Source organism: Pseudomonas sp. TWR3-1-1 (assembly GCF_049896545.1).
GTDB lineage: Bacteria > Pseudomonadota > Gammaproteobacteria > Pseudomonadales > Pseudomonadaceae > Aquipseudomonas > Aquipseudomonas weihenstephanensis.
Map to the genome: position 1 here is coordinate 363,741 of NZ_JAFCUO010000002.1, position 112,011 is coordinate 475,751.

107 protein-coding genes and 2 pseudogenes (2 of these 109 running past the window's edge) are annotated in these 112,011 nt (G+C 58.0%); 49 read left to right on the forward strand and 60 right to left on the reverse strand.

The genetic code is table 11. The features are described from left to right. A protein-coding gene (locus ACP7A4_RS07220; protein ID WP_426246181.1) for a dermonecrotic toxin domain-containing protein crosses the window boundary here: on the forward strand, positions 1–1,490 show its 3' portion. Its footprint begins 3,853 nt before the window's first position; 1,490 of the gene's 5,343 nt are visible here — the last part of the coding sequence; its start codon lies off the left edge, out of view; it ends in the stop codon at positions 1,488–1,490. 18 nt (positions 1,491–1,508) lie between these two features. Here ACP7A4_RS07220 and ACP7A4_RS07225 read toward each other — a convergent pair whose 3' ends face one another. Then, positions 1,509–2,147 (reverse strand): peroxiredoxin, encoded by a 639-nt coding sequence (locus tag ACP7A4_RS07225; protein WP_426246183.1) that lies wholly within the window; start codon positions 2,145–2,147, stop codon positions 1,509–1,511. 294 nt (positions 2,148–2,441) lie between these two features. Beyond that, complete coding sequence (locus ACP7A4_RS07230; RefSeq protein WP_203302038.1) at positions 2,442–3,788, reverse strand: OprD family porin; 1,347 nt, start codon at positions 3,786–3,788, stop codon at positions 2,442–2,444. A 499-nt stretch (positions 3,789–4,287) separates the two neighbouring features. On the opposite strand from ACP7A4_RS07230, the gene tauA reads away from it, so the two are divergent. The 4 genes from tauA to tauD are packed head-to-tail and all read left to right on the forward strand — an operon-like array spanning position 4,288 to position 7,815. Beyond that, positions 4,288–5,268: a taurine ABC transporter substrate-binding protein gene (gene tauA, locus ACP7A4_RS07235; protein WP_203302039.1), complete on the forward strand. Its 981-nt coding sequence runs from the start codon at positions 4,288–4,290 to the stop codon at positions 5,266–5,268. A gap of 27 nt (positions 5,269–5,295) precedes the next feature. Next, positions 5,296–6,090, forward strand: coding sequence for a taurine ABC transporter ATP-binding subunit (gene tauB / locus ACP7A4_RS07240; RefSeq protein ID WP_059765732.1), 795 nt, complete (start codon positions 5,296–5,298; stop codon positions 6,088–6,090). Further along, positions 6,087–6,926, forward strand: a complete 840-nt coding sequence (tauC, locus tag ACP7A4_RS07245; RefSeq protein WP_426246186.1) for a taurine ABC transporter permease TauC — start codon at positions 6,087–6,089, stop codon at positions 6,924–6,926. The genes tauB and tauC overlap by 4 nt, the downstream gene beginning before the upstream one ends. Before the next feature lie 55 nt (positions 6,927–6,981). Next, a complete protein-coding gene (gene tauD / locus ACP7A4_RS07250; protein WP_048363946.1) occupies positions 6,982–7,815 on the forward strand; it encodes a taurine dioxygenase in 834 nt (277 codons plus the stop codon). Positions 7,816–7,868: 53 nt separating this feature from the next. Here the strand turns inward: tauD and ACP7A4_RS07255 are convergent, their stop codons facing one another. Together ACP7A4_RS07255 and ACP7A4_RS07260 are read right to left on the reverse strand one after the other, a co-directional pair. Beyond that, positions 7,869–10,796, reverse strand: a complete 2,928-nt coding sequence (locus ACP7A4_RS07255; RefSeq protein ID WP_426246189.1) for an RHS repeat-associated core domain-containing protein — start codon at positions 10,794–10,796, stop codon at positions 7,869–7,871. A 107-nt stretch (positions 10,797–10,903) separates the two neighbouring features. Then, complete coding sequence (locus ACP7A4_RS07260; protein WP_059765738.1) at positions 10,904–11,908, reverse strand: LLM class flavin-dependent oxidoreductase; 1,005 nt, start codon at positions 11,906–11,908, stop codon at positions 10,904–10,906. 216 nt (positions 11,909–12,124) lie between these two features. On the opposite strand from ACP7A4_RS07260, the gene ACP7A4_RS07265 reads away from it, so the two are divergent. Next, the gene (locus ACP7A4_RS07265; protein WP_059765740.1) at positions 12,125–12,556 is read left to right on the forward strand and encodes an OsmC family protein; all 432 of its coding nucleotides are present in this window, start codon (positions 12,125–12,127) and stop codon (positions 12,554–12,556) included. 158 nt (positions 12,557–12,714) lie between these two features. Continuing rightward, positions 12,715–12,948 carry a DUF1161 domain-containing protein gene (locus tag ACP7A4_RS07270; RefSeq protein ID WP_048363943.1) on the forward strand — a complete coding sequence of 78 codons (234 nt, stop codon included), beginning with the start codon at positions 12,715–12,717 and terminating at the stop codon, positions 12,946–12,948. Positions 12,949–12,951: 3 nt separating this feature from the next. On the opposite strand, the gene ACP7A4_RS07275 is transcribed toward ACP7A4_RS07270, so the two are convergent. After that, positions 12,952–13,368, reverse strand: coding sequence for a hypothetical protein (locus ACP7A4_RS07275; RefSeq protein ID WP_203302042.1), 417 nt, complete (start codon positions 13,366–13,368; stop codon positions 12,952–12,954). Positions 13,369–13,479: 111 nt separating this feature from the next. Between ACP7A4_RS07275 and ACP7A4_RS07280 the strand changes: the two genes are divergently transcribed. Further along, positions 13,480–14,541: an aminopeptidase gene (locus tag ACP7A4_RS07280; RefSeq protein ID WP_426246192.1), complete on the forward strand. Its 1,062-nt coding sequence runs from the start codon at positions 13,480–13,482 to the stop codon at positions 14,539–14,541. Positions 14,542–14,545: 4 nt separating this feature from the next. Here ACP7A4_RS07280 and ACP7A4_RS07285 read toward each other — a convergent pair whose 3' ends face one another. Beyond that, positions 14,546–15,187: a dual specificity protein phosphatase family protein gene (locus ACP7A4_RS07285; RefSeq protein ID WP_426246194.1), complete on the reverse strand. Its 642-nt coding sequence runs from the start codon at positions 15,185–15,187 to the stop codon at positions 14,546–14,548. Positions 15,188–15,487: 300 nt separating this feature from the next. Here ACP7A4_RS07285 and ACP7A4_RS07290 point away from each other — a divergent pair, with 300 nt between their 5' ends. The 3 genes from ACP7A4_RS07290 to ACP7A4_RS07300 are packed head-to-tail and all read left to right on the forward strand — an operon-like array spanning position 15,488 to position 19,293. Next, positions 15,488–16,234, forward strand: a complete 747-nt coding sequence (locus ACP7A4_RS07290; RefSeq protein WP_059765749.1) for a gluconate 2-dehydrogenase subunit 3 family protein — start codon at positions 15,488–15,490, stop codon at positions 16,232–16,234. A 2-nt stretch (positions 16,235–16,236) separates the two neighbouring features. Beyond that, positions 16,237–18,021 carry a GMC family oxidoreductase gene (locus ACP7A4_RS07295; protein ID WP_426246197.1) on the forward strand — a complete coding sequence of 595 codons (1,785 nt, stop codon included), beginning with the start codon at positions 16,237–16,239 and terminating at the stop codon, positions 18,019–18,021. 12 nt (positions 18,022–18,033) lie between these two features. Continuing rightward, positions 18,034–19,293 (forward strand): c-type cytochrome, encoded by a 1,260-nt coding sequence (locus ACP7A4_RS07300; protein ID WP_203302044.1) that lies wholly within the window; start codon positions 18,034–18,036, stop codon positions 19,291–19,293. 38 nt (positions 19,294–19,331) lie between these two features. On the opposite strand, the gene ACP7A4_RS07305 is transcribed toward ACP7A4_RS07300, so the two are convergent. The 4 genes from ACP7A4_RS07305 to ACP7A4_RS07320 form a co-directional block, all read right to left on the reverse strand. Further along, positions 19,332–20,072 carry an SDR family oxidoreductase gene (locus tag ACP7A4_RS07305; RefSeq protein ID WP_059765756.1) on the reverse strand — a complete coding sequence of 247 codons (741 nt, stop codon included), beginning with the start codon at positions 20,070–20,072 and terminating at the stop codon, positions 19,332–19,334. Positions 20,073–20,237: 165 nt separating this feature from the next. After that, complete coding sequence (locus ACP7A4_RS07310; RefSeq protein WP_059765758.1) at positions 20,238–23,300, reverse strand: efflux RND transporter permease subunit; 3,063 nt, start codon at positions 23,298–23,300, stop codon at positions 20,238–20,240. Beyond that, positions 23,297–24,364 (reverse strand): efflux RND transporter periplasmic adaptor subunit, encoded by a 1,068-nt coding sequence (locus ACP7A4_RS07315; RefSeq protein WP_059765760.1) that lies wholly within the window; start codon positions 24,362–24,364, stop codon positions 23,297–23,299. The genes ACP7A4_RS07310 and ACP7A4_RS07315 overlap by 4 nt, the downstream gene beginning before the upstream one ends. Further along, positions 24,361–25,452, reverse strand: coding sequence for an efflux RND transporter periplasmic adaptor subunit (locus ACP7A4_RS07320; protein ID WP_426246199.1), 1,092 nt, complete (start codon positions 25,450–25,452; stop codon positions 24,361–24,363). The genes ACP7A4_RS07315 and ACP7A4_RS07320 overlap by 4 nt, the downstream gene beginning before the upstream one ends. Before the next feature lie 186 nt (positions 25,453–25,638). Here ACP7A4_RS07320 and ACP7A4_RS07325 point away from each other — a divergent pair, with 186 nt between their 5' ends. Further along, on the forward strand, positions 25,639–26,802 hold the full coding sequence (locus ACP7A4_RS07325) for an AAA family ATPase (protein ID WP_059765764.1): 1,164 nt from the start codon (positions 25,639–25,641) through the stop codon (positions 26,800–26,802). Positions 26,803–26,853: 51 nt separating this feature from the next. On the opposite strand, the gene ACP7A4_RS07330 is transcribed toward ACP7A4_RS07325, so the two are convergent. From ACP7A4_RS07330 to ACP7A4_RS07350, 5 genes are all read right to left on the reverse strand, one after another. Then, a complete protein-coding gene (locus tag ACP7A4_RS07330) occupies positions 26,854–27,636 on the reverse strand; it encodes a MetQ/NlpA family ABC transporter substrate-binding protein (protein WP_059765767.1) in 783 nt (260 codons plus the stop codon). 142 nt (positions 27,637–27,778) lie between these two features. Further along, a complete protein-coding gene (locus ACP7A4_RS07335) occupies positions 27,779–28,672 on the reverse strand; it encodes a sigma 54-interacting transcriptional regulator (RefSeq protein ID WP_059765769.1) in 894 nt (297 codons plus the stop codon). 50 nt (positions 28,673–28,722) lie between these two features. Further along, entirely contained in the window at positions 28,723–29,304 is a 582-nt protein-coding gene (locus tag ACP7A4_RS07340; protein ID WP_059765771.1) for an alpha/beta hydrolase, read from the reverse strand. 217 nt (positions 29,305–29,521) lie between these two features. Further along, positions 29,522–30,472 carry a homoserine kinase gene (locus ACP7A4_RS07345; protein ID WP_426246202.1) on the reverse strand — a complete coding sequence of 317 codons (951 nt, stop codon included), beginning with the start codon at positions 30,470–30,472 and terminating at the stop codon, positions 29,522–29,524. Between the two features lie 58 nt (positions 30,473–30,530). Further along, a complete protein-coding gene (locus ACP7A4_RS07350) occupies positions 30,531–30,821 on the reverse strand; it encodes a DUF2782 domain-containing protein (protein WP_059765775.1) in 291 nt (96 codons plus the stop codon). Positions 30,822–30,895: 74 nt separating this feature from the next. Between ACP7A4_RS07350 and polA the strand changes: the two genes are divergently transcribed. Then, on the forward strand, positions 30,896–33,664 hold the full coding sequence (polA, locus tag ACP7A4_RS07355; RefSeq protein ID WP_426246204.1) for a DNA polymerase I: 2,769 nt from the start codon (positions 30,896–30,898) through the stop codon (positions 33,662–33,664). A gap of 268 nt (positions 33,665–33,932) precedes the next feature. Here polA and yihA read toward each other — a convergent pair whose 3' ends face one another. Then, on the reverse strand, positions 33,933–34,577 hold the full coding sequence (gene yihA, locus ACP7A4_RS07360; protein ID WP_048402049.1) for a ribosome biogenesis GTP-binding protein YihA/YsxC: 645 nt from the start codon (positions 34,575–34,577) through the stop codon (positions 33,933–33,935). Positions 34,578–34,767: 190 nt separating this feature from the next. On the opposite strand from yihA, the pseudogene ACP7A4_RS07365 reads away from it, so the two are divergent. From ACP7A4_RS07365 to ACP7A4_RS07405, 9 genes and pseudogenes are all read left to right on the forward strand, one after another. After that, positions 34,768–35,046: pseudogene (locus tag ACP7A4_RS07365) on the forward strand (c-type cytochrome). A 54-nt stretch (positions 35,047–35,100) separates the two neighbouring features. Then, entirely contained in the window at positions 35,101–35,721 is a 621-nt protein-coding gene (locus ACP7A4_RS07370) for a c-type cytochrome (protein WP_048363923.1), read from the forward strand. Positions 35,722–35,921: 200 nt separating this feature from the next. Next, positions 35,922–36,566 carry a thiol:disulfide interchange protein DsbA gene (dsbA, locus tag ACP7A4_RS07375; protein ID WP_203302048.1) on the forward strand — a complete coding sequence of 215 codons (645 nt, stop codon included), beginning with the start codon at positions 35,922–35,924 and terminating at the stop codon, positions 36,564–36,566. 15 nt (positions 36,567–36,581) lie between these two features. Next, positions 36,582–37,460: an endonuclease/exonuclease/phosphatase family protein gene (locus ACP7A4_RS07380; RefSeq protein ID WP_048402050.1), complete on the forward strand. Its 879-nt coding sequence runs from the start codon at positions 36,582–36,584 to the stop codon at positions 37,458–37,460. After that, entirely contained in the window at positions 37,457–39,490 is a 2,034-nt protein-coding gene (locus ACP7A4_RS07385) for a diguanylate cyclase (RefSeq protein WP_426246208.1), read from the forward strand. The genes ACP7A4_RS07380 and ACP7A4_RS07385 overlap by 4 nt, the downstream gene beginning before the upstream one ends. Positions 39,491–39,993: 503 nt before the next feature. Next, positions 39,994–40,422 carry a hypothetical protein gene (locus ACP7A4_RS07390; protein WP_426246210.1) on the forward strand — a complete coding sequence of 143 codons (429 nt, stop codon included), beginning with the start codon at positions 39,994–39,996 and terminating at the stop codon, positions 40,420–40,422. Positions 40,423–41,032: 610 nt separating this feature from the next. After that, positions 41,033–41,434: a hypothetical protein gene (locus tag ACP7A4_RS07395; protein WP_426246212.1), complete on the forward strand. Its 402-nt coding sequence runs from the start codon at positions 41,033–41,035 to the stop codon at positions 41,432–41,434. A gap of 103 nt (positions 41,435–41,537) precedes the next feature. Beyond that, on the forward strand, positions 41,538–42,314 hold the full coding sequence (locus ACP7A4_RS07400; protein ID WP_059765789.1) for an N-acetylmuramoyl-L-alanine amidase: 777 nt from the start codon (positions 41,538–41,540) through the stop codon (positions 42,312–42,314). Between the two features lie 51 nt (positions 42,315–42,365). After that, entirely contained in the window at positions 42,366–44,003 is a 1,638-nt protein-coding gene (locus ACP7A4_RS07405; protein ID WP_426246214.1) for an EAL domain-containing protein, read from the forward strand. Positions 44,004–44,010: 7 nt separating this feature from the next. Here the strand turns inward: ACP7A4_RS07405 and ACP7A4_RS07410 are convergent, their stop codons facing one another. Both ACP7A4_RS07410 and algB read right to left on the reverse strand, forming a co-directional pair. After that, positions 44,011–45,798, reverse strand: coding sequence for a KinB sensor domain-containing domain (locus ACP7A4_RS07410; protein ID WP_059765791.1), 1,788 nt, complete (start codon positions 45,796–45,798; stop codon positions 44,011–44,013). 10 nt (positions 45,799–45,808) lie between these two features. Then, positions 45,809–47,155: a sigma-54-dependent response regulator transcription factor AlgB gene (gene algB / locus ACP7A4_RS07415; protein WP_059765794.1), complete on the reverse strand. Its 1,347-nt coding sequence runs from the start codon at positions 47,153–47,155 to the stop codon at positions 45,809–45,811. Positions 47,156–47,588: 433 nt separating this feature from the next. On the opposite strand from algB, the gene ACP7A4_RS07420 reads away from it, so the two are divergent. The 5 genes from ACP7A4_RS07420 (at position 47,589) to ACP7A4_RS07440 (ending at position 51,803) form a co-directional block, all read left to right on the forward strand. Next, positions 47,589–47,873 (forward strand): hypothetical protein, encoded by a 285-nt coding sequence (locus tag ACP7A4_RS07420; RefSeq protein ID WP_059765796.1) that lies wholly within the window; start codon positions 47,589–47,591, stop codon positions 47,871–47,873. 86 nt (positions 47,874–47,959) lie between these two features. Next, positions 47,960–48,124 (forward strand): DUF1328 domain-containing protein, encoded by a 165-nt coding sequence (locus ACP7A4_RS07425; RefSeq protein ID WP_019828122.1) that lies wholly within the window; start codon positions 47,960–47,962, stop codon positions 48,122–48,124. 2 nt (positions 48,125–48,126) lie between these two features. Continuing rightward, the gene (locus tag ACP7A4_RS07430) at positions 48,127–48,591 is read left to right on the forward strand and encodes an inhibitor of vertebrate lysozyme family protein (protein ID WP_203302052.1); all 465 of its coding nucleotides are present in this window, start codon (positions 48,127–48,129) and stop codon (positions 48,589–48,591) included. Positions 48,592–49,149: 558 nt separating this feature from the next. Continuing rightward, the gene (gene gltP, locus ACP7A4_RS07435) at positions 49,150–50,469 is read left to right on the forward strand and encodes a glutamate/aspartate:proton symporter GltP (RefSeq protein WP_048402053.1); all 1,320 of its coding nucleotides are present in this window, start codon (positions 49,150–49,152) and stop codon (positions 50,467–50,469) included. A 104-nt stretch (positions 50,470–50,573) separates the two neighbouring features. Further along, positions 50,574–51,803 (forward strand): nucleoside recognition domain-containing protein, encoded by a 1,230-nt coding sequence (locus tag ACP7A4_RS07440; RefSeq protein ID WP_426246218.1) that lies wholly within the window; start codon positions 50,574–50,576, stop codon positions 51,801–51,803. Between the two features lie 92 nt (positions 51,804–51,895). Here the strand turns inward: ACP7A4_RS07440 and ACP7A4_RS07445 are convergent, their stop codons facing one another. The 7 genes from ACP7A4_RS07445 to ACP7A4_RS07475 form a co-directional block, all read right to left on the reverse strand. Then, complete coding sequence (locus ACP7A4_RS07445; protein ID WP_059765802.1) at positions 51,896–52,522, reverse strand: ABC-type transport auxiliary lipoprotein family protein; 627 nt, start codon at positions 52,520–52,522, stop codon at positions 51,896–51,898. Next, on the reverse strand, positions 52,519–53,457 hold the full coding sequence (locus ACP7A4_RS07450) for an MlaD family protein (RefSeq protein ID WP_059765806.1): 939 nt from the start codon (positions 53,455–53,457) through the stop codon (positions 52,519–52,521). Before ACP7A4_RS07450 ends, ACP7A4_RS07445 begins: the two co-directional genes overlap by 4 nt. 1 nt (position 53,458) lies before the next feature. Then, positions 53,459–54,250, reverse strand: coding sequence for an ABC transporter ATP-binding protein (locus ACP7A4_RS07455; protein ID WP_162207803.1), 792 nt, complete (start codon positions 54,248–54,250; stop codon positions 53,459–53,461). A gap of 8 nt (positions 54,251–54,258) precedes the next feature. Further along, the gene (locus tag ACP7A4_RS07460) at positions 54,259–55,407 is read right to left on the reverse strand and encodes an ABC transporter permease (RefSeq protein WP_203302151.1); all 1,149 of its coding nucleotides are present in this window, start codon (positions 55,405–55,407) and stop codon (positions 54,259–54,261) included. A 51-nt stretch (positions 55,408–55,458) separates the two neighbouring features. Further along, on the reverse strand, positions 55,459–56,502 hold the full coding sequence (locus ACP7A4_RS07465) for a DUF5924 family protein (RefSeq protein WP_059765808.1): 1,044 nt from the start codon (positions 56,500–56,502) through the stop codon (positions 55,459–55,461). A gap of 145 nt (positions 56,503–56,647) precedes the next feature. Continuing rightward, complete coding sequence (locus ACP7A4_RS07470) at positions 56,648–57,313, reverse strand: fumarylacetoacetate hydrolase family protein (protein WP_059765810.1); 666 nt, start codon at positions 57,311–57,313, stop codon at positions 56,648–56,650. Between the two features lie 132 nt (positions 57,314–57,445). Continuing rightward, entirely contained in the window at positions 57,446–58,840 is a 1,395-nt protein-coding gene (locus tag ACP7A4_RS07475; protein ID WP_059765813.1) for an FAD-binding oxidoreductase, read from the reverse strand. Between the two features lie 206 nt (positions 58,841–59,046). Between ACP7A4_RS07475 and serA the strand changes: the two genes are divergently transcribed. Further along, entirely contained in the window at positions 59,047–60,276 is a 1,230-nt protein-coding gene (gene serA / locus ACP7A4_RS07480) for a phosphoglycerate dehydrogenase (protein WP_048363906.1), read from the forward strand. Positions 60,277–60,339: 63 nt separating this feature from the next. Here the strand turns inward: serA and ACP7A4_RS07485 are convergent, their stop codons facing one another. Then, positions 60,340–60,765 carry a DUF4399 domain-containing protein gene (locus ACP7A4_RS07485; RefSeq protein WP_059765815.1) on the reverse strand — a complete coding sequence of 142 codons (426 nt, stop codon included), beginning with the start codon at positions 60,763–60,765 and terminating at the stop codon, positions 60,340–60,342. 136 nt (positions 60,766–60,901) lie between these two features. Between ACP7A4_RS07485 and ACP7A4_RS07490 the strand changes: the two genes are divergently transcribed. Continuing rightward, positions 60,902–61,408 (forward strand): transporter substrate-binding domain-containing protein, encoded by a 507-nt coding sequence (locus ACP7A4_RS07490; protein ID WP_426246222.1) that lies wholly within the window; start codon positions 60,902–60,904, stop codon positions 61,406–61,408. A gap of 91 nt (positions 61,409–61,499) precedes the next feature. On the opposite strand, the gene ACP7A4_RS07495 is transcribed toward ACP7A4_RS07490, so the two are convergent. Beyond that, the gene (locus ACP7A4_RS07495) at positions 61,500–62,420 is read right to left on the reverse strand and encodes a zinc ABC transporter substrate-binding protein (RefSeq protein WP_048364281.1); all 921 of its coding nucleotides are present in this window, start codon (positions 62,418–62,420) and stop codon (positions 61,500–61,502) included. Positions 62,421–62,486: 66 nt separating this feature from the next. On the opposite strand from ACP7A4_RS07495, the gene ACP7A4_RS07500 reads away from it, so the two are divergent. Genes ACP7A4_RS07500 through ACP7A4_RS07515 form a run of 4 tightly spaced genes read left to right on the forward strand, consistent with a single transcriptional unit; the run spans position 62,487 to position 65,292 of the window. Next, positions 62,487–62,969 (forward strand): Fur family transcriptional regulator, encoded by a 483-nt coding sequence (locus ACP7A4_RS07500; protein ID WP_048363903.1) that lies wholly within the window; start codon positions 62,487–62,489, stop codon positions 62,967–62,969. Further along, positions 62,969–63,757: a zinc ABC transporter ATP-binding protein ZnuC gene (gene znuC / locus ACP7A4_RS07505; RefSeq protein WP_048402058.1), complete on the forward strand. Its 789-nt coding sequence runs from the start codon at positions 62,969–62,971 to the stop codon at positions 63,755–63,757. Before ACP7A4_RS07500 ends, znuC begins: the two co-directional genes overlap by 1 nt. Then, complete coding sequence (gene znuB, locus ACP7A4_RS07510) at positions 63,750–64,538, forward strand: zinc ABC transporter permease subunit ZnuB (RefSeq protein ID WP_059765820.1); 789 nt, start codon at positions 63,750–63,752, stop codon at positions 64,536–64,538. Before znuC ends, znuB begins: the two co-directional genes overlap by 8 nt. A gap of 37 nt (positions 64,539–64,575) precedes the next feature. Next, the gene (locus tag ACP7A4_RS07515; protein ID WP_203302055.1) at positions 64,576–65,292 is read left to right on the forward strand and encodes a PA5502 family lipoprotein; all 717 of its coding nucleotides are present in this window, start codon (positions 64,576–64,578) and stop codon (positions 65,290–65,292) included. A 90-nt stretch (positions 65,293–65,382) separates the two neighbouring features. Here ACP7A4_RS07515 and katE read toward each other — a convergent pair whose 3' ends face one another. After that, positions 65,383–67,575, reverse strand: a complete 2,193-nt coding sequence (katE, locus tag ACP7A4_RS07520; protein WP_082706854.1) for a catalase HPII — start codon at positions 67,573–67,575, stop codon at positions 65,383–65,385. A 200-nt stretch (positions 67,576–67,775) separates the two neighbouring features. Here katE and ACP7A4_RS07525 point away from each other — a divergent pair, with 200 nt between their 5' ends. The 3 genes from ACP7A4_RS07525 (at position 67,776) to ACP7A4_RS07535 (ending at position 70,311) form a co-directional block, all read left to right on the forward strand. Then, positions 67,776–68,783 (forward strand): methionine ABC transporter ATP-binding protein, encoded by a 1,008-nt coding sequence (locus ACP7A4_RS07525; protein ID WP_048363898.1) that lies wholly within the window; start codon positions 67,776–67,778, stop codon positions 68,781–68,783. Beyond that, positions 68,783–69,457 carry a methionine ABC transporter permease gene (locus tag ACP7A4_RS07530; RefSeq protein WP_203302056.1) on the forward strand — a complete coding sequence of 225 codons (675 nt, stop codon included), beginning with the start codon at positions 68,783–68,785 and terminating at the stop codon, positions 69,455–69,457. The genes ACP7A4_RS07525 and ACP7A4_RS07530 overlap by 1 nt, the downstream gene beginning before the upstream one ends. A gap of 83 nt (positions 69,458–69,540) precedes the next feature. Further along, positions 69,541–70,311: a MetQ/NlpA family ABC transporter substrate-binding protein gene (locus ACP7A4_RS07535; RefSeq protein WP_059765830.1), complete on the forward strand. Its 771-nt coding sequence runs from the start codon at positions 69,541–69,543 to the stop codon at positions 70,309–70,311. 94 nt (positions 70,312–70,405) lie between these two features. Here the strand turns inward: ACP7A4_RS07535 and ACP7A4_RS07540 are convergent, their stop codons facing one another. The 9 genes from ACP7A4_RS07540 to coxB all read right to left on the reverse strand — a co-directional run bounded on the left by ACP7A4_RS07540 (position 70,406) and on the right by coxB (position 78,623). Beyond that, positions 70,406–71,041 carry an SCO family protein gene (locus ACP7A4_RS07540; RefSeq protein ID WP_203302057.1) on the reverse strand — a complete coding sequence of 212 codons (636 nt, stop codon included), beginning with the start codon at positions 71,039–71,041 and terminating at the stop codon, positions 70,406–70,408. Further along, positions 71,038–71,937 carry a heme o synthase gene (cyoE, locus tag ACP7A4_RS07545; protein WP_059765836.1) on the reverse strand — a complete coding sequence of 300 codons (900 nt, stop codon included), beginning with the start codon at positions 71,935–71,937 and terminating at the stop codon, positions 71,038–71,040. Before cyoE ends, ACP7A4_RS07540 begins: the two co-directional genes overlap by 4 nt. Beyond that, positions 71,934–73,004, reverse strand: coding sequence for a COX15/CtaA family protein (locus tag ACP7A4_RS07550; RefSeq protein ID WP_426246227.1), 1,071 nt, complete (start codon positions 73,002–73,004; stop codon positions 71,934–71,936). Before ACP7A4_RS07550 ends, cyoE begins: the two co-directional genes overlap by 4 nt. A gap of 10 nt (positions 73,005–73,014) precedes the next feature. Continuing rightward, the gene (locus ACP7A4_RS07555) at positions 73,015–73,608 is read right to left on the reverse strand and encodes a hypothetical protein (RefSeq protein WP_048363892.1); all 594 of its coding nucleotides are present in this window, start codon (positions 73,606–73,608) and stop codon (positions 73,015–73,017) included. Continuing rightward, positions 73,583–74,320: an SURF1 family protein gene (locus ACP7A4_RS07560; RefSeq protein WP_426246228.1), complete on the reverse strand. Its 738-nt coding sequence runs from the start codon at positions 74,318–74,320 to the stop codon at positions 73,583–73,585. Before ACP7A4_RS07560 ends, ACP7A4_RS07555 begins: the two co-directional genes overlap by 26 nt. Before the next feature lie 10 nt (positions 74,321–74,330). Further along, positions 74,331–75,218, reverse strand: coding sequence for a cytochrome c oxidase subunit 3 (locus ACP7A4_RS07565; protein WP_059765846.1), 888 nt, complete (start codon positions 75,216–75,218; stop codon positions 74,331–74,333). A 12-nt stretch (positions 75,219–75,230) separates the two neighbouring features. Beyond that, entirely contained in the window at positions 75,231–75,800 is a 570-nt protein-coding gene (locus ACP7A4_RS07570; protein ID WP_048363889.1) for a cytochrome c oxidase assembly protein, read from the reverse strand. A gap of 68 nt (positions 75,801–75,868) precedes the next feature. After that, entirely contained in the window at positions 75,869–77,461 is a 1,593-nt protein-coding gene (gene ctaD / locus ACP7A4_RS07575) for a cytochrome c oxidase subunit I (protein ID WP_048402066.1), read from the reverse strand. A gap of 34 nt (positions 77,462–77,495) precedes the next feature. Beyond that, on the reverse strand, positions 77,496–78,623 hold the full coding sequence (gene coxB, locus ACP7A4_RS07580; protein ID WP_048363887.1) for a cytochrome c oxidase subunit II: 1,128 nt from the start codon (positions 78,621–78,623) through the stop codon (positions 77,496–77,498). Between the two features lie 331 nt (positions 78,624–78,954). On the opposite strand from coxB, the gene ACP7A4_RS07585 reads away from it, so the two are divergent. Beyond that, positions 78,955–79,590 carry a hypothetical protein gene (locus ACP7A4_RS07585; protein WP_203302059.1) on the forward strand — a complete coding sequence of 212 codons (636 nt, stop codon included), beginning with the start codon at positions 78,955–78,957 and terminating at the stop codon, positions 79,588–79,590. A gap of 15 nt (positions 79,591–79,605) precedes the next feature. Here ACP7A4_RS07585 and ACP7A4_RS07590 read toward each other — a convergent pair whose 3' ends face one another. The 3 genes from ACP7A4_RS07590 to ACP7A4_RS07600 all read right to left on the reverse strand — a co-directional run bounded on the left by ACP7A4_RS07590 (position 79,606) and on the right by ACP7A4_RS07600 (position 81,532). Further along, positions 79,606–80,337, reverse strand: a complete 732-nt coding sequence (locus ACP7A4_RS07590) for a carbonic anhydrase (protein WP_059765851.1) — start codon at positions 80,335–80,337, stop codon at positions 79,606–79,608. 62 nt (positions 80,338–80,399) lie between these two features. Next, positions 80,400–80,900, reverse strand: a complete 501-nt coding sequence (locus ACP7A4_RS07595; protein ID WP_426246231.1) for a DUF523 domain-containing protein — start codon at positions 80,898–80,900, stop codon at positions 80,400–80,402. Then, positions 80,897–81,532, reverse strand: coding sequence for a 2OG-Fe(II) oxygenase (locus ACP7A4_RS07600; protein WP_059765855.1), 636 nt, complete (start codon positions 81,530–81,532; stop codon positions 80,897–80,899). The genes ACP7A4_RS07595 and ACP7A4_RS07600 overlap by 4 nt, the downstream gene beginning before the upstream one ends. 151 nt (positions 81,533–81,683) lie before the next feature. Between ACP7A4_RS07600 and ACP7A4_RS07605 the strand changes: the two genes are divergently transcribed. Beyond that, the gene (locus ACP7A4_RS07605; RefSeq protein WP_059765857.1) at positions 81,684–82,436 is read left to right on the forward strand and encodes a DUF2059 domain-containing protein; all 753 of its coding nucleotides are present in this window, start codon (positions 81,684–81,686) and stop codon (positions 82,434–82,436) included. Positions 82,437–82,469: 33 nt separating this feature from the next. Here the strand turns inward: ACP7A4_RS07605 and ACP7A4_RS07610 are convergent, their stop codons facing one another. Next, the gene (locus ACP7A4_RS07610) at positions 82,470–83,417 is read right to left on the reverse strand and encodes an alpha/beta hydrolase (protein WP_426246233.1); all 948 of its coding nucleotides are present in this window, start codon (positions 83,415–83,417) and stop codon (positions 82,470–82,472) included. 109 nt (positions 83,418–83,526) lie between these two features. Between ACP7A4_RS07610 and ACP7A4_RS07615 the strand changes: the two genes are divergently transcribed. Together ACP7A4_RS07615 and ACP7A4_RS07620 are read left to right on the forward strand one after the other, a co-directional pair. Continuing rightward, entirely contained in the window at positions 83,527–84,111 is a 585-nt protein-coding gene (locus ACP7A4_RS07615; RefSeq protein WP_059765861.1) for a DUF6436 domain-containing protein, read from the forward strand. Positions 84,112–84,140: 29 nt separating this feature from the next. Further along, positions 84,141–86,522, forward strand: a complete 2,382-nt coding sequence (locus ACP7A4_RS07620) for a penicillin acylase family protein (protein ID WP_426246236.1) — start codon at positions 84,141–84,143, stop codon at positions 86,520–86,522. A 30-nt stretch (positions 86,523–86,552) separates the two neighbouring features. On the opposite strand, the gene ubiA is transcribed toward ACP7A4_RS07620, so the two are convergent. Together ubiA and ACP7A4_RS07630 are read right to left on the reverse strand one after the other, a co-directional pair. Then, on the reverse strand, positions 86,553–87,443 hold the full coding sequence (gene ubiA, locus ACP7A4_RS07625; protein ID WP_059765865.1) for a 4-hydroxybenzoate octaprenyltransferase: 891 nt from the start codon (positions 87,441–87,443) through the stop codon (positions 86,553–86,555). Next, entirely contained in the window at positions 87,443–87,997 is a 555-nt protein-coding gene (locus tag ACP7A4_RS07630) for a chorismate--pyruvate lyase family protein (RefSeq protein ID WP_426246238.1), read from the reverse strand. The genes ubiA and ACP7A4_RS07630 overlap by 1 nt, the downstream gene beginning before the upstream one ends. Before the next feature lie 211 nt (positions 87,998–88,208). Here ACP7A4_RS07630 and ACP7A4_RS07635 point away from each other — a divergent pair, with 211 nt between their 5' ends. From ACP7A4_RS07635 to ACP7A4_RS07650, 4 genes are all read left to right on the forward strand, one after another. Continuing rightward, positions 88,209–88,376 carry a rubredoxin gene (locus ACP7A4_RS07635; protein WP_003437744.1) on the forward strand — a complete coding sequence of 56 codons (168 nt, stop codon included), beginning with the start codon at positions 88,209–88,211 and terminating at the stop codon, positions 88,374–88,376. 34 nt (positions 88,377–88,410) lie between these two features. Further along, complete coding sequence (locus ACP7A4_RS07640) at positions 88,411–89,559, forward strand: FAD-dependent oxidoreductase (protein WP_059765871.1); 1,149 nt, start codon at positions 88,411–88,413, stop codon at positions 89,557–89,559. A gap of 189 nt (positions 89,560–89,748) precedes the next feature. Continuing rightward, entirely contained in the window at positions 89,749–90,024 is a 276-nt protein-coding gene (locus tag ACP7A4_RS07645) for an HU family DNA-binding protein (protein WP_048363875.1), read from the forward strand. 207 nt (positions 90,025–90,231) lie between these two features. Continuing rightward, a complete protein-coding gene (locus ACP7A4_RS07650) occupies positions 90,232–90,612 on the forward strand; it encodes a helicase (protein WP_426246241.1) in 381 nt (126 codons plus the stop codon). A 90-nt stretch (positions 90,613–90,702) separates the two neighbouring features. On the opposite strand, the gene ACP7A4_RS07655 is transcribed toward ACP7A4_RS07650, so the two are convergent. The 6 genes from ACP7A4_RS07655 to exbB all read right to left on the reverse strand — a co-directional run bounded on the left by ACP7A4_RS07655 (position 90,703) and on the right by exbB (position 97,520). Then, positions 90,703–92,103 (reverse strand): aminoacyl-tRNA deacylase and HDOD domain-containing protein, encoded by a 1,401-nt coding sequence (locus ACP7A4_RS07655; RefSeq protein ID WP_203302066.1) that lies wholly within the window; start codon positions 92,101–92,103, stop codon positions 90,703–90,705. 79 nt (positions 92,104–92,182) lie between these two features. Then, a complete protein-coding gene (gene recG / locus ACP7A4_RS07660) occupies positions 92,183–94,258 on the reverse strand; it encodes an ATP-dependent DNA helicase RecG (protein ID WP_426246244.1) in 2,076 nt (691 codons plus the stop codon). Positions 94,259–94,266: 8 nt separating this feature from the next. Continuing rightward, a complete protein-coding gene (locus ACP7A4_RS07665) occupies positions 94,267–95,187 on the reverse strand; it encodes a hydrogen peroxide-inducible genes activator (protein ID WP_048363871.1) in 921 nt (306 codons plus the stop codon). Positions 95,188–95,349: 162 nt separating this feature from the next. Continuing rightward, the gene (locus ACP7A4_RS07670) at positions 95,350–96,096 is read right to left on the reverse strand and encodes a TonB family protein (RefSeq protein WP_059765879.1); all 747 of its coding nucleotides are present in this window, start codon (positions 96,094–96,096) and stop codon (positions 95,350–95,352) included. Further along, on the reverse strand, positions 96,093–96,521 hold the full coding sequence (exbD, locus tag ACP7A4_RS07675) for a TonB system transport protein ExbD (RefSeq protein ID WP_059765881.1): 429 nt from the start codon (positions 96,519–96,521) through the stop codon (positions 96,093–96,095). Before exbD ends, ACP7A4_RS07670 begins: the two co-directional genes overlap by 4 nt. A gap of 6 nt (positions 96,522–96,527) precedes the next feature. Then, positions 96,528–97,520, reverse strand: coding sequence for a tonB-system energizer ExbB (gene exbB, locus ACP7A4_RS07680; protein ID WP_426246247.1), 993 nt, complete (start codon positions 97,518–97,520; stop codon positions 96,528–96,530). A 184-nt stretch (positions 97,521–97,704) separates the two neighbouring features. On the opposite strand from exbB, the gene ACP7A4_RS07685 reads away from it, so the two are divergent. Beyond that, positions 97,705–98,574 carry an SDR family oxidoreductase gene (locus ACP7A4_RS07685; RefSeq protein ID WP_426246249.1) on the forward strand — a complete coding sequence of 290 codons (870 nt, stop codon included), beginning with the start codon at positions 97,705–97,707 and terminating at the stop codon, positions 98,572–98,574. 72 nt (positions 98,575–98,646) lie between these two features. On the opposite strand, the gene ACP7A4_RS07690 is transcribed toward ACP7A4_RS07685, so the two are convergent. The 6 genes from ACP7A4_RS07690 to ACP7A4_RS07715 form a co-directional block, all read right to left on the reverse strand. Continuing rightward, on the reverse strand, positions 98,647–99,390 hold the full coding sequence (locus tag ACP7A4_RS07690) for a hypothetical protein (protein ID WP_059765887.1): 744 nt from the start codon (positions 99,388–99,390) through the stop codon (positions 98,647–98,649). A gap of 67 nt (positions 99,391–99,457) precedes the next feature. Next, complete coding sequence (locus ACP7A4_RS07695) at positions 99,458–99,838, reverse strand: RidA family protein (RefSeq protein WP_019828190.1); 381 nt, start codon at positions 99,836–99,838, stop codon at positions 99,458–99,460. Between the two features lie 33 nt (positions 99,839–99,871). Beyond that, the gene (gene spoT / locus ACP7A4_RS07700) at positions 99,872–101,977 is read right to left on the reverse strand and encodes a bifunctional GTP diphosphokinase/guanosine-3',5'-bis pyrophosphate 3'-pyrophosphohydrolase (RefSeq protein ID WP_048363865.1); all 2,106 of its coding nucleotides are present in this window, start codon (positions 101,975–101,977) and stop codon (positions 99,872–99,874) included. A gap of 60 nt (positions 101,978–102,037) precedes the next feature. Beyond that, a complete protein-coding gene (rpoZ, locus tag ACP7A4_RS07705; protein ID WP_016782707.1) occupies positions 102,038–102,301 on the reverse strand; it encodes a DNA-directed RNA polymerase subunit omega in 264 nt (87 codons plus the stop codon). A gap of 168 nt (positions 102,302–102,469) precedes the next feature. After that, complete coding sequence (gene gmk / locus ACP7A4_RS07710) at positions 102,470–103,090, reverse strand: guanylate kinase (protein ID WP_048363864.1); 621 nt, start codon at positions 103,088–103,090, stop codon at positions 102,470–102,472. Between the two features lie 13 nt (positions 103,091–103,103). Further along, the gene (locus tag ACP7A4_RS07715; RefSeq protein ID WP_048363863.1) at positions 103,104–103,967 is read right to left on the reverse strand and encodes a YicC/YloC family endoribonuclease; all 864 of its coding nucleotides are present in this window, start codon (positions 103,965–103,967) and stop codon (positions 103,104–103,106) included. 246 nt (positions 103,968–104,213) lie between these two features. On the opposite strand from ACP7A4_RS07715, the gene rph reads away from it, so the two are divergent. Both rph and ACP7A4_RS07725 read left to right on the forward strand, forming a co-directional pair. After that, entirely contained in the window at positions 104,214–104,936 is a 723-nt protein-coding gene (rph, locus tag ACP7A4_RS07720) for a ribonuclease PH (RefSeq protein WP_048363862.1), read from the forward strand. Between the two features lie 35 nt (positions 104,937–104,971). Next, positions 104,972–105,346, forward strand: coding sequence for a DUF4870 domain-containing protein (locus ACP7A4_RS07725; protein ID WP_059765889.1), 375 nt, complete (start codon positions 104,972–104,974; stop codon positions 105,344–105,346). Between the two features lie 74 nt (positions 105,347–105,420). On the opposite strand, the gene ACP7A4_RS07730 is transcribed toward ACP7A4_RS07725, so the two are convergent. Further along, positions 105,421–106,200, reverse strand: a complete 780-nt coding sequence (locus ACP7A4_RS07730; RefSeq protein ID WP_203302070.1) for an exodeoxyribonuclease III — start codon at positions 106,198–106,200, stop codon at positions 105,421–105,423. A gap of 82 nt (positions 106,201–106,282) precedes the next feature. Here ACP7A4_RS07730 and pyrE point away from each other — a divergent pair, with 82 nt between their 5' ends. Then, positions 106,283–106,924 (forward strand): orotate phosphoribosyltransferase, encoded by a 642-nt coding sequence (gene pyrE / locus ACP7A4_RS07735; protein ID WP_059765893.1) that lies wholly within the window; start codon positions 106,283–106,285, stop codon positions 106,922–106,924. Positions 106,925–106,971: 47 nt separating this feature from the next. Here the strand turns inward: pyrE and argB are convergent, their stop codons facing one another. From argB to coaBC, 4 genes and pseudogenes are all read right to left on the reverse strand, one after another. Continuing rightward, positions 106,972–107,877 (reverse strand): acetylglutamate kinase, encoded by a 906-nt coding sequence (argB, locus tag ACP7A4_RS07740; protein ID WP_048363859.1) that lies wholly within the window; start codon positions 107,875–107,877, stop codon positions 106,972–106,974. 25 nt (positions 107,878–107,902) lie between these two features. Next, positions 107,903–109,288 (reverse strand): annotated as a pseudogene (locus ACP7A4_RS07745) (phosphomannomutase/phosphoglucomutase); the annotation flags it as partial. 316 nt (positions 109,289–109,604) lie between these two features. Then, positions 109,605–110,060 (reverse strand): dUTP diphosphatase, encoded by a 456-nt coding sequence (gene dut, locus ACP7A4_RS07750; protein WP_048363857.1) that lies wholly within the window; start codon positions 110,058–110,060, stop codon positions 109,605–109,607. A gap of 5 nt (positions 110,061–110,065) precedes the next feature. After that, positions 110,066–111,274: a bifunctional phosphopantothenoylcysteine decarboxylase/phosphopantothenate--cysteine ligase CoaBC gene (gene coaBC, locus ACP7A4_RS07755; RefSeq protein WP_059765898.1), complete on the reverse strand. Its 1,209-nt coding sequence runs from the start codon at positions 111,272–111,274 to the stop codon at positions 110,066–110,068. A gap of 123 nt (positions 111,275–111,397) precedes the next feature. On the opposite strand from coaBC, the gene radC reads away from it, so the two are divergent. Beyond that, positions 111,398–112,011: the 5' portion of a RadC family protein gene (gene radC / locus ACP7A4_RS07760; RefSeq protein WP_059765900.1), read on the forward strand. It continues 61 nt past the right edge of the window; 614 of the gene's 675 nt are visible here — the first part of the coding sequence; it begins with the start codon at positions 111,398–111,400; the stop codon falls past the right edge of the window.

Below are 112,011 nucleotides of genomic sequence, written 5' to 3' on the forward strand. Positions count from 1 at the left end.
CCCTGCTTTCATTGATCGCTGAAACAGCCCTCATGTTTTTGCCGGGTAAGCTCAGCCTGCCCATCACTGTTTGGCAGACACAAGACACATTGAAATCATCGGTACTGGCGGCAGCCGAAGGGCACTGGGGCGAAGCGCTAACCCGTTTTGTAGCCTCCATGATGATGCTGATCACCGCGCGAAGTGGCCCCGCCCAAAGGCCGCATGAACTTCCCGTGGGTATGCACCCAGAACCCCCGGTCGTCACTCAACCCATCCCCGCCGCTGGCGAAGTTTCGTTATTCAAGGCCCGGCAACTGAATACCCTGCAACCCTATATTGATCACCTCGTATCCCTTCATGACATGACCCTCAATGAAGAAACCGGCATGTATAGCAACGCGGCCAACGAGACGAACTACATCGTGTTGGCCGGCAATATTTATCGGGTTAAAAAAGACCTTCAACGCTGGCGCATTGATATAGGTGAGCACCGCACAGGGCCAGCAATACAACGTGATCGCCTGAATCGCTGGGAGCTGAACACGCGTGAGCCTTTGTTGGGAGGCGGGCCAATACTGTCCAGACCTGCAGTGCCTGCCAGACGTTTTCCTGACTCGGTGACCGAGGCAGAGGGCATGCCGCAGATCCGTAGCCTTTTTCCTGCTAAAGCCGCTGCGATTGAAGCGGCTCACCAGCGGGCGATTGAATACTTGATCGAGGCAAAAAAGGTTCTAAAGCGTCTGCACAATCCGGGGCGCCAATACGAGCAGCACCGTCAGTGGCTTGAAGATTTTTTCGGCAGCCCAGGCATCATGCCCAGTCAGGTCAAAAAAATTGAAACCGCGATTAATTCAATTTTGGGCCGCCTGCTAAAGCCCTCAATGAACCCCCTTAACTCCGAGCGCTACGTCTTGCTTCGCCATGTGCCTACTAATCAGTCTGAATTGGCCTTCGTACTGATCAATGACACGCGCAAGTACATCTACATTTACGAAGGGTTCTTTCAGACACTGCTTGACCCTTTCAACACCGGCATCATGTTGGGGTTAAAACCCACCCATCCACCGTTCGACTTCAATCTGCACTTTCGCGCAACCACGCTTATTCACGAGGTGTCGCATCAAACGGCCAAGACCGTGGACATTGCCTACCTGAATTCGGGGTCGCCTTACGTCGAGCTACTAAAAAATAGCGCAGCGCCATTTCATAACATCCTCGACCAGCTATCGAGTTTGCAGACCACGGCATTATCCAGGTCGACAACGATCAGTGACCTGTTCATAAACCAGAACGCGGCCGCCCCTTCAACTACAAGCCTGCCTGCAAATACCCAACAACGCATTCTGGCGGTGACTGGCGCCCCGACACTGGATCAGGCGCGCCTGGCTTTTTTGAACGACCCGCAGGTTCGTTTCAATGTCATTGTTTGTAACGCCGACTCCCTCACCTTGGTGATCAGTCGACTGGGCGGCAATATTGAGCGCTATCAACCCCTCGCTCATCCCTGAGCGCGGGTTGGCCAGGCCCTACTTGTTCGGTTGGGGCGTCAGACGCAGGTAAGGCTTCACCGCGCGGTAGCCTTTGGGGAAGCGTTGTTTGATCTCCTCTTCGTCCTTGATCGAGGGCACGATCACCACGTCGTCACCGTCCTGCCAGTTGGCCGGGGTGGCGACTTTGTAGTTGTCGGTGAGTTGCAGCGAGTCGATTACTCGCAGGATTTCATTGAAGTTGCGCCCCGTACTGGCCGGGTAGGTGATGGTCAGGCGAATCTTTTTGTTCGGGTCGATCACGAACAATGAGCGCACGGTGAGGGTGTCGCTGGCATTGGGATGAATCAGGTCGTAAAGATCGCTCACCTTGCGATCGGCATCGGCCAGGATCGGGAAGTTGACCACGGTGTTTTGCGTTTCGTTAATGTCCTCGATCCACTTGTGGTGCGAGTCCACCGGGTCGACGGAGAGTGCAATGGCTTTGACGCCGCGCTTGGCGAACTCATCTTTGAGTTTGGCGGTGAAGCCCAGCTCTGTGGTGCACACCGGGGTGAAGTCCGCCGGGTGCGAAAACAATACGCCCCAACTGTCGCCCAGCCACTCATGAAAAGGGATATTGCCAGCGCTGGAATCCTGTTCAAAATCGGGGGCGATATCGCCGAGCCTAAGGCTCATGGTGCAGTTCCTTTTTATAAGAGATGGCGAGGCAGTGAGCGTTCACTCTGCCTGTGGCATGACTTAATTTAAAAGAATGAATGACTATTGACTTAGATCAAAAGTGAATATTAAAAACTGTTTCATTGGACGCACCCCAGCACCGGGTCCACTCTGGACTCAGGTTTAGGCAAGGGGAGCGGCAGGGAGCTGCGACTATTAATGTGTTGCGAATTGATCGTTCTGGTCTTCGGTAAACACCCTGCCCGGCATTGCGCCGGGCAGGATTTTTCTTACCTTTGCGCTACGCCCGAATTACAGCAACGGGATCGAGTAGCTGACGATCAGACGGTTTTCGTCCTGATCGCGTTGGCCAGCAATGTCGTTGCGCCACATGGCGTTTTTCCACATTACGCCCAGATTTTTCAACGGACCTTCTTGCACCACGTAGGCCACCGTGATGTCACGTTCCCACTCGGAAGCGCCATTGCTGGTCTGGCCACTTTTGCCATAGGTGTCGATGTTATCGCCACGCAGGTACACCGCACCGGCCGTCAGGCCCGGTACGCCAACCTTGGCAAAGTCATACGAGTAGCGTGCTTGCCAAGTACGTTCGCCGGCACGGCCAAACTTCTGGATTTGCATGTCAGTGATGGTGTAGTTCGACGAACCGTCACCCTGGTTCAACCACGGGAAGTCGCTGCTGCCGTTGCTCACCTGGTAACCACCACCGAAGGTGTGACCTTCAACGGTGTACAGGAACAAGCCGCTGTACAGGTTGTTGTCGACTTTACCTTTACCGTTTTTCAGCACGCTGTTGCTGTAATCGCCGTTGCTGAAGTACGAGGAGTCATAACCGTTTTTGCCGTCATCACGGCTGTTGAAATAACGCAGATCCGTTTTCAACACGCCCGGACCAATCGACCAGTTATGTACCAGGCCCAGGAAGTTCTGTTTGTAGAACTTGTCCAGGTTGCCGTAGTAGTACTGAAGCAACAGGTCTTTGGTGACCTTGTAGTCGCCACCGGCGTAGATGAACTTGTTGCTGTTGGCTGTGCGAGCGTTCGCACCACCAATCGACATCTGTTCGTTGTTGCTGGAGTTACGGCCTTTAACGTGCTCGATCTGACCACCGATCAGGGTCAGGTCCTTGAACTCATTGGAGGTGATTTGGCCACCTTCAAAGGTCTGAGGCAGCAGACGACCATCGTTATAGGAAATGACCGGCAGTTTGGGCATCAGGGTGCCGTAACGCAGTTCGGTCTGGGAGATCTTGGCTTTGGCTGTCAGGCCCAGGCTGGAATATTCATTTACCGCGTCGCCGTTGGACTTGCTCGGGAAAACCGTGCCGCCATACGAACCAACACCATTAGTCCCGCCGCCCGAATCCAGACGCACGCCCAACAGCGCGATAGCGTCCACACCGAAACCGACGGTGCCTTGGGTGAAGCCCGAGGTGTAGTCCAGCTGGAAGCCTTGGCCCCACTCTTCCTGCTTGTTCTGAGCGCCAGCCGCTTTGGTACCCGAGTCGCGGTTATCGGTATTGATGTAGAAGTTGCGTAGCTTCAGGGTTGCCTTGCTGTCTTCGATGAAGCCGGCAGCGCCTGCTTGTTGCGCCAACAAACCTACGGCCACAGCCACGGCCAAGGTGGACTTGTTCATTGTCTTGCTCCTTTGCTTTTCTAATTTTTGTAGTTCTTTAACCCGAAATCTGACGTTTCGGTGCTAGAGATGCGCGATTAGCGCCAGACCGTGACTGACAAGTCAATCGTAACTATTCATGTCTACGACCTTTGTCTAGTCATCCGTCATTTGTGCGTAGGGTAATGGCTTTTGGTTAAACCCAAAAAGGTTTATTTCTAAACTTTTAAGACCTAATAGCTATATACAAAGAAACTTCCTACGCTCGGGTGAAGGGATGCTATCGGCCTTTGGTCTAATTTCTAAACAGAATTTTATGAAATTTTTAAGTCCCTAAAGGTATAACGCTGCGCGGCAGATCAGCTGTAGAAAAAAACCCCGCATCAGTCGTGTTACGCGCGCGGGTAAGAGGGATGCAGAACTTCATAAGCTAATGCTTAAAAGTTATTTATTTAGCCATTCTTAGATCATTTAACCTCGCACTCTGCCGATCTCCGGCCGCCTGTCGAGGAGCTTCATCGTGAAATTGCATTCTCCCCTTCGCCTTCTGGCGGCTTTGTCTCTGGCGACTGCCAGCTTCTTCGCACAGGCTGCCACCGACGTCACCGTGGCTTACCAAACCACCGTAGACCCGGCAAAAGTCGCCCAGGCCGACGGTGCTTATGAACAGGCCACTCAAGCCGACATCAAGTGGCGCAAATTTGATAACGGCGCCGATATCATTGCCGCCATTGCGTCGGGTGACGTGCAAATCGGCTACCTGGGTTCAAGCCCGCTGACCGCGGCCATCACCCGTAATGTGCCGGTTGAAACCTTTTTGATCGCGACCCAGATCGGCGGCGCTGAAGCCCTGGTCGCCCGCAATGGTTCGGGTATCAACAGCCCACAGGATCTGGTCGGTAAGAAAATCGCCGTACCCTTTGTATCCACAGGGCACTACAGCCTGCTGGCCGCGCTCAAGCACTGGAACATTGACCCCTCAACCGTGACGATTCTGAACCTGGCACCGCCGGCGATTGTTGCCGCCTGGAAGCGCGGCGATATTGACGCGACCTACGTGTGGGATCCGGCATTGGGTAGCGCCAAAGAAAACGGCAAGGTCCTGATCACCTCGGGCGAGCTGAGCAAATTAGGCGCACCGACCTTCGATGCCTGGATCGTGCGCAAAGACTTCGCGGCCAAACACCCGGACATCGTCAAGGCGTTTGCCAAGGTGACCCTGGATGCCTACGCCGATTACCACAAAGACCCGAAAGCCTGGCTGGCCAATCAGAGCAACGTCGACAAACTGGTGAAGCTCTCGGGTGCCAAAGCCGCTGACATCCCTTTATTGCTGCAAGGCAACGTGTACCCGCTAGCCACCGACCAAGCGGTGTTGCTCGGCGCACCCACCACTAAAGCCTTGGCTGATACTGCGGCCTTCCTCAAAGAGCAAGGCAAGGTTGACGCCGTTCTGCCCGATTACGCGCCTTCAGTAAACGCCCGCTTTATTGCCCAATAACTCACGCTGATTCAGGAGTCGCCCGTCATGGCCTTGTTATCACTGGAGCGCATCAGCGCACAGTATCCGGGGGCTGCTGAGCCGGTACTGTCGGATATTTCCGTCAACCTCGGCCCTCAGCAACTGCTGGTTGCACTCGGCCCGTCGGGCAGCGGCAAAACCTCGTTATTGAATTTGATCGCAGGCTTTGTCGAACCCAGTGGTGGACGCATCACCCTTGACGGGGCTCCGGTTCACGGTCCAAGCGCCGAACGTGGCGTGGTGTTTCAGGATGATGTTTTGTTGCCTTGGCAAGACGTGCTGGCCAACGTCGCGTTCGGCCTGGAGTTGGCAGGCGTTGCACGAGCCCCACGTGAGACACGTGCTCGCGACATGCTGGCCCTGGTGGATTTGTCCGGTTTTGAAAAACGCCGCGTCTGGGAACTGTCGGGCGGGCAAAAACAACGCGTAGGTCTGGCCCGCGCCTTGGCTGCCGACCCTCGGGTATTGCTGATGGACGAGCCTTTTGGCGCGCTCGACGCCTTTACCCGCGAGCAAATGCAAGAGCTGCTCCTGCAAGTGTGCCGACGCACTGCCAAACCGGTATTTCTGATCACGCATGACATCGAGGAGGCGGTGTTTTTGGCCACCGACCTGATTCTGTTGGCCCCCAACCCCGGCCGTATTGTTGAGCGCCTGACCCTGGATTTCGGCCAGCGTTATAACGCGGGTGAATCGGCACGTTCGATCAAGTCAGACCCGCGCTTTATTGAAACCCGCGAGCACGTGCTTGAACGCGTGTTTTCGCAACGCGGCGCCGCTCAGCGGCAGGAGCACGCATGAGCAGTTATGAATTGACAAGCAACCAGGCCTCGGTCGCCGTGCCCCATGCGCCACGCCCGATCAAGCGCAGCCTGAGCACCCGCTGGATCAGTGTGCTGACCCTGATCACGTTGATCGCCCTCTGGTGGGCCGTCACCGCCGCGGGTTTGATCGAGCCGCTGTTTTTACCGCCACCTTCGGCCGTGCTGGAAAAAGGCTGGTTGTTGGCGACAAAAGGCTACATGGACTCAACCTTGTGGCAGCACTTGGGCGCAAGCCTGAGCCGCATCGGGCTGGGCTTGGGCTTTGCGATTTTGACGGCCATCCCGGTGGGCATCGCGATTGGCCATAACCGAATTGCACGAGGGATTTTCGACCCGCTGATCGAGTTCTATCGACCGATCCCACCACTGGCCTATTTGCCGCTGATCGTGATTTGGTGCGGTATTGGCGAACTGTCGAAAGTGCTGTTGATTTACCTCGCCATTTTCGCCCCCATCGCCATTGCCACCGCCACCGGCGTACGCACTGTCGATCCGGCCAAAGTGCGCGCCGCACAATCGTTGGGGGCCAGCCGCTGGCAGTTGATTCGCCATGTGATTTTACCCAGCGCCTTACCGGACATTTTGACCGGCGTGCGCATTGGTTTGGGCGTGGGCTGGTCGACCTTGGTGGCCGCCGAGTTGATCGCAGCGACCAGTGGTTTGGGGTTTATGGTGCAGTCCGCCGCGCAATTTCTGGTCACCGACGTGGTGGTGCTGGGCATTTTGGTGATAGCCATCATCGCCTTCGCCATGGAAATGGGCCTGCGCGCCCTGCAACGCAAGCTGGTGCCGTGGCACGGCCAGGCTCACTAACTTTTTCGAATAAACACGACGCTGATCAATCGGCGCGCTGATGAAGAGAATAACCATGAGCCTGACCCTTACCCCCCTTAGCTCTGCCCTTGGCGCCCAGATTGAAGGCGTTGACCTGACTCAGCCGTTGAGCCTCGAACAGCGCGATGCCATCGAACAAGCGCTGCTCACTCACCAGGTGATCTTCTTCAAGAACCAGTCCATCACCCCGCAACAGCAAGCACGTTTTGCAGCCAATTTCGGCGATCTGCACATTCACCCGATTTACCCCAACGTGCCCGAACAGCCAGAAGTGCTGGTGCTGGACACCGCCGTGACCGATGTACGCGACAACGCGGTCTGGCACACCGACGTTACATTTTTGCCAACGCCAGCCATGGGTGCCGTGCTGAGCGCCAAACAACTGCCTGCGTTCGGCGGTGACACATTGTGGGCCAGTGGCATTGCTGCATTCGAAGGGTTATCAAAACCGCTGCAACGGTTGCTGGATGGGCTGACGGCCACACATGACTTCACTAAATCGTTCCCGCTGGAGCGCTTTGGCTCCACACCCGAAGACTTCGCCCGCTGGGATCAAACCCGTAAAAACAACCCGCCGCTATCACACCCGGTGATTCGCACGCATCCGGTCAGCGGTCGCAAGTCCCTGTTCGTCAACGAAGGTTTTACCACGCGGATCAACGAGCTTTCAGAGGCCGAGAGCGAAGCAATCCTCAAGCTGCTGTTTGCCCACGCCACCCGCCCCGAATACACCATTCGCTGGCGCTGGCAGCAAAACGATGTGGCCTTTTGGGACAACCGCGTCACCCAGCATTACGCTGTGGATGACTACCGTCCGAACCGGCGCGTGATGCACCGCGCCACGATTCTGGGTGATGCCCCGTTTTAATGGCCCGCAGGTTCACTGAGGGCCAGAGGTTTTCCTGCTGATTGTGGTGAGGGCTAAGACCTGAAATGCCCCCTGGGGTCGGTCATGAAGGCCAGGTTTTTACGCTGTGCTTTAGGAACGCTGACTTCTTGCAATACAAAGTGGGTCGCACTCGGGACGAGCGTCCTTACAAGCATTTCAGACAGCCCGGCGGGCCTGATCGTGAAGGTTGTCTTCAGCGCAAATACCCGCTCGGCTTCATCCACCGGTGCGTTCACAACCATCGCACTCGTCCCCTTTACTGTCAGCATGACGGGGTGCAACGCCCCCGGGCGCGAGTCATAGGTGCCCAGGGCAAACGATCGGGCCACGCTGATTTTGTCGCTGACGGACAAAAACTGCTCAGTGCGCAGGGTTTTGCCTTCACGGGCCTGAGCGGTCAAAGCTTTCAAGCCCATATCACTCACCCTGTGGCCTCGATAAGTGGTCGCCTGCCCTTCGGGATTACTTTTTATCAACCTGTTGAACAAGCTGACCGCTGCCGCCGGGGGGAGACTCAAAGCATCGCTCATACCCGAGCGCTCCGGGTCATAGGCTGACCAATCATCAGGCCGCATTTTTTCATACTTGCTTACAATCTCATGCGATCCCAACTGCATCTCCGGCTCAGGATTAATCGCAGGGTTGGTCAGCCAGCGAGCGGTTTCGTTGAAGTAGCTGGACGACGCAATATAAATATCGCTCAGCCCCTCCATGATATTGGCCGGTCGGGTGGCGCGAATATTTAAAGACGTGTTGTACATTTTAATGTCTTCGTAGCTATAGCCTTGAGCCAGCACCGCATCGAGGACCTGCGCATGTGGCCCGGTGTATGCCGTGTATCGGTGATCAAATGCGTCCAGGGTTTGTAGATAGGTGCCGGGGAAGCTGTCTCGCAAGAAACGGTCCAGCGCTTGAACGCGCTCGGGCCTGGTGTCCGCAAAAGCACCATTCAAACCGAAATTATCGGTTTGGGAGACTGGATTATTGGACACCATGGCGTACACGTTGAGCCCTTCTATATCTCCCGCGGGGTCTGGGCTGACCCAACGTTGCAACCACGGGGCGTAATACCTGAAACCGTAGTAATACAGCCCGCTGGCATCGCGCTCCTTACCTGCATACCGGATCGTTTTGTACGCGGCCTCAGCCTTGTTTTTGGCCGCCCACCACGCGGTGGCACCAAAGGGGTAATAACACTCCTGGCTCAGTAATTGCGCCTGACCATTGAGTTCCAGAGTGCTGCTGCCCACCTGATCCGTCAGGCTAAAGCGCTGCTGATGATCGGGAATGGCCTGCTCACGATGCTGGTCCCACTGCAACACCCTCACTGAGCACCGCCCTGCCTGAGCGGTAATGACATTCAATTGCTCACCCGTCGCGGTGTCATGGCGCACTTGCAGGCCAGGCAAGTAAAGCACTTGCTGCGTGTGGGAGCGCTGACCGGCCAGGGTTGTACGCACCTTGCGGGCACGCTGCCCGGCTGCGTCATACCCGTAGACTTCTTCGTCGTCACGGCCGTGGTCGCGGCGCACGAGCGTGACCCTGGCCAATTGATTGGCAACAGTCCAATGCATCGTTTGCCCGGCCAGCAACGCGTGCTGGTTGCCATTCAAATCAAACCCGCTGCCCAACCCCGGATTAACTGGCGTGTGTGCAGGATCGATATTGAGCAGCCCATGATTGCTGCCCGCGGCCACTTCCAGGGTGCGGCTATAGCCTTGCCCCGAACTCACTTGATGCTGCAAGTGCGTCAAGTTCCCGGCCTCGTCATAGCGGTAGTTTTGCGTATAACGACGCCACACGCTGTCGTCCGTTGCGCCAAAGCCCACATATTGCGCTAGCGCAGGACCGGCCCCGTTATGCGCGTTTTCTCGACCCGTGGCGCGGATCAGTTGATACAGCGAGTCATACACATAGGTGCTGTCAGGACTGACTTGCGTGTTGCTCGACCAGCGCACCGGTTGGGCGTCGTCACGGATGTGCGTGATATTACCGACGTGATCGTATTCATAAGCCAGCGCTTGCAACGGCGCATGCGACTGACCCGCACGGTATGCCACCAAACGCTCCAGACGCTCATCGAACGCACAATAGTGTGCAACCGTCATTACGTTGTTGCCCGCGCGCTCCGACTGGACCCGGCCGCTGGCGTTACACACACGTTGATCGAGCAACACTTGGCGCACACCGTCTTTGAGGGTCAGGGCACTCTCACGCACCAACCCGTCAATGCCGTAAACGGTGTGCTGGCAATGGCCCTTGGCATCGATTTGCGCCACCACGTCACCCAACGCATTGTATTGCCACGTCGTGGTGAAGCGCTGTGCGTGCAGGGCCTCATCGCGTTCAAACACTGAGAGCGGCCAGTCCACAGGGTCTAGGGCGCGACGAAATGTGCGCTGCTCGCTCAACAGCGACCCCATGAACGCATAGTGGTCGTAGTGCAAGGTGCCGCACGCGTCATCGTGACGGATCAAACGGCCACAACGATTGGCGGCCAGGTCCTGGGCGGTATTGCCTGCATAAGACAGTGCCTCGACACAACGCTCCCGCGCTTCATGTGCGCCGTGTTCAAAGGTCGACGTTAGCCTTAACGCTTGATCGAACTCATAACGTTGCCGCCCGCCACGCGAGTCCCAACGCGTCAGCACATGCCCCGCCGGCCCACGTAAAAACCAGCGCCGACCCGCATCGACACTGCGGGTGAGCAGCAGGTGCCCGCCGAGGCTGAAATGGCTGCCTTGATTTGCGCGGGTGTGTGGTTCGCGCTGGCGTAAGCGATGCAAGCGCGGGTCCCACTGTTCGAGCAGAAACCCGCTGCTCCCATACACCTGACAGCTGACACGCGCTTGGATCTGATCTTCAGATGAGAGTCGGTGATACGCCACGCTGCGAACGTTCAACCCGCGAGGGTCAAAGGCCGCCAGAGCCGGCGTGTGATGGTGCAGGGAAGAAGGCATGCTCATGACCAGAGGAGAACAAGGTCATGCCAGCCTGACGACCCCGAGGGGTCATCAGGTGGTAAATAGTTATCGCTTGAAGGACGAGCTATAAAAACCAGCCGCGTTTAACCCTGCTTCATGACCTGCGCCAGCAATTCATAAGAATGAATGCGGTCGGCGTGCTCATAGAGATCAGAGGTAAAAATCAGTTCATCCGCTCCCGTCTGCTCAATCAGAACGGCCAGTTTGGCGCGGATTTTTTCAGGGCTACCGACCATGGCCAAACCGAGAAAACTCATCACCGCGTCTTTCTCATGGGGCAGCCATAGGCCGTCCATCGTATCGACGGGCGCACGCTGCACCAGACTTTGCCCACGCATCAACGCCAGAATGCGCTGATACACCGACGTCGCCAGATACTGCGCCTGCTCATCCGTGTCAGCGGCCACTAAGGGTACGCCGAGCATCACGTAGGGTTTATCGAGTACGGCTGAAGGTTTGAAGTGATTGCGGTAAACGCGGATAGCCTCGTGCATCAGGCGGGGCGCGAAATGTGAGGCGAACGCGTAAGGCAAGCCGCGCTCACCTGCCAGTTGCGCACTGAACAAACTGGAACCGAGCAACCAGACCGGCACATTGGTCCCAGTGCCAGGCATGGCAATCACGCGCTGATCCGGGGTGCGGGGGCCTAAATAACGCACCAGCTCGGCCACATCTTCGGGGAAGTCATCGGCGCTTCCCGACCGTTCCCGGCGCAGTGCGCGCGCCGTCATTTGGTCGGAACCCGGCGCACGCCCCAGACCGAGGTCGATTCTGCCCGGATAGAGACTTTCAAGGGTGCCAAATTGTTCAGCAATGACCAGCGGCGCATGGTTGGGCAGCATGACGCCGCCCGACCCAACACGAATGGTCGACGTACCGCCCGCCAGATAGCCAATCAGCACCGAAGTGGCCGAGCTGGCGATGCCGTCCATGTTGTGGTGTTCAGCCACCCAAAAACGGTTGTAGCCGAACTTTTCAACATGCTGCGCCAGATCCAGCGAATTGCGCAGCGCTTGCGCAGGGCTGCCACCTTCACGCACAGGCACCAGGTCAAGGGTCGAGAATTTGATGTCGGACAGGGTTGTCATCAGCCAGCTACTCCTAGTGGGACGCAGGCCAAGACGCTCGCCAAAACCTGCCAGTGTTCTTTGCAATATGGGCATATACCCGAGTTTCAATAGCAACCTATGAAATGAGCCACTAAAAAAGACGATTGGTCTGACAGGATGAACTTTGTGCCGCCGACTACCCTCACAACTCTACATAAGGCGTGAAACCTTCACGCCGCTCTTCAGGAGGCACGCATGAGTATTAAAAAGACAGCATCGGCTCATTGGGCAGGCGATCTTAAAACCGGCATCGGCTCCATCTCCACTGAAACCGGCGTATTGCGTGACGCGCCTTACGGCTTCAAGGCCCGATTTGAAGGCGGCAAAGGCACCAACCCGGAGGAACTGATCGGCGCCGCCCATGCCGGCTGTTTCTCGATGGCTTTGTCAATGATTCTTGGCGATGCCGGCCTCACAGCCGACAGCATCGACACCACGGCCGAAGTCACACTGGATCAAGTCGAGGGTGGGTTTGCCATCACTGCCGTGCATTTGGTGCTCAAAGCCAAAGTGCCGGGCGCCACCCAGGAAAAATTCGCCGAATTGACCACCAAGGCTAAAGAAGGCTGCCCGGTGTCGAAGGTTCTCAACGCAAAAATCACCCTCGACGCAACCTTGCTGAGCTGATTGGACATGGCGCCATCGGCCCGCCTGCTAGGGCACGGGCCGATGACGACATGGCTTGCGATGCCTTGGATCAGTCATAGATGTTGCCAAATGTGATCGAATGAGCCGCATTGGCGTCAACCTATGACGTTGCATTTTGCTATCAAGGGAGTCTCACCATGAAACGTATTGCTCTGGCTGTCATCTGTAGCGCCTTGGCCACTTCCGTATGGGCAGCACCCAAGCCTTGCGAAGAATTGAAAGCGGAGATCGAGGCCAAGATCCAGGCCAACAATGTGCCCTCTTACACGCTTGAAATCGTGAGCAATGAAGAGGTCCACGATCAGAACATGGTGGTCGGGACCTGCGAAAACGGCACCAAAAAAATCATCTACCAAAAGAACGACAATTGATCGCTACGGCAAGCAGTTGACCAGCCGCTCTTGTGCCAACACCTTGCCCTCGGCGCTGTAGAGCCGGGCGTAGGCGTTGAACCCCAAAGAGCGCGCTTGCAAACGGTAGCGCTGGCCAGGCTGGAAGTCGGCGTAATTGAGCGTGATGTAGCACAGCCGTTCTTGTGGGTTACTGAACTGGCTCATCCCCCCGATAAACACCTCGTAATCAAAGCGCACCATCAGCTCATGGCTACCCGGTGAAACCTGAAAATAGCGGCCGTCGGTCATGCGTTGATGATCCAGGCGTTCAGCCATCACCAGCCTGCCGGTTTGCGTTTCGAGGTCAACCCACGCCAGGCTCGGGTCCGGCTTGGGCAGTGGCGTACTGACACACGCACTCAGCAGGCAAGCCATCCCCAGCAACAAATACGTGCGCATAGTCATTTTCCATAAGGGATTGAAGTGCCAGCATAGCGCCGATCCGCAATGCTGTGGCGTGCAGCCCTGCTCAGGCGCTAGGCTTGCGGCAGTCTTCTTCTGGATTGTTGTATGACACCACTTGCTCGCCGTGCGCTGACCCTCGTTGTACTGGCCTTACTCAATGGCTGCTCCAGCCTGGGCTACTACTCGCAACTGGCCAGCGGCCAACTGCACGTTTTGCAGGCCCGCGAACCGGTGGCCAAGGTGATCGCAGACCCGCAACGCCCTGCGGCCCTGCGTCAGCAACTGGTCAAAGCCCAGGCAGCGCGCACCTTTGCCAGTCAACACTTGCACCTGCCAGACAACCCGAGCTATCGCGTGTACGCCGACCTCAAACGGCCCTATGTGGTGTGGAACGTGTTCGCCACGCCGCCGTTTTCACTCAACCCCGTGACCCATTGCTTCCCGATTGCCGGGTGCGTGGCCTACCGTGGTTATTACTCCGTGGGCGGCGCGCGGGGAGAAGCCGCCCTGCAAAACCAACAAGGCATGGACGTATTTGTGGGGGGCGTTGAAGCGTACTCAACGCTGGGCTGGTTTGATGACCCCATCCTCAACACCATGCTCAGTTGGGGCGATGAGCGCCTTGCCAGCGTGATATTTCACGAACTGGCGCACCAGCGTTTTTATGTCAAAGACGACACTGAATTCAACGAGTCCTTCGCCACCTTCGTCGAGCAAGAGGGCACCCGCCAATGGCGTGCCCGGCAAGGCTTGCCTTCGCCAGATATGCGCGCAGTGCAGCAACGTGATCAATTCATTGGCCTGGTGCTGCAAACCCGACAACGTTTGCAGCAGCTTTACGCTCAGCCATTAACAGCCCCGCAGATGCGCCAACGTAAAGCTGAAGAATTTGAGCGAATGCGCGAAGCCTACCGTCAGTTACGTGATCAGCAGTGGGGGGGTAACACGCGCTTTGACGCGTGGGTCTATGCCCCTATGAATAACGCCAAGTTGCTGCCTTTCGGCCTTTACGACCAGTGGGTGTCAGGCTTCGCAGCCTTGTTTAAAAACAGTGATGGCGACTGGCAAACGTTTTATCACGCGGTTGAACAGCTGGCGAAACTGCCCGCTGAGCAGCGTAAAGCCACGTTGCGCCAGCTGGCAGCCGCCCAATCTGCAACGTCCTGAAGCCTCACGCCTTTCCCGGCTTTAACCAATTCATGACCACGCACGAAGCAAACGGGCTGGTGCTGCAAGCACCGCTGCTCAAAGCAGAACGCAGTTTGGGAATGTCGGCGCTCATCATGTAGTTGGCCCCGTCCTTGTAATGCGAGTTGTCTCCAAAGCCGCCTTGCGTCATTTCTTTGAGAGCGTCTTCCTTGCTCCAGTCCTGCACCACCACCCGGTACATCGCCGACATCAAACCTGTGCGGTCAGCGCCATGCTTGCAGTGCATCAACACCGGGCCCTGTGCCTGGGCCGTTTGAATCGCCCGTAAAGCCGCCAACACGTCTTGGTCGTCCACATGGTTGGTGCGATAAGGCAACTGCACTTGATTGACGCCGGGGGTTTTCAACCAGGTGCTATCAGCCTCGGGCAAGAAATTGATCACGGTCGCAATCTGCAACGTTTCCAACAGGGGCTGGGCAGCGCTGTCGGGCAATGCGCTGCGGTACAGCGTGGGAGACATTTGATACAGGTTGTACTGCGTGGCAACGGGTTGCGCCCATTGTTGCGGCCGTAGCACCGGACTTTCATCCGCCTGAGCCTGTGGCTGTGCTCCAAGCACCAGGAAGGTCAGGCACAACGCAGGGAAAATCCGTTTTTTCGCCATATCAGTTCGACCGTTTTTATAGGGATCAGGGAAAGTACGGCGAGCGTGCGTTAAACCGGATAAAAACTCTGTGAGCCATTTGTCAAAAAATCGTCATGACGCAAACACTTAAAAGCAATTGGCCATGGGTGCGGCAAAATTACGCACGAAACGGTTCATCAAGGCGAATGGCCTGTTAGAATTTGTAACCAATTTTTGCCTGCGTGTTTTTTTTAGGTTGTTTTCGACCCCGTACCGCCTGCCAAAACGAGAAGCTGCCCATGAGCAGCTGTAATCCGTGACTGCCTGATGAGGTGCCTCATGTCTGAGCAAGACAACCCGCGGCGTGAGTTTCTGCGCAAAACCCTGACCCTGATTCCTGTTGTAACGGTGGCCAGCACCAGCCTTGGCGGCTCTGTGCTCATGGCCACCGCCAACGCTGACGCACAGACCGCTTCGCCGGCTGAGGGCCGCACGCCGGCGCCCGGCAAAGCCTATGAACCGACATATTTCACCGCTGAAGAATGGGCGTTTGTGAATGCTGCCGTGGCGCGTTTGATCCCGGCCGACGAACAAGGTCCCGGTGCTCTGGAAGCAGGCGTGCCGGAATACATCGACCGCCAAATGAACACACCTTATGCCAGCGGCGCGCTGTGGTTCATGCAAGGCCCGTTCAATGCTGACGCCCCTGCCGAGATGGGCTGGCAGAGCAAACTGGTGCCCAACCAGATTTATCGCCTGGGCATTGCCGCTACGGATGAGCACTGCAAAAAGGTACATGGTTCAGTATTTGCTGGCCTAGACAGCGCTACCCGAGACGAAGTACTCAAACAGCTGGAAGCAGGCGCCCCGCAATTCGAGAGTGTCCCGGCCAAGATGTTCTTCAGCTTTTTGCTGCAAAACACCAAAGAAGGCTTTTTCTGCGACCCGATTCACGGGGGCAACAAAGGCATGGTCGGCTGGACCTTGATCGGCTTTCCCGGCGCGCGCGCTGATTTCATGGACTGGGTTGAACGCAACGAACCGTACCCCTTCCCGGCAGTCTCCATTCGCGGCGAGAGGGCTTGAGCATGACCACCGTAATGAAAAAAGTTGATGCAGTTATCGTCGGTTTCGGCTGGACCGGCGCGATCATGGCCAAAGAGCTGACCGAAGCAGGACTGAACGTTGTCGCCCTTGAACGCGGCCCGATGCAGGACACTTACCCGGATGGCAACTACCCGCAAGTAATCGACGAACTCACTTACAGCGTTCGCAAAAAACTCTTTCAAGACGTATCGAAAGAAACTGTCACCATCCGCCACAGCGTGAATGACGTCGCTTTGCCTAATCGCCAGTTGGGTGCCTTCCTCCCCGGCAACGGTGTGGGCGGGGCGGGTTTGCATTGGTCGGGGGTGCACTTTCGTGTCGACCCGATTGAGTTGCGCATGCGCAGCCATTACGAAGAGCGTTACGGCAAACACTTTATCCCCAAGGACATGACCATCCAGGACTTCGGCGTGAGCTATGAAGAGCTGGAGCCGTTCTTCGATTACGCCGAAAAAGTGTTCGGCACCTCGGGTCAGGCATGGACGGTAAACGGTCAATTGGTCGGCGAAGGCAAAGGCGGCAACCCGTATGCGCCGGATCGCTCGCATCATTTCCCGCTGGAGTCGCAGAAAAACAACGTTTCTGCACAGCTGTTTCAGAAGGCCGCCAACGAGGTGGGCTACAAGCCCTACAACCTGCCTTCAGCCAACACTTCCGGGCCGTATACCAACCCCTACGGCGCGCAGATGGGGCCGTGCAACTTCTGTGGTTTTTGCAGCGGCTACGTCTGCTACATGTATTCCAAAGCATCGCCCAACGTAAACATCCTGCCTGCGCTCAAGCAGGTGCCTAATTTTGAGCTGCGCCCCAATGCCCACGTGATTCGCGTGAACCTGGACAGCACCAAGACCAAAGCCACGGGCGTGACGTACATCGACGCATTGGGCCGCGAAATCGAGCAGCCTGCCGACCTGGTGATTTTGGGTGCGTTCCAGTTCCATAACGTGCGTTTGATGCTGCTCTCCGGGATCGGCAAACCCTACGACCCGATTACCAATGAAGGGGTGGTGGGCCGTAACTTTGCCTACCAGAACATGGGCACGATCAAGGCGTACTTCGACAAAGACGTGCACACCAACAACTTCATCGGCGCTGGCGGTAATGGCGTGGCCATCGATGACTTCAACGCCGATAACTTCGATCACGGCCCCCACGGTTTTGTGGGCGGCTCGCCGATGTGGGTCAACCAGGCAGGTAGCCGCCCGATTGCGGGTACGTCCAACCCGCCCGGCACCCCGGCGTGGGGCAGCGCCTGGAAAAAGGCCACCGCCGATTACTACACGCATCAGGTATCAATGGACGCTCACGGTGCGCATCAGTCTTACCGTGGTAACTACCTTGATCTCGATCCGGTTTACCGCGACGCCTACGGCCAGCCACTGCTGCGCATGACGTTCGACTGGCAAGAAAACGACATCAAAATGAACCGTTTCATGATGGAAAAGATGGGCAAGATCGCCGAAGCGATGAACCCGAAAGCCATCGCCTTGATCGGTAAAAAAGTCGGTGACCATTTCAACACGGCGTCCTACCAGACCACTCACCTCAACGGTGGCGCAATCATGGGCACCGACCCCAAAACCAGTGCCCTGAACCGCTACTTGCAGAGTTGGGATGTGCATAACGTGTTTGTGCCAGGCGCCTCGGCGTTCCCACAAGGTTTGGGCTACAACCCGACAGGTTTGGTGGCTGCATTGACGTACTGGTCAGCCCGGGCGATTCGTGAGCAGTACCTGAAAAACCCCGGCCCACTGGTTCAGGCATAAGGAGCGATGACCATGAAAACATTTGTTATCGCGATCTTGGCCCTGTTGGGCAGCACTGCGGCAATGGCCGCCCAAGACAGCTCGCATGCACTGATCCAGCAAGGTGAATACCTGGCGCGCGCCGGTGACTGCGTGGCCTGCCACACCGCAAAGGGGGGCAAGCCATTCGCCGGAGGCCTGGCGATGGAAACCCCGATTGGCCTTATTTACTCGACTAACATCACGCCCGATAAAAGCGGTATCGGCGATTACAGCTTTGAAGACTTCGACAAAGCCGTGCGTCATGGCATCGCTAAAAACGGCAGCACGTTGTACCCGGCGATGCCTTATCCGTCCTACGCGCGGGTCAATCAGGCTGACATGCAAGCGCTGTATGCCTACTTCATGAACGGTGTTAAACCCGTCGCGCAAGAGAATCAGGCCGTGGATATTCCATGGCCGATGAGCATGCGCTGGCCGCTGGCCATGTGGCGCTGGATGTTTGCGCCTGCGGTTGAAGATTTCACACCCGTGGCCCAGCAAGACCCTGTGGTCAGCCGCGGTGCGTATCTGGTGGAGGGCCTTGGCCACTGCGGCGCATGCCACACGCCACGCGCACTGACTATGCAGGAAAAAGCCCTGAGCGCTACCGATGGCAGCACCTTCCTGTCTGGCAGTGCCCCCCTGGAAAGCTGGATCGCGAAGAACCTGCGCGGCGATCATAAAGATGGCCTGGGCAGTTGGAACGAAGCGCAACTGGTGCAGTTCCTGAAAACCGGTCGCAGTGATCGCAGTGCAGTTTTCGGCGGCATGAGTGACGTGATCGTGCACAGCATGCAGTACATGTCTGAAGCTGACTTGACCGCTATCGCACGCTACTTGAAGTCATTGCCTGCTGTTGACTCAGCTGACAAGCCGCATCAGTACGATCCGGCCGTGGCAGATGCCTTGTGGAACGGTGACGACAGCAAACGCGGCGCAGCGGTGTATATCGATAACTGTGCGGCGTGCCATCGCACTGACGGTAACGGCTACACCCGTGTATTCCCGGCCTTGGCCGGCAATCCTGTGTTGCAGTCTGAAGACCCGACCTCCTTGATTCATATCGTGCTCAAGGGCGCAACATTACCGGCAACGCACACGGCGCCTTCGACCTTCACCATGCCGGCTTTTGACTGGCGCTTGTCAGATCAGGAAGTGGCGGATGTGGTGAATTTCATTCGCACCAGTTGGGGCAACCAGGCGGGTGAAGTCAAGGCGACGGATGTGAAGGGTTTACGCTCGGACAAGTGACGCGCAAACCCTGACCCCCTTCGCTACCCGCTGACTGCTTAGACCAACCCGCCATTCGCTCGCAGCACTTGCCCGTTGACCCAGTCAGCGGCAGTGCTGACCAGAAATGAGACGATGCGGGCGATGTCTTGCGGCTGGCCCAAGCGCTCCAGCGGCGGCATTTTAGCGAATGCCTGGATTTGCTCCTCGGTCTTGCCCTGCAAGAACAGCTGCGTGGCCACTGGTCCCGGTGCAATGGCGTTGACCGTGATCTGCCGTCCGCGCAGCTCTTTGGCAAACACCTGGGTCAGTGATTCGACGGCAGCCTTGCTCGCGATGTACACCGCATAACCCGGCAGGTTCATGCCCACGGTGCTGCTCGAAAAATTCACAATGCGTCCCCCGCTGTTCAGCCGCGTAGCCGCCTCACGCAGGGTATTAAACGTGCCTTTGGTGTTGATATTGAAAGTCTGGTCGTACAGCTCGTCGCTGTGTTGTGCCAACGGCATCACGGTGAGCATGCCCGCGTTGTTGATCAGCACATCCACCTTGCCCAGTTGCTGCTCGGTTTCAGTGAACAGGCGCGCCACGTCAGCGGCGTTGGCGACGTCTGCCTGCACAGCCATCGCTTTATGCCCGGCCTGGCGCAACTCAACCACCAGCGCAGACGCTTCGCGGGCGCTGCTGGCGTAGTTGATGGCGACGGCAAACCCTTCGCTGGCCAGTTGCCTGGCAATGACGGCACCGATGCCGCGCGAGGCGCCGGTGATGATGGCAACGCGCGTGTGTGTAGTGGTCATGGCAACACTCCAGAGTGGAAAAGGTGTGCTGCTAGATTCACAGATCGGTCAGCGCGGATAAAGCCTCATAAATTGATACCAGTATTCTGAAATTCTAAACAATCCAGCGGTGTAGCCCTGCTTGCTCGCGACAAATCCTCGCAAGCAAGCAGGCGCGGGCACAGATTATTTAGCCACCGGGCTTGGCTCCTTCGATTCTTTGATTTTGTACCAGGCCACATACAGCGCAGGCAGGAACAGCAACGTCAGCAAGGTTGCCGATATGATGCCGCCGATCATGGCGTAGGCCATCGGCCCCCAAAATACTTCGCGCGCGATAGGGATCATGCCCAGACTGGCAGCGGCTGCCGTGAGCAAGATCGGCCTGCGACGGTGCTCGGTGGCCTGTACCACGGCATGCCAAGGGTCGTAGCCATCGCGTTCGAACTGATCGATTTGGGTGACCAGGATCACCGAGTTACGAATGATGATGCCCACCAGCGCCAGGATTCCCAGGATGGCCACAAAGCCCATCGGCGTGCCGGTTGGCACCAGCGCCAACACCACGCCGATCAGGCCCAACGGCGCCACACTGGCCACCAAAAACATCTTCTGCACGCTCTGCAACTGGATCATCAAGAAGGTCGCCATCAAAAACAGCATCAACGGCACCACTCTGGCGATCGGGCCTTGTGCCTTGGCGCTTTCCTCCACCGTACCGCCGGTTTGCAGCGTATATCCGTGCGGCAAGTTGGCCGCGAACTTCTCGATCTCGGGTTTGAGATCCGCGACCAGATCGGTGGGTTGCAGGCTGCCGCGCACCGAAGCTTTGAGTGTCAGGGTCGGAATGCGGTCACGGCTCCAGATCAACGGTTGCTCCAGTTCGTAGCGCACTGACGCAAAAGCCAACAATGGGATGGATGTCCCGCTCGGGGTGGTGATTTGCAGGTTGAGCAAGGTTTCAGGGCTGCCGCGTTCGCTGCCCACCGCCCGGCCCACGATGTTGATCAGGTAGATGTTGTCTTTGACCTGGCTGACGGCCGCACCCGTGACAATGCTGTTCATCACGTGAGCCACATCTTCGGACGACAAACCGTATTGGCGTGCTTTGTCTTGCGCGATATCGATGCGCAACACTTTGCCCGGTTCGTTCCAGTTGAAGTTGATTTCACCGACATTTGGATTGGCGTCCAGCACCGTGGCCAGATCAATCGCCTGCTTGCGCACTTGGTCAATGTTGGGGCCGCTGACGCGGTATTGCAGCGGTTGCCCCACCGGCGGCCCCAGCTCAAGGGTATGCACGAATGTGCCCACACCGACAAAGTCATCACGCAGGCGTTTGTTCAAGCGCTCCATCAAGGCATCGCGATTTTCCAGGCCGGTGCTGACGATGACCAACTGTGCAAAGAACGGGTTTTGCAGTTGTTGGTCCAGCGGCAAGTAAAAGCGAATGGCCCCTTCGCCGATGTAACTGCTCCAACGCACGATGTCCGGGTCGCCCTTGAGGGTTTGCTCGAACCGTTGGGTGACTTTTAAGGTCTCCTCGATGGATGCGTTTTGTGGCAGGTTCAAATCCACCAGAATTTCGGGGCGGTCCGAGGACGGAAAGAACTGGTTTTGCACCAGTCCCAAGCCAAACACCGAGAGCACAAACATCAGTACCGTGGCACCAATGGTCATCCAGCGATGACGCATGCACCACAGCAAACCGGTGTCGAAGGCATGGGCCAGTCGTCCCGGTTTTTCTGGTTTGGGTTTGACCTTGGTGCTCAGGATATGCACGCCCAGCACCGGCGCAAACAGCACGGCCACCACCCACGACACCAGCATCGCCACGGCAATCACTGCGAACAGGGTGAAGGTGTATTCCCCCGCCGAGCTGTTGTTGAGGCCGATGGGGACGAAGCCTGCGACGGTCACCAGGGTGCCGGTGAGCATGGGGAAGGCCGTGGAATGGTAAGCGAATGTCGCTGCCTCCTCTTTGCTTTCGCCCATTTCGAGTCGTGTGATCATGACCTCCACCGTGATCATGGCGTCATCCACCAATAACCCCAGCGCGATGATCAGCGCACCCAGCGACACGCGCTGCATGGCGATACCCGCAAACTCCATGAACACAAACACCAGCGCCAGCACCAGCGGGATCGAGATGGCGACGACCAGACCCGCGCGCAAACCGAGGCTGATGAAACTCACCCCCAGCACGATGATGACCGCTTCAAACAGCGCGCTGGTGAAGCCACCCACGGCCACTTCAACCACCTGCGCCTGATCGGACACCATGTGCACATCCACGCCCACCGGCAGCTCGGCGGTGAGTTCGTCGATGCGTTGATGCAGTTGTTTGCCGAACGCTTGAATGTTGCCGCCATCGTTCATGGCAATCGCCAGACCGATAGCCGGTTTACCGTTGTAATGGAACATGGGTGAGGCCGGGTCGACGTAGCCGCGAGTGATTTCGGCAACATCCGCCAGTCGATAAAAACGGTCGTTGACCCGCAGGTTGACGGCCTCAAGGTCTTCGGTGGTTTGGAACTGGCCCGAGGTGCGCACCGACATGCGCTCCGGCCCCGCTTCGATCACCCCGGCCGGGGTGACGGCGTTTTGCGCTTGCAGGCTTTCGAGCACGTGTTGCTGGTCGAGGCCCAGGGCGGCCAGCTTACGGGTGGAGAAGTTCAGATAGAACGTTTCGTCCTGCTCACCAATGGTCGTCACCTTGCCGCGATTGGGCACGTCACGAATGCCGGTGCGCACATGTTCCACGTAATCGCGCAATTGGCGCATGGTAAAGCCGTCGCCGGTGAAGGCATAGATCGTGCCGTACACGTCTCCGAATTCATCGTCGAACCCCGGGCCTTGAATGCCCTGGGGGAAATCGCCACGAATGTCATCGATCTTCTTGCGAACCTGATACCAGATCTGCGGGATGGCCTTGGCGTTTGTGGTGTCCTTGAGGAACACAAACACCGTGGATTCGCCTGGGCGGGTGTAGCTTTGCACGTAGTCGAGCGAGTCGAGTTCTTCGAGTTTTTTCTCGATGCGGTCGGTGACCTGAAGCCGGGTCTCATCGACCGTGGCACCCGGCCAGCGCGTCTGGATCACCATGGTTTTGATCGCGAAACTCGGGTCTTCGGCACGCCCCAGGTTCATGTACGAAAAAATCCCGGCGAGCACAGACACAAACATCAAATACCAGACAAACGACTGATGCTTCAGGGCCCACTCAGACAGGTTGAACTTCCCATTCATTGCGAGCTTTCCTTATCGAGTCTGACTTTCTGCCCGGGGGTGAGGCTGTTCACGCCGGCAATGACTACTTTGTCGCCTGCCTTGAGGCCACCGCTCAGCAGTGCATTGCGGGTATCGCGACTGAGCACGGTCACATCCTGCGGGCTGACGCTTTGCGTCTGCGTGTCAATGACCCACACGCGGGTTTTGCCATCGACGTCCTGTAACGCGGTGACGGGCAACTCGAAGTGCTCGGCAATCGGGGTGCTCACGGTCACGCTCACGGAGCTGCCCAAACGAAACGCGGGAGGGGTTTGGTCCAGTGTCAGCCGTGTACGACGGGTACGGGTGGCACTGTCGGCTTGCGGGGCGATTTCACGCACGCGAGCTGTGGTTTTGACATTGGGATCAAGCTGCCCCGCGACCTGAAATTCAATGCCTTTGGGCAGCGCTTCAGCCAAAGGACCGGGCAGGTCGATCACCGCTTCCTTGATTTCGGGCCGTGCCAGCGTCACCACCTCTTCGCCGATGCTGACCACTTGGCCTGCTTCGGCTTTCCAGTCGGTAATGACCGCGTCATGGTCGGCGCGCAGGTTGCAGTAACTGAGTTGGTCTTGCGCCTGATTCACCGCAGCGACGGCCTGCTGCATCGAGGCAGCAGTGGTTTTGAGGTCAGCCTGAGCGGTGTCCAGTTGTGCTTGCGCGCCGACACCGCGGTCGAACAGTTCTTGCTGGCGGCGGGCGTTAGCCTGTGCGTTGATCAACTGTGCCTGCACTTTGGCCAAGTCGCCTTGGGCTGCGCGCAATTGGTTTTGCTGATCGGTCGGGTCCAGGTTAGCCAGGATATCCCCCTGTTTAACCACTGCGCCCACGTCGTAGAAGCGGCGCACGATGCGCCCCGGTACGCGGAAGCCCAAGGTGCTCTCGTAGCGGGCTTCGATATTGCCGGCAAAACGCCCAAGGTGCTCTGACCGTTCGGGCTGCACCACCACGTATAAGGCGGGGCGTACCGCTTGCGGGGGTTTTTCTTCAGAGCAGCCGACCAGCAGCGCGGCAGCGAACGGCACTATCCACAAACGCTTCATAGTTGGGCGCCCCCGTTAGGCATAGGCGCAATTTCGACCTGCATGCCGGGGTTGAGCAGTTGCCCGCCTGCGACCACCACGTTCTCTCCGTCCTTGAGGCCTTCACTGATGATCACGCTACCGGTCAGATAACGCCCGACCTTGACCCGCTTCAGGTACACGCTGTTTTTGTCGTCAACCAGCCAGACGGCAGGCTCACTGACGTCTTTGGTCAGTGCCGACCAGGGCAGTTCGATGCTGCGGCTGGTGGCAGGCGTGAGGTTAACGCTCACGATAGCGCCCAGATCCATGCCCTTGGGCAGCGCCTCCAGCTGCACTTTGATTTGCAGCGTGCCGCTTTGCGCTGCCACCGTTGGGGTGATTTCGCGGATCTTGCCGTTGACCTTGATCTGCGGATCACTCAGCAGCGTGACCTGCACCGTCGGGTCTTTGGGGGGTTCGATAAACAATGACTCGTAGACGTTAAACACCGCATCACGAGCACCGTCGCGGGCCAAGGTGAATATCGGCATGGTGGCCTGCACCACTTGCCCGACTTCGGCCTGGCGCGCAGTAATAACGCCCGGCGCTTCGGCTTCGAGGTTGCTGTAACTCAGTTGTTCACGGGCATTGGCCAATTGCGCTTGCGCGGCCGCTAACGCGCTTTGTGCGCTGCGTTGCGCAGCATTGGCCGCGTCGTATTCGCTTTGGCTGGTATAGCCTTTAGGCAGCAGTTTTTGCTGACGAATAAACGCGGCACGGGTTTGGACCACTTGCGCCTGCTGGGCATTGACGCTGGCCTGAGCGCTAGCAACCTGGATTTTCAAGTCTTTGGGGTCCAGACGCGCCAACACCTGATTGGCCTGAATGTGATCACCCACATCCACCGAGCGCTCGATGATTTTGCCGCCGACGCGAAATGAAAGTTGGGTTTCGACCCGCGCCTGTATGTCTCCGCTGAGCTGAATGGGCGGGGCAAACTCGCGTGTGCTGACTTGCTGCACATACACCCGTGGCGACAAAGGCTCTTGGGGGGCCTCTTTGCCGCACGCGGTGAGTAGCACCAACAGGCTCATGCCCAATACAACCTGACTTCGTGGACCAGCCATGCAGGCTCCTTTGCGTGATGCTGATTTAGCTGACGATACGACTGACAGCGTAGAACAGGGTTCAGTGTCTGTGGGACTCTGTGTACGAAACATCTGTAGTGATTGCCGAAGGCTGCGATATAAACACACAGCAGCCTCAGGCGGCGACTGGGTCCATAATGTCCGCATGTTTCCAGGAGGTCACCGATGCTTACAACCCTGGCGGTGGCCAACTACCGCTCCATTAATCAGTTGGTCATCCCGCTGGCGCGGCTCAATCTCATCACCGGTCCCAATGGCAGCGGCAAATCCAACCTGTATCGCGCCTTACGGCTGTTGGCTGAAACCGCACAAGGCGGGGTCATCAATGCGCTGGCGCGTGAAGGTGGCCTTGAATCGACCTTTTGGGCAGGCCCCGAAGTCATCTCGCGGCGCATGCAACAAGGGGCCGTGGCGATTGAGCCCAACGTGCGCCAAGAGGTCAAACGGCTGCGGCTGGGATTTACCGGGGAAGATTTCAGCTACGCGATTGCATTGGGGTTGCCCATCCCGCAAATGTCAGCGTTTGCCCTCGACCCGCAAATCAAGCATGAAAGCATTTGGGCTGGCCCGTATTACCGGCCGGCCAGCGAGTTGGTAGAGCGCAAAGGCCCGATGATTCGTGCGCGCGCCGAGCGCGAGTGGCAGGTGCTGGCCCAGCACACGCCGATGTTCGACAGCCTGTTCGATCAGGTCGGCAGCCTGCATGCCTCGCCCGAAGTGCTGCGCCTGCGTGAAACCATTCGCGGCTGGCGTTTTTATGATCACTTTCGCAGCGATCCCGATGCTCCCGTGCGCCAGCCGCAATTGGGCACGCGCACCCCCGTGTTGCATCACGATGGCCGCGACCTGGCCGCCGCACTGCAAACCATCCTTGAAATCGGCGACCCCAGGGCTTTGCATGCGGCCATCAGCGATGCGTTTCCCGGCGCGCGCCTGAACATCGACGTACTGGCGGGCGGGCGGTTTGGCATTCAATTGTTTCAAGAAGGGCTGCTGCGCCCGCTCTCGGCGGCCGAGTTGTCGGACGGCACGTTGCGCTACTTGCTGCTGATTGCCGCCCTGCTCACCCCGCGTCCGCCGACCATGATGGTGCTGAACGAACCCGAAACCAGCCTGCACCCCGACCTGTTACCGGCACTGGCGCGGCTGATTGTTCGTGCCTCGCAGCACACGCAAGTGTGGGTGGTGTCCCACGCCCGCCGCTTGATCGCAGCGTTGCAGCAAGACCCGGAATGCAATTGCATCGTGCTGGAAAAAAACCTCGGCCAGACCGAAGTCGTCGGCCAGCGCCTGCTGGATCAACCCGCGTGGTATTGGCCAGACAAATAAAAACGCCGACGCAGTGCAAGCCGTCGGCGTTTACAGTGAAGCGGCGCGGGTTTAGAACGCGGGCAGCACGGCACCTTTGTATTTTTGAGCAATGAACGCTTTTACTTCAGGGCTGGTCAGGGCTTTGGCCAGTTTCTGGATGGCGTCGCTGTCTTTGTTGTCTGGGCGTGCAACCAGGAAGTTCACGTAGGGCGAGTCAGCGCCTTCAATGATCAACGCGTCGGTGGCCGGGTTCAGGCCCGCTTCCAGCGCGTAGTTGGTGTTGATCATGTCCAAATCAACCTGATCCAGAACACGAGGCAGCATGGCGGACTCAAGCTCCTTGAACTTGAAGTTGTGCGGGTTTTTAGCGATGTCCTTGGGTGTGGCGACAGCGTTTTTCGGGTCTTTCAACTCGATCAGGCCGGCCTTTTGCAGCAGGATCAACGCACGGCCGCTGTTGCTGCCCTCGTTCGGGATCGCAATGGTGGCACCGTCTTTGAGTTCGCTCAAAGATTTAACTTTCTTGGAGTAGCCACCGAACGGTTCAACATGAACGCCAATCACGGTCACCAGATCAGTGCCTTTACCTTCATTGAAGCTTTTGAGGTACGGCAGGGTCTGGAAGTAGTTGGCGTCCAGGCGCTTTTGATCGACTTGCACGTTGGGTTGCACGTAATCAGTGAAGACCTTGATTTCCAGATCCACGCCTTCTTTGGCGAGGGTCGGCTTGATCAGCTCAAGGATTTCAGCATGGGGAACCGGGGTCGCGGCGACCACCAGTTTCTCGTTAGCCTGTGCCAGGCCTGCCGTCAAAGCAGCCGCCAGTGCGGTAAACAACAGAACCTTTTTCATGCAATGCCCCTAGTGCGAGTGACCGTTCGGATGACGGTTTTTATGTGAAGACGCTGCGGACAATACCGAGATTCTTTATTCCCGAACAATAATATTTATTCAGCTTCTTATTCCATTTTGTTCACTTGCAAGTCGCCACTCTTTAAAGCAGGTCTTTAAGCGCTGCCAGCTCCTGCGCCGTCGCCCCTTTGATAAACAAGGCGATCTGGCTCAGTGCATCCGGCAGATTCAAGTGCTCGGGTTCAATCTCCTCCCCCGTACTCACCAACAACGCAAAATGGATCACGTTCTCCAGCTCGCGGGTGTTGCCCGGCCAGCTGTGACGCTCCAATACCCGTTGGGCGCGCTCGCTGATAAACGGCACGGCGAGGTTCAGTCGCTGGCTGTAGATGCCCAAAAAGTATTCAGCCAGCGACAAAATATCCCCCGGCCGCTCGCGCAACGCGGGCAAGTCCAGTCGCCCTTCGCTTAAATAGTGGTACAGCCGTTCGTGGAACTTGCCCGCTGCTACGGCCTGCGCCAGATCGATGCTGGTGGCCGCGACTAAGCGCACATCCACCGGACTCGGTTGATGCGCGCCCACGCGGGTAACTTCATGGGTTTCCAGCGCGGCCAATAACTTGGTCTGAATGGCCAGTGGCAAGTCCCCGATTTCATCCAGGTACAAGGTGCCGCCATTGGCCGATCCGAACCACCCGGCACGGCTGCTGGCCGAGCTGCTGTGGGCGCCGGCAGCGTATCCAAACAACTCGGCGTCGGCATACGTCGGGCTGATCGCCCCGCAGTTGACCGATACAAACAAGCCGGTGCGGTCGCTGGCGCGGTGAATGTGGCGGGCGAGCAACTCTTTGCCGCTGCCGGTTTCGCCACGGATCAGCACGGGCAGCGCACGCGGCGCCAACAGCTCCAGATCGTTACGCAGTTGGCGTGAACGCGGGTCGACAAACACCAGCGCCTTGGCGCGGATGCTGAGCGGGCTTTTTTCAGCGTCGGGAAAGGTCAAAAGCGGCTGACCAAAGGTTTCGTGCAGGCTCATGGCAGGCTCCCGCCCGCCGCCGAAGGGTGGGCGCGGGCGTTACAAATAATTCACGCGCGGCGCAGGGCGTCGTGCTCGATGCGGGTTTGCAGGCGATACAGGAAGGCGAAGCCTTGCTCCCAGCGCTGATGCCCGGACTTGACGTTGATGTGTCCAGCACCGCTGATAATTCCGACTTCGGCGCCCCAGTTGCGAGCAAATTCCAACGCCCGCGGGGCGCTGACAGCGGCGTCGTTGTCGGAGCTGACAATCTGGCTCGGGAACGGCAAAACGCTCGTCGGGATGGGTGCAAAGTTGCGCAGGGCAGGCGCGCAGGCAGGCCGTTCGACATCGGCCGGGGCCACCAAAAGCGCGCCGCGTACCTGGCTTAACAGGCTGGCAGGTGCGCGTTCGGCCCAATGAGCCACCGTGATGCACCCCAGGCTGTGTGCGATCAGAATCACCGGCGTGCTGTCGGCCGCAATGGCTTCGGCCAGCGCCGCAATCCAGTCTTCGCGCCGTGGCGTCAACCAGTTGGCCTGCTCCACACGGGCACCGTTGGGCAGGCTGTTCTGCCAGTGGGTTTGCCAATGATCGTCGGCAGAACCTTGCCAGCCCGGCACTATCAAATAGCGAATCGACTCGTTGCCCATGGGTGTGCGCCTCCTGCTTTGTGTGCGTTACCGGGCCAGTATAGGGAGGGTTTTTAGATTCGCTAAGGAATAAGAAGCTATTTATTAATAACCAAAAAGTCAGTAAAGCCCGCGCCTGCTGGAACGGACCCCACCTGATGTTGGGGATTGGGATGAAGATCTGCGGGCGACACTACAGCCCGCAGCACCTGTGTAACTTCAAGCGGCGTGGCGCAATTTACAGCGCAAACGGCAACTGGATGCTGACCTTTTGGTGAGCGGCCAACCGTTGTTCAAACTCGCCGGGGTCATGAATCAGCACGTCCTGGCCGGCAAAGGCGTGTGCGGCGATCAAGCGCGATAGCCAGAAGCGCACACAGGCGACGCGCAACAAGGTGGGCCACAGCTCGGCCTCGCTGGCCGTAAATGGGCGCAACGCCGCATAAGCACCCAGCAAGGCGCGGGCACGTGGGGCGTCGATGTTGCCTGCGTCGTCTGCGCACCAATCATTCAGGGCAATGGCCACGTCGTACAGCATCGGGCCTGAGCAGGCGTTGTAAAAGTCGATGAGACCGGTCAGGTGTGTCCCTTCAAACATGGCGTTATCGCGAAACAGATCACCGTGCAAATTAGCCCGTGGCAGCGCCAAAATCTGCGCTTTGCGCGCGGTCATTTCGTCGAGCGCTTTTTGCAGCAGGTCGGCGGATTCTGGGGCCAGGTCCGCTTTCAGCGCCGGGCCTTCGGCCAGCATCCAGTCCAGTCCACGGTCGGTTTTGCGCTCCAGCACTTTGTCACGGGTCGCTAAATGCAGATGCCCGAGCAATTCACCCACTTGCGTGCAGTGCTGAGCGTTGGCGAGGCGAATGTGCTTGCCCGCCAGGCGTGGTTGAAGCAGCGCGGGCTTGCCTTTCAATTCGCGCAGGGCCTGCCCGTCTTGGGTACGCAGCGCATAGGGCACGGGTAAATCCGCGTCATGCAGCACATCCAGCAGTTCAATAAAGAACGGCATTTCATTGATAGGGCCACGCTCAACCAGAGTCAGGACGTATTCGCCCTTCTCCAGGCTAATGAAATAGTTGGTGTTTTCGCTACCCGCGGCGATCCCCTGAAAATCCAGCAGTCGGCCGAGCCCATAAGGTGCAAGAAAGGTTTCCAGCTCGGGACGAGCCAGTTGCGTGAAAACAGACATGGTTTAAAACTGCCAGTACGGGCGCCGCAGGCGTGCGGCGCCGATTAAAGTTAAGACGCTACTTCCATTCGAAGATTTTCCACGAAGGAATCAGCATATCCGGCTGGTCGGAGCGGATGAAATTGGCATCAGTACCATCAGCACGCACTAAAAAGTACGGCGGCGCTCCTTTTGGGGTGACCTTGATGGCATATAGGAAACCGTTTTGACGGTACTCCTGAATGGTTTTATCGCCTTCCGTGCGAATGGTGACCTCTGGCTCCGCGCCAGTTGCGTCATCGGCCGCAAAGGTTACCAGCGGAATGGCTGCAATCAAGCCGGTGAGCAACAGGCGATTAAGTGTGCGCATGATAACCTTGTCCCTTTGTCGTCATTGGTCCGGGCATTCTAGCGCCGGACTCGCCGAAAAGGTTGATCCTGCTCATGAGCCAAGCACCCCTCGTCCTGGTGGACGGTTCTTCATATCTCTATCGCGCTTTCCACGCGCTGCCACCGCTGACCACGTCCAAGGGCCTGCCGACAGGTGCCGTGAAGGGCGTGCTGAACATGCTGAAAAGCCTGCGCAAGCAGTATCCGGACAGCCCATTTGCGGTCGTTTTCGATGCCAAGGGCGGTACATTTCGCGATGACATGTACGCCCAATACAAGGCTAATCGCCCCAGCATGCCCGATGACATGCGGGTGCAAATCGAGCCGTTGCATGCCAGCGTGATCGCGCTGGGCTTCCCGTTGCTGTGCGTTGAGGGCGTTGAGGCCGACGATGTGATCGGTACGCTGGCGCGCAGCAGCGCCGCAGCCGACCGCCCGGTGGTGATCTCGACCGGCGACAAGGACATGGCGCAACTGGTCGATGGCCACATCACGCTGGTCAACACCATGACCGGCAGTGTGCTGGACATTGAAGGCGTCAAAGAGAAGTTCGGCGTTTCGCCGGAGCAGATCATTGATTACCTCGCACTGATGGGCGACTCGTCCGACAACATCCCTGGCGTGCCGGGCATTGGGCCGAAGACAGCATCTGGCTTACTGGTAGGTGTAGGCGGCGGCCTGGCGGACTTGTACGAGAAGCTCGATATCGTGCCGACGTTACCGATTCGCGGCGCTAAAAATTTGCCGGCCAAACTCGAAGAACACCGAGAAATGGCATTTTTGTCGTATCAATTGGCCACGATCAAAATAGATGTGCCGCTGGATATCGGCCTTGACGACCTGCACCTCAAGGCCCCGGATTGTGAAAAGCTGATTGAGCTGTACACCGTACTGGAATTCAAAAGCTGGATTGCCGACGTCGAGCGTGAAGCCAAGCGTGCCGGGCAGGTAATTACGCAGGAAGCGCCGGTGGTGGTGGCTGAAGCTCAATCCCAGTACGAAACCCTCCTCGATCAGGCCCGTTTCGATGTATGGCTGAAGAAGTTGCAGGCCGCCAAGCTGATCGCCTTTGACACCGAGACCACCGGGCTGGACGCTCAGCAAGCTCAACTGGTAGGCATATCGTTCGCAGTCAAACCGGGCGAGGCAGCCTATATTCCGCTGACGCATTCCTACATGGGCGTGCCTGAGCAGTTGGACCGGGACACGGTGTTGCTCGCGCTCAAGCCCCTGCTTGAAGACCCAAACAAAGCCAAAGTCGGCCAGCACGCCAAATTTGATATCAATATCCTGGCCAACTGCGCCATCGGTGGCGATCAGGCGTGCGGGATCATGGTGCAAGGCGTTGCCTTCGACACGATGCTTGAATCCTACGTACTCGATTCCACCGCCACGCGCCATGATATGGACAGCCTGGCGCTCAAGTACTTGGGTCACACCACCACCAGTTTTCAGGACATCGCGGGTAAAGGTGCCAAACAACTGACCGTCGACCAGATTTCGTTGGAGCAGGCTGGCCCCTACGCAGCCGAAGACGCGGACGTGACGCTGCGCTTGCACAACACGCTGCACGAAAAACTGGCCGCCATCCCAACGTTGAACAGCGTACTGACGGACATTGAAATGCCGCTGGTGCCTGTGTTGGCGCGCATTGAGCGCCAAGGCGCGCTGGTGGACGCCAAGCTGCTGGGCGTGCAGAGCGTTGAGTTGGGCGACAAAATGGTCGCGCTTGAGCGTGAGGCATTTGAGATTGCAGGCGAAGAATTCAACCTCAGCTCGCCTAAGCAATTGGGGGTGATCCTGTACGAAAAGCTGGGTTTGCCGATTATCAGCAAAACCGCAAAAGGTCAGCCGTCCACCGCCGAAGCCGTGCTTGCGGAGCTGGCCGAGCAAGACTTCCCGCTGCCTAAAGTGCTGATGCAGTACCGCTCGATGAGCAAGCTGAAAAGCACCTACACCGATCGCCTGCCAGAGCAAATCAACCCGCGCACAGGCCGGATTCACACGTCCTATCACCAAGCAGTCACGGCGACCGGGCGCTTGTCGTCCAGCGATCCTAACCTGCAAAACATCCCGATTCGCACGGCGGAAGGGCGTCGCATTCGTCAGGCGTTCGTGGCCCCTAAAGGCTACAAGCTGTTAGCCGCGGACTATTCGCAAATTGAATTGCGGATCATGGCCCACCTGGCCAAGGACGAAGGTTTACTGCATGCCTTCCGTAATAACCTTGACGTGCACAGCGCCACGGCTGCCGAAGTTTTCGGTGTTGAATTGGCTGACGTCACGACCGATCAGCGGCGCAGTGCCAAGGCGATCAACTTCGGCCTGATTTACGGCATGAGCGCGTTTGGCTTGGCCAAGCAGATTGGTGTCGACCGCAAACAGTCGCAGGCGTACATCGACCGCTATTTCGCACGTTATCCCGGCGTATTGGACTACATGGAGCGCACGCGGACTCAAGCGGCCGAGCAAGGTTACGTCGAGACCATTTTTGGTCGTCGCCTCTACTTGCCAGAGATCAACGCCAAAAACCCTGCGCTGCGCAAAGGTGCTGAGCGCACAGCGATCAACGCGCCGATGCAAGGTACGGCAGCAGACATCATCAAGAAAGCCATGGTGTCTGTGGATAACTGGTTGAGCGCCTCTGACCTCGATGCACGCGTCATCTTGCAGGTACACGATGAATTGGTGCTGGAGGTGCGCGAAGACCTGGTGGACCAGGTACGCGACGAAGTGCGCAAGCACATGAGCGAAGCGGCCAAGCTCGACGTGCCGCTGGTGGTTGAAGTGGGCGTGGGCAACAACTGGGATCAAGCGCACTAACAGTGCGAAAAGCCTGCGGCCAATAGTCGCAGGCAATATGCCATTAGTTGTAAAGGGTATGGGCTTAGATCAAATCGTTTTTAGGCGTTTTGAACTAAATCTGCCTTCACCACTCAGATCTACTGAATGGGTGGTGAAGCCCTTCAATGCTCCTAATGTTGTGTTAAGTGTTGGCAGAATTCTGAACCCCGCCCTAGCGGTTCAGTACTTGAACCCCGAACTTCCCCCTCCCCATACGAAGTCCGGGGTTTTTTTTGCCTGCGATTTGTTACTCGCCGGTCTCTTCTTCGCCTTTATTAGGCAATTCCATCCATTTGGCGAGCACGGTGTACGCCTCTTCCAGGCCCATGCGCTTAGGGGTGGAGAACAACTGGATGGTGACGCTGTCGCCCCACTTCTTGCGAATTTCTGCCTGAATTTTGAGCAGGGTATTTTTCGCAGCGCCGTACGTCAGTTTGTCGGCTTTGGTCATCAAAATATGCATCGGCATGCCGCTTGAGACGGTCCAGTCGAGCATCAACAGGTCGAAATCGGTCATTGGATGACGAATATCCATCATCAAAATGACGCCTTTGAGACTTTCCCGGCTGCCGAAATACGCTTCAAGGTGACGCTGCCAGTGCATTTTTAGCGGGATAGGCACTTTGGCGTAGCCGTAACCCGGCAAGTCGACCAGACGACGATCTTCATCGAGCTGGAAGAAGTTGAGCAGTTGAGTACGGCCCGGCGTTTTTGAGGTTCGCGCCAGGCTGGCGTGGGTCAACGTGTTCAGGGCGCTGGATTTACCGGCGTTGGAACGCCCGGCAAAGGCGACTTCAAAGCCCTCGTCGTCAGGGCATTGATCGACTTTGGCAGCGCTGAGCATGAAGGTAGCCTGTTGGCACAGGCCGAGGATGGGGTTCTTGAGTTGCATGGGATTTCCGATGTGAGCGGCGTCAGGAATGGACGCGGCGAGCGTGTCGTTTCCGTTTCAGTGGCGCCAGTATATAATGCCGCAGATTTTGTGTGCGCTTTGTCCCAGCGTAGGATGAAGTACACGGGAGCGATAGACCTAGGTTGCGCATTAGAACGCAGCAAGCTCCCAACCCTGAAAAGGTCGTTTTATGACGAAATGGCTGCTAGCTGCCGGTATCTTGATGCCGTGAATAGCGCTCAGGCTACACAGGATCCGGAAGCCGTGTACAACCGCGTTTGTATTGCCTGCCATACTGGCCAGTTGCCAACCGAGCCGAAACCGGTCGTCGCAAAGCCTGGAGCCAGCTAGAGAGCAGGGTATGGAAGCGCTGGTGCGACACGTGCCCCAGGGTTTCAAGGCGATGCCGCCGCGTGGTTTGTGCATGGACTGCAGTGTCGAGGTTTACCGATTGATCATCGTGCGATGAATGAGTAAGCCCGGCCCATAACTCTTTAACCCTTAGCCGTAGTTGGATTAGCTGATGAACAAATTACTCGTGAGTCTGCTGTTGACCTTGGGCGTCACCGGTGTTGCCCAGGCCGCAGGCACTGCTCTTGTGGGCGATGCTGCTGCCGGTCAGGCAAAAACCGTTGTGTGTGGCGCTTGTCACGGTCCAGACGGCAATAGCATGGCGCCAAACTTCCCAAAACTGGCCGGGCAAGGTGATAAATACCTGCTCAAGCAGTTGCACGAAATCAAGGACGGCAAGCGTCAGGTCCTGGAAATGACTGGCCTGCTGACCAACCTGAGCGATCAGGACCTGGCTGACATCGCGGCCTACTACTCCAGCCAGAAAAACAGCGTGGGTGCAGCTGACCCGGCACTGGTCGAGCGCGGCCAGGCGTTGTTCCGTGGTGGGGACGTCGAGAAAGGTCTGCCTTCTTGCACCGGCTGCCATTCGCCCGATGGTCAAGGCAATGCACCTGCCGGTTTCCCGCATCTGGGTGGCCAGCACGCCAGCTACATCGAGAAACAACTGACAGACTTCCGCGAAGGCGACCGTACCAACGACGGCGACGCGATGACCATGCGCACCATCGCGGCCAAGCTGAGCAACAAGGACATCAAAGCACTGGCCCAATACATTCAAGGCCTGCACTAAGGCAAAAACGGTCGGTACCGCCAGGGCTTGACGCTTTTGGCAACGTTAACGATCGTTTAATCCTTGCATGTGAGTTTAAAAGGGCAGCTTTGGCTGCCCTTTTTTATGGCATCTGCCGTTACACTACCGAACTCAAGCCAGCACGGACCTGTCTGAATACAGGTCACGTGACTGCGACCTTATTTGCCCAGGAGTAAAGCATGCGTAATCTGATCCTCAGCGCCGCTCTCGTCAGTGCCAGCCTGTTTGGCATGTCCGCTCAAGCCGCCGATGTGCCGCTTGTAGCAGGTGAAACGTACGTTGAGTTGAGCAACCCCGTTCCAGTTGCCCAGCCTGGCAAGATCGAAGTCGTTGAGCTGTTTTGGTATGGCTGCCCGCATTGCTATTCGTTTGAGCCGGTGATCAATCCGTGGGCGGAAAAACTCCCTGCCGACGTGCATTTCGTGCGCATTCCAGCCATGTTCGGTGGTCCGTGGGACGCTCACGGTCAGATGTTCCTGACCCTTGAAGCGATGGGCGTTGAGAACAAGGTTCACTCAGCTGTTTTCAACGCGATTCAAAAAGAAGGCAAGCGCCTGACCGACAAAAACGACATGGCTGACTTCCTCGCCACTCAGGGCGTGGACAAAGACAAATTCCTGGCCACTTTTGACTCATTCGCCATCAAGGGCCAAATCGCAAATGCCAAAAAACTTGCCAAGAAATACGAAGTTTCTGGCGTTCCAACCATGATCGTCGACGGCAAATATCGCTTCGACCTCGGCACTGCCGGTGGCCCGGAGGAAGCCTTGAACGTGGCCGACCAGTTGATCGCCAAAGAGCGCGCAGCCAAGGCGGCGAAGTAAGCGGCGCCCTCCCCCGTGCGGCGCTGGAAAAGCGAGCGCATTGTTGGCCTGCATGAACCGCAGGTTAACGAGGATCATCTGGCGGCCAGCGGGCTGTCGGATGATCGACGTTTGCGTTTGCTCAGCTTCAATATCCAGGTCGGTAACAGCACCCAGAGTTACCGCCACTACCTGACCCGCAGCTGGCAGCACGTGCTGCCACACAAAGGGCGGACCGGTAATCTGGACAAAATTGGCGACTTGTTGAGCGACTTCGATCTGGTCGCTCTGCAAGAAGCGGACGGTGGCAGCCACCGATCCGGCTACATCAATCAGGTTAAATACCTGGCCCAACAGGGCGAATTTCCTTACTGGTATCAGCAGCTCAATCGCAATCTTGGTCGACTGGCCCAGCACAGCAATGGTGTGCTCAGCCGTTTGCGACCTACCGCGATTGAGGATCATCCCCTGCCCGGCCCCGCTGGTCGTGGCGCTATTCTGGTACGTTTTGGCGAAGGTGCCGACGCGCTGGTCGTGGTCATGATGCATCTGGCGCTGGGTGCCAAGACCCGAACCCTGCAACTGGCCTACGTACGCGAGCTGATTGGTGGTTATCAGCACCAAGTATTGATGGGCGACATGAACACCCATGCCAGTGATCTGTTACAAACATCCCCTTTGCGGGATTTGGGTTTGCTGGCGCCACAAATGCAAGCCACCTTCCCCAGTTGGCGCCCGCAACGTTGCCTTGATCATATTTTGCTCAGCCCCAGCCTGACCCTTGAACGGGTGCAAGTGCTGGATCAGCCCATTTCAGACCATTTGCCGGTCGCGGTTGAAATCCGTTTGCCGGGCTCTATTGGTGGAGATTCACTGCCAGTGTTGAGTCCTTCCGCCAGTGAGCCCCTTGCATGACCGCCGACGACGCAAAACGCTGGAAAGAGAAGTACCTCAAAAGTATCGAGCAACAAGAAAAACTCGAACGTCGCTGGAATGCCCGCCTCGACTTACTGCGTCGCGGCTTGGTGCGCAGCACCTTGGCGGCCGAGGGCACTGACCGCACAGTCGACCAATGCATGAAAGAAATGCGCGAGGCCGTGCGCACAGACGAAATGGACGCGGCATTGGCGGCATTGATGCCGCGCCTGGAAAAAGCCGTGCTCGACTCCGAGCAGCGCCGCGAAACCCGGGTTGAGCAAATCAGTACCGCGCTCAGTACCTTGGTGACTCAGCTGCAAGCGCTACCGTTACCGCGTGAAGTCAGCAAACCGCTTAAGACATTCGCCAAGCAGCTCGACAGTCGCGTCACCCAGGCGCGTGAAATACCGCTGCTACTGGGCGAACTGAGCCAATTACAGGGCCAGGCACTGGCACCGCAACTGCATAATGCAGAACCCGCCAAACCGGGCTTGTTGCAGCGTCTGTTTGGCAGCGGCGAAGCCGATAAAGCCGTGCCAGAGCCTGTCACCGTGCAAACCCCGCAAGCGGCGGCAACCGTCGTCGTGCCAGTGGCGAACCACGAGCCTGTCGATGAGGCGGTTGCGGTTCAAGCCGCTGCTATTGAGGTTGCTCAAGACACGGCCCCTCAACCGATCGTCATGCCGCCTGTTGTTGAAGCGCAAGAGCCGCACAACCTCCCCTTGTCGCACGTTGACGACGACATCAAATCGCTCCCCCCCCTGGAGCCCACCTCACCTGTGCAGGCAGTTGACGTGCAGGAGGTGATGGATGCGGTTGACGATGGCGCGCAAGGCGCGCTGGAGTCAGTGGTCGCGTTGGCGCAAGCGCATATCAGCCAAACTCAAGCACCAGAAGACAACCGTGCTGACCTTGATCAGCTTGAGCCACTTGAAGAAGACCCGACTTACGCGCTGCCAAGCACGCCCGAGCCATCCTACAGCTCGGTCGCGACCCACATCGAATCCACGTTGCTGGGGCTGTTGAGCGACCTTTCGCTGCCCGAACATCATCGACCGCAAGCCGAAGCCATGCGCAGCCGTCTTGAAAAAGGGCTTAACTGGTACGAATTGCTCCCTATCCTCGATGATCTTGCCGTGCTGATGCTGGCCATCACTGACAGCGGTCAACATGAGTTCGAGGCCTACCTCAAGCAACTCAACGAGCGCCTGGAGTCGTTCCAAGGCAACCTCCAGGCCGCCAGTGAAGGCCATGCAGAAGGCCGAACGGCGGCCGATGACTTGCACACCCAAATGCGCGAGCACGTCGACGACCTGCAAAGCAGTGTGCAAGAAGCCTGCGACCTCAGCAGCCTCAAGCACATCCTTGAAAGCCGCCTGGAAGGCCTGTTGGGCACAATGGACCAGCACCAGCAACAGCGCGATGCACGCGAACAAGAAGTCGCGGCGCACCTGCAAGGGCTGGCCGAGCGTGTGGCGCACATGGAGCAGGAGGCCCAGGGCTACCGTGAACACCTTGAAGAGCAGCGCCAAAAAGCCCTGATCGACCCGCTTACCGGCTTGCCCAATCGTGCGGCCTGGGGCGAGCGTTTGGCCCATGAGGTTGAACAGTGGCAACTTCACGGCAACCTGCTGCTGGTGGCCATGCTCGACCTGGATCACTTTAAGCGCATCAATGATGGCTATGGCCATTTAGCAGGCGATAAAGTGTTGAAGATCATCGCCACGCAACTGCGCAAACGCCTGCGTCCCACAGACTTCATTGCCCGCTTTGGGGGTGAAGAGTTTGTGTTGCTGATACCCAATACCTCGATGGCCATAGGCTTGCAGTTGGTCGAGAAACTGCGCGCGGCGATTCAAGCGTGCCCATTCCACTTCAAAGGTGAGCCGGTCACCGTTACGGTGTCTATCGGTCTGGCAGCGTTCAAGCCGGGTGATCGCAGTGATCAAGTGCTTAAACGCGCCGATGAAGCGCTGTACCGAGCCAAGAACAAAGGCCGTAACTGCATAGAAACGCACCCCTCTTAAGTGATGGGCGGGCTTGTCATTGATCGACGCGAATCGCCAGTCTCAGAACCAAGGTCGCCGTTTGAGCGGCCATACGTGCCCTGTGAGCCAGCACTCGAAGGTTGCGCGTGATCCTCTGAACATCACCCTGGCGCCGGAACACTTGTGACTCTCTTGACCTCGACTACCATGTTTTTCACGCTGCGAAATGCACAACCGCTGAATGTTTGCGGATCTATCAGCGTCTCCATTAATCGCTAGACACAACAAAAGCCTGTCAACTCTGACAGGTGCGACGTTCGAAAAAATCTTTCACACTGGTGTTGAAAATCGGATTCGATAAGGTGAATCCACTCGGGCAATTCGAAATTCACTTTATTCAACAATTATTAAAGAAGACGCATGCAGATGCGAAGGTTGCCTGTGCGCGTAAAACATCCCGCTGCACTTAGACGCTGAGCACACCAAACGAACACACGCAAACAACAGCATGATTAAACATTGAATTTATTGAGGATACAGCGATGGAAAGTACTGTTATTCCCACTAAACCCACCGGAAAGAACGTTGAAAATGCGACAGCCAGGTTTGACTGGAACCGTCCAGATAAACCTTATGAGTTCTATCATGGAAATAATGTAAGCATCGACTATACAGACGACCTTATTCAAATAGTGGTGACGTACGCCGAACACAGATTCTGGTTAGCCGTCAGTATTCCAAACGACTACGCTGACGGCCAATACCAAGTTATAAATTCGAGAGAGTCCAGCGAAGGCAAAAAAGGCATCGTAATAGGGCGTGTTTTGGGCCAAGAGTTCTTTTCGTCTGATCATACCGGCTCGATGTCATTCCAGCGTAACGAAAAATTCACCATCACCTTTTCAGCATTACACAACAAAGGTTACAACCTTCTAAATGGCTTTATTGAATTTGATTATAAAGCCCCCTAGTGAATTCATAATTAGCCACTGCGCTCTACGTCGGACCAGGCCAGCAACTAAAACGCGAGTGGTTATGGCTCGATGTATAGCCACCGGTGTCGGTGATTTACCGGGGCCGGTGCGTCACCTGTCCTCCTGCTGCGCAGCCTCAGAAGCCCTGGCAGGGCTGAGCTGCCGCGTTCAAGCAGCCAACCAGCGTCAGCGCGCTGGTGGTAATGCGCAAGTGGTCAACCCTCACATTGAACAGTCCCGCTGGCGAGCGGCCCCCATCATTCTAAGACGGCACATTAGAGCCAAGACCATTGGCGTAGTGCCCTTTACTCAATGAAGCTGTCGTAGTTTTCAGGCAACCCGGTAGTTTATTGAGTCCATGAATGTAGCCTTCTTCGTTTTTTATCAATCTCAATCATTATTCCAGTCGCTCACTTGACGCTCATGAGTATGCCTACTTACCTGTAAATGGAAGCGGTGCAATGTGATTGCACCGGCTCAGCCACCCACTCTGTCTTCAACCCCATAAACCGCTCAGAGTCCTGCCGGTTGTGTTAAGCAGCCCCTGACCAACAGTCCCGGGACGATTCCCGCTGTCAGTAGCGTGTACAAATTTCAAGGGAATGTTATGAAAGCGCTCATTGCTCTAGTGTCCGTACTAAGTTTTATATTAGGCAGCCTGCCTGTTCAGGCGGCCAGTCATCCCCGTACCTACACAGCAACAATAAATAAAGACGGCACCGTTTTGACTCAAACACCGCAGTGGATCGCGACGGTAGAACATACCAATCAAGACGATTACGCAGCCCTTTACAACGTCAAGTTAGTGCCCTCCGCATTTAAAAAGGCACCGGCCTATTGCAACGTTTCAACTTATGATTACTCCAGTTATGAACACACCCTTCACGGCATCGCAAAGTTATCAAGCAAGCCCACAAAAAGTGAAGTCAATGTGATTGGGCTTATGCTGGGTTTAAACCAGCCTGCCGGCGACTCATCCATGAGTTTTTATCTGGTGTGCGGCCAATAATCATTGCCTCTGTCTGCACGCGGACAGGGGCATTATGTTTGCGCTCACGGGTAACTCAGTGAGGTATGCTGGCGCGTAAATAATTGCCAGTGCTGCCCTGCCCATGAAAATCTTAGTTTCTGTCTTATCTTTCCTGCTGTTGGCCGGTTGCGCCAGCGGACCGCGCATGGACACCCGCCATCCTTCGGTCAACCATGACAGCCGTGTGCAATTTATTGTGCTGCATTACACCTCGACGTCTCTTGAGCACTCCCTCGAACTGCTGACCCACGGCCCCGTAAGCAGCCATTACCTGATTGGTGACACGCCGCCGACGCTTTACAAACTGGTGGATGAAAACCAGCGCGCCTGGCATGCGGGCGAAAGCCAATGGAAGGGCCGTACCTGGTTGAACTCAAGCTCCATCGGGATCGAAATCGTCAACAAGGGTTTCCGTGATACGCCCCAGGGTCGGGTTTGGTATCCGTACACCGAAGGTCAAATTCAAGCCTTGATCGTCCTGCTCAAAGACATCTCCACGCGCTACAAAATTGACCCGCATAACATCATTGGTCACAGCGATATTGCTCCGCTGCGCAAACTTGATCCGGGACCGCTGTTCCCGTGGCAACGACTGGCACAAGCCGGTTTTGGCGTTTGGCCAAATGCGCAAGCCGTCGCCCGCGAGCAAGCGCTGTATGCCAATCAATTGCCGAGCATCACCTGGTTTCAACAACAGTTAGCGTTACTGGGTTACGAAACCCCGCAAACCGGTGAGCTTGACGTCGCTACACGGCACGTATTGGCTGCGTTTCAAATGCATTTTCGCCCCACCCGTTTCGATGGCACCCCGGATGCCGAAAGTGCAGCTATTTTGAAGGTGTTAAACACCGCCAAATAACAGCAGTGAAAGCCCCAGCCACCGTCAGCACGTTATCAGGAGCAAGGATTGGTGCCAGGACGCAGAACGCCGCGCACATTTATCAAGCGTGTACGTAACCGGCTGTATCGCCCTTGGTCGCTGGCGATTGTCGCGACGTTACTCAGTGCCAGCTTTTTATTGGCGCTGAGTGTCCCCGTCGTCATGCAGCAAGTGCACCAGCGTGAGCGCGAACGGATGAGTGTGGATGGCGAGCGCTTGCTTGAACGGCTCGAACAGTTGTTCACCCAGCTTCGCAGAGGGCTGGACGACTTGAACAAGCAACCGCTGCGCGAATGCAGCCCGTTGATGACCTCGCAGCTGCAAAAGACCAGCTTCAAGTACCGCTTCATTTATGAAGCCATCTTCTATGACGGCACCCAGGTCTGCTCCAACTGGCCTGCGAACCTCAGCCTGACACCTTCGCCGGGCCGTGAGCCCGATATCAAAGGGCCGGTCTATCGCTATTGGCTGAACACCGCTGAACAACCCGACGACAACCTGGCCGGCTTGATGCTGGGCCGTGGCGACTTCGAGGTGACGACATCTCGCGGGCATTTGAGTGACGCGGTCGATCTGCCGCCCGGCGGGAGCTTGCTGGTGGTGGTCGATGATGACCAGCGGGCGCTGCCGGTGTTGGGGCAAGCACAGGATTGGCCGCCCAGCCCCGGTTGGCCGCCGAGCGATGGAGAGGTGGTCGTCACTGACTATCGCGTGCTCTATCGCTTGCCCACCGACAATTCAGATTACCAATTGGTGTTGAGCATGCCGCGTGCCGACACCTCGCAGTACCTGTCGCAGCTGGGGTGGATGTTGCCAGGCATTCTATTGATCGCCCTGTGCCTGGGCGCGCTGGCCTTGCATATGGCACGCCAGCGTCAATCCTTGGGCGGGGAGTTGCAGGGCGCTCTGCGCCGGGGCGAATTCACGGTGCATTATCAGCCCATTGTTGACCTCAACACGCGCCAGTGCGTGGGCGCAGAAGCGCTGATTCGCTGGCGGCATGCGGATGGCACGATGACCAGCCCCGAGCTGTTTATTCCCGTGGCCGAAAGCACCGGGCAGATCCGCCAACTGACCGATTTCGTCCTGCAACGCACACTGGAACAACTCGGCCCGCTGTTAAGGGCCAACCCGCAGCTGTATGTGTCCATCAACCTGTCAGCGTGCGACGTGATGGTCCCGCGCATCGGCAAGGTGGTAGCGCGCTTGCTGGCCCTGCATGACGTGGCGCCCCGACAGATCGCGTTTGAAGTCACTGAGCGCGGCATGGTTGATGTAGAAATCGCAAAGCTCAAGCTTCAGGCCCTGCGAGACGAAGGGCACCGGATTCTCATTGATGACTTTGGCACCGGTTACAGCAGCCTGGCTTACCTGCAAACCTTGCCGGTGGACTGCCTGAAGATCGACAAGGCGTTTATTGATGCGCTGGGTTATGACGCGGCCAGCAGTGGGGTGGCGCCGCACATTATTCGCATGGCGCACGCACTGAACCTGACAGTGATTGCCGAAGGGATTGAGCACGAGTACCAGGCACAACTGCTGCGCAGTGAGGGCGTGAGCTATGGCCAAGGCTGGCTGTTCGACAAACCGTTGAACGCCCACCAATTTCGCGAGCGCATCACCGGCGGGCGCCGACAAGGCCCGCGCCGCGCAGAAGATCAGGTGTGAGCCACGCCTATAACGGCAGCGCCATATAAAACTGCGTCCCCTGAGCAGGACGCGAGTACACGCCGATTCGTCCGCCGTGCAGCTGCACAATTTCCTTGCACAAGGCCAAGCCAAGGCCCGCGCCGCCCTTTTTGCGTCCTACTTGCACGAAGGGCTCGAAGATCCGGCCTTGCTGGCTGTACGCGATGCCTTCGCCATTGTCCTCAACGCTGATGATCACGCGTTCGCCATGACGCCGGGCCTGCAAGCGAATTTGCCCACCAATCGCGGTGTGGCGCAGGGCGTTATCCATCAAATTGTCCAGAACGCGTTCAAGCTGGGCCTGATCGGCATTCAAGCGCGGCAATGGCGGTTGCAGGTCAATCAGGATCTCGACATCTTTTGCCACCGCCCGATCAGCGAAGCGTGCGCGCGCCTGTTCGAGCATTTCTTGCAGGTCGCAAGGTGCCAACGTCAGTTTTTGCATGCCGTTCTGGTAACGAGAAAAATTCAGCAGGTCGTTAATCAGCTGCATCAGCCGCTGCATTTCTTCGTTGACCGTGTTGAGCAAGTCGGTTTCGCGCGATTGCGGGTCAAAGCGCGCCCGCTCCATAAACAGCCCGAATGCCATGTGCATACCGGTGACCGGCGTGCGCAGTTCGTGAGAGGCGCGCAATACAAACTCACTGCGCACGCGCTCAAATGCGCGCTGCTCGGTCACGTCATGCAGCACCATGACCGCACCCAGAATAGGCCCTTTGGGTTGACTGACCGGGGTCAGGCTATACGTCAGCAAACGCGTTTCACCTTCGATATCCACGCTCAGGTCCTCGGGCAAACGCTCCAGGCTCCCACCGCGCAAGACCGTCAGCAGTTGTTGATCGAGTTCGGGCCGTTGCAAGGCCTCACCCAATGTCTGCCCCAACCGCGCTTCGTCCCAGCCCAACTGGCGCTGTGCCACTGGGTTCAAGTGTTCGAGGCGACCTTGTTGATCAATCATCAGCAAGCCGTCATCAATACTGTCGAGCACGGCCTGCAAGCGTTGCTGGCCGGCGAGCAACTCGTCCACGTTGGTGGCCTGATGCTGGCGCAACGCTTCGGCCATAATGCCGAAACGCCGCGTCAGCAGGTTCATTTCGGTGGCCGAGGAGAGCGGCAACACCACTTCAAAGTTACCTTTGCCAATGTTGTCCGCCGCTTTGGCCAGCGCCTCGATGGGGGCGCCAAAACGTCGGGCAATACCGTGCGCCGTGATAAAGCCAATGATCAATACCGCAACACCCACCAGGCCCAGCACCGTCGCAATCACCAGTGCCCGGTCGCGTGCCTGGGCTTGGGCATGGTTGATGCTCTCCAGCGCTTTACGATGCTCATCAATCAGCCCGTTACGCAACGCATTGAAACGTGTGGTGAGATCGTTGTCGTTGCTGAGGTTGATACCCCTGTGATGCGGCTGGTTAAAGGCCTCTAAAAAGCTTTGGTAGTCGGCCCGCGCCCGGATAAAACCGCTGGGCAGATTGTTTTTTTGTTCATGCGCAATGCCTTCTTCGAGCAACTTCATGTACTGCTCGGACGAGGCTTTGAGCGCCACTGTGTCAGGCTCGTTGTGCAACATCAGAATCAATTGGTCGCCCAACGTCTGGCGCAACTTCAAACCCAGATCAAGGGTGATGAAGTTGTTGCGGATCAAGGCTTCCTGGGTTTTAGCCATTTGCATCACGCCGAATACGCCGAGCACCAATCCCATCAGCGCGACCGTGATCAGCGCTGAGATGCTCAGAAACAGGCGTGTTCGCAGCTTGATAGCGAGTTTCATCGCGGCCTGCTCACAAGTTGTACTGCTTGCGTTTGCGATACAGCGTGGACGCGTCAATGCCCAGGGTTTTGGCCGCTTGGTCGAGGGTGTCACTGGTGGCCAGCACGGCGCCGATGTGTGCCTTCTCCAACTGGTCGAGACTTAACGCTGCACCAATGCGCGGGGCGTTCGGGATGGTTTGCTCGGCCATGCCCAAGTGGCTCACCTCAACCACTTCCTGCGGGCAAATAATGCTCGCGCGCTCCACCACGTTGCGCAGTTCACGAATGTTGCCCGGCCAACGGTAGTTCGCCAGCGCCAAGCGGGCTTCTTCGCTGAAGCCGCGGGCAGGGCGTGCATACTCTTTAACGAAACGTGCAAGAAAGCGGTCCGCCAGCGTGAGGATGTCTTCGCTGCGCTCACGCAACGGTGGCAAGTGCAAAGTGATGACGTTCAGGCGGTAGAGCAAGTCTTCACGGAAGCGGCCATCGCGCACCATGTCTTCAAGGTTGAGGTTGGTGGCCGCCAGAATGCGCACATCGGCGCGGCGCGTCACGGGGTCGCCCACGCGTTCGTATTCTTTATCCTGAATAAATCGCAGCAGCTTTGGCTGCAAAGCCAGCGGGAAATCACCGATTTCGTCGAGGAACAACGTACCGCCATCGGCCTGATTAACCCGGCCCAGGGTACTTTCACTGGCCCCGGTGAACGCACCTTTGGTGTGACCGAACAGCTCGCTTTCCATCAGCTCGGCGGTTAAGGAGGGGCAGTTAATCGTCACACAGGACTTTTTCGCCCGTTTGCTCCAACCATGAATTGCCCGGGCGAGTTCACCCTTACCGGTACCGGACTCACCCAGAATCAGGATGTTGGCATCCGTGCCAGCCACTTGGCGGGCTGTCTCCAGTACCACCATCATCGCCGGACTATGAGAATCAAGGCCGTCCTTGGGCTTACGCACTTCACCCTCAAGGGCTTCGAGGCGAGCGGACAGTTGGCGCACTTCCAGTTGCTTGGCCGTGGCCAGTCGCAGTTGATCCGGGCTGCACGGTTTGACCAGATAGTCGGCGGCGCCTGCCTGAATCGCGTCCACGGCCGTGTCGACCGCAGAGTGGGCGGTCACAATCACCACACGCATCCACGGCGCTTGAATACGCATTTGGGCCAACACATCCAGGCCATTGTCTTCGCCCAGGCGCAGGTCCAAAAAGCACACATCGAATACTTGGCGCTGCAACAGGGCATCGGCTTGAGCGGCACTGTTAGCGGTGGCGACGGTGTAACCCTCGTCTTCGAGGCAATAGCGGAATGTACGCAGGATGGCGGACTCATCGTCGACCAGCAGAATGCGGCCTTGGTGCTCTTTGGCAGATTCCATTTCCTACGTTCCTTAATGAGTGATGTTGGTTAGTGTCGGAATAATCGGGCAAGTTGCATGATTTTTCACGATTCATTAAGAGGCTAGCAGGGTAGCCACTTGCCTGCATGCTGTAACTGTCTGATTTAACACTATTTAGAGCCGATTTGATTCGACGTTTGCCGAGCAAAACAGTTCTGTTTTTTGCCCCCTCTATAAAAGAACGGTTAGAGGTCTTGGCCAATCGTGCAGAACGCCCGACGCTTGAAGAGTCCATCGTGCAGGATGCGTGTAGAGCCGTACTCAATACAGCTATGAATCATTGATTTATATGGCTTTTATTAAGGCTCACGACTTGGCATGCCACCTGCAATAACTCATGTAACCCAGTCATTCAGCGCTAACGAGCTGAAGGCAAATCCAACAATGACCACCGAGTGGCAGGAGTCTGAGCATGAATCGTCAAGGTTTCCCCCGCATTCGCCTTACTTCGCTGCACCTTCAACAAGGTCTGTTCGCCAGCCTCGCGTTGTTGGTGACATTGATCGGTGGTCAGCAACTTGTGCGTTTTGAACAGGCACCACAGCCGGTTCAGACCGTATTGCATCAAGCCGCCCCGCAAACACACTTCAGTGCGATCAGCTCAAACAATCAGGCGACCAACGGCTATGCGCTGGCGGCTGCCGATGACACGCAAATCGCATCTTCAGACGTGCCGCAGGAACGTTGGGTGTTTTAAGTGTTCACAACCTTGAGGCCCTTGCAGGGCGTTAAGACGCAGCAGTGGCATCACCACGCTTTCCCACAGTAATAAGGAGAATCACCATGTTGAGTTGGGCAATTACCTTCCTGATTATCGCCATCATCGCAGCCGTTCTGGGCTTTGGTGGTATCGCGGGCACCGCCACCGGTATCGCCAAGATTCTCTTTGTCGTCTTCCTGGTGATGTTCGTCGTGTCGTTCATCTTTGGCCGCCGTGGTCGAGGGTAACCATGTTTAGCCGATCCTTTAAGGCCATGGCTGCTGCCCTGTTGATGGGCAGCAGTGCCATGGCGCTGGCCGCAAACGATGGCCAGGCGCGTGTCAACGAACTGTTAAACGATGCTGATTATCGTGATGCCTGGCAAAAAGTGGTCAAAAAAGAAGATCGCTTGCCTGAGTGGGTGATGAACCTGTCGGGCAGTGCCGAACAGATGAACGCAGTCACTGAAGATGACGATCAGTATTTGGTCGGCCCCTTGTGCGAAACCGCTCAGACCTGTTTGAACAAACGCCTGATCGTTGCCGTAAGCCTGGACAAGAAGCACGCCTACGCCATGTTGGTCGAAGTCCCGGCAGGTTTGCCGGCCGACAAGTCGCCAACACGTCATGCCGATTACCGATTCTTGGGCCAACCTGATGAAGGTATGAAAGCGCTGCTCAAAGAACAATTGAAGAAAGACCCTAACTGGTACTGATCATTTGGGCAGTTTCTTCAGCTGTTAAACACCAAAAAAACCAAGCCATTGCCTTGGTTTTTTTGGGTCTTAAAAAAGGTTTTTTTAGTCGTAAAACCTTATCACTGCTCATTTTTTTAAAAACAAATGTGGCTCGGATGGCCCCTGAGAACGTCGACCATCTATCGACTAATAGCAAAATGATTTCTTCTCTCTATTCGATTTGTGTTGTCGGATATTTCTGAGTGCTGGACGTGATTTACGACGTCCTGCCTGCGGCAAAAAGACCTTGAAACAGCCGGTCTGCGGCGCTTATGTCGTCTATTCTGTGACTTTGATACCCCGTGAATTTGAGCTCTTGTCGGACAATATCCATGCCGATTCGGCATAGGGTAGGCGTTTACGGCATTAGACGGCTTCCTCTTGCATGGGAATAGTTGCGCCTTTTTTCGCCTGCCAAAGAGCCTCTCTGGCTCGATTTGGGCGACCTTCTACGGGGGCAGAGGTTGTAGAATTCAGCGCTTCAAAGCGCTCTAGTCTGAGCCTCTTCCCGAGTCCACTTGAAGTAAGGGTAATGACATGAAGAAGGCAAAACTTAGCCTCGCCTGGCAGATCCTAATCGGTCTGGTCCTGGGTATTGCAATCGGCGCGCTGCTTAACCATTTCAGTGCTGAAAAGGCCTGGTGGATCAGTAACGTCTTGCAACCCGCTGGCGATATCTTTATCCGTCTGATCAAGATGATCGTAATCCCAATCGTGATTTCCTCACTGGTTGTCGGGATTGCAGGCGTGGGAGATGCGAAGAAACTTGGTCGCATCGGTCTTAAAACCATCATTTACTTCGAGGTGGTGACCACCATCGCGATCCTGGTAGGCCTGGTGCTGGCCAACGTGTTCCATCCCGGCGCCGGGATCGACATGAGCACGCTGGGCACGGTTGATATTTCCAAATATCAGGCCACTGCCGCAGAAGTTCAGCATGAACATGCGTTCATCGAAACCATCCTCAACCTGATTCCATCCAACATCTTCGCAGCCATGGCTCGCGGTGAGATGCTGCCGATCATCTTCTTCTCGGTACTGTTTGGCCTCGGTTTGTCGAGCCTGAACGCCGAACTGCGCGACCCGCTGGTGAAAACCTTCCAGGGCGTGTCCGAGTCGATGTTCAAAGTGACTCACATGATCATGAACTACGCGCCAATCGGTGTGTTTGCGCTGATCGCCGTGACCGTCGCCAACTTCGGTTTTGCTTCGCTGGTGCCGTTGGCCAAGCTGGTGATACTGGTTTACGCCGCCATCTTGTTCTTCGCCTTTGCGGTACTGGGCCTGATCGCCAAGCTGTTTGGCTTCTCCGTGATCAAGCTGATGCGCATCTTCAAAGATGAGCTGGTACTGGCTTACTCCACCGCCAGCTCCGAAACCGTGCTGCCGCGCGTGATCGAGAAGATGGAAGCGTACGGCGCGCCAAAAGCTATTTGCAGCTTCGTGGTGCCGACCGGTTACTCGTTCAACCTTGATGGCTCGACCCTGTACCAGAGCATCGCGGCGATCTTTATTGCCCAGCTGTATGGCATCGACTTGTCGATCAGCCAGCAACTGCTGCTGGTATTGACCCTGATGGTCACCTCCAAAGGCATCGCCGGTGTACCGGGCGTGTCCTTCGTGGTACTGCTGGCCACCCTGGGCAGCGTCGGCATCCCACTGGAAGGTTTGGCCTTCATCGCGGGTGTTGACCGTGTGATGGACATGGCACGTACCGCGCTGAACGTCATTGGTAACGCCTTGGCGGTACTGGTGATTTCCCGTTGGGAAGGCATGTACGACGACGCCAAAGGCGAGCGCTACTGGAACTCGCTGCCGCACTGGCGCAGCAAGGAAGCCCTGCCAAAAGGCGAGTAATCGCCCCCCGCACGCTTCACCCCCCAAACCCCGGACTTGTCCGGGGTTTGTTGTTTCTGGGGGTTGGCCGCTATCATTCGCGGCATCTTTAAGGAGTTCTTTCGATGCTTAACGGCCTATGGCTCAGCTTTTTCGTGGTCGCGGCCGTGTCGGCGCTTGCCCAATGGCTGGTGGGGGGCAACGCCGGGATCTTTGCGGCGATTGTGGAAAGCATCTTCGCCATGGCCAAGCTGTCGGTTGAGGTGATGATCCTGCTGTTCGGCACGCTGACCTTATGGCTGGGTTTTTTGCGCATCGCCGAAAAAGCCGGGATCGTGGATTGGCTGGGCAAGGCGCTGGGCCCGCTGTTTAAACGCTTGATGCCTGAAGTGCCGCCCGGTCATCCGGCATTGGGGTTTATCACCCTCAACTTTGCCGCCAACGGTCTGGGCCTGGACAACGCCGCCACTCCCATTGGCCTTAAGGCGATGCGGGCACTGCAAGAGCTCAACCCCAACCCGACCAGCGCCAGTAACGCGCAAATCCTGTTTCTGGTGCTCAATGCCTCCTCGTTGACCCTGTTACCCGTCACCATCTTCATGTACCGCGCTCAGCAGGGCGCTGCTGACCCGACGCTGGTCTTCCTGCCGATCTTGCTGGCGACCAGTGCTTCAACGCTCGTAGGGCTGCTCTCAGTGGCCTTCATGCAGCGTTTGCGGCTATGGGACCCGGTGGTCTTGGCGTATTTGCTGCCCGGCGCGCTGATACTGGGCGGCTTTATGGCATTGCTGGCGGGTTTGTCAGCGACGGCATTGGCCAGTTTGTCGTCGATCCTCGGCAATTTGACCCTGTTCGGGCTGATCATGCTGTTCCTGGTGATCGGCGCGCTGCGTAAGGTCAAGGTCTACGAAGCGTTTGTCGAAGGCGCCATAGAAGGCTTCGACGTGGCCAAAACCTTGCTGCCTTATCTGGTGGCGATGTTGTGCGCGGTGGGCGTGCTACGGGCGTCGGGGGCTTTGGATTTTGGCCTGGACGGCATTCGCCATGCGGTCCAATGGTTGGGCTGGGACACGCGCTTTGTCGACGCCTTGCCGACGGCGATGGTTAAACCGTTCTCAGGCAGTGCCGCACGGGCCTTGCTGATCGAAACCATGCAAAACCAGGGTGTGGACAGCTTCGCGGCGTTAGTGGCGGCAACCGTGCAGGGCAGCACTGAGACGACGTTCTATGTGCTGGCGGTGTACTTTGGCGCCGTGGGCATCCAACGCGCCCGTCACGCGGTAGGCTGCGCGTTATTAGCGGAGTTCTCAGGCGTAGTCGCTGCCATTGCCGTGTGTTACTGGTTCTTCGGTTAACGAACCCGTACTCAGGCTTTGCGATCGCTGCGCAATCGGACGCAGCCTGCGCCAGCGGCTACGCAATCGCGTACCTCGCCTACAACGTGGGGTTAGCGCTGTGCCTGGCCTTGTTGCAGCACCCATTGCACAACCTGCGGCATCAGCACGTCGCTCGCTTGGCCAAAACCTGCAACAACCCCCGGTACCAGCGGGTTGTTGAGCGGCTGACGCACGTCAAAGCGTTTGGAGGCAATCACCCGCTGGTCGCTGGTGCGCACCAGCCGCGCGTTGTACTGCACCAGCACCTGCGGGTTTTTGCCGTTGTAGTGGGTCTGAAACGCCAACAATTCCCCACCCAGTTCGTAATCGGCCTGCAGGTTGCTGTCGTCTGTGCTCAGGCCCTGAATGCGGCCGTCCTGCAAGAACGCATCCAGCAAGCGATTGCGCAGCAAGACCGGTGCCGGGTCGCTCCAACGCGCACCTTTGTAGTTGCTGATCAAGTTGCCTTCGGGCACCACGGCAATGTTCTGGCTGTTCAGCGCATTGCTCGCCATCGGCTTGTCGAGGCGCAGCGACCAGTTCACTGGCGCGCTGTGGCTGGCAGCCATCGGGGTTTGCGCATACGGCAACCAATACACATCCACCTGCTCGGGCTTGGGCAGGATCGAGCAGGCGCTGAGCAGGCTCAGGCTCGCCGCCAATACGATTGAACCGGCCAGGCGATAAGTACGACTCATGGCGTGAATTCCTTGTTCTGTTCGCGGCCCAGCAAGTAACCGCTTGGATTGGCTTCCAGACGCCGCGATATCGAGCGCAGCGTGCTCAGGGTTTCACGCAGCTCATTGACCGCCGGGCCGAGCTGATTGAGCCCCTGCATGCCACTGTTCAACGATTCCTGATTATTGTTGAGCAAGGTGTTGATGGTGGCCGCGCTGTGTTCCAGCGACTGCATCGCTTGCTCGGCACTGCCGAACATCTGTTTGCCCTGGGTACTCAACAGCCCATTGGCGTTACGCATCAGCGCCGTGGTTTGTTCGAGCGTGATGCTGGCTTGTTTGCCCACTTGAGCCAGTTGCTTAAGGGTCTGGGAAATATCCCCGCGCTGACTGGCAATGGCCGTCGTGGTTTGTTCAAGGTTGTCGAGGGTCTTGCCCACGCGGTCGACGTTATCCGGTGAGAACAGGCGATTGGCGTTGTGCAGCAGCATGTTGACGTTGGCCATCACGTCGGAGCCGTCTGTCAGCAGGCGGGCAATCGGGGAGGGCGAGGCCACGATTTCGGGCAGTTTGCCGTCTTTACCCTTGAGCGGCGGGCTGTTGGGGTCGCCGCCGCTGAGCTGAATGATCGAGGTGCCGGTCACGCCGGTCAGAGCCAGCTTGGCCTTGGTATCGACCTTGACCGGTGTGTTGGCCGCCAGACGGATGCGCGCCAGTACCCGGCGCGGGTCTTTGTCGTCGAGCCGCAGTTCGATCACGTCACCGACCTTGATGCCGTTGTACTGCACCGAACTGCCCTTGGACAAACCGCTGACGGCTTCGTTGAACACCACTTCGTAATCCTTGAAAGTGCTGTCCATGCTGGCTTTGGCCAGCCACAGGCCAAACAACATGGCCCCCACGATAACCAACACGCTGAACAAGCCAATCAATACATGATGGGCGCGGGTTTCCATGTCATTGCTCCTTACGCTGGGTTGCCGCTTCATACGCGGCGCGGCCACGGGGGCCATGGAAATACTCATGAATCCACGGGTCGTCGTAATCTTCGACCTGCTTGATCGGTTCGGCCACCAACACGCGTTTTTGCGACAACACCGCCACGCGGTCAGTGATGGTGTACAGCGTGTCGAGGTCGTGGGTGACCAAAAACACGCTCAATCCCAGCGCATCGCGCAAGGTCAAAATCAGTTGATCGAACGCGGCGGCGCCAATCGGGTCAAGCCCGGCGGTGGGTTCGTCCAGAAACAGAATGTCCGGGTCCAGTGCCAATGCGCGGGCCAGCGCTGCGCGCTTGACCATGCCGCCCGACAGCGAAGAGGGGTATTTGTCGGCCGAAGACAGCGGCAAACCGGCCAGGGCCAGCTTGACCAGCGCCAGGTGTTCGGCGTCCGGGCGGCTCAGGCCCGCGTGTTCAATCAGGGGCAGGGCGATGTTTTCAGTCACCGTGAGTGACGAAAACAGCGCACCTTTCTGGAACAACACGCCAAAACGTCTCTCGATCAGCGAGCGCTTTTCTTCAGGCAAGCTCAGCAGGTCCTGACCGAAAACCCGGACCTCGCCTTCGGTGGGTCGACGCAAGCCCACAATACTGCGCAACAGCACGGATTTACCGGTGCCGGAGCCGCCCACCACGCCCAGAATTTCGCCTTTGTACACATCCAGGTCGAGGTTTTCGTGCACGGTCTGGCTGCCAAAGCGATTGCACAGGCCGCGCACTTCAATCACCGCCTCGCGGTTTTTTTGCACAGACGCACTCACCAGCCCATCTCCATGAAGAACAACGCCGCCACCGCATCAAGCACGATAACGATAAAGATCGATTGCACCACGCTGGACGTGGTGTGCGCGCCCACGGACTCTGCACTGCCAGTGACTTTGAAGCCCTCAAGGCAACCGACCGCAGCGATCAGAAAGGCGAAAAACGGCGCTTTGACCATGCCCACCAAGAAGTGCTGCACGCCGATGTCCGAGTGCAGCAGCGAAATGAACATGTCCGGTGAAATGCCCAACGAAATAATGCACACCATCGCGCCACCCAAAATGCCCGCCATCATGGCCAGGAAGGTCAACAGCGGCAGGGCGATCAGCAGCGCGAGCACCCGTGGCAGCACCAACAAGTCCATCGGGTCGAGGCCCAGGGTGCGAATGGCGTCGATTTCTTCGTTGGCTTTCATCGAACCGATCTGTGCGGTAAATGCACTGGCGGTACGGCCTGCGAGCAGGATGGCGGTCAGCAACACGCCAAATTCACGCAGGAAGGAAAAGGCCACCAGATCGACGGTGAAAATCCCTGCGCCGAAGTTGGCCAGCACCGTAGCCCCGAGAAACGCCACCACCGCGCCGACCATGAACGTCAGCAGCACCACAATCGGGGCGGCGTTCAACCCGATTTGCTCGATGTGCGCCACCACCGGAGTAATGCGCCATTGTGTGGGCCGAAAAAAGTTGCGCGTCAGGGTTTGCAGGATCAAACCAATGAAACCCAGCAGTTGCAGGCAGTCTTGCCACAGTTTGTCGACGGCGCAACCAATACGGCTGAGTACCTGAATGCCGGTGTTTTGCTCGGGTTCTTTGACCGGCACGCAAAAGTCGCGCATCGAGGAATAAACCGTTTGCAGCAAGGCGCGGTCGGCGGCAGGCAGCTTGGGCGTGGTCTCGGCCAACTGGCTGACACGTTCCGAGCCTAGCAACTCCACCAGCAGCGAAGCACCGGCCGTATCAAGGCGGGTGACATCATTGAGATCAACCTGGGTGCTGTCGTCGTATTTACCCGCCAGTTGGTCGGTCAGTTGTTTGAGACGCGCATAATTGGCCAGCGTCCATTCGCCACTGATGTGCAGCTTGGCCGCAGTGCTTGAAGTGTCTAATTGGGCGTCGCCAGCCTTAGCAGTAATGATCGTCAGCTCCAAGCTCGGTTCGCGAATACGCAGACCATAGGTAATAGCACAATTGCGTCAGTTTGCCTGACTCGATGCTGAAGAGGATTGATCTGCGTCGGTTACCCGAAAGCGCAACACGCCAATCATTTGCCCGTCTTCGGTCAGCACCCGCACTTGCCAGCGGCCCACCGGGTTGGGCGGGAAGTTCTGTTTATGGGTCCAGGCGCGGTAACCCTCTTTGCGACCGCCCTTGATGTCCAGCGCGATGCGGTCCACTTCCTGGCCATTGAGTTGCCACACGTGATAGATCCGCTCGTTTAGGCCGCGCGGGGCATTGATCGAGGTGTAGGCATACAGGCCACGCGCGCGCAGTTCATTGACGCTGATGTGCTTGATGCTCTCACCGGGCGTGCGGTCTTGCAGTTGTGGGGTAACTGCCACCTCGGTCATCCACAGCGTGGCGGGCGGCACCCATGAACGCAGCCACCAGCCGGTGCCGCCGAGTGCGAGTACGATCAGCGGCAATATCAGCCAGCCACGCAGGGTTTTGAGCGGCAAGCTCACGGCCAGGCTAGGAATGGACAAGAGCACGGCGGTGCCCAACGCCAGTTTGTAGCTCTGGGAAGTGGTGAGGTTGAGGATGATCGGCAGCGCGGTCAGCAGCGCAGCAAACAGCGCAAGGGTGTGCAGCGCCAGATACAGCCAGCGCTTGGGCGCCAGCCATTTGTAATACAGCGGGTCGGTAATCGTCACCAGTGCCGTGGCGCCGAGCAACCCGGTAAACACCAATTGGCCGCTGTTCCAGGTGGTGGTGATGAAGAAAAACGGCAACACGAAAAACAGACTTTCCTGATGAATCATCTGCGTGGCGTAACGCAGCAGCGGCGGCGGGATTTCGCGTTTGAACACCCGCGTAAACAGCTGGGTGAAGGTGTTTTCCAGCATCAGCCAGACCCAACTGACCAACAGGATGACCGCGATCCAGCGGGCCATGCCTTGCTGGCGGTCCACCAGAATGAAACTGCCCACACCCGAGCAGAAACCAAACAGCGCGATCAGCCCTGGATAGCGCTTCATCAACTCAAGGATGCGCTGTACGTAGTGGTTCCAGTTTGGCATTCGGCGGTTCACATTCTGTGTAGGAAAAAACCTCAGCAGAATAGCGTTTTAAGGCTGTCACGTCCGCGACTACTGATATCTGACGGGCGAATCTCCGCGTAGGCACTGGCGCAGGCTGCGCCAGTGCCTACAAAGCTTCGTCAGATTAGCGAACGTTGCTTTCGAAACGGCTCACGCCCGGCAGCTCCAGCACCAGTTCATCCCCGATATTCAGCGGGCCAACGCCCACCGGGGTGCCGGTCATGATCACGTCGCCGGCTTGCAGCGAAAAGCAGGCCGCCATGTGCTGAATCATCGGCACAATCTTGTTGAGCATCAGGGCGCTGTTGCCGTCCTGACGCACTTCACCGTTGATGGTCAGGCGGATGCCGATGTCTTCCAGATCAGGGAAGGTGCAGCTCGGTACAAACGGCGCCAGCACGCAGGCGCCGTCGAACGACTTGGCGATTTCCCACGGCAGGCCTTTGCTTTTCAGCTCGGCTTGCTTGTCGCGCAGGGTCAGATCCAGGCCCGGCGCGAAACCGGAGATGGCGTCCAATACTTCTTCGGCGCTTGGGTTGTTGGACAACGGCTTGCCGATCAGCACCGAAATTTCGGCTTCGTAATGCACCGAACCGCGCTCGGCCGGGATGGCGAAACCGCCTTCAAGCGCCACCACACAACTGCCGGGCTTGATAAACAACAAAGGTTCAGTCGGGATCGGGTTATCCAGCTCTTTGGCGTGCTCGGCGTAGTTACGTCCGATGCACACCACTTTACCGATAGGAAAGTGAATCCGGGTACCGTCGAGATACTGGTGCTGATAGCTCATTGACCGACTCCGCTGTTGGATGCTGCTTCTTGAGTCGCTGGCGCAGGTTGCGATGGGGGCTGCCAGGCCATCGAGGGAACGGATGGCTTCGCCAGCCTTCGCAGCCTGCGGCAGCGACTACACCTTCATGGATTAAATCGCAAAAATCTTGCCGGGGTTCATGATGCCGTTCGGGTCGAACGCGGCCTTGATCGCCTTCATGTACTCGATCTCCACCGGCGAGCGGCTGTAGGTCAGATAGTCACGCTTGGTCATGCCCACGCCGTGTTCGGCCGAGATCGAACCGTTGTATTTCTCAACCGTCTCAAATACCCACTTGTTCACCGTCGCGCACTTGGCAAAAAACTCGTCCTTGCTCAGGTTTTCAGGCTTGAGGATGTTCAAGTGCAGGTTGCCGTCGCCGATGTGACCGAACCAGACGATTTCGAAATCGGGGTAGTGTTCGCCGACAATCGCGTCAATTTCTTTCAAAAAGGCCGGGACTTTCGACACAGTGACCGAAATGTCGTTTTTGTACGGGGTCCAGTGGGAAATGGTTTCGGAGATGTACTCGCGCAGTTTCCACAGGTTTTGCAGTTGGGTTTCGCTCTGGCTCATCACGCCGTCCAGCACCCAGCCTTGTTCCATGCAGTGCTCGAAGGTTTCCAGCGCCGCGTTGGCCACCTCTTCAGTGCTCGCTTCAAACTCCAGCAACGCGTAGAACGGACAGTCGGTTTCGAACGCGGCAGGCACATCGCCACGCGCCATGACTTTGGCCAACGCTTTGTCAGAGAAAAACTCGAACGCGGTCAGGTCCAGCTTGTTTTGGAAGGCGTGCAGCACCGGCATGATCGAATCAAAGTCGGCCGTGCCGAGCACCATCGCCGTCAGGTTTTTCGGCGCACGGTCCAGGCGCATGGTGGCTTCGACCACAAAGCCCAGCGTGCCTTCAGCCCCGATAAACAGTTGACGCATGTCGTAGCCGGTGGCGTTTTTGATCAGGTCTTTGTTCAACTCCAGCACGTCGCCCTTGCCCGTGACGACTTTCATGCCCGCCACCCAGTTACGGGTCATGCCGTAGCGAATCACCTTGATCCCGCCCGCATTGGTACCGATGTTGCCGCCAATTTGGCTGGAACCCGCCGACGCGAAATCCACCGGGTAGTACAGGCCATGGTCTTGTGCGAGGTTTTGCAGGTGTTGAGTCACAACCCCCGGCTGGCAGACCACGGTGCGGTCGGTCAGGTTGATGTCCAGCACCTGGTTCATGTAGTCGAATGACACCACCACTTCGCCATTGGCCGCCACGGCGGCTGCCGACAAACCGGTGCGCCCGCCTGAAGGCACCAATGCCACGTTGTGCGCGTTGGCCCACAGCACAATGGCCTGCACTTGCTCAGTGGTTTTGGGGAACACAATGGCCACGGGGGCCGGGGCGAAATGCTTGGTCCAGTCCTTGCCATAAGCATTGAGGGAGTCGGCGTCGGTCAGAACCTTGCCAGGCTCTACCAGGGTCTTTAGCTCATCAATTACGGCAGGATGGGTCATCAACAGAACTCTCGAACAATTCATGGTCATCCTGAGAACGCTTCACGTCGCAGGAATGGGTGTTTAGCGGGGCGCTTATGCTAGCATACGGCCCCCCCGTAGAATCGAGACGTAGGACGATTCTCGGTGCCGGTCTTCACGCCGGCCAGGTCAGCTCAGGCTGTCCACTTCCCTGCCATTTTTCTCTGGGACACAGGTTTACGCAGATGAGCAAGACTTCTCTCGATAAGAGCAAGATCAAGTTCCTTCTTCTTGAAGGCGTCCACCAATCCGCTGTTGATGTTCTCAAGTCCGCCGGGTACACCAGCATTGAGTACATCACCAGTTCCTTGCCTGAAGCCCAGCTGAAGGAAAAGATCGCCGATGCCCACTTTATCGGCATCCGTTCCCGTACTCAGCTGACCGAAGAAGTGTTCGATTGCGCCAAGAAGTTGGTGGCTGTTGGCTGTTTCTGCATCGGTACCAACCAGGTCGACCTCAACGCTGCTCGCGAACGCGGTATCGCTGTTTTCAACGCCCCTTACTCCAACACCCGTTCGGTGGCCGAGTTGGTGCTGGCAGAAGCGATCCTGTTGCTGCGCGGTATTCCTGAGAAAAACGCTTCCTGCCACCGCGGTGGCTGGATCAAAAGCGCAGCCAACTCCTTCGAAATCCGGGGCAAAAAGCTGGGTATCGTCGGCTACGGCTCGATTGGTACACAGCTGTCGGTCTTGGCTGAAGGCTTGGGCATGCAGGTGTTCTTCTACGACACCGTGACCAAACTGCCGTTGGGTAACGCCACGCAAGTGGGCAACCTGCACGAGCTGTTGGGCATGTCGGACATCGTGACCCTGCACGTTCCAGAAACCGCCGCCACCCAGTGGATGATCGGTGAGAAAGAAATCCGTGCCATCAAAAAGGGCGGCATTTTGATCAACGCTGCCCGTGGCACCGTGGTTGAACTGGACGCCCTGGCCGACGCGATCAAGGACAAGCACCTGATCGGCGCCGCCATCGACGTGTTCCCGGTGGAGCCGCGCTCCAACGACGACGTGTTCGAAAGCCCGCTGCGCGGCCTGGACAACGTGATCCTGACCCCGCACATCGGCGGTTCCACCGCTGAAGCGCAAGCCAACATCGGTCTGGAAGTGGCAGAGAAGCTGGTCAAGTACAGCGACAACGGTACGTCGGTATCGTCGGTCAACTTCCCGGAAGTGGCCCTGCCGGCTCACCCTGGCAAGCACCGTCTGCTGCACATCCACCAGAACATTCCGGGTGTGATGAGCGAGATCAACAAGGTCTTCGCCGAAAACGGCATCAACATCTCCGGCCAGTTCCTGCAAACCAACGAGAAAGTTGGCTACGTGGTCATCGACGTCGACGCCGAGTCCTCGGACCTGGCGCAAGAGAAGCTGCAAAGCATCACCGGCACCATCCGTTGCCGCGTGCTGTTCTAAGCAGCAAAGCGCTGTACGAAAAAGGGAGACCCTCGGGTCTCCCTTTTTTATGCGCGGGCGTTATTACTTCACGTTGACCGTGATTTTTTTCGACACGATCACCGGTTCGAAGGCCATGTGGTTTTTATCAGCCAGCTCCAGCTGCAACGTGTGCTTGCCGGGGGCCAGGGTCACTTCGGTTTCGGTCTGCGCTTTGCCGAAGTGAACGTGGTTGGCATCTGCCGGGATCACTTGGCCCGCCGCAATCGGCTGGTCGACGTCGATCAACAGGTGATGATGGCCCGTGTGGGGGGTCTGGTCGCCAGCGGGGGCCAGCTTGATGCCTTCAACACCGAATTTGACGGTGAAGGTTTTGTCCACGGTGGCGCCGTCAGCCGGGGAAATGATGGAAACTTTTGCGCCTTCAGGGGCCGCAGTAGCAGCCATCGCCATGACCGAAGCGCCCATCAACATAGAAGCCAGTGCAACGCGAGACAGTAGATTTTTCATTTATTTCTCCGTTTTTCACAAAATTCATAGGGTTAAGACAACTTCGCGTCGCTACGCTGTCCAACCCGCAGTTGACCAACATAAAGCAAAGTGAGCGCTTATTGCGAATCGCTTGCATCCGTTCAAAGGAGTGACCATGCGCCTTTTGCCTGGCCTGATGCTGTTATTGCCACTGGTGAGCCCTTTGGCTCAAGCCGAATTAATCGATGACGTTAACGATCGGGGCGAGCTGCGCATTGCCCTTGAAGCTGACGTGCCGCCCTACAGCTTCAAACAGGACGGGCACTTGACCGGCTTTGAAGTGGAATTGGGCGAGCTGCTGGCGCAGGAGCTGGACGTGAATGCCTCCCTGCTGGTGACCGACAGCAACGACCTGCTGCAAGGGGTTGAGAGCGGTAAATACGATGTCGCGCTCAACCACATGGCTTTGACCCCGGACCTTGAGAATCGGTTCGATTTCAGTGAGCCTTACGGTTACATCCACCCGGTTAACGATCCGGTGGTGGCATTGGCGATCCCGTTTCAGAAAGGCAACCCGGCGTTCCACAACAGCCTGGACAAAGCGCTCCAGCGGATAAAGGCAGATGGCCGGCTAGCGGCCCTGTCGCAGAAATGGCTGGGGCCGCAAACGCCTCAACCGTAGGCGTGGCTCAGTCACCCCCCCTCGCCATCAGGCAGATGCCCTGAAAGCGGGGGGGTTAACGGGCAACCTGGTGAGCTTGCGTCTACACGCCTTACAGGCTTTCCAGACAACTCGCCAAGTCGTTACCCAATTTTTCCAGCAACTGCTCGTACCCTTGGGCCGTCGCAGGGGTGAAGCCACCCAAAGCATCCAGCTCTGCCAGTTTGACCGGCATCCCGGCCGTCAGGGTTTCAGCCAAACGCGGACGCAAGGGCGGTTCACTGAACACGCACGTCTTGCCCACTTCCTCCAGACGTTTGCGCATGGCCGCCACGTGCTGCGCACCCGGCTGTACTTCGGACGCCACACTGAACACGCCCGCATGCTTGAGGCCGTAAGTGCTTTCGAAGTAGTCATACCCTTCGTGGAAGACGAAGAACGGCTTGTCGGCGATCCCGGCCAGACGCGCTTTCAGGCGGGCATCCAATGCGTCAAGGCGCTCATTGAACGCTTTCAGGTTGCGCTGGTATCGGGCCGCGTTCGGCGCGTCTATCGCGCTGAGGTCCGCGGCCATTTTTGCAGCGATGACCCGGGCGTTGTCTGGCGCCAGCCACAGGTGGGCATCCAGGGTGCCGGGGCGATGATCGTGATCATGCTCGGCCGCATCCTCATCATGCGAATGACTGTCTTCAGCAAAATGGCGCAGTTTGAGACCCGGCAAGGTCTGCACAGATACCGAAGGCGCGGCACGCCCCGTCAGCACCCGCGGCAAGAACCCTTCCATGTCCGGGCCAATCCAGTACAGCAGGTCTGCGGACTGCACCCGCCGTACGTCGGAGGGGCGCAGCGCAAAGCTGTGGGGCGATGCATTGGGTGGCAGCAGCACTTCGGGCTGGCCCACACCGTCCTGTACAGCCGCGGCAATCAATTGCAGAGGCTTGATGCTGGTCAGCACGTTAACGTCCGCTTGAACCGGGCCAATCACCAGAAAACTGGCACTGAAAGCAAGAAAAATCGAAAAAAGACGAGACACGATGAGCACTCAGAGTGGTTGAAACGGGTAACATAATAACGTCTCTCTCAAAGATCGTCGCCGCCCATGCCTATTACGCCGCTTGCCAGCCGTCCTCACGACCATTCCCATTGCGTTCACAGCGCCCTCAGCGAGGCCGATACCTTGTGCGCGCAAAAGGGCCTGCGCCTGACCGCGCTGCGCAAACGTGTCCTGGAACTGGTGTGGCAGAGCCACAAACCGCTGGGCGCCTATGACATTCTGGCCGTGCTCAGCGAACAGGACGGGCGCCGCGCCGCGCCGCCGACCGTTTATCGGGCACTGGACTTCCTGCTGGAAAACGGCCTGGTGCATCGTATTTCGTCGCTCAATGCGTTTGTGGGGTGCAGCCATCCTGAGCACCCGCATCAGGGTCAATTCCTGATTTGCCGCACCTGCCACGCGGCCATTGAGCTTGAACAAAAGTCCATCAGTGACGCCATCGTCAACAGCGCACGCGATGTCGGCTTTACTGTCGAAGGCCAGACCGTCGAAGTGGTCGGGCTTTGTTCGGGTTGCCGGGAGGCCTGATGAGCACTGCGTTGATTCGTCTTGAACACGTCACCGTGACGTACTCCGGGCAAAACGTGCTGGACAATATCGAGCTGACGGTTGAGCCGGGCCAGATCGTGACCCTGATTGGCCCCAACGGCGCCGGTAAAACCACATTGGTCAAGGCGGTGCTCGGCTTGCTGAAACCGACGAGCGGTAGCGTATGGCGCAAACCCAAACTGCGCGTGGGTTATATGCCGCAAAAGCTGCACGTTGACCCGACGCTGCCCTTGTCGGTGCTGCGTTTTTTGCGACTGGTGCCCGGCGTTGATCGCGATCAAGCCTTGGACGCACTCAAAGAAGTGGGTGCCGAGAAGGTCATCGATAGCCCGGTGCAAAGTGTCTCGGGTGGCGAGATGCAGCGTGTCCTGCTGGCCCGGGCCTTGTTGCGCAAACCCGAACTGCTGGTGCTCGACGAACCGGTGCAAGGCGTCGACGTAGCAGGCCAGTCGGAGTTGTATGCGCTCATCACCCGCCTGCGTGATCGTCATGGCTGCGGCGTGTTAATGGTGTCTCACGACCTGCATCTGGTCATGAGCACCACCGACCAGGTGGTGTGCCTCAACCGCCATGTCTGCTGCTCGGGCCACCCGGAACAGGTCAGCGGCGACCCAGCTTTCGTTGAGCTATTCGGCAAAAACGCACAAAGCCTGGCGATTTATCACCACCATCACGACCACGCCCATGACTTGCATGGCTCGGTGGTCAACGAAGGTGCCGCACCGGCACCGGCACACGTTCATGGAGAAGGCTGCAAGCATGGCTGATTTTCTGTTTTACGCCCTGCTGGCAGGTTTGGCGTTGGCTGTGGTCGCAGGCCCCCTGGGTTCATTCGTGGTGTGGCGACGCATGGCCTACTTCGGCGACACGTTGTCCCATGCCGCCCTACTGGGCGTCGCCCTGGGCTTTTTGCTGGACATCAGCCCCACCATTGCCGTCACCGTCGGTTGCCTGCTGTTGGCCATCTTGCTGGTTACGTTGCAACAACGTCAGCCACTGGCTTCCGACACACTGCTCGGAATTCTCGCACCCAGCACCTTGTCCCTCGGGCTGGTCGTACTAAGCTTCATGCATGAAGTGCGGATCGACCTCATGGCCTACCTGTTTGGCGACCTGCTGGCGATCAGCCCCACAGACTTGATGTGGATCATCGGCGGCAGCGCCGCCGTACTGGCGCTATTGGTCGCATTGTGGCGACCGCTGCTGGCCATTACAGTGCACGAGGAGCTGGCCACCGTTGAAGGCTTGCCCGTTGCCGCATTGCGCATGACCCTGATGCTGTTGATTGCCGTCGTGATTGCGGTCGCGATGAAAATCGTCGGGGTGCTGTTGATTACCTCGCTGCTGATCATCCCGGCGGCCGCTGCACAACGTCACGCCCGTTCACCTGAACAGATGGCGTTGGGCGCCAGTTTACTGGGGATGGTGGCCGTGTGTGGTGGCCTGGCGTTGTCATGGTTCAAAGACACACCCGCCGGGCCGTCAATTGTGGTGTGTGCCGCTGCACTGTTTCTGCTGAGTTTTGTTCTGCCCCGTCGAGGGGTGTAGACTTGCTCGTTTTTTGCGCACTTAGAGAGCCGCAGGAATGAAGCTGTTCAACTATCGATATATGCTCCTGGCCGCATTTTGTGTGCTGCTGGGTGCTTGCCAAAGCACACCGACTGCCGACCAGATCGCGCAGCAACAACGTGCTGCGGCCATCGCTCAGCTGGAGCAAAACCTGGCCAGCAGCGAACTTGCCACCGCCGAAGACGAATTGGCGACCTTGCAAGCCCAAACCCCGGACGACCCGCAGTGGGTGCAGTACCAGCGCCAATTGGCTGAAGCCTACTTGCAACGCAGCCAGATCTTCCTGCAAAAGGGCGATGTGAATGCAGCCGCCACGGCGCTCAGCCGTGCCCGCACCTTGATGCCCAAGGCGCCTGCACTGACCAGCGGCGTCAACAGTGCCATTGCCCATGCACGCAAGGCCGAACTGGACAAAGCCGAAGCCGCCCTCAAGGCTGCCGAAGCGCGCCCACCGGCCAAAGTCATCGACCCCGCCGCCGAAAGCACCACGGTGGCGTTGAACATCGCCGATATTAAGAAACTTCGCCATCAACTGGACTTGATCGCGCAGGATATCGTCAACTACCAATGTGGCGTCACCTTGCAGGTGCCGCGCACGGCTGACTACCCTTGGCTGGCCACGCTGATCAGCAAACGCGTTAAAAAGCTCAACCCGGATTTCGACCTCAAGCTTGAACGCCAGATCGTGCGCCACGTACCGGCGCAAATGGTGCTGATCCCCAGCAAACCCTAAATCCGCGCGCCCCCACAGTGCCTGCGGGTGGCCGCAGGTTGCGATCTTTTGATGGATCGCAGCCTGCCCCCTCCGTTAAAAAGTGCTACATCACGCCGGAATCGCCTTAGCCTTCGGCTCCCGCGCCCATACCCGATGCTGGCCAATGGCGGCAAAGAACGCTTTAACGTCCTTGGCGTCCTTGAGCACCAACAACCCTTCGTCCGCCTGCACATGCAGCACGTCCAGGAGCTGGCTGGCTTCGCCGTGCAAGGCAATCGCCTTCAAGTGCTTGTAGGCTTCCAGCACATAATGCAAAGCCACCCCGTCGCCGCTGAGCGCCTTGATTGAGGCCGCACCGCCCGGCACATACACCGCGTCAAACGCCACCGAAGGCAAACCTTCCATCGACGCATCCACAGGCAACAACTTGCCATCGGCCGTTTTCACGGGCGCCGAAGTCGGCCCCAGTAATTTGGCGTGCGCGCCTTCTGCCGCCAGCGCCTGTTTGATGGCCTCAATCGCCGCACCATCAACACCGTTGGCCGCCAGAATCGCCACTTTTCGGGTTTTGATATTGCCCGGCAACAAGTTGGCCTGGCTCAACGCGGGCGACTGACTGAGGCTGGTTTTGCGTGCTGCGACCGTGCCCGCCTTGGGTGCAGGCAGCCCGAGGTTGTCAGCCACACGCTTGGCCAGCTCAAGATCAATGTTGGCCAGAATCTCATTCACTTGGCGTGCCCGAATGTGCTCGCGCTCGACCTTGCCCAACTCAAAGCTGTACGCCGAGATGATGTGCTCTTGTTCATGCTTGCTCATGCTGTGGAAAAACAGCCGCGCTTGCGAAAAATGATCGCTGAACGAGTCGCTGCGCTGGCGAATTTTGTTCGCATCAATGCGTTCCGGGTAGCTTTCAAACCCCCCATCGCGTGCAGCCGGCGGTGTTTCTTTCGGCCAGCCACCATCAATGGAGTTCGGCTCGTAAGACGCCCGACCGGTATGAATCGTGCTGCGATGCTGCGCATCGCGCTGGTTGTTATGGAAGGGCGCTACCGGGCGATTAATGGGTATCTCATGAAAGTTGGGCCCGCCCAGACGGCTGATCTGCGTATCGGTGTAGGAAAACAGTCGACCTTGCAGCAACGGGTCGTTGGAAAAGTCGATCCCCGGCACGATATGACCGGGGCAGAAGGCGACCTGCTCGGTCTCGGCAAAGTAATTGTCGGGGTTGCGGTTGAGCACCATCTTGCCCAGCGGGGTGATCGGCACCAACTCTTCGGGGATCAACTTGGTAGGGTCGAGGATGTCGAACTCGAACTTATGCTCGTCCGCCTCGCTAATGATCTGTACCCCCAACTCCCATTCCGGGTAATCGCCGACTTCAATCGAGTCCCATAGGTCGCGGCGATGGAAGTCGGTGTCTTTGCCTGCGAGTTTTTGCGCTTCATCCCACACCAGCGAACACGTGCCCGCGCTGGGGCGCCAATGGAATTTGACGAAATTGGACGTACCCTCGGCATTGATCAGCCGAAAGGTATGGACGCCGAAGCCCTGCATGCTGCGCAGGCTTTTGGGAATGGCGCGGTCAGACATCGCCCAAATCACCATGTGCGCAGACTCTGGCACCAGCGACACAAAGTCCCAGAAGGTGTCATGCGCCGAACCGCCTGTAGGAATCTCGTTATGCGGCTCAGGCTTTACGGCATGTACAAAGTCAGGAAACTTGATCGCATCCTGAATGAAGAACACCGGCATATTGTTGCCGACCAGGTCGAAGTTGCCTTCGTCGGTGAAAAACTTCACAGCAAACCCGCGGACATCACGCACGGTATCGCCGGAGCCGCGCGGCCCCTGCACGGTCGAAAAACGCACAAATACAGGCGTCTTTTTGCTCGGATCTTGCAGGAATCCTGCTTTGGTCAACGCCGAATGCGCTTCGTAGGTCTGAAAGTAGCCATGTGCGCCGGTGCCACGGGCATGCACGATGCGCTCAGGAATGCGCTCATGGTCAAAATGCGTGATCTTCTCGCGCATGATGAAGTCTTCCAGCAACGAAGGGCCTCTGGCGCCCACTTTGAGGGTGTTTTGATTGTCTGCAATCTTCACCCCCTGGTTGGTGCGCAGCGCTTGATCGGTCGCGTCATCCCTAAAAGGTTGGAGGCTGTCGAGTTTGACGTTCGTGTTGCCACGATCCAAGGTGTCGGTTCCGGCCATCTGGCTCTTGTTCGAAGACGGTTTTTTGCTGCTCATCAGACTAAACTCCTTGTTGGCAAAAGCCCCATTGGCCGGGCTTTGTAGACAAATGTCCCGAGACGGGAAGTGAGTTGCTCCACTAGTGACTGGCGGCCCTTGGCAGCGTTCCTTTTTTCTGACCTTTGATCGTCTTATTGCCAAATCAAAGGTTCGCGCACAAATAAATGCTAAGAACCTCTATACGGACAGGCTAAAATGCGCGCCCGGCTTACCGCTGATCTTCTTTTTACGCGCCCCACAAGGTTCGCTACGTGATTGAGTTTCATAACGTTCATAAAACTTACCGGGTCGCCGGTAAGGACATTCCCGCGCTGCACTCCACCAGTTTGCGTGTCGAGAGCGGCCAGGTGTTTGGCCTGATTGGCCACTCCGGCGCGGGCAAAAGTACATTGCTGCGCCTGATCAACCGCCTCGAAACACCGAGCGGTGGCCAGATCATCGTCGACAACGAAGACGTCACTGCGATGGACGCCAACGGCCTGCGCCGTTTCCGTCAGCAGGTGGGCATGATCTTCCAGCACTTCAACCTGCTGGCCTCCAAGACGGTGGCTGACAACGTGGCGCTGCCGCTGACGCTGGCTGGCGAACTGTCGCGCAGTGAGATCGAGCAGCGCGTCGCTGAACTGCTGGCCCGTGTCGGCCTGGCTGACCACGCCAAAAAGTACCCGGCGCAACTCTCGGGCGGCCAAAAACAACGGGTGGGGATTGCCCGCGCCCTGGCCACCAAGCCCAAAGTGCTGCTGTGTGACGAAGCCACCAGCGCCCTCGACCCGCAAACCACGGCCTCGGTGCTGCAATTGCTGGCCGAAATCAACCGCGAGTTGAAGTTGACCATCGTCCTGATCACCCACGAGATGGACGTGATTCGTCGCGTGTGTGATGTGGTCGCGGTCATGGATGCGGGCAAGATCGTGGAGCAAGGCCCGGTGGCCGATGTGTTCTTGCACCCCAAGCACCCGACCACCCGGCGTTTTGTGCAGGAAGACGAGCAAGTCGACGAAAGCGAACAGCGCGACGACTTCGCTCACGTGCCAGGCCGCATCGTGCGCCTGACCTTCCAGGGCGAAGCTACCTACGCACCTTTGCTGGGCACCATCGCCCGTGAAACCGGTGTGGACTACAGCATCCTGGCTGGCCGCATCGACCGCATCAAAGACACCCCTTATGGGCAACTGACCCTCGCCATCACCGGTGGCGACATGGACGCTGCTTTCGCGCGCTTCACCGCCGCCGACGTCCATATGGAGGTGCTGCGCTAATGGAAACCCTCTTGAGCTTCTTCTCTAATATCGACTGGTACGAAATCTGGCTGGCCACGGGCGACACCATGGTCATGCTCGGCGGCTCGCTGCTGTTCACGGTGCTGCTCGGTTTGCCGCTGGGCATCCTGTTGTTCCTGTGCAGCCCGCGCCAGTTGCTCGAACAAAAGACCCTGTATGCAGGCCTGTCGTTTGTGGTGAACATTCTGCGCTCGCTGCCGTTCATCATTTTGCTGGTGGTCATGATCCCGTTCACCGTGCTGATTACCGGCACCTCACTGGGTGTGGCAGGCGCGATTCCGCCACTGGTGGTGGGCGCCACGCCGTTCTTTGCGCGGCTGGTTGAAACGGCCTTTCGTGAAGTGGACCGCGGCATCATCGAAGCCACTCAGGCAATGGGCGCCAACACGCGTCAGATCATTACCAATGCGTTGTTGCCCGAAGCACGCCCCGGCATCTTTGCTGCGATTACGGTGACCGCCATCACGCTGGTGGGCTACACCGCGATGGCAGGCGTTGTCGGCGCAGGTGGCTTGGGCGACTTGGCCATCCGCTTCGGATACCAGCGCTTTCAACCTGACGTGATGATTGTCACGGTGGTGCTGTTGCTGATTCTGGTGCAAATTCTGCAAACCGTTGGCGATCGGCTGGTGGTGCACTTTTCGCGCAAGTAAGCGCGACCTCTCGTTAATAAACGTAACCGCCAGCTTCGCGGCTGGCAGGCACCTGAAGACAGGTGTTCACAAGGAGTTGCTGAATGAAGAAGTTATTTGCTGCTGTGGCCGCTGTAGCGGCGTTTTCGGCACAGGCCGACACGTTGACCGTGGCGGCTTCGCCGGTGCCGCACGCCGAGATTCTGGAGTTTGTGAAACCCGCGCTGGCCAAAGAAGGCGTGGACTTGAAGGTCAAGGTGTTCACTGACTACATCCAGCCAAACGTACAAGTGGCCGAAAAACGCCTGGACGCCAACTTCTTCCAGCATCAGCCGTACCTGGATGAATTCAACAAGGCCAAAGGCACGCAACTGGTCAGCGTGGCCAGTGTTCACCTTGAGCCACTGGGTGCTTACTCCGCCAAACACAAGAAGCTGGACGAGCTGCCAAGCGGCGCTAACGTGGTGATCCCCAACGATGCCACCAACGGCGGCCGTGCGCTGTTGCTGCTGGACAAGGCGGGCCTGATCAAGCTCAAAGACTCGACCAACATTCTGTCCACCATCAAAGACATCACCGAAAACCCGAAAAACCTGAAGTTCCGCGAACTGGAAGCCGCCACCATCCCGCGCGTGCTGACCCAGGTTGACCTGGCGCTGATCAACACCAACTACGCGCTGGAAGCCAAGCTGAACCCGGAAAAAGACGCGCTGGTGATCGAAGGCAGCGACTCGCCTTACGTGAACATTTTGGTGGCTCGCCCGGACGACAAAGACTCGGCAGACATGAAAAAGCTGGTTGCCGCACTGCACACGCCTGAAGTGAAAGCCTTCATTCTTGAGAAATACAAAGGCGCCATCGTCCCGGCGTTCTAAGCACTGCCCCTAAAAGCGGGTGCAGGCTGCGAGCAGTTGATTTTAAAAGCTCGCAGCCTGCGCCAGCGCCTACAGAAAATTTTGTCCCCCCCACTTACTTCCTCTCAACCAACCCCGGCAACTGGGCAACCATCTTTTGGTTGTTGAACGGTGCGCGGATGAAACCTCGCTGGGTGCCGTCCGGGCCAATCAGCGCCAAATTGCCGCTGTGATCGACCGTGTAGTTCGGCTTGCTGGTGTCCGCCGGAATAAACGGGATGCTCACCGCGTTGGCCAACGTTTGCAGCGCCTCAATGGAGCCGGGTGTCAGGCCCACAAACTGCGGGTCGAAGTAGCCCAGGTACTGTTTGAGCTGCTGCGGCGTATCGCGATTGGGGTCGACGCTGACCAGCACGATTTGCAGTTTGTCCTGCACCTCTTTAGGCAATTCACTTTTGATCTGACGCAGCTGGGCCAGGGTGGTCGGGCAGATGTCCGGGCAGAAGGTGTAGCCAAAGAACAGCAGGCTCCACTTGTCTTTCAGCTCATTCATCACCACCGGCTGGCCGTCCTGGTTGGTCATTTTCACGTCCGGCAGTTGGCGACTCTGCGGCAGCAAGATGATCCCCGCATCGATCAGCGTGGTGTTGTCGGCCTGACCTTGGCCCGACATGATTTTGTTAAACGTCAGGCCCATGACCAATGCCACCAGCGCAACGAGGATATAGACGGTTTTTTGAGTTTTAGTCATAGGTTCAACACTAAGTAGTGGTCGACAAGCAGCGCGATGAACAACGCAAACAGGTAGCAAATAGAGTACTTGAAGGTGTTGATCGCGGCGTGCGGCAGGGTGCCACGGTACAGCACCCACGCCCAATGCAGAAAGCGTGCGCCCAACCCCAGTGCACAGGCCAGGTAGAGCACGCCGCTCATGTGGATCACAAACGGCAGCAAGCTCACCGCCAGCAGCACGCAGGTGTACAGCAGGATGTGGACTTTGGTGTAGTGCTCGCCGTGGGTCACGGGCAGCATCGGGATGTCGGCCTTGGCATATTCAGCCTTGCGGTGAATGGCCAGCGCCCAAAAGTGCGGCGGGGTCCAGGCAAAGATGATCAACACCAGCAGCAGCGGTTCGGCACTGATATGCCCGGTCACGGCAACCCAACCCAACAGCGGCGGCGCAGCCCCGGCCAGCCCGCCAATCACAATGTTCTGCGGCGTGGCGCGCTTGAGAAAGCCGGTGTAGATCACCGCATAGCCCAGCAAAGACGCCAGCGTCAGCCAGGCCGCCAGTGCGTTGGTGAACACCAGTAACAACGCCAGCCCACAGACCGCCAGCAACAGGGCAAACGCCAGCGCCGACGCAGCAGACACGCGCCCCTGCGCCAGCGGGCGCTGCTGAGTGCGCGCCATCAGCGCATCAATGCGCCGGTCCACCACATGGTTAACGGCCGCTGCGCCGCCAGCGCACAAGCCGATGCCCAGGTTGCCGAACACCAGCACCGTCCACGGCACACCTGCGCGCGTGGCGAGAAACATGCCCACCAGCGAGGTGATGAGCATCAACACCACCACCTTGGGCTTGGTCAGCTCCAGATAATCACGCCACAACGCCTGACGCGGCCGTTCGCCAAGCAAGGTCGTCATGGCAGTTCTCCTTTGAGCAGGATGGGGCTGGGGGCCGGACGCCGGGGGCTGAAACGCCAACGGGCCAGACGTGGAGCTTTAACCCTGACCAGCGCCGTGCGCGCGTGGTAATTAACCAGCACCAGCGTCAGCAGCAACGCTGCACCACCCGCGTTATGTGCCACTGCGACGGCCAGCGGCAAACCGAACAGCACATTACTCAGGCCCAGGCAGATCTGGAGCGCCAGCGCTGACAGCAGCAACCCCGCCAGACGCGTCATGCCCACGCGGCGTAATTGCCAGGCCAGCCCCAGCAGTACCAGCGTCAGTAACAGTGCGCCCAGGCGATGGGTGAGATGAATCGCGGTACGTGCATCGCTGTCCAACTGGCCGCCCAAGTAATTGGGACCAATGTGTTGCGTAAGATGAAAACCGTTTGCAAAGTCGGCGTCTGGCCACCACTGACCGTGGCAGGTCGGCAAGTCGACGCAGGCCACCGCCGCGTAATTGGAACTGACCCAGCCGCCCAGTGCGATTTGCACAATGGCCAACACCAGCCCGGCCGTTGCCCAGCGCTGTAAACGCCGAGGCACGGCGAGGGCGGGCAACACGCCGGACAAACGCAACGTCAGTAAAAACAGCAGGCTCAGGGTCGCAAAACCGCCGAGTAAGTGCCCCGTCACCACCTGCGGCCACAGCTTGAGGGTGACCGTCCACATGCCAAACGCAGCCTGCGCCAGCACCACCACTAGAATGAACATCGGTAACTTGAGTGGCTGGTCGGCCACATGCCGTTGGCGCCAGGCACGCGCCGCCAGCAGGGCAATCACTAACGCCAAGGTGCCCGCAAAATAGCGATGCACCATCTCACTCCAGCCTTTTTCGACGTGCACGGGGGTGTCTGGAAAGTGCAGCTCGGCATGGGCCAACTGCGCATCCGTGTTGGGCACGCTGATAAAGCCATAGCATCCGGGCCAGTCCGGGCAACCCAGGCCTGCGTGGGTCAGACGGGTGTAAGCACCGAGCAATACCACCACCAGCGCCAGCAAGGTGGCAAACAACGCGAGGCGAAATCCGGCTTTGGCCATGGCGGTATTCCTATCCGATGTTGGACAGTTTCAACAGGTGGCGCAGGTCGTTGAGCACGTCCTTGCCTTTCACCCGTGGGTCGTAGCGCAGCACTAAATTGCCGTGAGGGTCGATGATCCACAGTTGCGCGGCGCCATTGCCTTGCGCGCCCTGTGTATAACTCGGCAGGTCCAGCGGGTAGCGCTGAAGTTGCGGGTATTCACGTTGCAGCAGGGCCGCGTAGTCATCCGCCAGCGGTTGGGCCATTGCCAACGCATGGGTCGCGCGTGAGGCATCGCGCCCCAGCCCCACTTGAATCTGTCGCGCCAGGTACACCAGTTGCTGGCAGTCCACAGCGCAGGTGCGCGGCGCCGTCACCAGCAATTGCCAGCGTGACTCCTGCGTTTGCACACCCAGGGCGGCGCGGCCCTGACCATTGCCAATCATTTCACCGTGATAGCTGCGGCTGTCGGGCACCCAGAACTTGAGCTTGTACATACCCGTGGCCAATACCATCGGGCCAAGGGTCAGCAACAGGATAAGAAGCAGTTGCAATCGCCCGCGCCGCCGTGAAGCAGATGCCTGAGTGCGAGCCGTATCAGGCGGATTGATGGCCGTTCCCATGGCGTTTCTCCTGCGCGTTATGCCAACCGAGGTACAGATAAAGACCGCAAAGGGCCAACGCCATGGCGAACCATTGCACGGCATAGGCAGTGTGTTTTTCCGGGCCCATGCCCGTGGCAATCACCGACCAGTCGGCTTGATACGCCACAGGCCCTGGCTGAATACGAATTTCATCTGCACTGCCTGATCGTCCCAATTCGGCCCACAACCTGGCCGGGAATACGGCGGTTATCAGGCGTGGCCAGTCGGCTTGCGTCGGGTCGGCGTGCAACTGGAACGGCGCACCGGGTGATTCATACACCCAGCCTTCAAGTTCCAGCAGTTGATCGGGGGTGCTGAACACAGGCGGTGTACGCCGACTCGGCCACTCGATCCAGCCACGATTGAGCAACAGCCATTGACCGCTGGCCAGGTCCTGAAACGGTTGCAACAGCTCTACACCGACCTTGCCGTCCCGTATGCGGTTGTCCAGCAACAGGCTGTGTTGCGCATCTAGATGACCGCGCAATTGCACCCGTCGAAACGCCGGCTCAGGGCTGTTCAGCAATTGCTCCACGCTGAGCGGTGCAGCGTTGCGGTGCTGGGCATAGGTGTCGAGCAACTGGCGCTTTTGCTCTGCGCGCTGGAGTTGCCAAAACCCCAGCAACACCAACATGGGCAACAGCACAGCCACCACCAACGTGGGCACCAGACCTGGGCGAAAGACCGTCATGATCGGCCGCTTACAACACGTAAACAAACAGGAACAACGCCACCCACACCGCATCTACAAAGTGCCAGTACCAGCTTGCCGCCTGGAATCCGAACTGGTGCTCGGCATTAAAATGCCCGCGCACAATGCGAATCAGCATCACCAGCAAAATCAGGGTGCCGATGGTCACGTGAGCGCCGTGAAAACCCGTGAGCATAAAGAACGTCGCGCCATATACCCCCGAACCCAGCGTCAGCCCCAGCTCTTGATAGGCGTGGATATATTCCTCGGCCTGAAAGCCCAAAAACGCGATCCCCAACAGCACCGTCAGGCCCAGCCACACTTTCAATGCGCCGCGCTGGCCTTTGTTCAACGCGTGATGAGCGAGGGTCAGGGTCACGCTGGAACTGACCAGCAGCACCGTATTGAGCAGCGGCAAGCCCCACGGGTTGATGATGTCTTTGGGCGCGGGGTAGAGGACCGGATCGGGGCTGTGCAACAGCGGCCAGGCGAACTGGAAATTGGGCCACAGCATATGCGCCACCGCCTTGCTGCCTTCGCCGCCCAACCAGGGGCCCGAAAAGTTACGCACATAAAACAGCGCGCCAAAGAAGGCGGCAAAAAACATCACTTCCGAAAAAATAAACCAGGTCATGCCCCAGCGAAACGAGCGGTCCAGCTGTGGGCTGTACAGCCCGGCGCGGCTTTCTTTGATCACCGCCCCGAACCAGCCAACCATCATGTAAGCCACCAGCAGACTGCCGACGAAGAAAATCAACGGGCCATGGGACTCGGGGCGCGTGGCCTTGAGGTCGTTGAACCATGTGGCCAGGCCGCAGACCGTCACCAACAGGCCGATGGTGGCAATGATCGGCCACTTGCTTTGAGCCGGGACGTAGTAGTGATCAGGGGTTGCCATGGAGCGTTCTCCTTATCGGGCTGGCCGGGCGACGTCATTGCCAGCAGCAGCGACGGGCGGTTGGCGCGCGGTGATATCGAACAGCGTGTAGGCCAGCGTCAGGTGCTTCACGTCCTTGGGCAGGTCGCGGTCGACGATAAAGCGCATCGGCATTTCAATGCGCTGCCCCGGTTGCAGCACTTGTTGGGTGAAGCAAAAACACTCGGTCTTGTGAAAATACTGCGCCGCTTGCGCCGGTGAGATGCTCGGCACCGCTTGCGCTGACATCGGATGGTCGGAGGGGTTGGACGCCACAAACACCATCTCGTAGACGCCGCCGGGGTTGACCACCAACTGTTCGCCCTTGGGGTAAAACTCCCACACCATGCCCAGATTATTGGTGGCCAAAAACTGCACCCGCACCTGACGGCGGGTGTCGACCACTTGCTCGCCTTCGTACTGCCCGGCGGTTTTACCGTTGATGCCAAATGCGCGGCACATCACGTCGTAGATCGGCACCAGGGCAAAGCCGAAGGCAAACATCACCACCACCATCAATGACAGGCGGATAACGAGACGCTTGATGGATGTTGAGTCGGCCATAGACGCTCCTGTTGCCTATAAAACCTCAACCCTCTCCCACCGGCAGAGGGTGGGTGAGGGCCAGCGGTTCACCTGATGTCTGGCGGAGTCGTAAAGGTGTGATACGGGGCGGGCGAAGGCACGCTCCACTCCAAACCTTCAGCCCCGTCCCACGGCTTGGCCGGCGCTTTAGGCCCGCCGCGTATGCATTTGATGACAATGAACAGAAACAACAGCTGCGTGGTGCCGAACATAAACCCACCGATCGACGACACCATGTTGAAGTCCGCGAATTGCAGGTTGTAGTCAGGAATCCGTCTCGGCATTCCAGCCAATCCCACAAAGTGCATCGGAAAGAAGGTCAGGTTCATGCCCACAAACGACAACCAGAAATGCAGCTTGCCGAGGGTTTCGTCGTACATGTGGCCGGTCCATTTCGGCAACCAGTAATAGGTCGAAGCGAAGATGCCGAAGATCGCACCTGGCACCAGTACGTAGTGGAAATGCGCCACGACAAAGTAGGTGTCGTGGTACTGGAAGTCAGCGGGCGCAATGGCCAGCATCAACCCGGAAAACCCGCCGATGGTGAACAGGATCACAAACGCCACCGCGAACAGCATCGGCGTCTCAAACGTCAGCGAGCCTTGCCACATGGTGCTGGCCCAGTTGAACACCTTGACCCCGGTCGGCACCGCGATCAGCAACGTGGCGTACATAAAGAACAGCTCGCCCACCAGTGGAATGCCGACCACGAACATGTGGTGCGCCCACACGATAAAGGACAAGAAAGCGATGCTTGCCGTGGCATAAACCATCGAGGTGTAGCCAAACAGAGGCTTGCGCGAAAAGGTCGGGATGATCGCACTGACAGCGCCGAAGGCCGGCAGGATCATGATGTACACCTCGGGGTGCCCGAAGAACCAGAACACATGCTGGAACAGCACCGGGTCTCCGCCCCCCGCAGCGCTGAAAAAACTGGTGCCAAAGTGGATGTCCATCAGCATCATCGTCACCACCCCGGCCAGCACGGGCATCACGGCGATCAGCAAGAACGCGGTGATCAGCCAGGTCCAGACGAACAACGGCATTTTCATCAGGGTCATGCCGGGCGCACGCAGGTTGAGGATGGTAGCAATGACGTTGATCGCGCCCATGATGGAACTGATACCCATCAAATGGATGGCAAAAATGAAATACGTCACGCTCTCGGGTGCGTACGTGGTGGACAACGGAGCGTAGAAGGTCCACCCGAAGTTCGGCCCGCCACCGGCCATGAACAAGGTCGATACCAGCAACAAAAACGCGGCGGGCAGCAACCAGAAACTGAAGTTGTTCATGCGCGGCAGCGCCATGTCCGGCGCACCGATCATCAGCGGAATCATCCAGTTGGCCAACCCGACAAAGGCAGGCATCACGGCGCCAAACACCATGATCAGCCCGTGCATGGTGGTCATCTGGTTGAAAAAGGCCGGTTCGACGATCTGCAATCCCGGTTGAAACAGTTCGGCACGAATGACCATCGCGAACGAGCCACCGAGTAAAAACATGCAGAAGCTGAACCACAGGTACAACGTGCCGATGTCTTTGTGGTTGGTGGTCAACACCCAGCGCATCAGGCCTTTGGCGGGGCCATGAGCATGGTCGTCGTGTGCAGGCCCGTGGTCATCAATAACAGCACTCATGTTCTGACTCCTTGCGCGCACATCAATGAACCGCTCATTTGCCTTGCGCCTGTTTCAGCGCGAGCACGTCTTTAGGGGTGACCATGTCGCCTTTGTTGTTACCCCACGCGTTGCGCTCGTAGGTCACGACCGCCGCCATGTCGACTTCTGACAGTTGCTTGCCGAACGCGGCCATTGCGGTGCCGGGCTTGCCGAAAAACACACGGTGCAAGTGGTCTTCAATAGGGCCGGTGGCAATCGGCGAGCCTTTAAGCGCCGGGAACATCGGCGGCAAGCCCTGGCCTTCAGCCTGGTGACACGCCACACAGGCGGTGTGATAGACCTTGTCGCCACGGGCGATCAGTTCCTCGCGGGTCCAGTCTTTACTGGTCAATTCCTTGAGTTGCGCAGCCTGAGCCTTGCGCTCCGCGAGCCAGGCGTCGTAATCGGGCCGGGTTTTAACGTCGACCACAATCGGCATGAAACCGTGGTCCTTGCCGCACAACTCGGCGCACTGGCCACGGTAGACGCCGGGTTTTTCGACGCGGGTCCAGGCTTCGTTGATAAAACCCGGTATGGCGTCACGTTTGACCGCGAAGGCTGGCACCCACCAGGAGTGGATAACATCGGCAGAGGTCACCAGAAAGCGCACCTTGGCGCCAATCGGCAACACCAGCGGCTCATCCACTTCGAGCAGGTAATGCTCATCCTTGGGGGCTTTGTTGTGGATTTGATCGGCGGGGGTGGCCAGATTGCTGAAGAACTCGACGTCCTGGCCCAGGTATTTGTAATGCCACTTCCACTGGTAGCCCGTGATCTGGATGTCGACATCCGATTCACTGCTGTCGTAGATGTTGATCAGGGTTTTGGTGGCCGGCACCGCCATTGCCACCAGGATGAGCAAAGGCACGACCGTCCAGAGGATTTCAACCGTGGTGCTCTCATGGAACTTGGCCGGTTCCTGCCCCGTGGAGCGACGATGAACAATCATCGACCAGAACATGGCACCGAAGACCAAAATGCCGATGACCACACAGATCCAGAAAATGGTCATGTGCAGGTTGAACACCGCATGGCTGACTTCAGTCGCACCGGGCGTCATGTTCACGGTCCAGGCGGCATGCGCCTGATTGAAAACAGACCACAACAACAGGCCCATCCATAGATGTGGATGTCGCTTCATTGCGGGTTCCCCTTTATTTTTCTTGTTATTGCGCCGGTGTGTACCTGCGTTACAAGGGGGCGGTTTTCAAACCAGTGAACCTTGACCGCCGAGCCTCGCCTGCTCAGGCAGTCGGGCATCATCAGAAAACGTTTACAAAATCGAGTATAGCCAGCGCCTTAAACCCCGCAATGTGAGGGGGCAAAACAGCGAAAAACTGACTCCAACGACAAATGGCACTCACTGCCCGGTCACAAAATGAATAACAATACGCGCCCTCTGAAAAAGGCCCTGGGTTTCACGTGGGCTATTTTTAACGATATTCCCTGTCTAGCGTTCCCCTGGAGTGCCCATGAACACCGCTGCCCTGCGCGAGCAGATCTTGCGTGCCCAACAGCATGAGGCCGATACAGGCCTGCTCGCTCGCCAATTGGAAGACACGCTGCCACACCTTCACACAGCCATTCATCTGCCTGAACTCGACAAAAATGCGGTCATGACCCGGTTTGTCAGTGCCTACATCGCTCAGGTGCCTGACTTGCTGGACGCGGCCAACGAAGTCGCCCGCGAGGCGGGTATCGAATCGCAAATCAAGCCGGTGCTGAAGATTGCCGAGCAGTTTTTTCTTCAGCCACCTGCACTGATGGCCGGGCACGTCGGGCTGGAAAGTTTGCTGGATGAAGCGTACCTGGCGCACCGCCTGGTGGAAGAGGTCAACGATCTGTACATCAAGCACTTCCAACAGCCGCTGATCCCGCTGGACACCACCGTGGCCAACCTGATCGCGCACCAATTGATCGGCGAAACGTTCGCCAACCAATTGGACGAAGTGGTGCACCACGCCGTTGACGAGATGCTCAACGACGAAAGCTTTGCGCTGGAGTCAGTCGAAGCCTACCGCGAGAAGCTGATCAGCCCACAGACCGGTGCTGCCTGGAAACGCTGGCCGTGCTTGTCCAAGCAGCTGGGCGTCGGGCTGAATTTTTAACCTGACAGGCGGTGGTTAAAAGCGCGCCTTGGGCGTCGCACTCGGGATCGGGGTAGCGCCATCGAGCGGCAGGAAGGCACCTTTGTCCGCGTCGTACGCTTTAATGGCGCTGGTTTCGATGTCGTACACCCAGCCGTGAATGAACAGATGCCCGCTGGCCATGCGCGATGCCACTGAGGGGTGCGTGCGCAAATGCTGCAACTGGGCAATCACGTTTTCTTCGGTCAATACGTGCATGCTTTCGGCTTCGTTGGCGCAGTTACAGTTGTCCTGCACCATGGTTTTGGCCACTTCTACGTGGTGCAACCAGGCTTTAACGGTCGGCATTTTTTTCAAGCTGGCGGGGTTGAGCACAGCCCGCATCGCGCCGCAATCCGAATGCCCGCAAATGATGATGTGCTGCACGCCCAATGCCAGCACGGCGTACTCGATAGCGGTTGAAACACCGCCGTTCATCTGGCCGTACGGCGGCACTACGTTGCCCACGTTACGGGTCACGAACAGATCACCCGGCGCACTTTGAGTAATCAGCTCAGGCACGATGCGCGAATCTGCGCAGGCGATAAACATGGCGCGCGGGCTTTGTGCGGTGGCCAGTTTTTTGAAGAAGGCTTCTTGTTCGGGGAAGATCTCGTGATGGAAATGCAGAAAGCCATCAACAATGTGGTGCAAGGCTGCATCGGCGCTGTCAGCGGTAGCAGGACCTGTGGCCGAGGCAGCAGGCTGCGGTTTTTGTTTATCACTCATCGCGTATTCCCCAAGGCAAAGTGGCACGCGATGTTACCTGAACTCAAATCCTGGCTCTACGTTCAAAAGCGGGTGGGGCCTACACGGTCCAGCACGCTGGCTGCCTCTTCCAGCTCCAGTTCACTGAACACCTGCACCCCGGCCTGGGTCAGTAACGCTGCCGTCACCCCTTGGCCTTCGACTTTGATCCCGCTGAAGCTGCCGTCGTAGGTCAAGCGGTTACCGCATGAAGGGCTGTTGGCCTTGAGAATGGCAATTTTAATGCCGTGCTTTTCGACCAGCGCCAACGCCTGCTGCGCGCCGCAGACAAAAGCATCGGTGACATTTTCGCCGTCCGCGGTCATGACCGGCACCTTGCCGCTGAGCACTTGCGTGCCTTGGCCACCGGGAATCTCAGCGGCGGCTCGCGGTGTGGGCAACCCACCGGCGACCTCGGGGCATAGCGCAATCACTCGGCCTTCGGCCTGCCATTTCGTCAGCTGTGGATAAGGCCCGCTGGCCCCGCCGTCATAGCGCACGCGATGGCCCAACAGGCAGCGGCTGACCAACACTTTTTGGCTCACAACAGCACCTGCGCTGCACGCCGCCGAAACCAGCCCGTCAACGACAGACGGTCGCGGGTCGCGGGCATCACTTCGTGAGGGACTTCGCCCGACAAAAACACCACCAGGCACCCGCCGGTCGGCAACACGTCGTACTCACCCCGGTCGTCGAGGTACATACGCAAATGCCCGCCGTGCTCAGGCAGCCAGGCGTCGTTGAGGTACACCACCGCCGAGACCATGCGACGGTCATCGTCACGAAAACGGTCCAGATGCTTGAGGTAAAACGCGCCGGGCGGGTACATCGCAAAGTGACTTTCGAAGTCTTCCAGGCCCAAAAAAAGCCTGCGATTCATGGCGATTCGCAGGCTTTCCATTAAGCCGAGATAACTGTCACAAGCCAGTGCTTCACCGGGCTCCAGCCATTGGATATGGTCACCGCGGATACCTTCGCGGACCTCCTGATTGGGCCCACGCCCGACCGCTGCCGGGGACAGTTCACCCTGCACCGAACGTTTATGGCACTCGGCCGCCAGCTCCTGGGTCAAATCCTGGGGCAGAAAGATGTTTTGCTGCGACCATCCCTGTGCGTACAGGTCGTCGACAATGCGCAGCAGCAGCGGATGATCAGAAGGTATTTGCATGGCGGGCATAGTATCCATACGCCTCAAAATCTGACAGAGCCGCAGAGCGGTGTTCTGAAATAAATACCGCTCGCACATTTAAAGCGGGTTGGGAGAGACGATATCTCGACAAGTCCTACGCCACACCCGGACAATAGCGACCTGCTGACAGGAGTCCTTCATGCGCCGCTTGTTTTTATCGTTACTTATTTTTTGTTCATTACCCGCATGGGCTGACAACCTGGATGACTTGTTCAAGGTGGCTGGCTGGTCAGACCAACGTGCGCATTTCAATGACGCCCTGAGTGCCGCCCAAGAGCGCTATCGCAGCAACTTGCCGCCTGCTGTTTATCAAGCGTTAGTGACCAACAGCAGCCAGCGCTTCAACCCGCAAGCAATGGACAAGCGGGCCAAAGATCAAATGCGCAAGAACTTGCCGGATCCGGCCCCGGCGCTGAGCTTTTTTCAGTCCCCGCTGGGAAGCAAGATCGTGGCCGCCGAATTGCTGGCCACACGCCGCGACCAGTTGGCCAAGCATGCACAGGGCTTGCCGCGCATCGAGGCCAGCGCCACTCGCCAGCTGTTGATCAATCACTTGTCCAATGCGCTGCCAGCGCGTGAGGCCGGTGCAGAAGTGAGCCTGGCCATTGCCGGCGTCGCCGCAGACAGTTTGAGTTCAATGATCCCCGGTTTGCTCGGCGGTGGTCAGGCGCAAAGCATGCTCAATGGTCAGCGCCAACGGTTGATGGAGCAAATTGGCGGCGAATTGGATAACACCTTGCTCTTCGTCTATCGCGATTTGTCTGACCCTGAACTGGAAGAGTTCGTGACCTTCGCCGAGTCCCAAGACGGCAAAGTGTATTACCAGGCAGCCCTGACGGCGGTGCGCGCAGGCCTTGCCGTCGGGCAAAGCGCGTCGAGCCTGGCCCCGTAGGCGTTTTAGGACCTAAAGATCGCAGCCTGCGGGTTAGTCGTTGAAGTGCTGATCCAGAAACGCGAAGTAGCGCGCACGTATCGTGTCTGTTTCGTTGGCCAGATGGTGGCGTGCCTCAGGCAATAACAGCACCTCGGGCCGCGTGAATTTGGTTTTCAACACCCCCAGGTTGTGCCGCCAATCCACCGTTCTATCGGCCTCGCCCTGAATGATCAGCAGCGCTCGCGCACTCGGTGCAGCCTCTTCAATACGCCCGATCCAGCGCGCCAATGCGCCGACCCAGGCCGTGGGCAAACGCAGCGGCTGTAGCGGATCGGCCAGCAAAAAAGGCATGAAGTCAGGGTTATTGGTGTTTTCGCTAAAGCGTCGGGCAATGCCTTTGACGAACGGGCGCAGCAGGTAATAGCTCAATTTTGACCAACGCCAGTCTTTGGGTCGCACCAGCGGCGCCATCAAGATGGCCTGCCCTTGGGCCGGACTGTGGGTGCCCTGATGCAGCAGGTGATCAATCACAATCGCGCCGCCGGTGCTTTGCCCACACAAATGCCACGGTTGCGGCAAGCCAAGCGATTGCGCCTCGATGAACAAACCCTGGAGCGCTTCCTGATACTGGTTGAAATCGCCAATGCTGGCCCGTTCGCCGCTGGACAAGCCATGCCCCGGCAAATCACAGGCAATCACCACAAAACCTCGGCTCAGCCCCCATTCGATCACATGCCGATACAACCCCATGTGATCGTAAAACCCGTGGATCACAAACAACGTCGCCACTGGCGCACCCTCGGGCCACCACACTTGGCTGACCAAATCGTAACCACCGGCGCGGTAACACCCCAGTTGCCGTTGCACGGGCGCGGCGTGATGCGCAAAGTCCAACCCGTAAAACCGCTGGTAGGCCAGCCCCTCGCTCGATAACGGCCGGGCTGCGGCTAAAGGCTGCAAACTGGCGCGTAAGGTGTCGGGGGAAAACGGGGCAGGCATAAGGGCTTCCAAACAGGGCGCGTGCGCGCAAAACAGGCTTTATAGACCGTCGATATTCATCTGTCAGGTCAAGCATGGCAAGCTACGCGGCCTTCGAGGATCTTTTTGCATGCGCCTGCCCACCTTCAAAACCCTGCTTGCCTGCGCGTTCACCCTTACCTGTGCGCTCAGTTTGTGGGCCGCGTATGACTGGTTTCAGGGGCGTTACATTCGTGCATTCAGTGATCAAACCGCGCTATTTGCCGGAGATGTATTAAGCCTGCCCGCCGAACTGTCCGGGCCGGGGCCGATTCGCGTGGTGCACTTTTGGGACCCGGCCTGCCCGTGCAATGTGGGTAATCAGCAGCACCTGAGCGAACTGCTCGCGCATTACGGACCGTTGGGCGTGGTGTTTTATTCGGTACAAAAACCCGGCACCCACGGCCAACTGCCAGCCACCTTGGGGGCGATCAAGCCGTTGACCAACCTGCCCGGCGCTGAGCACCTGAGCGCAAGCCCGGCCGTGGCGATCTGGGACCACAGTGGCCAATTGGCTTATTTCGGGCCGTACAGCGAAGGCGCCACCTGCAATGCCAGCAACAGTTTTATCGAACCCATCCTGCAAGCGCTGAGCGCAGGCCGCCCGGTAAGAGCCACTCACACTATGGCTGTGGGCTGTTATTGCCCGTGGCAGGCCGATCACGTCACCCCGTGATGGCGCTTTAAAGAACAAGGAGTTCACCCATGAAACGCAGTCTGACCGTCATCGCCCTTGTCGTTGCCGCAGTGGCCGGGGGAGGGGTCTGGTACGTACAGAGCAAGTTGCCCTCGCGTCAGGGCCAGGTCGAGCTGTATACGCTCAAAGAGCCTGTCACCGTGCGTTACGACGAGCGCGGCGTGCCGCATATTCGCGCCGGTAATCAGCTCGATATGTACCGCGCGCTGGGTTATGTGCAGGCGCAAGACCGGCTGTTTCAGATGGAAATCATGCGCCGCCTGGCCCGCGGAGAACTGGCCGAAATCCTCGGGCCCAAGCTGGTAGAAACTGACAAGCTGTTTCGCAGCCTGCGCATCCGCGAACGCGCAGCCACCTATGTGAACGAGCTGGATCAGCAGTCCCCCGCGTGGCAGGCGCTGCAAGCCTACCTGGACGGCATCAATCAATATCAGGCCACCCACGCCAAACCTGTGGAGTTCGACGTGCTGGGCATCACCCCGCGAGCCTTCACCGCCGAAGACACCATCAGCATCGCCGGTTACATGGCCTACAGCTTTGCGGCGGCGTTTCGCACTGAACCCTTACTCACCTACGTACGTGATCAATTGGGCAGCGACTACCTCAAGGTTTTCGATCTGCAATGGCAACCCAAGGGCGTCTTGCCCCCGGCGCTGGCGGCCAACGACTGGAAAACCCTGGGTGCTCTGGCGCAACTCAGCGACAGTGCTTTGAGTCAGGCTGGCTTGCCGCAGTTTGAAGGCAGCAACGCTTGGGCCGTGTCCGGCAGACGCACGCAAAACGGCAAGCCGTTGCTGGCGGGCGACCCGCACATTCGCTTTTCAGTGCCCTCGGTGTGGTACGAAGCGCAGCTGTCTGCGCCCGACTTTGAGCTGTACGGCTACCATCAGGCGCTGGTGCCGTTCGCCTTTTTGGGCAACAACCGCGAGTTCGGCTGGAGCCTGACCATGTTCCAGAACGATGACCTGGACCTGATCGCCGAAAAGACCCACCCCAAAAATCCCAATCAGGTCTGGTACCACGGCCAGTGGGTCGACATGACTCGCACCGAGCAAGAGATTGCCGTCAAAGGCCAGGCGCCGGTCACGCTGGTGCTGCGTCAATCGCCACACGGGCCGATTGTTAACGATGTGCTGGGCGATATTGCAGGCAATACGCCGATTGCCATGTGGTGGGGCTTTTTGGAGACCAAAAATCCAATCCTGGAAGGCTTTTACCAACTCAACCGCGCTAACACCGTGAGCAAGGCGCGCAAGGCTGCCACGTATATTCAGGCGCCGGGGTTGAATGTGGTGTGGGCCAATGCCCAGGGCAATATCGGCTGGTGGGCGGCGGCGCAACTGCCTAAGCGCCCGGCCGGGGTCAACCCGGCGTTCATTCTGGACGGCAGCAGCGCGCAGGCGGACAAATTGGGCTTCTACCCTTTCAGTGCCAACCCGCAGGAGGTAAACCCGCCGCGCGGCTACATCGTGTCAGCCAACTTTCAGCCGGTATCGCCCACCGGGCTGGAGATTCCCGGTTATTACAACCTGGCCGATCGTGGTCAACAGCTCAATCGCCAACTGAGCGACGCCAGCGTGAAATGGAACCTGAAAAACAGCCAGGCGTTGCAGTTGGGCACCACCACCGACTATGCGCAGCGCGTACTCAAGCCTTTGTTGCCGGTACTGCGCAAGGGTGTCAGCGACCCGGCCGAGCTTAAGTTGGTTGAGCAATTGGCGCAGTGGAAGGGCGATTACCCGCTGGACTCAACCAGTGCCACGCTGTTCAACCAATTGCTGTTCAGCCTGGCGGATGCCGCCATGCACGACGAGTTGGGCGATGCGTTTTTTGACATCCTGCTGACCACCCGCGTGATCGATGAGGCGCTGCCGCGTCTGGTCGCCAGCCCGGACTCGCCGTGGTGGGACAATCGTCACACGCTGACCAAAGAGACCCGGGCGGACACGGTCAACGTTGCCTGGCGCAACAGCCTCGTTCAACTCAAGGCCACCTTGGGCGACGACCCCGCGCAGTGGCAATGGGGCCGGGCGCACACCCTGACCCACGAGCATCCGCTGGGTAAACAAAAACCACTGGACTGGTTGTTCAATGTCGGACCTTTCGCAGCGCCGGGTAGCCATGAAGTCCCCAACAATTTGTCCGCAAAACTCGGCCCTGCCCCTTGGGCGGTGGGTTACGGACCGTCTACGCGGCGCCTGATCGACTTTGCCGACCCCACCCACACGCTGACCATCAACCCGGTGGGCCAGAGCGGCGTGCCGTTCGACAAACACTACAAGGATCAGGCGCAAAGCTACATCGAGGGGCGTTACGACAAACCGTACATGGAGGACGCCGACGTGCAGCTCAATACCCGCAGCACGTTGCGATTGATGCCCAAGCCATAGAGGCGGGCAACGACTACGGGTGGCGTGGGATCACGCCAACGCGTAGTTGAGGACGATGCCGACAAAGATCGCCAAACCCGCCCAATGGTTGTGCAAGAAGGCCTTGAAGCAGCGTTGTGGATCGCGGTCGCGGGTGTACCAGAATTCCCACACGAAGCAGCCCGCGGCCACCAACAGCCCCATATGGAACCAACCACCCAGTTCAAACTGGGTGCCGGCCAGCCACAGACAACCCAGCGCCAACCCTTGCAGGCTGAGGTTGATCACCCGGTCTGCGTCGCCAAACAGGATAGCGGTCGACTTAACCCCGATTTTCAGGTCGTCCTCGCGGTCCGTCATGGCGTAGTAGGTGTCGTACGCCACCGTCCACAGCAGGTTGGCGATGTACAGCAACCACGCCGCCGCTGGCAGGCTGCCCGTCTCGGCGGTAAACGCCATCGGCATGCCCCACGAGAAGGCTGCGCCCAGCACCACTTGCGGGTAGTAGGTGTATCGCTTCATGAACGGGTAGCTGGCGGCCAACGCCAAACCGCCGAATGACAGCCAGATCGTAGGCGCATTGGTGCACAGCACCAGCAGGAAGCTGATCCCCATTAGCACGGCAAAAAACACCAACGCTTCTTTGCCGCTGATTTTTCCGCTCACCAACGGCCGTTGTTCTGTGCGTTTGACGTGGCCATCGACCTTGCGATCTGCAAAGTCATTGATCACACAGCCGCCGGCACGGGTCAGGATCACGCCGAAGACGAAGATCAGCAGGTTGCTCAGCGACGGCACACCTTTGGCCGCAATCCACAGCGCCCACAAGGTCGGCCACAACAGCAGGTAAATGCCGATGGGCTTGTCCATGCGCGTTAACTGAATAAAGTCCCATGCGCGAGGGTTCAAACGGTTGAGTGATTTAAGCAGACGCACGTACATCAGTTGTTCTCCGACCGGGCTCTCACGGCGGCCCACAGTTTGGGTAAAAACACCTCAGCCACCAGCACGCTCAGCTCTCCTCGAACAAAGCGCGACCGTCGCGCCCAGAGCGTATCGACCTGATCGGCCTGGGGCAGCCACTCGCGCGGGTAATGGCACACCTGCAACGCGCCGCGCTCAAACGCCTCATCGCTGAACAGCAATTGCCCCAAAGAACGCGTGCCCAGCTGGTCCATGTGCAAGCCGCCCGCTTCAAGTGCGCTTTGGCACGCTACGCTGCGCGCAAACACCCAGGGCTGCTGGTGCCCACACAAATACACTTCGCGCACCCAGCCCCGGCTGTTACCAGGCAGGTCGAGCGCGGCGCATTCGTCCTCGCGCAAGGTCTGCCAGCCTTCAAACAAGGGCAAGACACTGAAGTTATTCTCAGAAAGGGCTGTGAGACGAAGGGTCAACGAGCCTTGATCGAACAACCAGTTTAGGGTGTGTTCATCGGGCAACGCAGGAAGGCGGCTTTGTTCAAGCCAGACGGGGGAGATCAACGGGGAAGTCATGTGCGGCACAGTCGGTCATAATTGGCAGCCATTGAGGGCGCCGAGCTTATCACGCTGCCTCCCGAATGAGCGCTTGAGTGCCGATTGGCTGCAATCTCGCTTGCATCTACCGGTTTTGATCCGTACAAAACGCCCTGAACTCGACGAGCAACACAGCGTCACTGCAAAAGTCTGTGCCCTCGCCAAAGCCTGAACCCAAGGAAATACCCCCATGAAAAAGTGGCAATGCATCGTATGTGGACTGATTTATAACGAAGCCGATGGCTGGCCGGATGATGGCATCGCCCCCGGCACGCTGTGGCAGGACGTGCCCGAAGACTGGCTGTGCCCGGACTGCGGCGTAGGCAAAATGGATTTCGAAATGATCGAAATCAACTGATACCTTTTTGAGTTTCGCCCTTAGGGAGATTGGAATGAACGCACCTGTCGTGATCGTTGGCACCGGGCTGGCTGGCTACAACCTGGCCCGGGAATTTCGCAAGCTGGACAGCGAAACGCCGCTGCTGTTGATCACCGCCGATGACGGGCGTTCCTATTCCAAGCCCATGCTGTCCACCGGTTTCGGTAAAAACAAAGACGCCGACGGCCTGAGCATGGCCAGCCCCGGAGCGATGGCTGAGCAACTGAACGCCCAAGTGCGCACCCACACGCGCATCAGCGGGATTGATCCCGGCCACAAGCAGTTGTGGATCGGTGAAGAAGCCGTGCCGTATCGCGACCTGATTCTGGCGTGGGGCGCGCAAACGGTGCAGGTGACCGTTGAAGGCGATGCGCAGGACGCTATTTACCCCATCAACGACCTGGAAGATTACGCACGCTTTCGCACCGCCGCCGCAGGCAAGCGCCGCGTACTGATACTGGGGGCCGGCCTGATCGGCTGCGAGTTTGCCAATGACCTGATCGCAGGCGGCTATGACGTGGATCTGGTCGCCCCTTGCGAGCAAGTCATGCCCACGTTATTGCATCCTGCGGCAGCAGCAGCGGTGCAAACCGCTCTTGAAGGTATCGGCGCACGCTTGCACCTAGGGCCGATACTCACGCGCCTGCAACGTACTGCGGACGGGGTTGAGGCGCATTTGTCTGATGGTAGCGTCATACGTTGTGACGTCGTGGTGTCAGCCATTGGCTTGCGCCCACGGACTGATTTGGCCGCCGCGGCCGGGATTCGGGTCAATCGCGGGATTGAAGTGGACCGCCTGCTCAAGACCTCCCACGCCAACATTTTCGCGCTGGGTGACTGCGCACAGGTTGAGGGCCTGAGTTTGCTGTATGTCATGCCGCTGATGAGCTGCGCCCGCGCACTGGCCAAAACCCTGGCTGGCAACCCCACTGCTGTCAGCTATGGCGCCATGCCCATCACGGTAAAAACACCGGTGTGCCCGCTGGTGGTGTCGCCTGTGCCCCCAGGGTATGAGGGCGTTTGGTCGGTCGAAGGCAGCGGCCCAGACATCAAGGCGGTGTGCCGCGACGCAGATGGCAAATTGCTAGGTTATGCACTGACCGGTGAGGCCGTTCGCGAAAAACTGGCCCTCAACAAAGAGCTGCCTGCACTTTTGGCGTAAACGCTGGCAACTCTGTCGCATATGCCTTTGCCTTGGCTCAACAAAGGCCGGATCGAAGCTGGCGCCGGCCTTGGCCGCATGCCATTCTCACACCGGTCTGCCGCAGAGTAGAGCCTGCGGCGCCTAAGGCGTTGCTCCCTTGAGAGCAGCACGGACATAACAACAAAAAACCGTCAAAGAGGCTTCATCATGCGTAAACCCGATCTCGCCGCCGCTATCGCGGAAAAGGCTGACCTCACCAAAGAGCAAGCCAGCCGCGTGCTCAATGCCGTGCTCGAAGAAATCACCCAAGCCCTGCACCGCAAAGACAGCGTCACGCTGGTTGGCTTCGGCACCTTCGTTCAACGCCACCGCGGTGCCCGCACCGGCCAAAACCCGCAAACGGGTCAGCCAGTCACGATCAAGGCCAGCAACACCGTTGCGTTCAAACCGGGCAAGTTCTTGAAAGACAGCGTCAACCCTTAGTGACAAACCGGCCTTTCGTCACATGAGGCCTTGAAGAATGGGCAAGCTGGCGCGGCTGGCGGCCCATTCTTGATAGCGACAGGACAATCGTGCGGCCATAAGTGGCAAAACGCCCCCCATCTACGCCTATCCATGCAGATATATGGCGTTCTTTGAACAAATCGTTACACTGCGCCGGCCATTTATTTTTCCCTTGAGGCCGCGTACATGAAATTTCGTTTTCTGCTCTGGATGCTGGGCTTCATGATGAGCAGGGCCAGCCGAAAAAACCCGGCGTTTGCCCAACAACTGGTCGACAAAGACCTGGTGTTCCAGCTGCAAACCCTGGACGGCAGCGTCGCCCGTCACTTCAAAGTCAAAAACCAGCGCATTACCAGCCACTCAGGGCTGTACCCCGAGCCTGCGTTTGCTATCGCCTTCAAAGATGCGGCCTACGGTTTCGCGACCATGCAGGCCAAGAACAAACAACTGGCGTTCATGACCGGGATTCAGGACAAGTCGATCCAGATCAAGGGCAACCCTGCACTGGTGATGTGGTTCCAGGGCCTGACCAAGTACCTGAAACCACGTAAAAAACCAAAGGCTTAAACCCGGACTACGACCGTGGCAGCCTTTGGCAGCTTCTACGAGGAGGGGGTAGCGCTGCGCGCTGTTCTTCGGCCAACCTGGCCCCGTAGGTCAGGCCTGACTGAATTGGGCAGCCAGCTCACGCAATAACACCTCGGCCTCCAGCACTTTGCTGACGACGTCTTCGGCTTTTTCGCGCGTTACGCCCAAGCTTTCAAACAGCGCGTCAGGCAGCGGGTCGTATGGGCCGTGCCCAATGCCACGGCTGCGCAGCAGCCCCACCGCCACGCACACCAGATTGGGGTACTGCGCATGTTCACCCGCGTAGTGCGGGTCATGTTGAAACCGCAGGGCCGCCGCCAGTTCGTCCGGCATGTCCCAATAGCGCATCAGCCAGGCGCCGATTTGCTCACGGGTAATACCCAGCAAATGCTGTTCAACCATGCTGTGACTGACATGCGGGTTGACTTCAAGGTGACGGCAAATCAGCGAGAAGTGCGGCGGAAACACGTGGGCCAACAGCAGATAGCCAAAATTGTGCAGCAGCCCCGCCAGGTACGTCAGACCGGTTTCAGGGCGTTCGGCCCGGGGCATGGCACGGGTCAGCCCCTCAATGACCGCCGCGGTGTAAATCGACTGCTGCCAGTAAGGCGTGCTCGATTGCGGGTGATCCTTGGGCAGGCTCAGGGTTTTACCCAGCGCCAGCCCCAGTGCCAGGTTAATCACCAGATCAAAGCCCAGTACGCGCACGATCGCGTCTTCAACTGAACGGATCTTGCCCGGTGAGGCGTAGTACGGTGACGCCGCCCAACTCATGACTTGTGCCGCCAGCGCAGGGTCCGTTTCGACAACACCGGTGATGTCGTCGATGGTGGCGTTGGGGTCTACGCGCAGGCGGATGATTTTGCGGGCGGTTTCGGCCAACGGCGGGATTTCAATTGTCGCTTCAAGACGCTGCTGAATACGGCGCGCAGTGAACGCGTGCACCGCTTGAGTGATGGCATCACCGTCTTCATCCGGGCGGTCCAGATTAAGCTTGATGGCTTCCAGCGGCTCGGCAAAACGCCCTGCGCTGGCCTTGGTCAGCATGCTTTTGAAGTGTTCCTGAGAAATCTCCAGCAACAGCCCCGGCTCACCGGCGTTAATCAACAGCAAGGGCTGTTGCAGCAGCTGTTCTTCATACAGGCAAGGCGAACTGGTGAGGGCCGGCAAACCTGGCAGCAGCGTCAGCTCATGCTTGCCGAGCATACGCTCAAGGTGCGCGGGCGCGACAGCCGTCATGCGCCGCCCGATCAGCTCGGCCAGACGATTGAGGTCAAGCAAGTGACTCTGCGGAAACAGCACCATGAGCGCGCCGACCGTGTCATCGAGCAACGCTGCTTGAACTTTGCGTGCGGGGTTAAGGCCGGGGTGGTCAATGACTTCCCGGTACGGGATGGCCAACTCGCCAAGCAGCTGTCGAATAACCGACGGCGTGTGGGGAACAGTTGGGGCGCTGGCAACTTCAGTCATGGTGTGTGTCCGGTTCTTACAACTCAAATGTGGTAATCAGACAGTTAATCGGCCGCTGATCTATTTACTGAACGCGCCTTTAAACCTGCCCGTATTGCTGACCGTGGCGCAGCCAGCGGTCCAGCAAAGGGCTGACGTGGGAGGGCCAGCGTTCCAGCAGGGCTTGTGCCGCGTCGCGAACAGCGGGAAGCAGGTCGGCGTCACGCATCAAATCGGCAACTTTAAACTGCAAAAGCCCGGTTTGCCGGGTGCCAAGCATTTCGCCGGGGCCGCGCAGTTCGAGGTCTTTTTCGGCGATGACGAAACCATCGTTGGTCTCGCGCATGATGCCCAAACGCTGACGGCCAATTTGCGACAGCGGCGGGTGATACAGCAGCACGCAATGGCTCACTGCGCTGCCTCGACCGACGCGCCCGCGCAATTGGTGCAACTGCGACAAGCCCAGTCGTTCGGGGTTTTCGATGATCATCAGGCTGGCATTGGGCACGTCCACGCCGACTTCAATCACCGTAGTGGCAATCAGCAATTGCAACTCGCCGGCTTTGAACCGGGCCATGACCTCAGCCTTTTCAGCAGCTTTCATGCGCCCGTGTATCAACCCGACGCGCAATTCACCCAAGGCGCTGGAGAGGTCTTCAAAGGTGGTTTCAGCCGCCTGACAGGTCAGTTCTTCAGACTCTTCAATCAGCGTGCACACCCAGTACGCCTGACGCCCTTCGGCACAGGCCGCACGCACTCGCTCAATGACTTCGAAACGCCGCGTGTCGACCACCAGCACCGTGTTAACCGGGGTTCGGCCCGGCGGCAGTTCGTCGAGGATCGAGGTGTCGAGGTCGGCGTACGCACTCATGGCCAGGGTGCGCGGGATCGGCGTCGCGGTCATGATCAATTGATGCGGGCACATGACGCCGCCCACGCCTTTATTACGCAGGGCCAGGCGCTGTTGCACACCGAAACGGTGCTGCTCGTCGATGATGACCAGCGCCAGGCGCTTGAACTGCACCTGATCCTGAAACAAGGCGTGCGTGCCCACCACCATCGGCGCGCCGTTGGCGATGTGCTCCAGTGCAGCGATACGCGCCTTACCTTTGAGTTTGCCCGCCAGCCATGCCACCTCAAGCCCCAACGGTTCCAGCCAGCGCTTGAAGCTGATGAAGTGCTGCTCGGCGAGGATTTCGGTGGGCGCCATCAGCGCCACTTGATAACCCGCCTCCAGCGCTTGCAAGGCGGCCATCGCCGCCACCACCGTTTTACCCGACCCCACATCCCCTTGAATCAGGCGCAACATAGGCTCGGGCTGACTGAGATCGTAGGCAATTTCGTTGCCGACACGCACTTGCGCCCCGGTCGGGGAAAAGCCCAAGTTGCGCAGAAACTGCTCAGGCAACGTTCGAGCTTTAGCCAGAGCAGGCGCCCGTTGCGAGCGCAAACTTTCGCGCAAACGCTGCTGAGACAGCTGATGGGTCAGCAGTTCTTCAAACGCCAGGCGGTGCTGTGCCCAGTGATGGCCCAAGGCGAGTTCTTCAACGTCTGCATCGGCCGGTGGCTGGTGCAGATAGCGAATCGCCTCATCCAAAGGCGCCAGTTGATAGTCTTTGGCCAGCTCGCGCGGCAACCAGTCCGGCAGGCTGCGTGGCCCCAACATCGCCAGGCTTTGCAGGCTCAGTTGGCGCAGGCGCTGCTGAGTCAGGCCTTCAGTGGTGGGGTAGATCGGGGTCAGCGTGGTGTCGACCGGCGGTGGTTCATCGCCCGTAATGGCACGGTACTCCGGGTGGTAGATTTCCAGCCCCGACGCGCCGGGACGCGCTTCGCCATAGCAACGCACTTCAGTGCCGCGCTTCAGGCTTTCCTTTTGCGCATTACTGAAGTGGTAGAAACGCAGGCTCAGGCCACCCGTGCCGTCATTGATGCGCACCAGCAAGCTGCGGCGCTTGCCCATGACCACATCGGTGCCAATCACCCGCCCTTCGACCACCGCATCCTGACCGGGGCGTAACGCCCCGATCGGCACAACGCGGGTGCGGTCCTGGTAGCGCAACGGCAAATGAAACAGCACGTCTTGCACGGTTTCCAGCCCGACTTTGGCCAATTTCTCGGCCATCGCCTCTCCCACGCCCTTAAGCGCCGTGACCGGCACATTCGACAACTCGGTCATAACAGTTCTTACGTCGCCGCAGGCGGCTTGGCCACCGAGCACAGACGGATCGAGTCCGCGAGGATCTCAATCGCTTTAGGCCGAGGGAAGCTGGCACGCCATGCAATCGCCACCGTGCGGAACGGCACTGGCGGGGTCAGCGGGCGTACGGCCAGCACACCGGGGGAATAATGGTGACTGTCGACAGCAGAGAGCGGCAGGATCGAAATGCCCAGGCCTGAGGCCACCATGTGCCGGATGGTTTCCAGCGAGCTGGATTCGACCGTGGTGTGCTTGGCGCCGTCATTGCCCTTGGTCAGGGTGGGGCACGCCTCAAGCACTTGATCGCGGAAGCAGTGACCTTCACCCAGCAACAGCAAACTCTTGTCGTTGAGCAGGCTGGCGTCGATGGTGTCTTTTTTGGTCCACGGGTGCTCGCTCGGCATCAGCACGTAGAACGGCTCGTCGTAGAGCGGCAGGGTCAGCACGTCAGCCTCATGGAACGGCAGGGCGATGATGATCGCGTCCAGCTCACCGTTACGCAGCTTGTCGCGCAGGATGTGAGTGAAGTTTTCTTCGATGTACAACGGCATTTGCGGGGCGACCCGATGCAGTTGTGGAATCAGATGCGGGAACAGGTAAGGACCTACGGTGTAGATCGCGCCGACCTTGAGCGGTGCGGTGAGCTGGTTTTTGCCCGCCTGCGCCAATTCACGGATGCCTTGGGCTTGCTCCAGTACCTTCTGGGCCTGGGCAACAATGCCCTCGCCCACAGGCGTCAGGCGCACGGCGCTTTTGCTGCGCTCAAAAATCAGCACACCGAGTTCGTCTTCCAGTTTTTTCACGCCCACCGACAGGGTCGGTTGGCTGACGTGGCAACGCTCGGCCGCGTGGCCGAAGTGCTGCTCTTGGGCAAGCGTAACGATGTAGCGCAATTCTGTAAGGGTCATAGCGGGCGTCCATGAGGCTGCGGGCCGAAGCATAACGGCTGCAATCGATAGACGCACGTTATCAGACATTACCCACAGAGCTACAGTCGCTAATCACGCGCTTGCCGGTTTTTATCTATACAGCAGATGCAAAAAAGGCACCTTACGGTGCCCTTTCTGGTATCAGCGTCGACGTTTATCGATGGAATAAACGAAGGGTGCCACGATCTCGATGCTGCCATTGGTCAGCATGTCAGCCGGAGGCTTGGGCAGAGGTTGTGCCCGACGGATCATTTCCAGGGTGGCCCGGTCCAGATCAGCATTGCCTGAGCGCCCGACCAATTCGTAGGACAGCACCTTGCCTTGCGCATCGACTACAAAGCGCAGACGGTTCAGACCTTCTTTGCCCCGCGATTGAGCAGCAGCCGGGTACTTTTTGTACTTGCCCAGGTGGGCCAGTAAAGTACCTTCCCAACTGGCTTTGGCTGCCAGTTGTTGCGCCGAAGGGCCACGGGTCTGTGCGGCGGACTTCTCGCTGGGCGCCTTGGTCGGCGTCGCGTCGCTCGGTTTCTCTTCTGAAGGTTTCTCTTTGACCGGGTCAGGTTTTTCCACAGGCTTGGGCGGTTGAGGCTTTTGCTTGGGTTTGACCGGCTTGGGAACAGAAATCTTCGGCTTGGGCGCTTCGGCCAGCTTGGGGATCGGCAACTCTTCTACTGGAGCCGGCGGTTGTGGTGGTGTCACCACTTTCGGCGGCGCAGGAGGAGGCGGTGCCGGCAGCGGCGCGAGATCGACCATCATCGCCTGGGGCGGAAGTTCGATTGCGCGCGGGTTAGACCATTGCAGGGCGAGTATTACCGCCACTGCATGGACACCCAACACCACGGCCAGGCTGGTTGCGTAACGCGTCATCTTTTGGCGCGCTATGGTCATTTCTTGGCTGCCGTCTCAAGTCCGACCAACCCGACCTTCAAGTAACCGGCTGCGCGCAATGCATCCATGACGCTCATCAAGTCACCGTAGTCCACACCCTTGTCGGCCTGGAAGAAGATCGTTGTGTCTTTGTTGTTATGCGTACGGGCGTCCAGCGTCGGACCCAGCGCTTCAACGGTGACGGGTTCTTCGCCCAGGTACAGGCGCTGATCCGCCTTGACGCTAAGGAACACCGGTTTCTCGGGGCGCGGCGCCGGTTTGGCGCTGGACGCGGGCAGGTCAACCTTGATATCCACGGTGGCCAGCGGTGCGGCCACCATGAAGATGATCAGCAGTACCAGCATTACGTCGATAAAGGGTGTGACGTTGATTTCGTGGTTCTCGGCCAGATCGTCGTCTGCGCCTTCTTTCAAATGCAGGCCCATGGCCGATTACCCCACTTTCACCATGTGCGGTTGCGAGCTGCGCTCAGGCGGCAGGTGATCGAGGTCACGGCTAACCAGCAGCAACACTTCAGCCGATGCGTCCGCCACCTGAGCTTTGTAGCCGGTGATGGAGCGGGCGAAAACGTTGTAAATCACAACCGCAGGGATCGCCGCTACCAGGCCCAATGCCGTGGCCAACAGCGCCTCGGCAATACCCGGCGCCACAACGGCCAGGTTAGTGGTTTGGGTTTTGGCGATGCCGATAAAGCTGTTCATGATGCCCCACACGGTGCCGAACAGACCCACGAACGGTGCTGTCGAACCAATGGTGGCCAACACGCCTGTGCCGCTGCTCATGTTGCGACCGCACGCCGCAACCAGACGCTCAAGACGGAAGCTGACGCGCTCTTTGATGCCTTCTTTTTCACGGCTATTGGCCGACAGACGCATCTCTTCAAGGGCGTCTTGCACCAGCAGGTGAGCCAGCGTGCCCTCTCTAGTGGCCGATTCGCTGGCCTCTTTAAGGGTGCGGGCTTTTTTCAGGCTGGCGATTTCGGAGCGCAGACGACGCTTGGCGCCCAGCACTTCGAAGCCTTTGGCGATCCAGATGGTCCACGTGATGATCGAAGCGATTGCCAGACCGATCATCACGATTTTGACGATGATGTCGGCGTTTTTGTACATGCCCCACGGCGACAGGTCATGGGCCATGCCCAAGCTGTTGTCTTCTTCGGCGACGAGTTGTGGTGCGTCATCCGCAGGGGCCACAACACCCTCAGCCTGGGCTGGATCTGTAGCACCCGGCGCTGCAACAGGCGCGGTGGCATCAGCGGCAGCGGCACTAACGGTTGCAGGAGGTACGGCAGCGTTCGCTGGCTCATCGGCAAATGCCGCAGCCGGAGCAAGCAACAGGCTGAACATCAGCGCCGCCACACCACGCCAAAGGCGTGCAGGGCTCAACAGCTGGGTTGGCGAAGCGGTGGAATGATTGCGTGTCATGCTAGCCGGACCTGAGAAGTTTTGAGGTTTTGCCCTACAACGCGTGTAAGACCAAGGACAAATGATGCGTTATTATTGCAAGTAATTCTTGTTAACAAAAGCAATAGCACCTGTTTTTTTCCGAGGTCACGACCAACGTCTGACCTTTTTTGGCCGCTTTGCAGCTTTTCATTAGGAGTTTGAGATGCCCAACGCCTCTGTCTTGATCGTCGGTTGTGGCGATGTCGGAAGTCGACTCGCCACTCAGTTACTGAAGGACGAATGGAAGGTTTACGGATTAAGGCGATCCATCGATCAACTGCCTGAAGGCGTGAATGGCGTCGCGGCCGACCTGTTTAAAGACCCGTGCCCGGCGCAATGGCCCACGGGCCAAATCGACTATGTGGTGTACAGCGTCGCCGCCACCGAGCACGACGAAGCGGGTTACCAAGCCGCGTATGTCGATGCGCTCAAACGCACGCTCAGTTGGCTCAAGCAACACAATCAACAACCCAAGCACCTGCTGTTCGTTTCCAGCAGCGGTGTTTATGTGCAGCAGGCAGGTGAGTGGGTCGATGAAACCTCACCGGCCGAGGCTACCAATTACTCAGGGCGGATCATGCTGGACGCGGAGCAGATCGCCTTGAACAGCAGCATTCCCGCCAGCGTAGTGCGCTTGACCGGGATCTACGGTCCTGGCCGGGAGTGGCTGCTGGGGCAGGTGCGCAAGGGCTATCGCGTGGCTGTTGAACCGCCTCTTTATGGCAACCGCATCCACGCCGATGACGCGGGTGGACTGCTGGCCTATCTGCTTGAGGCTCATCAACACGGCAAAACGTTGGAGGACTGCTATATCGGGGTCGATGATGCTCCTGCGCCATTGTCAGAGGTTGTGAACTGGTTACGTGAGCAATTGGGCGTGACCGAGTGGTCTGAAGAGGCAAGCGTAAGGCGGGCGGGGAGCAAGCGTTGCAGTAATGCACGCGCCAAGGCCCTGGGATGGGAGCCGCGCTACCCAAGCTATCGCGAAGGTTATGCGGCGATTTTGGCGGGACAGCCTGGCAAAGCACACTGATTACGCATGAGCTGGCGAAGGCTGCGCGCTTTTGACGTTAAAGGCTCGCAGCCTGCGGGGCGTTGGGAGTGATCAGCGCTGCTTCTCAAGCACCCATTCGCGCTTGCCGGGGTACAACTGAGGCATTTCGTCTGGCTGGGAGGCATCCAGCGCTTCAAAAATTTCGAGCTGTTTGCCATTGCGCACAAAGATGTGAGCTGCACCGGTCTCACCTTGCTGGAGCCAAAGGCTGTCGTATTCGCCGCTCATCGACGCACAATCACCTGCCAGGCACAGGGCGTAGGCGTTCATGCCCGGCAAACCCTTGAGCTGTCCGCCAGCCAAAAAGGTCACGCTGGCGCCTTGGCCTGCACCCTCGGCAATACGCCATTGGCCACCCAGGTAAGCCGTTTTGAGGGCTTTTTCAAAGCTGGTGCCCAGCGGATCTTGCGCCGCCACATTCACTGACGAGCGGGCAAAGACCTGTTGAGGATCGGCGTCTGCCGCCGCTTGTACCAGCTCTTCGCCTGCAAGGCTCAAAGCCGTTGCCGAACTGCCATAGAAATCGACTTGCCACACGCCCTTGTCTTCGGGTTGCAGCTTGCCCTCCACTCGCTCAAAGCCATTGGTGTAGCGGGCTTGAGCGGTTTGAGTGTCGATGTCCCACTCAAGGTTAGGGCCATACGCCAGCAACGCTTCACGCAGGTTGCCACCTTTGGCCGCCGCATCAATCGCTGCTTGGTTGATCCAGATACCACTGATATCGCGGTGGGCGGGTTCGCTGGCACAGCCACCCAGAAAAACGGTGAGCAGTGACAAGACTAGCGCTTTGCGCATAGTGGAATCCTTTTAAAACGGGGAAAAGCGAGGGTTGGCGCAGCATGAAGACGCTGCGCCGAGGGTGTTACTCGATGACCAGAATCGCGTCCATCTCAACCTGCGAACCCTTTGGCAGGGCTGCTACGCCAATGGCTGCACGCGCCGGGTACGGCTGCTCAAAGTAGGTGCCCATGATCTCGTTAACCTTGGCGAAATGGCTAAGGTCGGTCAGGAAGATGTTCAGCTTGACGATATCTTTGAACGAACCACCCGCGGCCTCAGCTACCGATTTCAGGTTTTCAAATACCTGGATGGTCTGGGCTTCAAAGCCTTCAACCAGCTCCATGGTTTTTGGGTCCAGCGGGATTTGACCGGACATGTAGACGGTATTGCCAGCTTTGATCGCTTGGGAATAAGTACCGATGGCAGCAGGTGCTTTGTCGCTGGTGATAACAGTCTTGGTCATGTGTGACTCCTTGAAATGGCCATTTGTAACGGCCTATGCACGCATCCGAGTGATGCGGATAACCCCGGTAAGGGCACGCAGTTTTTTGATCACGCGGGCCAGATGCACACGATCGTGCACGCTGACCACCAGTTGGACCACGCTGATACGACCATCGCGCTCGTCCATGCTGATCTTCTCGATGTTGCCGTCGGCGGCGTTCACGCTGCTGGCCAGCAGCGCAATCAAGCCACGCTGGTGTTCCAGCTCGACGCGCAACTCGACGTTAAATTCGCCGGTAACGTCTTTGGCCCACGAAAGCTGGATGCATTTTTCGGGGTTGTGGCGGATTTCACTGATATTGCGGCAGTTGTCCAAGTGCACAACCATCCCTTTGCCCGCCGACAGGTGACCCACAATCGGATCACCCGGAATAGGCGTGCAGCATTTGGCATAACTGAGCACCAGGCCCTCGGTACCGCGAATGGCCAACGGACCTTCGGGGCTTGGCAATTGCTCACCCTCACCCATCAAGCGGCGGGCGACCACATAGGCCATGCGGTTACCCAGGCCGATGTCTTCCAGCAGATCTTCAATGTGCTCCAGGCGGTACTCGCTGAGCATGGCCTGAACGCGTTCGGGCGCAATTTTGTCCAGCGAGCTGTTGAAGCCGTTGAGCACTTTGTTCAGCAGGCGCTCGCCCAGGTTCACGGACTCGGAACGACGCTGCAACTTGAGCGCGTGACGGATATGCGTGCGGGCTTTACCAGTGACCACAAAGTTGAGCCAGGCCGGGTTAGGGCGTGCACCCGGAGCACTGACGATCTCGACCGTGGAGCCACTTTGCAGCGGCTCGGACAGCGGTGCGAGACGGCGATTGATCCGACAGGCGATACAACTGTTACCCACGTCGGTATGTACAGCGTAAGCAAAGTCGACCGCCGTGGAGCCTTTGGGCAGCTCCATGATCCGGCCCTTGGGCGTGAAGACATAGACCTCGTCCGGGAACAGGTCGATCTTCACACTTTCGATGAATTCGAGGGAGTTACCTGCGCGTTGCTGCATTTCCAGCACGCCTTTGACCCATTGCCGCGCCCGGGCATGCGTACCGGTGTGCTGCTCATCACCACTGGATTTGTAGAGCCAGTGCGCCGCGATCCCGTTGTTGGCCATTTCTTCCATTTCACGGGTACGGATCTGAATTTCGATCGGTACGCCATGCATGCCAAACAGCGTGGTATGCAACGACTGATAGCCGTTGGCTTTGGGAATCGCGATGTAGTCTTTGAAGCGGCCCGGCAGCGGCTTGTACAAATTATGTACAGCGCCTAACACGCGGTAGCAGGTATCCACCTTGTCGACGATGATGCGGAACGCATAAACGTCCATGATCTCGTTGAAAGCCCGGCGCTTGCCGCGCATCTTTTTGTAGATGCCGTAGATATGCTTTTGACGCCCGCTGACTTCGCCCTGAATGCCATCAATGGCTAGACAGTGGCTCAGCGACTCTTCAATTTTGTTGACGATTTCTTTGCGATTGCCCCGGGCGCGTTTGACGGCCTGATAGATGCGCGCTGAGCGCATCGGGTACATCGCCTTGAAACCGAGGTCTTCGAATTCGATGCGAATGCTGTGCATGCCCAGCCGATTGGCGATGGGCGCGTAGATTTCCAGGGTTTCCTTGGCAATCCGCCGGCGCTTTTCGCCGGACAGCACTTCGAGGGTGCGCATGTTGTGCAGGCGGTCAGCCAACTTGACCAAAATCACGCGGATGTCCCGCGCCATGGCCATGGCCATCTTCTGGAAGTTTTCGGCTTGCGCTTCGGCTTTGGTTTCGAAGTTCATCTGGGTCAGCTTGCTGACACCATCAACCAGTTCTGCAACGGTTTCGCCAAACTGCGCAACCAGCGCTTCCTTGGCAATACCGGTGTCTTCGATCACGTCATGCAGCATGGCTGCCATCAGGCTTTGATGGTCCATATGCATATCGGCAAGGATATTTGCGACTGCCAGCGGATGCGTGACATAAGGTTCGCCGCTACGTCGGCGCTGGCCGTCGTGGGCTTGTTCTGCGTAGTAGTACGCTCGGCGGACCAGATTAACCTGGTCCGGGCCGAGGTACGCCGACAAGCGATCGGCGAGGGCGTCTATGCTCGGCAAGAGGGAGCCTCCTGCCAAAACTGTGAACCCTTCGCCGTGCTACGTCGACCGGGCATAGGCTTAGTTCGCCTCGTTGGACTCGTCCTCGAACGCTGCGAACAGCGGTTCGTCTTCGACGATTTCAGCGTTGGCGATAAACTCGTAGCTCATCAGGCCTTCAGCGATTTCACGCAGGGCAACAACGGTAGGCTTGTCGTTTTCCCACTGAACCAGAGGCTCTTTACCACCGGTGGCCAGTTGACGGGCACGCTTGGTAGACAGCATGACCAGCTCAAAGCGGTTATCCACGTGTTCTAGACAGTCTTCAACGGTTACGCGGGCCATGGTCTTCCTCGTAGCAAATGCAATATGCGCGCTGCCCGGATGGGCGAGCGGACTGAACAGTTTAAAAAATCACCAGCCATTAGGGAAGCGCTGATTTTTCAAGCCCTGCCCCAAAACCCTCTGTAAGCGCCAATGTAAAGCCCTTACAGGGGTTTTGGGAAGAGGCTTTTAGCCAAGCAATTCGGCCAGTAACTTGCCATAACGCTGCTGCTGACGATTGTGCTGCAAGCGATTGGCGCGAAAAATCGCCTTCAAATCCTCAAGCGCAACCGCAAAATCATCATTGATGATCAGGTAGTCATACTCGACGTAGTGGCTCATTTCACTCACGGCTTCGCGCATACGGCCGTCAATGATTTCGTCGCTGTCCTGCCCGCGGTTATCCAGACGCTCACGCAATGCTTGCTGGCTAGGCGGCAGGATAAAGATCGAACGCGCCTGAGGCATCAACTTGCGAACCTGTTCAGCACCTTGCCAGTCGATTTCCAGAATCAGGTCATGGCCTTCATCCAGGGTCTGCAGCAAGTGGCTTTGCGAGGTGCCATAGAGGTTGCCGAATACCTCGGCGCGCTCCAGAAAATCACCGTGCTCGATCATTTTCACGAACTCTTCGCGCTCGACGAAGTGATAGTTCACGCCGTTCACTTCGCCGGGGCGCATGGCCCGGGTGGTGTGCGAAACCGAGACGCGAATTTGCTTGTCAAGATCGGTAAGCGCATTGACCAGGCTGGTCTTGCCTGCGCCCGAAGGGGCAGAAACGATGTAAAGGGTGCCAGTGCTGTGGGTCATGTCAGGGGGAGCCTTACTCAATATTCTGTACTTGTTCGCGCATCTGCTCGATCAACACTTTGAGGTTGACCGCCGCTTGAGTGCTGCGTGGATCGAAAGCTTTGGAGCCCAAGGTGTTAGCTTCGCGGTTGAGCTCTTGCATCAGGAAATCGAGGCGACGCCCAGCGGCCCCACCGGACTTGAGCACACGTCGCACCTCAAGGATATGGGTGCTCAGCCGGTCGAGCTCTTCGGCCACATCGCTTTTCTGCGCCAGCATCACCATCTCTTGTTCAAGACGCTGCGGGTCTAGCTCAGCCTTCATGTCGTTGAAGCGGTCGAGCACCTTTTGACGCTGAGTCGCAAGCATTTGCGGCACCAGCTCACGCAAAGTATCGACATCACTTTCGATGGAGGTCAGACGCTCACTGATCAAGCGGGCCAGCTCTGCACCTTCGCGCTCGCGGCCGTCTTTCAACTCTTGCAGGCCTTGCTTGAACAAGGCCAGCGCCTGCGTATTGAGGGCTTGCGGGTCGCTCGCATCCGCCACCAGGACGCCAGGCCAGGCCAGCACTTCCAGCGGGTTGAGTGCCGCCGGCTGCTTGATCAGGCTGGCAATCGATTCGGCGGCTGCCACCAGTTGCGCAGCGCGCTCGCGATCGACTTGCAGGGGCTTGCCGGTGGTTTCTTCGGTAAAGCGCAACGTGCATTCCAGCTTGCCCCGCGAAATACCCTGGCGCAGCGCTTCACGCACCGCGCCCTCAAGGTCGCGAAATGACTCGGGCAAACGCAGGTGCGGCTCCAGGTAGCGGCTGTTGACCGAACGCAGCTCCCAGCTAAGGGTGCCTTGAGTGCCAGCGCTTTCAACGCGGGCAAAGGCGGTCATGCTATGCACCATGGAGGTACCTCGCGATCTGATGAGTTAAGCCAAACGGCTACTAAGGCGGCGGATTGTAGCGCAGTGCAGCGAACGTCCCAAACGACGTCTGTCGTAATCACGCGCAATGGTAGGCCCCCGTGGCAGCGGCGACAGGCTTCGTTATCAGCTTGCTCCTACAAAACACAACGCAGTTTTAGGTGTGCCCCTGTCGGCCTATGGCCTTTATAATGCTCGACAGTTTTCCGTCCCGTACAGGTATCCCACATGAAACGTCCAAGTGGTCGCGTTGCCGATCAGCTACGCCCGATCCGCATCACCCGCAACTACACCAAACACGCAGAGGGTTCTGTACTGGTCGAGTTCGGTGACACCAAAGTCATCTGCACCGTCAGCGTCGAGAACGGCGTGCCACGTTTCCTTAAAGGCCAGGGCCAAGGCTGGCTGACCGCCGAATACGGCATGCTGCCGCGCGCCACAGGTGACCGTAACCAGCGTGAAGCCAGCCGTGGCAAGCAAGGCGGCCGCACCCTTGAAATCCAGCGCCTGATCGGCCGCTCCCTGCGCGCCGCACTGGACATGTCCAAACTGGGTGACATCACCCTTTATGTCGACTGCGATGTAATTCAGGCCGATGGCGGCACTCGCACTGCATCGATTACGGGCGCAATGGTTGCCTTGGTCGACGCCCTGAAAGTGATCAAAAAACGTGGTGGCCTCAAAAACGGCGATCCGATCAAGCAGATGATCGCAGCCGTGTCGGTGGGCATGTATCAGGGCGTACCTGTGCTTGACCTCGACTACCCTGAAGATTCAGCAGCCGAAACCGACCTCAATGTGGTGATGACCAGCACCGGTGGTTTCATTGAAGTTCAAGGCACCGCCGAAGGCGCGCCGTTCCAGCCGGACGAACTGAACGCCATGCTGGCACTGGCTCAAAAAGGCATGACCGACATTTTTGCACTGCAACAAACTGCGCTGGCTGACTGATTGCCTGCGCTTTCGCTGACCACCTGGAGAACACCATGAGTGAGCTGGACCTTTCAAAACCCGAGCCAGGCCCGAGCCGCGAAGCTCGGCAATGGGCCATGTTCTGCCACTTCTCGGCGTTCCTGGGAATGTGGTTTCCGTTTGGCAGCCTGATCGGCCCGCTGATCCTGTGGCAAATGAAGCGCGAAAGCGACCCGTTCATTGACGACCAAGGCAAGGAAGCCATGAACTTCCAGATCACCGTGGCGATAGCTTCGGCTATTTGCTACGTACTGATGTTCGTCCTGATCGGTTTTGCCCTGATCGGACTGTTATTTATCGGTGCGGTGGTGCTGGTGGTGATTGCCGGCGTCAAGGCCAATGACGGGGTGAGTTATCGTTACCCCTTCACCTGGCGCCCGATCAAGTAAGCAGCCTGTCGCTTGCAGCAAAAAAAATGCCCGTATCCTTGGATACGGGCATTTTTTTAAGGCGAACAAGACACTTAGATCGTCAGTGTCCAGTCGTAGTCCACGATCAATGGCGCATGCTGCGAGAAGCGTGGCTGGCGCGGCATACGCGCACTGCGCACAAAACGGCGCAAGCCGGGTGTGAGCAACTGGTAGTCAAAACGCCAGCCAAGGTTGAGCATTTCAGCCTGTTCGTTATCCGGCCACCAGCTGTACTGATCACCTTCACGGCTGACTTCACGCAGGGCATCGACATAGCCCATGTTGCCGACAATCTCATCCATCCAGGCCCGCTCAGGCGCCAGGAAACCAGGAGACTGCTGGCTGTCACGCCAGTTTTTAATATCGAGCTTCTGCTGCGCCACATACAGCGAACCGCAGTAGATATACTCGCGACGCTTGCGACGCTGCTTGTCCAGGTAGCGTGCGAAGTCGTCCATCAACTTGAATTTTTGATTCAAGTCTTCATCGCCGTTCTGCCCCGAAGGGAGCAGCAAGGTCGCGATGCTGACCTTATCGAAATCGGCTTGCAGGTAGCGCCCGTAGCGATCGGCGGTTTCGAAGCCGAGCCCAGTAATGACCGCTTTCGGTTGCAACCGCGAATACAAAGCCATACCGCCTTGGGCAGGGACTTCAGCTTCGCAGGCATAAAGAAAGTAGCCATCCAGCTGGTAGGCCGGATCGTCCAATTCAAAGGCGGAGGCGCGGGTGTCCTGCAGGCAAATAACGTCGGCATTCTGAGCTTGCAGCCAACTGAGCAAACCGCGCTCGACTGCCGTCTGAATGCCATTAACGTTCACACTGATGATCCGCATAAATGGCCCCAAAAATCACGTGCGTGTATGATACACGCCGTCTTACTATTTAGCTAAATCCGCGGTATCAGGGGCTTTTTTCATGCAAGCGTATCAGCGCGATTTCATCCGTTTTGCCATCGATCGCGGCGTTTTGCGCTTCGGCGAGTTCACCTTGAAGTCCGGGCGCACCAGTCCTTACTTCTTCAATGCCGGCCTGTTCAACACCGGCTCTGCGCTGGCTCAACTGGGGCGCTTTTATGCTGCCGCCATCGTTGACAGCGGCATTCCTTTCGACGTGCTGTTTGGCCCGGCTTACAAAGGTATTCCTTTGGCCGCAACCACCGCTGTAGCCCTGGCCGAACATCACGACCGTGACGTGCCGTGGTGCTTCAACCGCAAAGAAGCCAAAGCCCACGGCGAAGGTGGCAGCCTCGTAGGCTCCCCGCTCGAAGGCGACATTTTGATCATCGACGACGTGATTACTGCGGGCACCGCTATCCGCGAAGTCATGCACATCATTGCTTCGCAAAACGCCAAAGCAGCGGGCGTGCTGATCGCACTTAACCGCCAGGAACGTGGCAATGGCGAGCTTTCAGCCATTCAGGAAGTCGAGCGCGACTTCGCCATTCCGGTTGTCAGCATCGTTTCGTTGACCCAGGTTCTGCAATTTCTGGCCGACGACGACCAGCTCAAGCAACACCTTCCTGCCGTTGAAGCGTATCGGGCGCAGTACGGGATCTAACCCGCCGCCCACAAAAAAGGCCCCGTACGGGGCCTTTTTACTAAGGTTTAAACCGGCTTGCTGTTGGTAATCAGCGTGCCCACACCAGTGTCCGTGAAAATCTCCAGCAATACCGCATTCGGCACGCGACCATCCACGATGTGCGCCGTGGTGACGCCGCCTTGCACCGCTTCCAGCGCGCAGCGAATCTTGGGCAGCATGCCGCCATAGATAGTGCCATCGGCAATCAGCTCATCCACTTGGGTGGTGGTCAGCCCTGTCAACACGTTGCCCTGCTTGTCCATCAAACCTGCAATGTTGGTCAGCAACATCAGCTTCTCGGCCTTGAGCGCTTCAGCCACTTTACCGGCAACCAAATCCGCATTGATGTTGTAAGACTCACCATTGGCCCCCACGCCAATCGGCGCAATGACGGGGATGAAATCACCGTTGGTCAGCATGTGCAGCAGGTCGGTGTTAATGCCCACCACTTCACCCACATGACCAATGTCGATAATTTCCGGCGAAGTCATTTCCGGCGTCTGACGCGTTACCGTGAGCTTTTTCGCACGGATCAGCTCGGCATCTTTACCCGTCAGGCCAATCGCACTACCGCCGTGACGGTTGATCAGGTTCACGATGTCTTTGTTGACCTGACCGCCCAGCACCATTTCCACCACGTCCATGGTTTGCGCGTCAGTCACGCGCATGCCATCAATGAAATGACTCTCGATGGACAAACGCTTGAGCAAATCACCGATTTGCGGCCCGCCACCGTGTACGACGACCGGGTTGATGCCCACCGCCTTCATCAGCACGATGTCACGGGCAAACCCGGTTTTCAGGTCGTCGTTCTCCATTGCGTTGCCGCCGTACTTGATCACCAGCGTCTTGCCGACGTAACGGCGAATGTAGGGCAGCGCTTCGGACAATACCTTGGCGACGTTGGAGGCGGCATCACGTTCGAGGGTCATTCAGGGCTCCGGTAGAACAAGTCGATCAAAACGGTAGAGGGAGATCAGGTGCCACACGCTTGAGTTGAGCGTGGAAAACATCCTTGATGCGTTGCAGCTCGGCCTCGGTATCGGCCTCAAATCGCAGCACCAGCACCGGCGTGGTATTGGATGCGCGAACCAGGCCCCAGCCGTGTGGGTAGTCGACCCGCACACCATCAATGGTGGTCAGCTCGGCGGCTTCACCCCATTGGGCGTCGTGCAGGGCGCTAATAATGCTGAATTTGCTCTCATCCGTCACATCGATATTGATCTCAGGGGTCGAAATATCGTTGGGGAATGCGGCAAACAGCTCTTCGGCGCGCTCTTCACGCTTGCTGAGGATCTCCAGCAGGCGTGCCGCGCTGTAAATACCGTCATCAAAACCGAACCAGCGCTCTTTGAAAAAGATGTGCCCGCTCATTTCACCGGCCAGCAGCGCGCCGGTTTCTTTCATTTTCTTTTTGATTAACGAATGACCGGTCTTCCACATCAGTGGGTGGCCGCCATATTCCTTGATCAGCGGGATCAAGCGACGCGTGCATTTCACGTCGAAGATGATTTCAGCCGCCGGGTTGCGCACCAAAACGTCCTGCGCAAACAGCATGAGCAAGCGGTCCGGGAACACCATAGTGCCCGTGTTGGTCACAACGCCGACACGGTCGCCATCGCCGTCAAACGCCAGGCCCAAGTCGGCGTTCACTTCCTTGACCTTGGCGATCAAGTCCACCAGGTTTTCCGGCTTGCCAGGGTCCGGGTGATGGTTGGGGAAGTTGCCATCCACCTCGCAAAACAACGGGATCACTTCGCAGTTCAGCGCTTCGATCAGTTGTGGCGCGATCACACCCGCAGCACCGTTGCCACAATCGACCACCACCTTCAACCGCTTGGCCAACTGGATATCGCCCGTAATGTGCTTGGCATACGGCTCAAGAATCTCGACCTGGGCAATGCTGCCTTGGCCCCACGTCAGATCATGGGTTTTAAGACGTGTGTGCAGGGCCTGAATTTGCTCATTGGCCAGCGTATCGCCTGCAATTACGATCTTGAAACCGTTGTAATCCGAAGGGTTATGGCTGCCCGTGAGCATCACCCCGGACTTGCCGGCCAACACATTGGCGGCGTAATACAGCGCCGGCGTCGGCACCAGCCCCACGTCACTTACATGGCAACCACTGTCGGCCACGCCTTGAATCAATTGCGCCACCAGCTCAGGCCCGGAAAGCCGCCCGTCACGGCCCACCGACACATTCTGCTCACCCTTGGCCAGGCTCTCAGCACCGATGGCACGCCCGATCCAGTAGGCGGTTTCTGCGGTCAGCGTCTTCGGCACTACGCCTCTGATGTCGTATGCGCGAAAAATGCTGTCAGGAAATGCAGGTGCGACCGCAGATGGGCTAGTCATTACAAGAGGTACTCCACTTTCAGGGAATTTGGGGCATGCGCTGAAGTGCTCAGCCATACAAAAGTCGACCGCGCCGCACGGCGTAAAAACGCCCCTGCGACACACGGGGTCGAACACAAACTGAAGGTTTGGACGGTGTTTTGACGCGAGAGTTCGAGAGGCCAATTGGCATCACGGGCCGCATGGCAGAGGGCCGCCATGGGTGCAGGCAATGAAAACGGAGACAACAAGGGCGCGAGCTTCATCCTGAATTACCACGCGATCAGTTCAGGTCGGGCAGGGCGCCCGACCTGATGCAGCATAGTCAGAGGCTGCCGGAATGGCCAAAACCACCTGCGCCGCGCTGACTTTCGTCAAATTCCTCAACCAATTCAAAGTGCGCTTGCACCACCGGCACGAGCACCAGCTGAGCAATACGCTCGCCCACTGCGATATTGAAAGCCGTCTGGCCACGGTTCCAGCACGACACCATCAACTCACCCTGATAGTCCGAGTCGATCAGGCCCACCAGGTTGCCCAGCACGATGCCGTGCTTATGGCCCAGGCCCGAGCGCGGCAAAATCAGCGCCGCCAGGCCAGGGTCGCCGATGTAGACAGACAGACCGGTGGGGATCAACAGGGTTTGGCCCGGTTCCAGAACGGTGTCTTGTTCAAGCATGGCGCGCAGGTCCAGACCGGCCGAGCCGGGCGTGGCGTATTGCGGCAGCGGGAATTCGTTTCCAATGCGTGGATCAAGGATTTTGGCTTGCAAAGCGTGCATACGAGTTAAACCTGGTTCAGACGTTCGGCGATAAAAGTAACCAACTGACGGGCAATTTTGCCCTTGCTGGTCTGAGCAAATACGGTGGCGTGTAGCTGGCGATCAATCACGCTGCACGCATTTTCCTCGCTGTTGAAACCAATGCTGGGGTTAGCCACATCGTTGGCCACAATCAGGTCGAGGTTTTTGTCTTTCAGCTTGCGTGCCGCGTAATCAAGCAAGTGCTCGGTTTCGGCAGCGAAGCCGACACTAAAAGGGCGATCAGGACGTGAAGCAATGGTGGCCAGAATGTCTGGATTGCGCACCATTTGCAGCAACAGGCCGTCACCACTCGTAGGGTCTTTCTTGAGTTTTTGCGGGGCTACTACTTCCGGGCGGTAATCCGCGACGGCTGCGGACGCGATAAACACGTCGCACGGGATCGCGGCCTCACACGCTGCCAGCATGTCGCGCGCACTGACGACATCAATACGGGTGACGCGGTCCGGCGTAGGCAAATGTACCGGGCCAGTAATCAACGTGACGCGTGCACCCGCTTCTACGGCAGCTTCGGCCAGAGCAAAGCCCATTTTCCCCGAGCTGTGGTTGGTGATGTAACGCACCGGGTCGATGTTTTCCTGCGTCGGCCCCGCCGTAATCAGCACATGCTTGCCGGTCAGAATCTGATGCTGGAAGCACTCCGCCGCACAACTGACCAGATCGCCAGCTTCAAGCATGCGACCAAAACCCACGTCGCCACACGCCTGGCTGCCTGAGGCTGGCCCGAAGACCTTCACCCCACGGTTCTGGAGCAAGTGCGTGTTGGCTTGGGTCGCCTGATCACGCCACATGGCCTGGTTCATCGCCGGCGCGATGGCCACGGTAGCGTCTGTGGCGAGCACCACGGTGGTCAGCAGGTCATTGGCAATGCCTTGAGCCAGGCGGGCGATCAAGTCGGCCGTTGCAGGCGCGATCAGCACCAGATCAGCCCATTTGGCCAGTTCGATATGCCCCATCGCGGCTTCAGCCGCAGGGTCGAGCAGGTCCAGATGAACCGGGTGCCCGGACAACGCTTGCATGGTCAAAGGGGTGATGAACTCACTGCCGCCTTTGGTCATTACTACCCGCACTTCAGCGCCTTGATCCAGTAAGCGGCGAACCAGCTCTGCACTCTTGTAGGCAGCAATGCCGCCGCCGACGCCCAAAACGATGCGTTTTCGATACAGCCGCTGCATAGGCCTGCCTTTTAGTTCGATGAGGACTGCGCGGAAAATGGCCAAATGCCACGCAAAAATGATGGGCTAAGATAACACAGCGCCTGCTATGGAACAGCGGCGCTCACAGAACATGGAGCGGTTATGAGCATTAAAGACTGGCCCGCAGCGGAGCGTCCGCGGGAGAAACTTTTAGCGCTGGGATCATCCAGTCTTTCAGACGCAGAACTGCTGGCAATCTTCCTGCGCACCGGTGTTTCGGGCAAAAGTGCCGTGGATTTAGCCCGCCATTTGCTGGCTGAGTTCGGCAGCCTGCGCGCATTGCTTGAAGCCGACCTGGGGTCGTTCAGTCGCCAACTTGGACTGGGCCCCGCCAAGTTCAGCCAGTTGCAGGCAGTGCTGGAAATGGGTCGCCGACACCTGGCAGAACGGCTGCGTCGCGACTCAGCACTTGAGAGCCCGCAAGCGGTGCGCGACTACCTGAAAGCACTGCTGCGCCACGAACCTCACGAAGTCTTTGGCTGCCTGTTCATGGACTCAAAACATCGCATGCTGGCCTTTGAGGTGCTGTTTCGAGGCTCTATCGACAGCGCCAGCGTGTACCCCCGCCAAGTGGTCAAGCGCGCCCTGATGCACAACGCCGCGGCGGTGATTTTTTGTCACAACCACCCCTCGGGTATCACAGACCCCAGCGAGGCCGACCGCACCTTGACCCAGCGCCTCACAGAGGCGCTGGATCTGATCGAAGTGCGGGTGCT

Excerpts from the sequence above, each read along its gene's own strand:
- ACP7A4_RS07300 (WP_203302044.1), top strand. The coding sequence starts at position 18,034 with ATGAAAACATTTGTTATCGCGATCTTGGCCCTGTTGGGCAGCACTGCG.
- ACP7A4_RS07265 (WP_059765740.1), top strand. The coding sequence starts at position 12,125 with ATGAGTATTAAAAAGACAGCATCGGCTCATTGGGCAGGCGATCTTAAA.
- ACP7A4_RS07615 (WP_059765861.1), top strand. The coding sequence starts at position 83,527 with ATGCGCCTGCCCACCTTCAAAACCCTGCTTGCCTGCGCGTTCACCCTT.
- rph (WP_048363862.1), top strand. The coding sequence starts at position 104,214 with ATGAAACGTCCAAGTGGTCGCGTTGCCGATCAGCTACGCCCGATCCGC.
- ACP7A4_RS07260 (WP_059765738.1), bottom strand. The coding sequence starts at position 11,908 with ATGACAACCCTGTCCGACATCAAATTCTCGACCCTTGACCTGGTGCCT.
- ACP7A4_RS07295 (WP_426246197.1), top strand. The coding sequence starts at position 16,237 with ATGACCACCGTAATGAAAAAAGTTGATGCAGTTATCGTCGGTTTCGGC.
- ACP7A4_RS07340 (WP_059765771.1), bottom strand. The coding sequence starts at position 29,304 with ATGGGCAACGAGTCGATTCGCTATTTGATAGTGCCGGGCTGGCAAGGT.
- ACP7A4_RS07515 (WP_203302055.1), top strand. The coding sequence starts at position 64,576 with ATGAAGCTGTTCAACTATCGATATATGCTCCTGGCCGCATTTTGTGTG.
- ACP7A4_RS07225 (WP_426246183.1), bottom strand. The coding sequence starts at position 2,147 with ATGAGCCTTAGGCTCGGCGATATCGCCCCCGATTTTGAACAGGATTCC.
- ACP7A4_RS07635 (WP_003437744.1), top strand. The coding sequence starts at position 88,209 with ATGAAAAAGTGGCAATGCATCGTATGTGGACTGATTTATAACGAAGCC.
- ACP7A4_RS07445 (WP_059765802.1), bottom strand. The coding sequence starts at position 52,522 with ATGAGTCGTACTTATCGCCTGGCCGGTTCAATCGTATTGGCGGCGAGC.
- exbD (WP_059765881.1), bottom strand. The coding sequence starts at position 96,521 with ATGGGCCTGCATTTGAAAGAAGGCGCAGACGACGATCTGGCCGAGAAC.
- ACP7A4_RS07270 (WP_048363943.1), top strand. The coding sequence starts at position 12,715 with ATGAAACGTATTGCTCTGGCTGTCATCTGTAGCGCCTTGGCCACTTCC.
- ACP7A4_RS07555 (WP_048363892.1), bottom strand. The coding sequence starts at position 73,608 with ATGGGAACGGCCATCAATCCGCCTGATACGGCTCGCACTCAGGCATCT.
- ACP7A4_RS07695 (WP_019828190.1), bottom strand. The coding sequence starts at position 99,838 with ATGACCAAGACTGTTATCACCAGCGACAAAGCACCTGCTGCCATCGGT.
- algB (WP_059765794.1), bottom strand. The coding sequence starts at position 47,155 with ATGGAATCTGCCAAAGAGCACCAAGGCCGCATTCTGCTGGTCGACGAT.
- ACP7A4_RS07420 (WP_059765796.1), top strand. The coding sequence starts at position 47,589 with ATGAATCGTCAAGGTTTCCCCCGCATTCGCCTTACTTCGCTGCACCTT.
- ACP7A4_RS07620 (WP_426246236.1), top strand. The coding sequence starts at position 84,141 with ATGAAACGCAGTCTGACCGTCATCGCCCTTGTCGTTGCCGCAGTGGCC.
- ACP7A4_RS07605 (WP_059765857.1), top strand. The coding sequence starts at position 81,684 with ATGCGCCGCTTGTTTTTATCGTTACTTATTTTTTGTTCATTACCCGCA.
- ACP7A4_RS07345 (WP_426246202.1), bottom strand. The coding sequence starts at position 30,472 with ATGTCTGTTTTCACGCAACTGGCTCGTCCCGAGCTGGAAACCTTTCTT.
- ACP7A4_RS07400 (WP_059765789.1), top strand. The coding sequence starts at position 41,538 with ATGAAAATCTTAGTTTCTGTCTTATCTTTCCTGCTGTTGGCCGGTTGC.
- ACP7A4_RS07395 (WP_426246212.1), top strand. The coding sequence starts at position 41,033 with ATGAAAGCGCTCATTGCTCTAGTGTCCGTACTAAGTTTTATATTAGGC.
- dut (WP_048363857.1), bottom strand. The coding sequence starts at position 110,060 with ATGCACGCTTTGCAAGCCAAAATCCTTGATCCACGCATTGGAAACGAA.
- yihA (WP_048402049.1), bottom strand. The coding sequence starts at position 34,577 with ATGCAACTCAAGAACCCCATCCTCGGCCTGTGCCAACAGGCTACCTTC.
- ACP7A4_RS07560 (WP_426246228.1), bottom strand. The coding sequence starts at position 74,320 with ATGACGGTCTTTCGCCCAGGTCTGGTGCCCACGTTGGTGGTGGCTGTG.
- argB (WP_048363859.1), bottom strand. The coding sequence starts at position 107,877 with ATGACCCTCGAACGTGATGCCGCCTCCAACGTCGCCAAGGTATTGTCC.
- ACP7A4_RS07465 (WP_059765808.1), bottom strand. The coding sequence starts at position 56,502 with ATGCCAAACTGGAACCACTACGTACAGCGCATCCTTGAGTTGATGAAG.
- ACP7A4_RS07600 (WP_059765855.1), bottom strand. The coding sequence starts at position 81,532 with ATGCCCGCCATGCAAATACCTTCTGATCATCCGCTGCTGCTGCGCATT.
- ACP7A4_RS07430 (WP_203302052.1), top strand. The coding sequence starts at position 48,127 with ATGTTTAGCCGATCCTTTAAGGCCATGGCTGCTGCCCTGTTGATGGGC.
- serA (WP_048363906.1), top strand. The coding sequence starts at position 59,047 with ATGAGCAAGACTTCTCTCGATAAGAGCAAGATCAAGTTCCTTCTTCTT.
- ACP7A4_RS07565 (WP_059765846.1), bottom strand. The coding sequence starts at position 75,218 with ATGGCAACCCCTGATCACTACTACGTCCCGGCTCAAAGCAAGTGGCCG.
- ACP7A4_RS07685 (WP_426246249.1), top strand. The coding sequence starts at position 97,705 with ATGCCCAACGCCTCTGTCTTGATCGTCGGTTGTGGCGATGTCGGAAGT.
- ACP7A4_RS07665 (WP_048363871.1), bottom strand. The coding sequence starts at position 95,187 with ATGACCCTTACAGAATTGCGCTACATCGTTACGCTTGCCCAAGAGCAG.
- ACP7A4_RS07690 (WP_059765887.1), bottom strand. The coding sequence starts at position 99,390 with ATGCGCAAAGCGCTAGTCTTGTCACTGCTCACCGTTTTTCTGGGTGGC.
- gltP (WP_048402053.1), top strand. The coding sequence starts at position 49,150 with ATGAAGAAGGCAAAACTTAGCCTCGCCTGGCAGATCCTAATCGGTCTG.
- ACP7A4_RS07315 (WP_059765760.1), bottom strand. The coding sequence starts at position 24,364 with ATGAAGCGTTTGTGGATAGTGCCGTTCGCTGCCGCGCTGCTGGTCGGC.
- ACP7A4_RS07370 (WP_048363923.1), top strand. The coding sequence starts at position 35,101 with ATGAACAAATTACTCGTGAGTCTGCTGTTGACCTTGGGCGTCACCGGT.
- coaBC (WP_059765898.1), bottom strand. The coding sequence starts at position 111,274 with ATGCAGCGGCTGTATCGAAAACGCATCGTTTTGGGCGTCGGCGGCGGC.
- ACP7A4_RS07570 (WP_048363889.1), bottom strand. The coding sequence starts at position 75,800 with ATGGCCGACTCAACATCCATCAAGCGTCTCGTTATCCGCCTGTCATTG.
- ACP7A4_RS07255 (WP_426246189.1), bottom strand. The coding sequence starts at position 10,796 with ATGCCTTCTTCCCTGCACCATCACACGCCGGCTCTGGCGGCCTTTGAC.
- ACP7A4_RS07290 (WP_059765749.1), top strand. The coding sequence starts at position 15,488 with ATGTCTGAGCAAGACAACCCGCGGCGTGAGTTTCTGCGCAAAACCCTG.
- ubiA (WP_059765865.1), bottom strand. The coding sequence starts at position 87,443 with ATGTACGTGCGTCTGCTTAAATCACTCAACCGTTTGAACCCTCGCGCA.
- ACP7A4_RS07440 (WP_426246218.1), top strand. The coding sequence starts at position 50,574 with ATGCTTAACGGCCTATGGCTCAGCTTTTTCGTGGTCGCGGCCGTGTCG.
- ACP7A4_RS07590 (WP_059765851.1), bottom strand. The coding sequence starts at position 80,337 with ATGAGTGATAAACAAAAACCGCAGCCTGCTGCCTCGGCCACAGGTCCT.
- exbB (WP_426246247.1), bottom strand. The coding sequence starts at position 97,520 with ATGACACGCAATCATTCCACCGCTTCGCCAACCCAGCTGTTGAGCCCT.
- ACP7A4_RS07725 (WP_059765889.1), top strand. The coding sequence starts at position 104,972 with ATGAGTGAGCTGGACCTTTCAAAACCCGAGCCAGGCCCGAGCCGCGAA.
- ACP7A4_RS07475 (WP_059765813.1), bottom strand. The coding sequence starts at position 58,840 with ATGACCCATCCTGCCGTAATTGATGAGCTAAAGACCCTGGTAGAGCCT.
- znuB (WP_059765820.1), top strand. The coding sequence starts at position 63,750 with ATGGCTGATTTTCTGTTTTACGCCCTGCTGGCAGGTTTGGCGTTGGCT.
- ACP7A4_RS07410 (WP_059765791.1), bottom strand. The coding sequence starts at position 45,798 with ATGAAACTCGCTATCAAGCTGCGAACACGCCTGTTTCTGAGCATCTCA.
- ACP7A4_RS07715 (WP_048363863.1), bottom strand. The coding sequence starts at position 103,967 with ATGGTGCATAGCATGACCGCCTTTGCCCGCGTTGAAAGCGCTGGCACT.
- rpoZ (WP_016782707.1), bottom strand. The coding sequence starts at position 102,301 with ATGGCCCGCGTAACCGTTGAAGACTGTCTAGAACACGTGGATAACCGC.
- ACP7A4_RS07670 (WP_059765879.1), bottom strand. The coding sequence starts at position 96,096 with ATGACCATAGCGCGCCAAAAGATGACGCGTTACGCAACCAGCCTGGCC.
- ACP7A4_RS07540 (WP_203302057.1), bottom strand. The coding sequence starts at position 71,041 with ATGACTAAAACTCAAAAAACCGTCTATATCCTCGTTGCGCTGGTGGCA.
- znuC (WP_048402058.1), top strand. The coding sequence starts at position 62,969 with ATGAGCACTGCGTTGATTCGTCTTGAACACGTCACCGTGACGTACTCC.
- ACP7A4_RS07320 (WP_426246199.1), bottom strand. The coding sequence starts at position 25,452 with ATGGCTGGTCCACGAAGTCAGGTTGTATTGGGCATGAGCCTGTTGGTG.
- tauB (WP_059765732.1), top strand. The coding sequence starts at position 5,296 with ATGGCCTTGTTATCACTGGAGCGCATCAGCGCACAGTATCCGGGGGCT.
- ACP7A4_RS07325 (WP_059765764.1), top strand. The coding sequence starts at position 25,639 with ATGCTTACAACCCTGGCGGTGGCCAACTACCGCTCCATTAATCAGTTG.
- ACP7A4_RS07470 (WP_059765810.1), bottom strand. The coding sequence starts at position 57,313 with ATGAGCTATCAGCACCAGTATCTCGACGGTACCCGGATTCACTTTCCT.
- ACP7A4_RS07630 (WP_426246238.1), bottom strand. The coding sequence starts at position 87,997 with ATGACTTCCCCGTTGATCTCCCCCGTCTGGCTTGAACAAAGCCGCCTT.
- tauC (WP_426246186.1), top strand. The coding sequence starts at position 6,087 with ATGAGCAGTTATGAATTGACAAGCAACCAGGCCTCGGTCGCCGTGCCC.
- ACP7A4_RS07350 (WP_059765775.1), bottom strand. The coding sequence starts at position 30,821 with ATGCGCACACTTAATCGCCTGTTGCTCACCGGCTTGATTGCAGCCATT.
- ACP7A4_RS07425 (WP_019828122.1), top strand. The coding sequence starts at position 47,960 with ATGTTGAGTTGGGCAATTACCTTCCTGATTATCGCCATCATCGCAGCC.
- ACP7A4_RS07335 (WP_059765769.1), bottom strand. The coding sequence starts at position 28,672 with ATGAGCCTGCACGAAACCTTTGGTCAGCCGCTTTTGACCTTTCCCGAC.
- ACP7A4_RS07285 (WP_426246194.1), bottom strand. The coding sequence starts at position 15,187 with ATGGCGAAAAAACGGATTTTCCCTGCGTTGTGCCTGACCTTCCTGGTG.
- ctaD (WP_048402066.1), bottom strand. The coding sequence starts at position 77,461 with ATGAGTGCTGTTATTGATGACCACGGGCCTGCACACGACGACCATGCT.
- dsbA (WP_203302048.1), top strand. The coding sequence starts at position 35,922 with ATGCGTAATCTGATCCTCAGCGCCGCTCTCGTCAGTGCCAGCCTGTTT.
- ACP7A4_RS07550 (WP_426246227.1), bottom strand. The coding sequence starts at position 73,004 with ATGGCCAAAGCCGGATTTCGCCTCGCGTTGTTTGCCACCTTGCTGGCG.
- ACP7A4_RS07280 (WP_426246192.1), top strand. The coding sequence starts at position 13,480 with ATGACACCACTTGCTCGCCGTGCGCTGACCCTCGTTGTACTGGCCTTA.
- ACP7A4_RS07485 (WP_059765815.1), bottom strand. The coding sequence starts at position 60,765 with ATGAAAAATCTACTGTCTCGCGTTGCACTGGCTTCTATGTTGATGGGC.
- ACP7A4_RS07585 (WP_203302059.1), top strand. The coding sequence starts at position 78,955 with ATGAACACCGCTGCCCTGCGCGAGCAGATCTTGCGTGCCCAACAGCAT.
- ACP7A4_RS07650 (WP_426246241.1), top strand. The coding sequence starts at position 90,232 with ATGAAATTTCGTTTTCTGCTCTGGATGCTGGGCTTCATGATGAGCAGG.
- recG (WP_426246244.1), bottom strand. The coding sequence starts at position 94,258 with ATGACCGAGTTGTCGAATGTGCCGGTCACGGCGCTTAAGGGCGTGGGA.
- ACP7A4_RS07330 (WP_059765767.1), bottom strand. The coding sequence starts at position 27,636 with ATGAAAAAGGTTCTGTTGTTTACCGCACTGGCGGCTGCTTTGACGGCA.
- ACP7A4_RS07490 (WP_426246222.1), top strand. The coding sequence starts at position 60,902 with ATGCGCCTTTTGCCTGGCCTGATGCTGTTATTGCCACTGGTGAGCCCT.
- gmk (WP_048363864.1), bottom strand. The coding sequence starts at position 103,090 with ATGACCCACAGCACTGGCACCCTTTACATCGTTTCTGCCCCTTCGGGC.
- ACP7A4_RS07275 (WP_203302042.1), bottom strand. The coding sequence starts at position 13,368 with ATGCGCACGTATTTGTTGCTGGGGATGGCTTGCCTGCTGAGTGCGTGT.
- ACP7A4_RS07310 (WP_059765758.1), bottom strand. The coding sequence starts at position 23,300 with ATGAATGGGAAGTTCAACCTGTCTGAGTGGGCCCTGAAGCATCAGTCG.
- ACP7A4_RS07730 (WP_203302070.1), bottom strand. The coding sequence starts at position 106,200 with ATGCGGATCATCAGTGTGAACGTTAATGGCATTCAGACGGCAGTCGAG.
- ACP7A4_RS07640 (WP_059765871.1), top strand. The coding sequence starts at position 88,411 with ATGAACGCACCTGTCGTGATCGTTGGCACCGGGCTGGCTGGCTACAAC.
- tauD (WP_048363946.1), top strand. The coding sequence starts at position 6,982 with ATGAGCCTGACCCTTACCCCCCTTAGCTCTGCCCTTGGCGCCCAGATT.
- ACP7A4_RS07535 (WP_059765830.1), top strand. The coding sequence starts at position 69,541 with ATGAAGAAGTTATTTGCTGCTGTGGCCGCTGTAGCGGCGTTTTCGGCA.
- ACP7A4_RS07655 (WP_203302066.1), bottom strand. The coding sequence starts at position 92,103 with ATGACTGAAGTTGCCAGCGCCCCAACTGTTCCCCACACGCCGTCGGTT.
- ACP7A4_RS07385 (WP_426246208.1), top strand. The coding sequence starts at position 37,457 with ATGACCGCCGACGACGCAAAACGCTGGAAAGAGAAGTACCTCAAAAGT.
- polA (WP_426246204.1), top strand. The coding sequence starts at position 30,896 with ATGAGCCAAGCACCCCTCGTCCTGGTGGACGGTTCTTCATATCTCTAT.
- pyrE (WP_059765893.1), top strand. The coding sequence starts at position 106,283 with ATGCAAGCGTATCAGCGCGATTTCATCCGTTTTGCCATCGATCGCGGC.
- ACP7A4_RS07500 (WP_048363903.1), top strand. The coding sequence starts at position 62,487 with ATGCCTATTACGCCGCTTGCCAGCCGTCCTCACGACCATTCCCATTGC.
- ACP7A4_RS07230 (WP_203302038.1), bottom strand. The coding sequence starts at position 3,788 with ATGAACAAGTCCACCTTGGCCGTGGCTGTGGCCGTAGGTTTGTTGGCG.
- ACP7A4_RS07645 (WP_048363875.1), top strand. The coding sequence starts at position 89,749 with ATGCGTAAACCCGATCTCGCCGCCGCTATCGCGGAAAAGGCTGACCTC.
- ACP7A4_RS07305 (WP_059765756.1), bottom strand. The coding sequence starts at position 20,072 with ATGACCACTACACACACGCGCGTTGCCATCATCACCGGCGCCTCGCGC.
- ACP7A4_RS07390 (WP_426246210.1), top strand. The coding sequence starts at position 39,994 with ATGGAAAGTACTGTTATTCCCACTAAACCCACCGGAAAGAACGTTGAA.
- ACP7A4_RS07610 (WP_426246233.1), bottom strand. The coding sequence starts at position 83,417 with ATGCCTGCCCCGTTTTCCCCCGACACCTTACGCGCCAGTTTGCAGCCT.
- cyoE (WP_059765836.1), bottom strand. The coding sequence starts at position 71,937 with ATGACGACCTTGCTTGGCGAACGGCCGCGTCAGGCGTTGTGGCGTGAT.
- ACP7A4_RS07450 (WP_059765806.1), bottom strand. The coding sequence starts at position 53,457 with ATGGAAACCCGCGCCCATCATGTATTGATTGGCTTGTTCAGCGTGTTG.
- ACP7A4_RS07530 (WP_203302056.1), top strand. The coding sequence starts at position 68,783 with ATGGAAACCCTCTTGAGCTTCTTCTCTAATATCGACTGGTACGAAATC.
- coxB (WP_048363887.1), bottom strand. The coding sequence starts at position 78,623 with ATGAAGCGACATCCACATCTATGGATGGGCCTGTTGTTGTGGTCTGTT.